Annotated in this window: 98 protein-coding genes, 1 tRNA gene, 1 other RNA gene, 1 pseudogene and 1 riboswitch (2 of these 102 only partly in view); of the genes and pseudogenes, 47 read left to right on the forward strand and 54 right to left on the reverse strand. The window is 71.2% G+C overall.

Annotated elements, in window-relative coordinates; all coding sequences use genetic code 11:
* From ACESMR_RS06800 to ACESMR_RS06820, 5 genes are all read left to right on the forward strand, one after another.
* Positions 1–81, forward strand: the 3' end of a protein-coding gene (locus ACESMR_RS06800; protein WP_373046194.1) for a ribonuclease E/G. Its footprint begins 1,956 nt before the window's first position; only the last 81 of its 2,037 coding nucleotides appear in the window; its start codon lies off the left edge, out of view; its stop codon occupies positions 79–81.
* Complete coding sequence (locus ACESMR_RS06805; RefSeq protein WP_373046195.1) at positions 78–1,361, forward strand: YhjD/YihY/BrkB family envelope integrity protein; 1,284 nt, start codon at positions 78–80, stop codon at positions 1,359–1,361. Before ACESMR_RS06800 ends, ACESMR_RS06805 begins: the two co-directional genes overlap by 4 nt.
* Positions 1,362–1,445: 84 nt before the next feature.
* A complete protein-coding gene (locus ACESMR_RS06810; protein WP_373046197.1) occupies positions 1,446–1,769 on the forward strand; it encodes an HU family DNA-binding protein in 324 nt (107 codons plus the stop codon).
* Positions 1,770–1,974: 205 nt separating this feature from the next.
* Positions 1,975–3,096: a M23 family metallopeptidase gene (locus ACESMR_RS06815; protein WP_373046199.1), complete on the forward strand. Its 1,122-nt coding sequence runs from the start codon at positions 1,975–1,977 to the stop codon at positions 3,094–3,096.
* A gap of 10 nt (positions 3,097–3,106) precedes the next feature.
* Positions 3,107–4,132 (forward strand): hypothetical protein, encoded by a 1,026-nt coding sequence (locus tag ACESMR_RS06820; RefSeq protein WP_373046202.1) that lies wholly within the window; start codon positions 3,107–3,109, stop codon positions 4,130–4,132.
* 163 nt (positions 4,133–4,295) lie between these two features.
* On the opposite strand, the gene ACESMR_RS06825 is transcribed toward ACESMR_RS06820, so the two are convergent.
* Complete coding sequence (locus ACESMR_RS06825) at positions 4,296–5,165, reverse strand: DMT family transporter (RefSeq protein WP_373046203.1); 870 nt, start codon at positions 5,163–5,165, stop codon at positions 4,296–4,298.
* 350 nt (positions 5,166–5,515) lie between these two features.
* On the opposite strand from ACESMR_RS06825, the gene rpsU reads away from it, so the two are divergent.
* The 6 genes from rpsU to ACESMR_RS06855 all read left to right on the forward strand — a co-directional run bounded on the left by rpsU (position 5,516) and on the right by ACESMR_RS06855 (position 11,768).
* On the forward strand, positions 5,516–5,713 hold the full coding sequence (gene rpsU, locus ACESMR_RS06830) for a 30S ribosomal protein S21 (protein WP_373046205.1): 198 nt from the start codon (positions 5,516–5,518) through the stop codon (positions 5,711–5,713).
* A gap of 123 nt (positions 5,714–5,836) precedes the next feature.
* Positions 5,837–6,289 (forward strand): GatB/YqeY domain-containing protein, encoded by a 453-nt coding sequence (locus ACESMR_RS06835; protein WP_373046206.1) that lies wholly within the window; start codon positions 5,837–5,839, stop codon positions 6,287–6,289.
* A 10-nt stretch (positions 6,290–6,299) separates the two neighbouring features.
* Positions 6,300–8,231, forward strand: coding sequence for a DNA primase (gene dnaG / locus ACESMR_RS06840; protein ID WP_373046207.1), 1,932 nt, complete (start codon positions 6,300–6,302; stop codon positions 8,229–8,231).
* A gap of 190 nt (positions 8,232–8,421) precedes the next feature.
* A complete protein-coding gene (rpoD, locus tag ACESMR_RS06845; RefSeq protein WP_373046209.1) occupies positions 8,422–10,854 on the forward strand; it encodes an RNA polymerase sigma factor RpoD in 2,433 nt (810 codons plus the stop codon).
* A 73-nt stretch (positions 10,855–10,927) separates the two neighbouring features.
* Positions 10,928–11,002, forward strand: a tRNA-Ile gene (locus tag ACESMR_RS06850).
* A 40-nt stretch (positions 11,003–11,042) separates the two neighbouring features.
* The gene (locus ACESMR_RS06855; RefSeq protein ID WP_373046210.1) at positions 11,043–11,768 is read left to right on the forward strand and encodes a zinc ribbon domain-containing protein; all 726 of its coding nucleotides are present in this window, start codon (positions 11,043–11,045) and stop codon (positions 11,766–11,768) included.
* Positions 11,769–11,847: 79 nt separating this feature from the next.
* Here ACESMR_RS06855 and ACESMR_RS06860 read toward each other — a convergent pair whose 3' ends face one another.
* Positions 11,848–13,245 (reverse strand): HNH endonuclease signature motif containing protein, encoded by a 1,398-nt coding sequence (locus tag ACESMR_RS06860; protein WP_373046211.1) that lies wholly within the window; start codon positions 13,243–13,245, stop codon positions 11,848–11,850.
* Between the two features lie 112 nt (positions 13,246–13,357).
* On the opposite strand from ACESMR_RS06860, the gene ACESMR_RS06865 reads away from it, so the two are divergent.
* The 3 genes from ACESMR_RS06865 to ACESMR_RS06875 are packed head-to-tail and all read left to right on the forward strand — an operon-like array spanning position 13,358 to position 16,361.
* Positions 13,358–14,002: a ribonuclease HI family protein gene (locus ACESMR_RS06865; protein WP_373046212.1), complete on the forward strand. Its 645-nt coding sequence runs from the start codon at positions 13,358–13,360 to the stop codon at positions 14,000–14,002.
* A gap of 23 nt (positions 14,003–14,025) precedes the next feature.
* Positions 14,026–14,937, forward strand: coding sequence for an ABC transporter ATP-binding protein (locus tag ACESMR_RS06870; RefSeq protein ID WP_373046214.1), 912 nt, complete (start codon positions 14,026–14,028; stop codon positions 14,935–14,937).
* Positions 14,934–16,361, forward strand: coding sequence for a hypothetical protein (locus tag ACESMR_RS06875; RefSeq protein WP_373046215.1), 1,428 nt, complete (start codon positions 14,934–14,936; stop codon positions 16,359–16,361). Before ACESMR_RS06870 ends, ACESMR_RS06875 begins: the two co-directional genes overlap by 4 nt.
* Before the next feature lie 58 nt (positions 16,362–16,419).
* Here ACESMR_RS06875 and ACESMR_RS06880 read toward each other — a convergent pair whose 3' ends face one another.
* Positions 16,420–17,541 carry an NADH:flavin oxidoreductase gene (locus ACESMR_RS06880; protein ID WP_373046217.1) on the reverse strand — a complete coding sequence of 374 codons (1,122 nt, stop codon included), beginning with the start codon at positions 17,539–17,541 and terminating at the stop codon, positions 16,420–16,422.
* Entirely contained in the window at positions 17,538–17,936 is a 399-nt protein-coding gene (locus ACESMR_RS06885) for a RidA family protein (RefSeq protein ID WP_373046218.1), read from the reverse strand. Before ACESMR_RS06885 ends, ACESMR_RS06880 begins: the two co-directional genes overlap by 4 nt.
* 164 nt (positions 17,937–18,100) lie before the next feature.
* Here ACESMR_RS06885 and ACESMR_RS06890 point away from each other — a divergent pair, with 164 nt between their 5' ends.
* A complete protein-coding gene (locus tag ACESMR_RS06890; RefSeq protein WP_373046220.1) occupies positions 18,101–18,988 on the forward strand; it encodes a LysR substrate-binding domain-containing protein in 888 nt (295 codons plus the stop codon).
* Between the two features lie 40 nt (positions 18,989–19,028).
* Here the strand turns inward: ACESMR_RS06890 and rnpB are convergent.
* From rnpB to ACESMR_RS06910, 4 genes are all read right to left on the reverse strand, one after another.
* Positions 19,029–19,423, reverse strand: an RNA gene (gene rnpB, locus ACESMR_RS06895) — RNase P RNA component class A.
* A gap of 154 nt (positions 19,424–19,577) precedes the next feature.
* Positions 19,578–20,066, reverse strand: a complete 489-nt coding sequence (gene lspA, locus ACESMR_RS06900) for a signal peptidase II (RefSeq protein ID WP_373046221.1) — start codon at positions 20,064–20,066, stop codon at positions 19,578–19,580.
* 100 nt (positions 20,067–20,166) lie between these two features.
* The gene (locus tag ACESMR_RS06905) at positions 20,167–21,036 is read right to left on the reverse strand and encodes an alpha/beta fold hydrolase (RefSeq protein WP_373046223.1); all 870 of its coding nucleotides are present in this window, start codon (positions 21,034–21,036) and stop codon (positions 20,167–20,169) included.
* Positions 21,026–21,757: a 1-acyl-sn-glycerol-3-phosphate acyltransferase gene (locus ACESMR_RS06910; RefSeq protein ID WP_373046224.1), complete on the reverse strand. Its 732-nt coding sequence runs from the start codon at positions 21,755–21,757 to the stop codon at positions 21,026–21,028. The genes ACESMR_RS06905 and ACESMR_RS06910 overlap by 11 nt, the downstream gene beginning before the upstream one ends.
* A 66-nt stretch (positions 21,758–21,823) precedes the next feature.
* On the opposite strand from ACESMR_RS06910, the gene ACESMR_RS06915 reads away from it, so the two are divergent.
* A complete protein-coding gene (locus tag ACESMR_RS06915) occupies positions 21,824–22,858 on the forward strand; it encodes an FAD-dependent oxidoreductase (RefSeq protein WP_373046226.1) in 1,035 nt (344 codons plus the stop codon).
* On the opposite strand, the gene ACESMR_RS06920 is transcribed toward ACESMR_RS06915, so the two are convergent.
* The 3 genes from ACESMR_RS06920 to ACESMR_RS06930 form a co-directional block, all read right to left on the reverse strand.
* On the reverse strand, positions 22,855–23,856 hold the full coding sequence (locus ACESMR_RS06920; protein WP_373046227.1) for a ribonucleotide-diphosphate reductase subunit beta: 1,002 nt from the start codon (positions 23,854–23,856) through the stop codon (positions 22,855–22,857). The two genes, ACESMR_RS06915 and ACESMR_RS06920, sit on opposite strands and share 4 nt — an antisense overlap.
* A complete protein-coding gene (locus ACESMR_RS06925) occupies positions 23,853–26,180 on the reverse strand; it encodes a ribonucleoside-diphosphate reductase subunit alpha (protein WP_373046229.1) in 2,328 nt (775 codons plus the stop codon). The genes ACESMR_RS06920 and ACESMR_RS06925 overlap by 4 nt, the downstream gene beginning before the upstream one ends.
* Positions 26,181–26,334: 154 nt before the next feature.
* A riboswitch (cobalamin riboswitch) is annotated at positions 26,335–26,559 on the reverse strand.
* Between the two features lie 55 nt (positions 26,560–26,614).
* The gene (locus ACESMR_RS06930; RefSeq protein WP_373046230.1) at positions 26,615–27,919 is read right to left on the reverse strand and encodes an FG-GAP repeat domain-containing protein; all 1,305 of its coding nucleotides are present in this window, start codon (positions 27,917–27,919) and stop codon (positions 26,615–26,617) included.
* 171 nt (positions 27,920–28,090) lie between these two features.
* Here ACESMR_RS06930 and ftsY point away from each other — a divergent pair, with 171 nt between their 5' ends.
* The 6 genes from ftsY to ACESMR_RS06960 all read left to right on the forward strand — a co-directional run bounded on the left by ftsY (position 28,091) and on the right by ACESMR_RS06960 (position 35,319).
* On the forward strand, positions 28,091–29,806 hold the full coding sequence (gene ftsY / locus ACESMR_RS06935) for a signal recognition particle-docking protein FtsY (protein WP_373046232.1): 1,716 nt from the start codon (positions 28,091–28,093) through the stop codon (positions 29,804–29,806).
* A gap of 33 nt (positions 29,807–29,839) precedes the next feature.
* Positions 29,840–30,523 carry an HAD family hydrolase gene (locus tag ACESMR_RS06940; RefSeq protein ID WP_373046233.1) on the forward strand — a complete coding sequence of 228 codons (684 nt, stop codon included), beginning with the start codon at positions 29,840–29,842 and terminating at the stop codon, positions 30,521–30,523.
* A gap of 246 nt (positions 30,524–30,769) precedes the next feature.
* A complete protein-coding gene (locus tag ACESMR_RS06945; RefSeq protein WP_373046236.1) occupies positions 30,770–31,789 on the forward strand; it encodes a decaprenyl-phosphate phosphoribosyltransferase in 1,020 nt (339 codons plus the stop codon).
* Positions 31,790–31,853: 64 nt separating this feature from the next.
* Complete coding sequence (locus ACESMR_RS06950; protein WP_373046237.1) at positions 31,854–33,167, forward strand: FAD-dependent oxidoreductase; 1,314 nt, start codon at positions 31,854–31,856, stop codon at positions 33,165–33,167.
* A gap of 5 nt (positions 33,168–33,172) precedes the next feature.
* Positions 33,173–33,910, forward strand: coding sequence for an SDR family oxidoreductase (locus ACESMR_RS06955; protein ID WP_373046239.1), 738 nt, complete (start codon positions 33,173–33,175; stop codon positions 33,908–33,910).
* 44 nt (positions 33,911–33,954) lie between these two features.
* Positions 33,955–35,319, forward strand: coding sequence for an HTTM domain-containing protein (locus ACESMR_RS06960; RefSeq protein WP_373046240.1), 1,365 nt, complete (start codon positions 33,955–33,957; stop codon positions 35,317–35,319).
* A 4-nt stretch (positions 35,320–35,323) separates the two neighbouring features.
* Here the strand turns inward: ACESMR_RS06960 and ACESMR_RS06965 are convergent, their stop codons facing one another.
* From ACESMR_RS06965 to ACESMR_RS07005, 9 genes are all read right to left on the reverse strand, one after another.
* Positions 35,324–36,028, reverse strand: a complete 705-nt coding sequence (locus ACESMR_RS06965) for a hypothetical protein (RefSeq protein ID WP_373046241.1) — start codon at positions 36,026–36,028, stop codon at positions 35,324–35,326.
* 153 nt (positions 36,029–36,181) lie between these two features.
* The gene (locus ACESMR_RS06970; protein WP_373046243.1) at positions 36,182–37,147 is read right to left on the reverse strand and encodes a carbohydrate kinase family protein; all 966 of its coding nucleotides are present in this window, start codon (positions 37,145–37,147) and stop codon (positions 36,182–36,184) included.
* Between the two features lie 11 nt (positions 37,148–37,158).
* Positions 37,159–37,923: a DNA repair protein RecO gene (recO, locus tag ACESMR_RS06975; RefSeq protein ID WP_373046245.1), complete on the reverse strand. Its 765-nt coding sequence runs from the start codon at positions 37,921–37,923 to the stop codon at positions 37,159–37,161.
* Between the two features lie 7 nt (positions 37,924–37,930).
* Positions 37,931–38,299 carry a helix-turn-helix domain-containing protein gene (locus ACESMR_RS06980; RefSeq protein ID WP_373046247.1) on the reverse strand — a complete coding sequence of 123 codons (369 nt, stop codon included), beginning with the start codon at positions 38,297–38,299 and terminating at the stop codon, positions 37,931–37,933.
* Entirely contained in the window at positions 38,299–39,054 is a 756-nt protein-coding gene (gene tgl / locus ACESMR_RS06985) for a social motility TPR repeat lipoprotein Tgl (RefSeq protein ID WP_373046249.1), read from the reverse strand. The genes ACESMR_RS06980 and tgl overlap by 1 nt, the downstream gene beginning before the upstream one ends.
* Before the next feature lie 5 nt (positions 39,055–39,059).
* Positions 39,060–39,584 (reverse strand): hypothetical protein, encoded by a 525-nt coding sequence (locus ACESMR_RS06990; protein ID WP_373046251.1) that lies wholly within the window; start codon positions 39,582–39,584, stop codon positions 39,060–39,062.
* An 84-nt stretch (positions 39,585–39,668) separates the two neighbouring features.
* Positions 39,669–40,316, reverse strand: coding sequence for a radical SAM protein (locus ACESMR_RS06995; RefSeq protein ID WP_373046253.1), 648 nt, complete (start codon positions 40,314–40,316; stop codon positions 39,669–39,671).
* 103 nt (positions 40,317–40,419) lie between these two features.
* Positions 40,420–41,085 carry a transglycosylase SLT domain-containing protein gene (locus ACESMR_RS07000; RefSeq protein ID WP_373046255.1) on the reverse strand — a complete coding sequence of 222 codons (666 nt, stop codon included), beginning with the start codon at positions 41,083–41,085 and terminating at the stop codon, positions 40,420–40,422.
* A gap of 129 nt (positions 41,086–41,214) precedes the next feature.
* Positions 41,215–41,631 carry an MbeD/MobD family mobilization/exclusion protein gene (locus ACESMR_RS07005; RefSeq protein WP_373046257.1) on the reverse strand — a complete coding sequence of 139 codons (417 nt, stop codon included), beginning with the start codon at positions 41,629–41,631 and terminating at the stop codon, positions 41,215–41,217.
* Positions 41,632–41,808: 177 nt separating this feature from the next.
* Here ACESMR_RS07005 and ACESMR_RS07010 point away from each other — a divergent pair, with 177 nt between their 5' ends.
* Positions 41,809–42,924, forward strand: coding sequence for a quinone-dependent dihydroorotate dehydrogenase (locus ACESMR_RS07010; protein WP_373046259.1), 1,116 nt, complete (start codon positions 41,809–41,811; stop codon positions 42,922–42,924).
* A 96-nt stretch (positions 42,925–43,020) separates the two neighbouring features.
* The gene (locus ACESMR_RS07015; protein ID WP_373046261.1) at positions 43,021–45,936 is read left to right on the forward strand and encodes a PAS domain S-box protein; all 2,916 of its coding nucleotides are present in this window, start codon (positions 43,021–43,023) and stop codon (positions 45,934–45,936) included.
* Between the two features lie 22 nt (positions 45,937–45,958).
* Here ACESMR_RS07015 and rimI read toward each other — a convergent pair whose 3' ends face one another.
* Together rimI and ACESMR_RS07025 are read right to left on the reverse strand one after the other, a co-directional pair.
* Positions 45,959–46,393: a ribosomal protein S18-alanine N-acetyltransferase gene (rimI, locus tag ACESMR_RS07020; protein WP_373046419.1), complete on the reverse strand. Its 435-nt coding sequence runs from the start codon at positions 46,391–46,393 to the stop codon at positions 45,959–45,961.
* Positions 46,394–46,446: 53 nt separating this feature from the next.
* On the reverse strand, positions 46,447–47,205 hold the full coding sequence (locus tag ACESMR_RS07025; RefSeq protein ID WP_373046263.1) for a hypothetical protein: 759 nt from the start codon (positions 47,203–47,205) through the stop codon (positions 46,447–46,449).
* Between the two features lie 173 nt (positions 47,206–47,378).
* On the opposite strand from ACESMR_RS07025, the gene ACESMR_RS07030 reads away from it, so the two are divergent.
* From ACESMR_RS07030 to ACESMR_RS07045, 4 genes are all read left to right on the forward strand, one after another.
* Positions 47,379–48,353, forward strand: coding sequence for a DnaJ C-terminal domain-containing protein (locus ACESMR_RS07030; RefSeq protein ID WP_373046264.1), 975 nt, complete (start codon positions 47,379–47,381; stop codon positions 48,351–48,353).
* Between the two features lie 95 nt (positions 48,354–48,448).
* A complete protein-coding gene (locus ACESMR_RS07035; protein ID WP_373046266.1) occupies positions 48,449–49,180 on the forward strand; it encodes a HEAT repeat domain-containing protein in 732 nt (243 codons plus the stop codon).
* Between the two features lie 188 nt (positions 49,181–49,368).
* The gene (locus tag ACESMR_RS07040) at positions 49,369–51,060 is read left to right on the forward strand and encodes a response regulator (RefSeq protein WP_373046268.1); all 1,692 of its coding nucleotides are present in this window, start codon (positions 49,369–49,371) and stop codon (positions 51,058–51,060) included.
* Positions 51,061–51,212: 152 nt separating this feature from the next.
* Positions 51,213–53,726 carry a 1-acyl-sn-glycerol-3-phosphate acyltransferase gene (locus ACESMR_RS07045; protein ID WP_373046270.1) on the forward strand — a complete coding sequence of 838 codons (2,514 nt, stop codon included), beginning with the start codon at positions 51,213–51,215 and terminating at the stop codon, positions 53,724–53,726.
* A 15-nt stretch (positions 53,727–53,741) separates the two neighbouring features.
* Here the strand turns inward: ACESMR_RS07045 and ACESMR_RS07050 are convergent, their stop codons facing one another.
* From ACESMR_RS07050 to ACESMR_RS07060, 3 genes are all read right to left on the reverse strand, one after another.
* The gene (locus tag ACESMR_RS07050) at positions 53,742–54,278 is read right to left on the reverse strand and encodes a DUF2062 domain-containing protein (protein WP_373046272.1); all 537 of its coding nucleotides are present in this window, start codon (positions 54,276–54,278) and stop codon (positions 53,742–53,744) included.
* Between the two features lie 142 nt (positions 54,279–54,420).
* On the reverse strand, positions 54,421–54,984 hold the full coding sequence (locus tag ACESMR_RS07055; protein WP_373046274.1) for a DUF2062 domain-containing protein: 564 nt from the start codon (positions 54,982–54,984) through the stop codon (positions 54,421–54,423).
* 231 nt (positions 54,985–55,215) lie between these two features.
* On the reverse strand, positions 55,216–56,181 hold the full coding sequence (locus tag ACESMR_RS07060) for a phosphatase PAP2 family protein (protein WP_373046276.1): 966 nt from the start codon (positions 56,179–56,181) through the stop codon (positions 55,216–55,218).
* Between the two features lie 384 nt (positions 56,182–56,565).
* On the opposite strand from ACESMR_RS07060, the gene ACESMR_RS07065 reads away from it, so the two are divergent.
* From ACESMR_RS07065 to ACESMR_RS07075, 3 genes are all read left to right on the forward strand, one after another.
* Positions 56,566–58,101 carry an aminotransferase class I/II-fold pyridoxal phosphate-dependent enzyme gene (locus ACESMR_RS07065; protein WP_373046278.1) on the forward strand — a complete coding sequence of 512 codons (1,536 nt, stop codon included), beginning with the start codon at positions 56,566–56,568 and terminating at the stop codon, positions 58,099–58,101.
* 117 nt (positions 58,102–58,218) lie between these two features.
* Positions 58,219–59,415 carry an N-acetyltransferase gene (locus ACESMR_RS07070; protein WP_373046279.1) on the forward strand — a complete coding sequence of 399 codons (1,197 nt, stop codon included), beginning with the start codon at positions 58,219–58,221 and terminating at the stop codon, positions 59,413–59,415.
* Complete coding sequence (locus ACESMR_RS07075) at positions 59,415–60,419, forward strand: NAD-dependent epimerase/dehydratase family protein (RefSeq protein ID WP_373046281.1); 1,005 nt, start codon at positions 59,415–59,417, stop codon at positions 60,417–60,419. The genes ACESMR_RS07070 and ACESMR_RS07075 overlap by 1 nt, the downstream gene beginning before the upstream one ends.
* Positions 60,420–60,427: 8 nt before the next feature.
* Here ACESMR_RS07075 and ACESMR_RS07080 read toward each other — a convergent pair whose 3' ends face one another.
* Both ACESMR_RS07080 and ACESMR_RS07085 read right to left on the reverse strand, forming a co-directional pair.
* Positions 60,428–61,285, reverse strand: coding sequence for a neuromedin U (locus ACESMR_RS07080; RefSeq protein WP_373046283.1), 858 nt, complete (start codon positions 61,283–61,285; stop codon positions 60,428–60,430).
* A gap of 159 nt (positions 61,286–61,444) precedes the next feature.
* Positions 61,445–62,371 (reverse strand): class I fructose-bisphosphate aldolase, encoded by a 927-nt coding sequence (locus ACESMR_RS07085; protein ID WP_373046285.1) that lies wholly within the window; start codon positions 62,369–62,371, stop codon positions 61,445–61,447.
* 189 nt (positions 62,372–62,560) lie between these two features.
* Here ACESMR_RS07085 and ACESMR_RS07090 point away from each other — a divergent pair, with 189 nt between their 5' ends.
* From ACESMR_RS07090 to ACESMR_RS07110, 5 genes are all read left to right on the forward strand, one after another.
* Positions 62,561–63,664, forward strand: coding sequence for a hypothetical protein (locus tag ACESMR_RS07090; RefSeq protein ID WP_373046287.1), 1,104 nt, complete (start codon positions 62,561–62,563; stop codon positions 63,662–63,664).
* Positions 63,665–63,777: 113 nt separating this feature from the next.
* Positions 63,778–63,978, forward strand: coding sequence for a sulfur carrier protein ThiS (thiS, locus tag ACESMR_RS07095; RefSeq protein WP_373046289.1), 201 nt, complete (start codon positions 63,778–63,780; stop codon positions 63,976–63,978).
* Between the two features lie 55 nt (positions 63,979–64,033).
* Positions 64,034–64,813 carry a thiazole synthase gene (locus ACESMR_RS07100; protein WP_373046291.1) on the forward strand — a complete coding sequence of 260 codons (780 nt, stop codon included), beginning with the start codon at positions 64,034–64,036 and terminating at the stop codon, positions 64,811–64,813.
* A 20-nt stretch (positions 64,814–64,833) separates the two neighbouring features.
* Positions 64,834–65,499: a thiamine phosphate synthase gene (locus ACESMR_RS07105; protein WP_373046293.1), complete on the forward strand. Its 666-nt coding sequence runs from the start codon at positions 64,834–64,836 to the stop codon at positions 65,497–65,499.
* Between the two features lie 124 nt (positions 65,500–65,623).
* Positions 65,624–68,611: an SNF2-related protein gene (locus tag ACESMR_RS07110; protein ID WP_373046295.1), complete on the forward strand. Its 2,988-nt coding sequence runs from the start codon at positions 65,624–65,626 to the stop codon at positions 68,609–68,611.
* Between the two features lie 82 nt (positions 68,612–68,693).
* On the opposite strand, the gene ACESMR_RS07115 is transcribed toward ACESMR_RS07110, so the two are convergent.
* Positions 68,694–68,954 (reverse strand): hypothetical protein, encoded by a 261-nt coding sequence (locus ACESMR_RS07115; protein WP_373046297.1) that lies wholly within the window; start codon positions 68,952–68,954, stop codon positions 68,694–68,696.
* A gap of 293 nt (positions 68,955–69,247) precedes the next feature.
* On the opposite strand from ACESMR_RS07115, the gene ACESMR_RS07120 reads away from it, so the two are divergent.
* Positions 69,248–70,492: a threonine/serine exporter ThrE family protein gene (locus ACESMR_RS07120; protein WP_373046299.1), complete on the forward strand. Its 1,245-nt coding sequence runs from the start codon at positions 69,248–69,250 to the stop codon at positions 70,490–70,492.
* On the opposite strand, the gene thiD is transcribed toward ACESMR_RS07120, so the two are convergent.
* A complete protein-coding gene (gene thiD / locus ACESMR_RS07125) occupies positions 70,410–71,276 on the reverse strand; it encodes a bifunctional hydroxymethylpyrimidine kinase/phosphomethylpyrimidine kinase (protein WP_373046420.1) in 867 nt (288 codons plus the stop codon). The two genes, ACESMR_RS07120 and thiD, sit on opposite strands and share 83 nt — an antisense overlap.
* 41 nt (positions 71,277–71,317) lie before the next feature.
* A complete protein-coding gene (locus ACESMR_RS07130) occupies positions 71,318–71,929 on the reverse strand; it encodes a hypothetical protein (RefSeq protein ID WP_373046302.1) in 612 nt (203 codons plus the stop codon).
* Between the two features lie 127 nt (positions 71,930–72,056).
* Here ACESMR_RS07130 and ACESMR_RS07135 point away from each other — a divergent pair, with 127 nt between their 5' ends.
* Positions 72,057–73,406, forward strand: coding sequence for a patatin-like phospholipase family protein (locus tag ACESMR_RS07135; RefSeq protein WP_373046304.1), 1,350 nt, complete (start codon positions 72,057–72,059; stop codon positions 73,404–73,406).
* A 123-nt stretch (positions 73,407–73,529) separates the two neighbouring features.
* On the opposite strand, the pseudogene ACESMR_RS07140 reads toward ACESMR_RS07135, so the two are convergent.
* From ACESMR_RS07140 to ACESMR_RS07150, 3 genes and pseudogenes are all read right to left on the reverse strand, one after another.
* Positions 73,530–73,937: pseudogene (locus tag ACESMR_RS07140) on the reverse strand (LamG-like jellyroll fold domain-containing protein); the annotation flags it as partial.
* Between the two features lie 1,277 nt (positions 73,938–75,214).
* A complete protein-coding gene (gene pdxH, locus ACESMR_RS07145; RefSeq protein WP_373046307.1) occupies positions 75,215–75,796 on the reverse strand; it encodes a pyridoxamine 5'-phosphate oxidase in 582 nt (193 codons plus the stop codon).
* A 61-nt stretch (positions 75,797–75,857) separates the two neighbouring features.
* On the reverse strand, positions 75,858–76,784 hold the full coding sequence (locus tag ACESMR_RS07150; RefSeq protein ID WP_373046309.1) for a diacylglycerol/lipid kinase family protein: 927 nt from the start codon (positions 76,782–76,784) through the stop codon (positions 75,858–75,860).
* A gap of 176 nt (positions 76,785–76,960) precedes the next feature.
* Here ACESMR_RS07150 and ACESMR_RS07155 point away from each other — a divergent pair, with 176 nt between their 5' ends.
* Entirely contained in the window at positions 76,961–79,618 is a 2,658-nt protein-coding gene (locus ACESMR_RS07155) for a calcium-translocating P-type ATPase, PMCA-type (protein ID WP_373046312.1), read from the forward strand.
* Here ACESMR_RS07155 and ACESMR_RS07160 read toward each other — a convergent pair.
* From ACESMR_RS07160 to ACESMR_RS07180, 5 genes are all read right to left on the reverse strand, one after another.
* A complete protein-coding gene (locus ACESMR_RS07160; RefSeq protein WP_373046314.1) occupies positions 79,615–80,619 on the reverse strand; it encodes an FAD-binding oxidoreductase in 1,005 nt (334 codons plus the stop codon). The two genes, ACESMR_RS07155 and ACESMR_RS07160, sit on opposite strands and share 4 nt — an antisense overlap.
* Positions 80,616–82,226, reverse strand: a complete 1,611-nt coding sequence (locus tag ACESMR_RS07165; protein ID WP_373046316.1) for an FAD-binding oxidoreductase — start codon at positions 82,224–82,226, stop codon at positions 80,616–80,618. The genes ACESMR_RS07160 and ACESMR_RS07165 overlap by 4 nt, the downstream gene beginning before the upstream one ends.
* A gap of 112 nt (positions 82,227–82,338) precedes the next feature.
* On the reverse strand, positions 82,339–82,818 hold the full coding sequence (locus ACESMR_RS07170) for a (Fe-S)-binding protein (RefSeq protein ID WP_373046318.1): 480 nt from the start codon (positions 82,816–82,818) through the stop codon (positions 82,339–82,341).
* A complete protein-coding gene (locus tag ACESMR_RS07175) occupies positions 82,818–84,209 on the reverse strand; it encodes an FAD-dependent oxidoreductase (RefSeq protein ID WP_373046320.1) in 1,392 nt (463 codons plus the stop codon). Before ACESMR_RS07175 ends, ACESMR_RS07170 begins: the two co-directional genes overlap by 1 nt.
* Positions 84,206–85,921, reverse strand: coding sequence for an FAD-dependent oxidoreductase (locus tag ACESMR_RS07180; RefSeq protein ID WP_373046322.1), 1,716 nt, complete (start codon positions 85,919–85,921; stop codon positions 84,206–84,208). The genes ACESMR_RS07175 and ACESMR_RS07180 overlap by 4 nt, the downstream gene beginning before the upstream one ends.
* 210 nt (positions 85,922–86,131) lie before the next feature.
* Here ACESMR_RS07180 and ACESMR_RS07185 point away from each other — a divergent pair, with 210 nt between their 5' ends.
* Positions 86,132–86,785, forward strand: a complete 654-nt coding sequence (locus ACESMR_RS07185; RefSeq protein ID WP_373046324.1) for a glutathione S-transferase family protein — start codon at positions 86,132–86,134, stop codon at positions 86,783–86,785.
* Between the two features lie 23 nt (positions 86,786–86,808).
* On the forward strand, positions 86,809–87,603 hold the full coding sequence (locus tag ACESMR_RS07190) for an ion transporter (protein WP_373046326.1): 795 nt from the start codon (positions 86,809–86,811) through the stop codon (positions 87,601–87,603).
* A 106-nt stretch (positions 87,604–87,709) separates the two neighbouring features.
* On the opposite strand, the gene aspS is transcribed toward ACESMR_RS07190, so the two are convergent.
* Positions 87,710–89,512 (reverse strand): aspartate--tRNA ligase, encoded by a 1,803-nt coding sequence (gene aspS, locus ACESMR_RS07195; RefSeq protein WP_373046329.1) that lies wholly within the window; start codon positions 89,510–89,512, stop codon positions 87,710–87,712.
* Positions 89,513–89,719: 207 nt separating this feature from the next.
* Between aspS and ACESMR_RS07200 the strand changes: the two genes are divergently transcribed.
* The 6 genes from ACESMR_RS07200 to ACESMR_RS07225 all read left to right on the forward strand — a co-directional run bounded on the left by ACESMR_RS07200 (position 89,720) and on the right by ACESMR_RS07225 (position 95,553).
* The gene (locus tag ACESMR_RS07200; protein ID WP_373046331.1) at positions 89,720–90,898 is read left to right on the forward strand and encodes a hypothetical protein; all 1,179 of its coding nucleotides are present in this window, start codon (positions 89,720–89,722) and stop codon (positions 90,896–90,898) included.
* Complete coding sequence (locus ACESMR_RS07205; protein WP_373046334.1) at positions 90,895–91,503, forward strand: hypothetical protein; 609 nt, start codon at positions 90,895–90,897, stop codon at positions 91,501–91,503. The genes ACESMR_RS07200 and ACESMR_RS07205 overlap by 4 nt, the downstream gene beginning before the upstream one ends.
* A gap of 25 nt (positions 91,504–91,528) precedes the next feature.
* Positions 91,529–92,818 carry a phospholipase D-like domain-containing protein gene (locus ACESMR_RS07210; RefSeq protein WP_373046336.1) on the forward strand — a complete coding sequence of 430 codons (1,290 nt, stop codon included), beginning with the start codon at positions 91,529–91,531 and terminating at the stop codon, positions 92,816–92,818.
* A gap of 143 nt (positions 92,819–92,961) precedes the next feature.
* The gene (locus ACESMR_RS07215; protein ID WP_373046339.1) at positions 92,962–93,393 is read left to right on the forward strand and encodes a cupin domain-containing protein; all 432 of its coding nucleotides are present in this window, start codon (positions 92,962–92,964) and stop codon (positions 93,391–93,393) included.
* Between the two features lie 173 nt (positions 93,394–93,566).
* Complete coding sequence (locus tag ACESMR_RS07220; RefSeq protein ID WP_373046341.1) at positions 93,567–95,054, forward strand: hypothetical protein; 1,488 nt, start codon at positions 93,567–93,569, stop codon at positions 95,052–95,054.
* Positions 95,055–95,349: 295 nt separating this feature from the next.
* Positions 95,350–95,553 (forward strand): YHS domain-containing protein, encoded by a 204-nt coding sequence (locus tag ACESMR_RS07225; RefSeq protein WP_373046342.1) that lies wholly within the window; start codon positions 95,350–95,352, stop codon positions 95,551–95,553.
* A gap of 81 nt (positions 95,554–95,634) precedes the next feature.
* Here the strand turns inward: ACESMR_RS07225 and recJ are convergent, their stop codons facing one another.
* The 15 genes from recJ to ACESMR_RS07300 form a co-directional block, all read right to left on the reverse strand.
* Positions 95,635–97,335, reverse strand: a complete 1,701-nt coding sequence (recJ, locus tag ACESMR_RS07230; protein WP_373046344.1) for a single-stranded-DNA-specific exonuclease RecJ — start codon at positions 97,333–97,335, stop codon at positions 95,635–95,637.
* 127 nt (positions 97,336–97,462) lie between these two features.
* The gene (gene secF, locus ACESMR_RS07235) at positions 97,463–98,713 is read right to left on the reverse strand and encodes a protein translocase subunit SecF (RefSeq protein ID WP_373046346.1); all 1,251 of its coding nucleotides are present in this window, start codon (positions 98,711–98,713) and stop codon (positions 97,463–97,465) included.
* A 54-nt stretch (positions 98,714–98,767) separates the two neighbouring features.
* Positions 98,768–100,525 carry a protein translocase subunit SecD gene (gene secD / locus ACESMR_RS07240; RefSeq protein ID WP_373046347.1) on the reverse strand — a complete coding sequence of 586 codons (1,758 nt, stop codon included), beginning with the start codon at positions 100,523–100,525 and terminating at the stop codon, positions 98,768–98,770.
* A gap of 63 nt (positions 100,526–100,588) precedes the next feature.
* Positions 100,589–100,945 carry a preprotein translocase subunit YajC gene (gene yajC, locus ACESMR_RS07245; RefSeq protein WP_373046349.1) on the reverse strand — a complete coding sequence of 119 codons (357 nt, stop codon included), beginning with the start codon at positions 100,943–100,945 and terminating at the stop codon, positions 100,589–100,591.
* 360 nt (positions 100,946–101,305) lie between these two features.
* Entirely contained in the window at positions 101,306–102,604 is a 1,299-nt protein-coding gene (locus ACESMR_RS07250) for an adenylosuccinate synthase (RefSeq protein WP_373046351.1), read from the reverse strand.
* 43 nt (positions 102,605–102,647) lie between these two features.
* Entirely contained in the window at positions 102,648–103,721 is a 1,074-nt protein-coding gene (gene serC, locus ACESMR_RS07255; RefSeq protein WP_373046353.1) for a 3-phosphoserine/phosphohydroxythreonine transaminase, read from the reverse strand.
* A gap of 52 nt (positions 103,722–103,773) precedes the next feature.
* On the reverse strand, positions 103,774–104,652 hold the full coding sequence (locus ACESMR_RS07260; protein WP_373046354.1) for a 3-keto-5-aminohexanoate cleavage protein: 879 nt from the start codon (positions 104,650–104,652) through the stop codon (positions 103,774–103,776).
* Complete coding sequence (locus ACESMR_RS07265; RefSeq protein WP_373046355.1) at positions 104,652–105,431, reverse strand: enoyl-CoA hydratase-related protein; 780 nt, start codon at positions 105,429–105,431, stop codon at positions 104,652–104,654. Before ACESMR_RS07265 ends, ACESMR_RS07260 begins: the two co-directional genes overlap by 1 nt.
* A 22-nt stretch (positions 105,432–105,453) precedes the next feature.
* A complete protein-coding gene (locus tag ACESMR_RS07270) occupies positions 105,454–106,062 on the reverse strand; it encodes a TetR/AcrR family transcriptional regulator (protein ID WP_373046357.1) in 609 nt (202 codons plus the stop codon).
* Positions 106,063–106,157: 95 nt separating this feature from the next.
* Positions 106,158–106,505, reverse strand: coding sequence for a helix-turn-helix domain-containing protein (locus ACESMR_RS07275; protein WP_373046358.1), 348 nt, complete (start codon positions 106,503–106,505; stop codon positions 106,158–106,160).
* Between the two features lie 173 nt (positions 106,506–106,678).
* Positions 106,679–109,207 (reverse strand): LPS-assembly protein LptD, encoded by a 2,529-nt coding sequence (locus ACESMR_RS07280; RefSeq protein ID WP_373046359.1) that lies wholly within the window; start codon positions 109,205–109,207, stop codon positions 106,679–106,681.
* A 43-nt stretch (positions 109,208–109,250) separates the two neighbouring features.
* Positions 109,251–110,585 (reverse strand): AMIN domain-containing protein, encoded by a 1,335-nt coding sequence (locus ACESMR_RS07285; RefSeq protein WP_373046360.1) that lies wholly within the window; start codon positions 110,583–110,585, stop codon positions 109,251–109,253.
* An 87-nt stretch (positions 110,586–110,672) separates the two neighbouring features.
* Positions 110,673–111,986 (reverse strand): alpha/beta hydrolase, encoded by a 1,314-nt coding sequence (locus ACESMR_RS07290; RefSeq protein ID WP_373046362.1) that lies wholly within the window; start codon positions 111,984–111,986, stop codon positions 110,673–110,675.
* A 122-nt stretch (positions 111,987–112,108) separates the two neighbouring features.
* Entirely contained in the window at positions 112,109–113,392 is a 1,284-nt protein-coding gene (locus tag ACESMR_RS07295) for a bifunctional folylpolyglutamate synthase/dihydrofolate synthase (protein ID WP_373046363.1), read from the reverse strand.
* Positions 113,389–113,652, reverse strand: partial view of a YkgJ family cysteine cluster protein gene (locus tag ACESMR_RS07300; protein ID WP_373046364.1) — the 3' portion only. Its footprint extends 36 nt past the window's final position; the window shows 264 of its 300 coding nt (coding positions 37–300); its start codon lies beyond the right edge, outside the window — the gene reads right to left on this strand; it ends in the stop codon at positions 113,389–113,391. Before ACESMR_RS07300 ends, ACESMR_RS07295 begins: the two co-directional genes overlap by 4 nt.

The raw sequence follows: 113,652 nt of genomic DNA on the forward strand, positions 1-113,652 counted from the left end.
ACCGCCTCCACCGCGGAGCCCGCAGCAGCTGCCGGCGCCGAAGCGAGCAAGGCCGGCGGCGAGCCCCCCGGCCAGGCGTGAGCCGCCCAGCGGCTCGATCCCCGGCGGAGCGGCAGCGCCGTTCCGCCGGCGACGTGGTCGCCGCACTGCCCGAGGTGCTGCGCGGCTTCGGCGCGGAGCGATTGCTGCTCCGCGCCGCAGCGCTCACCTACCTGACCATCGTCTCCATGGTGCCGCTGCTCGCGGTGGCCCTCTACGCGCTGCAGACGCTGCAGCTCGTCGATCTCCAGGAGCCGGTCCGCCAATTCCTCCTCGAAAACCTCGCCGTCGGCGTCCGTGAGGGCGTCGTCCGCGAGCTCTCCCAGGTGATCGAGAACGCCGGAGCCGGCGTAGAAGGAGGCCTCGGCCTCGTCTTCCTCCTCGGCTCCGCCGTCCTCCTCCTCCGCAACATCGAGAAGGCCTTCGACGACCTCTGGAGCATCCACGCGCCCCGGCCCATCGCGCAGGCGCTGCCCCGCTACCTCGGCCTGCTCCTCGCGGGGCCGGTGGTCCTCGGCCTCTCCCTCGCCGCCACCGCGGCGCTGCGCGCCCTCGCCGCGCTCTACCGGCTGCCCTTCGAGCAGCGCCTCGTCGCGCTCGTTCCGCTCGTGCTCTCGGCGGCGGGGCTCACCCTGATCTACGTGATCGCCCCGGCGGCGCGGGTCCGCTGGAAACCGGCGCTCCTCGCCGGCGTCCTCGCCGCGATCGTCTGGGAGCTCGCGAAGCTCGGCTTCGGCCAATACGCCGCCTACGCCGTGCGGACCGACTACCTCTACGGCCCCCTGGTCGCCATCCCGCTCTTCCTCGTCTGGATCTACGTCACCTGGCTCATCGTCCTCGCCGGCGGCAGGCTCGCCTTCGCCGTGCAGCACCCGCGGGCGCTGCGCCTCGCCGGCAACGAGGAGGCGCTCGCCCGGGTGCTCGAGGTTTCCGCCGCGCGCTTCGCCGTGGCGCTCGCCGCGGTGCAGCTGGAGCGGCGGGCAGCGCCCACCGTCCACGGCCTGGCGGTGGAGCTGGGCCTGCCCGAGGGGATGGTCCGCTCCCTCGCCGAAACCCTCGGCGGCGCGGGCCTGGTCGTCACCGGCGGCAAGCGGGTGGCGCTCGCGGTGCCCGCCGATCGGGCCTCGCTGGGCGAGGTCCTGCGGGCGGTCCGAGGGCAGATCTCCGCCCGGGATTTCGCCTCCGATCCAGCGGTGCAGCGCCTCGTTTCGCTGCTCCGGGAGGCCGACGGAGCTGCCGCCGCCTCGCTCGAAGGTCACCCTCTCGCCCATTTCGTCGGGGGTGTAGGCGACGGGAGCAGCGTGCCCCTTGCGAAAGCCTAACGTTTTGATAGGCTTAGGCCTCTTCCTCACCTGGCTGGCCACCAAGCGGCCTCCAGCAGATCCTGCCGTCGCGCGGAGTGGCCGATGCTCAAGTCCGACCTGATCAGCATTCTGGTCCAGAAGAAGGGGATCACCCAGAAGCAGGCGGAAGCGACGGTGGAGACGATCTTCGAGTCGATGAAGGTCGCGCTCTGCAAGGGCGAGAACATCGAGATCCGCGGTCTGGGCGCCTTCCACGTGAAGCATTACGAGGGATACCAGGGGCGCAATCCGAAGACCGGCGAGGTGATCCCGGTGAAGCCCAAGCGCGGGATCCTCTTCCGCACCGGCAAGGAGCTGCGCGACCGGGTCAACCGGGCCGCCGGGCAGCCGATGCCGGTGGACGACGACGACGGGGACGACGACTGATCGTCTCGGGTGAGGCGTGCGCCTCGAGGCCTGCGGTGCTCTTTCGAGAGCCGGCAGGCCTTTCTCGTTCCTGTGCGGCGATGTGGGCCGGGGCGGCACACGGAGAGCGGCAGCGGGCGGGGATCGAGGCCCGGGCCGGAATGCGAGCCGCCCCACGGCGTTTTCGGAGGCACCGTCCCTCCATTCCTCCGAGAGCCGAAGACCGATGAAGCGACTCCTCCTCCTCGCAGCGCTCACCACGCCAGGGTTCGTCCTCGCCGCCGTCACCGCGGACGCGGCGCCGCAGGCTGCCGCGCCTGCACCGGCCTCCGCGCCTGCGCCAGCGCCGGCTGCCGCTGCGGCAGAGGCGGTCCCCGCGGTCGGTGCCCGTTCGCACGAGGCCCATCCCGAGCTCGCCGGTCTGCCGGCGCAGGCCCTCGCGGTGCGGGTGGAGCCCGCGGGCGCCACCTCCCCCCTCGCCGTCGGCGTCTGGCCCGGCGCGCCCTACCAGGGAGCGCTGCTGGTCGTCGACGTGGCGGCACCTGCAGCGATCACCGACGCGACCGGCACCTTCCTCGGCAAGAAGCTGATCTGGCACCGCCTCGACGAGCGCACCTGGCGCGGCATGGGCCCGGTGCCCGACGACGCGAAGGTCGGCGGCGCCTCCCTCGCGGTGGAGGTGAAGGCAGGCGGCGCGAAGCTGAAGCGCACGATCGATCTCGAGGTGCGCCCCCTCGAATTCGACGCCGACGAGCTCCGCGTCGACCCGAAATTCACCAAACTTTCGAAGAAGGCCGCAGCCCAGGTGGCGAAGGATCGCGAGGCGATCGCCGCGATGTGGCGCAAGGGCTCCGCGCCGGCGCCGCATTTCTCGGCCAACTTCGTCGTGCCCCGCGCCGATCGCACCACTGCCCCCTATGGCACCCGGCGGGTCTACAACGGCAAGACCAGGAGCGTGCACCACGGCTGGGACATCGACGGCGACGTGGGCGACGAGATCCGCGCGCCCAACGCCGGCGTGGTGACCCTCGCCTCCGACCTCTACTACTCGGGCGGCACCCTCTTCGTCGATCACGGCGGCGGGCTCTACACCGGCTACTTCCACATGGATTCGTTCGCGGTGAAGCCGGGGCAGCGGGTCGAGGCCGGCGAGCTCCTCGGCACCGTCGGCAAGAGCGGCAGGGTCACCGGGCCGCACCTGCATTGGGCGGCGAAGATCGGCGGCCACTACATCCACCCGGCGAGCGTGCTCCTCTTCGACTTCACCCGGCCGATGGTCGGCGGGGCGGCTGCCGCCGACCCGGCGAGCGAGGGCCCGAAAGTGGTGCCCGCCGGGGCGACCCGGTAGCTTGTGCGCCATGCGGCGTTCTGCGCTCCCCCTACTCGTTCTGCTCCTCGGCGCCGGCTGTTCCCGGGCGGAGGCGCCTGCCCCTGCGGCTGCGCCCGCGCCGGCGGTGGCGGTTCTGGCAGAGCGGCCTGCGCCGGTCGTTCCGGCGGCAGGTGATCTGCCGCTGCCCGAGGCGGACGAGGTGCCGTCGTTTCTCGGCGGCGCCCCTTCTGCCGGCGCGGCGGTGGCTCCGCCCGTTCCCGTCGACGTCGTTCTCGACGAGGGCGCTGCGGCGGCTTGGGCCGAGGCGGAGGCGCCCGCCAGGGAGCCGACGCTGCGGGAGCTGATGCGCGGGGTCGAGCTGCACGAGGGCGGGGGCGACGAGGGCGGCTTCGCTGCGGTGGAGGAGGCGTCCGCGGCGCACGCGCCGTCCGGCGCCGTGGAAGCCGAGGAGGCGCCCCAGCGCGAGCCGACCTTGCGGGAGTTGATGCGCGGCGTGTCGGTCGGCGGTGTGGACGAGGGCGAGTCCTGGGCCTTCATCGGCGGCGGTACGGAGACACAGGCGCCTGCTGCAGAGGCAGCGCCATCCGAGGCCGCGCCTGCAGCGGTGGTGGCCGCGGCGCCCGATACGGAGGCGCCTGCGGCCGAGGCTGCGGCGCCGGCTGCGGCTCCCGAGGAGACCGACGCCTGCGCTCCGCTGCGGCGCCTCCTCGACAAGCGGAAGAACTTCATCCGCCGCACCGCAGCCGAGCGCGACACCTTCGGCTACGTCGAGAGCGAGGAGGACGTGGCCGCGCTGCGCCTGCTCCAGGGGCTGCACCGCTGCGCCCAGCATCCCGACGACGAGGATTGCAGGCAGAGGCCGATCGAGGTCGACATCAACGACCTCGTCGTCCCCTCCCACCAGATCGAGCGCGACCCCTCCGATTTGAACGCCGAAGGCCGCACGCCCGACGAGATCCCCCACGATCCGCAGGTGCTCGAGCTCCTCCACCAGCTGGAGCAATGCGAGCGCCGCGAGGTGGTGCAGCCGCTGCTGCAGCGCAGCAGGCGATGAGCACCGCAGCAGCCTCCTGGCACGCGCTCGACGACGCCCTCGCGCAGGCGCAGCGCCCGATCCGGATCCTGCGCGCGCTCGCCCGGATCCGAAGGTCCACGAGCGCTTCTTCGCCAGGGGATGCAGGGAGCTGGCCCGGATCTCCACCGCCGGGTGGCCGGGCTCAGGACGCCGCGACGCCTGCGGCAGGCGCCTGCCGCGGCGCGCGCTCCTGGCGCAGCCCCACCACCACCGCAGCGGCGAGGAGGACGCCGCCGCCGAGCTGCAGCGGGGTCACCGTGGCGCCGAAGAGGAAGGCGCCCAGGGCGATGCCGATCGCGGGCTCGAGCACGATCACCAGGTTCAGGGTGAAGAGCTTCACGTGGCGGGCGGCGTGGTTCATCAGCCCGTGGCCGAGGATCGTGGGCACGAGCACCAGCGCCGCGACCCAGGCCCACGAGGCAGGCGGGTAGTCGAGGACGCGGTCGCCGGCGAGGAGGACCACCGGCGCCACCAGCACCGCGCCGAAGGTGAAGACGATGCCGAGGAAGGCGGTCAGCGGCATCTCGGCCCGGGACCTGCGGGTCACCGGGATGAAGAGCGTGATCGCGAGGCCGGCGAGGATGCAGAGCAGGTCCCCGAGGAGCGCCGCCGGTCCCAGGCGGAGGTCGCCGCCGGCGATGATCGCTAGCCCCGAGGCAGCGAGCGCGAGGGAGATCCAGACGTCCCTGCCGGGACGCTCCCCGATCCAGAAACCGACGACCGCCGCCATCGCCGGCTGCGCCACGAGGAGGAGCAGGTTCGAGGCGTAGTCGGTGAGATCGAAGGCCTTCACCCAGAGCGCGAAGTGGGCGGCGAGGAGCAGCGCGCCCCAGGCGAGGCGGCGGAGGTGCGGGCGGGCGCTGGCGAGCTCGCCCCGGGCGGCGCTCCAGCCGAGGAGGAGGAGGCCGGCGCAGGCGAGGCGGAAGAGGACGAGGGCGTAGGCGTCGACATGCGCCATCACGAGGAAGGGGCCTGCCGTGGAGACGGCGAGCAGACCGAGGCTGAGGCTCATCCAGGCTGCTGCACGGGGCACGGGCGCTTCCTCGCTCGAAGGAGGCGCAGCTTGCACGGGGGGTGGGGGCGCGAGCAAGGGGAGCAATCGGCGATTCATGCAATGCGATCGCGTGGTGCATCTTGACCCGGGGGGTCGATGGAGGGTAAGGCCTCCCCCCACGCGACGGGGCCCACGCCCCGCCGGGGCCGGAATCCCTCCTTGACAGGAGGCATTTTTTCCCTAGAGTCGCGGGTTTCCGAGCGGCTGGCCGGTGGCGAACCGGTCACCTGCTGGTTAAACACTTTGCTTCGATGCGCGCCCCACAGAGCGGCGCGCTCGTTTAACGGCTGCGAGGGGAGGTGTACTGAATGCCGGGTGTGCGCGTGAAGGAAGGCGAAAGCTTCGAGAACGCGATGAAGCGCTTCAAGAAGCAGTGCGAGAAGGCGGGTATCCTCTCCGAGATCCGCAAGCGTGAGCATTACGAGAAGCCCTCCGTCAAGAAGAAGAAGAAGGCCCTCGCTGCCAAGAAGCGGGCCCTCAAGAAGCTCCGCAAGGCGGGCTTCTAAGGCTTCAGTTGCTCCGCGCCCTCTCTCGGAGGGTGCTCGTTGCGCGCCCGGTGACCGGTAGAACGGTCCTCGGGCGCGTGGCCGTTCAGGCGATCGAATTTCCGAAGACGAGGGCGATACCGCATGGCACTTCGCGAGCAGCTCGACGCGGACATGAAGACGGCGCTCCGGGAGAAGGACAGCTTGAAGCTGTCCACGGTCCGGATGATCAAGTCGGCGATGAAGTACAAGGAGACCGAGCCCGGTGCTGCAGGTCCCCTCGACGACGCCGGGATCCTCCAGGTCATCACCTCCGAGATCAAGAAGCGGCGCGACTCCGTCACCGAGTACGAGAAGGCCGGCAGGTCCGACCTCGCCGACAAGGAGAAGGCGGAGATCGCCGTTCTCCAGCACTACCTCCCCGAGCAGCTCACCGCGGCGGAGCTCGAGAAGGCCGTCGCCGACGCGATCGCGGAGGCAGGGGCAGAGGGCCCCAGGGACATGGGGAAGGTGATGAAGGTGCTCACCCCCCGGATCCAGGGTCGCGCCGACGGCAAGGTGGCGGCCGACCTGGTCAAGCAGAAGCTCGCCACCTGAAGCGACGCATTTGCTCATCGGCAAGGACAAAATCCGCGAAGTCGTAGAGCGCACCGACCTGGTCGCGCTCATCGGGCGCAACGTCCACCTGAAGAGGGCGGGACGCAGCTTCGTCGGGCTCTGTCCTTTCCACGGCGAGCGCTCGCCGTCTTTCTACGTGACCCCCGAGCGCCACAGCTACAAATGCTTCGGCTGTGGCAAGGGAGGAGACGCGATCCGCTTCCTCATGGAGTTCGAGGGCAAGGACTTCGTCTCGGCCGTGCGCGACCTCGCGCAGCAGGCGGGGGTGCAGCTCGTCCTCGATCCGGAAGAGGACAAGCGGCTCAAGGAGCGGCGCGAGCTGCTCTGGGCCTGCGACGTGGCGGCGCGTTTCTTCGAAGAGGTCCTCTGGTCCGAGGCCGGCGGACCCGGGCGCGGCCACCTGCAGCAGCGCGGCGTCTCCGACGAGACCGCCCGCGAAGCGCGGCTCGGCTACGCACCCGCCTCCTGGCAGGCGCTGCGCGACAGGCTCCACCGCGAAGGCGTCTCCCTCGAGGTGGGGCTCGTGGCGGGGCTGCTCGGCAAGAAGGACGATCGCTACTACGACAATTTCCGCGGGCGCCTGATGGTGCCGATCCGCGATCCGGAAGGGCGCGTGATCGCCTTCGGCGGGCGGGTGGTCGAGGGCGACGATCCGCGCAAGTACATCAACTCCCGCGAGACGCCCCTCTACGTGAAGAGCCGGGTGCTCTACGGGATGGACACCGCCCGGGAGTCGATCCGCAAGAGCTCCGCCGTGACCCTGGTCGAAGGCTATTTCGACGCGATCGCGCTGCGCGAGGTGGGGATCGGCAACGTGGTCGCCTTGTGCTCCACCGTGCTCACGCCCGAGCACATGAAGCTGCTCGAGCGGCTCGAGGTGGGCCGGGTCGACGTGGTGCTCGACGGCGACGAGGCGGGACGGCGTGGGGCGGCGAAGCTCGCGGGACCGCTCCTCGCCGGCGGGGTCGCCACCCGGGTGGTGGCGCTTCCCGACGGGCACGATCCGGACACGTTTCTGCGCGCGCACGGCAGGGCGGGCTACGACGCCCTGCTGCGTGAGGCGTTGCCCCTGTCGACCTTCGTGATCGATCGGGCGCTGGGGCCTGCCGGCGAGGCGTACGAGGAGAAGCTGCGGGCGCTCTCCGAGCTCCGGCCGGTGGTGGCGGCGCTGCCCGAGGGGGCGGCGCGGTCGCTCTTCCTCGCCGAGGTGGCGAAGCAGCTCGGGGTGGCGCCTGCCGACGTGGGGGCGTTCTTCCGGGGCGATCTGCGGCGGGAGGAGCCGCAGCAGCAGGGGCAGCGGCCCGGGATGGGTGCAGGGCCCGGTGCGGGGTACGGTCCTGGGCCTGGCTTTGGGCCCGGCAGGCCCTTCGAGCAGGGCAGGATGGCCCCGGGCCCCGGGCAGATGCCCGGGGGGCCGCAGCGCAGGGGGCCTGGCCGCTCCGCCCCCGTTCCGGCGCGGCGGCGGGAGCTCGAGCTGGTGGCGAGCCTTCTGGCCCACCCTTCCCTGCGGCAGGAGTTCGGGCCGGCGGTGGCGGCGCGGATCGGCCACCCGGACCTGCGTGAGCTCACCGGACTGCTGGTCGACGGTGCCCTCCCCGAGGAAGAGCTCCTTCCCAGGCTCGAGCCCAACCTGGCGCAGGCCCTCGCCTCCCGGGTGCGGGTGGCGTGGACCGCGGCGGAGAAGGATTTGCGGCGGGAGATCGAGGATGGCCTCCTCCACGTCGATCTCGAGAGGCTGCAGGGCGAGCGCACCGCCGTCATCGCGGAGCGCGACCGCCTGGAGCTCCAGCTGCTCCGCAGCTCGGAAAGCTCCGAGCAGTTCCGGGAGTTGAGTGCGGCCATACAGGAGTGTCGCGCGCAGGCCGAGTCCCTGCGCGAAGAGATGGAGCGCGTGCGCGCGCAGCTGCGCGGCGCGGCGTAGGAGAGAGGCCCACGGGGGCCTACGCAAGCCTACAAAACGTGGCTTGCGGTGAAATCGGCGGGAAGGGACGGAGCAGGCAAAGCCGTTCCCATCCCGAGAGAACAAGGGGCTCGCCCAGCGAGCCGCCGTCCGGTGGGGGCGGCGAACCCAGGGCGGGCCAGCAAGCAGGTTGGTCCACGAGGAGAGGTCCATGGCGCAGACGACGAGGCCTTCCGCAAAGAAGGATTCCAAGAAGGCCGGCGCGAAGGCCCCGAAGGCCGAGGCAGCCAAGAACGAGGTCCGCAAGGCCAAGGCCGCCGCGGGCAAGGAGTCGAAGGAAGAGAAGAAGGCTCCTGCTGCTGCTGCTGCGAAGAAGGCTGCGGCGGCTGCTGCGGCTGCGGAGAGGGAGAAGCCGAAGGCCAAGGTGGCGCCCCGGGCCGCGAAGGTGGCGGCGAAGGAGGCCAAGGCTGGCGCAGGCTCCGCCGCAAAGGCGAAGGCCGCTCGGGAGGCCAAGGCCCCCACCCTCCGCAAGGCGGGTCGCAAGGGCGAGGAGCGCGCTGCCGCCCCGGCTGCGCCCGACTTCGACGGCGCCGACGGCGAGGAGCCCTCCGCGGAGGAGCTCGCCGCCCTCGACATCCCCGAGGACGACGACGCCACCCCCCGCAAGCGCAAGAAGTTGACCTCTGCCGAGCGCGCGCGCCTCCCCTTCCCCGACGAGGACGTCGACGAGGACGACGACGACCTCGAGCTCTCCCTCGACGACGACGAGGAGGACGAGGGTCCCCGCACCGGCGAGCGCAAGGAAGTGAAGGCGCTCCTCGAGATCGGTCGCGAGAAGGGCTTCCTCACCTACGAGGAGGTCAACGACAACCTCCCCACCGACATGATGTCCGCCGATCAGATCGACGACGTGATGTCGATGTTCGGCGAGCACGACATCCCGGTCGTCGACGCCTCCAAGGTCGGCGGCGAGGGCGAGGCGAAGGTCACCATCGCCCCGACCGAGCCCGAGGCCGAGAAGGAAGAGGAGAAGGACGAGGACGACGACGCCGGCCTGGTCAAGTCCAACGACCCGGTGCGCATGTACCTGCGCAAGATGGGCTCGGTCTCCCTCCTCACCCGCGAGGGCGAGGTCGAGATCGCCAAGCGGATCGAGGACGGGGAGAAGGCCGTCCTCCGCGCCGTGTTGCAGGCGCCCCTCGCCATCGCCGAGATCGTGGAGCTCGGCGAGAAGCTCAAGAAGGGCAAGATCCGCGTCCGCGACGTGGTGAAGGATGCCCCCGAGCCGCAGGGCGAGCAGGAGAACGAGGCGGAGACCGAGGCCGAGACCGAGGGCGACGAGGAGTCCGCCGCCCTGGCCAAGAGCGGCGCCGAGGCTGCGAAGACCGAGCAGACGATCAAGCTGATCGACAAGATCAAGAAGCTCGACGGCCAGGTCGTGAAGATCCAGGAGGCCCTGGAGAAGCCGCGGCTCGCCGAGAGCACCGCCAAGAAGCACCGCAACGAGATCAAGGTGCTCCAGGACGAGATGTTCGAGCTGCTCGAGGAGCTCAAGCTCAACAAGAAGCAGATCGATCGCATCGTCGCCAAGCTCAAGGACATCATCCACCGCGTCGAGGAGGCGGAGGGTGAGGTGAAGAGCGTCGAGGCCCGGGTGGGCATGGACGCCGCCGCCTTGGCCGAGCTCGCCCGCGGTTTGCGCGACGGCAAGGCGAAGCTGCCCCGCAAGCTCGAGCTGGGTGAGGACGAGGTCGAGGAGCTCGACCGCCAGGTCCGTTCCGCGACCCGCCGGATCAACAACGCGCTCTCCGAGGCGAAGCTCGCCGACAAGGCCGAGCGGAAGACCGGCGGCGTGGAGAAGTGCATCGCCGACCTGCGCTCCACCTACGAGGAGCTGGTCGAGGGCGAGCGCCGGGCCGAGCGGGCCAAGAGCGAGCTCATCGAGGCCAACCTGCGCCTCGTGGTCTCGATCGCGAAGAAGTACACCAACCGCGGCCTGCAGTTCCTCGACCTGATCCAGGAGGGCAACATCGGCCTGATGAAGGCCGTGGACAAGTTCGAGTACAAGCGCGGCTACAAGTTCTCGACCTACGCCACCTGGTGGATCCGGCAGGCCATCACCCGCGCGATCGCCGATCAGGCCCGCACCATCCGCATCCCGGTGCACATGATCGAGACGATCAACAAGCTGATCCGCACCAGCCGCTACCTGGTGCAGGAGATCGGCCGGGAGCCGACTCCGGAGGAGATCGCCGAGAAGATGGAGCTTCCGCTCGAGAAGGTGCGGAAGGTCCTCAAGATCGCCAAGGAGCCGATCTCGCTGGAGACGCCGATCGGCGAGGAAGAGGACAGCCACCTCGGTGACTTCATCGAGGACAAGGCGATCGTCAGCCCCTCGGACGCGGTCATCAACATGAACCTCGCCGAGCAGACGAGGAAGGTGCTGGCCACCCTGACGCCGCGCGAGGAGAAGGTTCTCCGCATGCGCTTCGGCATCGGGGAGAAGAGCGACCACACGCTCGAAGAGGTGGGCCAGGACTTCGAGGTGACCCGCGAGCGCATCCGCCAGATCGAGGCGAAGGCGCTCCGGAAGCTCCGGCACCCGAGCCGCAGCAAGCGCCTCAAGAGCTTCGTCGATACCTAAGAAGAAAGGCCCGCGCCGCCCGGTGTTCACACCGAGGCGGCGCGGGCGTATAAGGGCGCCGCGAGCAGGTTTTGGGCCCATAGCTCAGCGGTAGAGCCGTCGACTCATAATCGAACAGACGCAGGTTCGAATCCTGCTGGGCCCACCACTGTTGCTCTTTGCAGAACCGGGTGAAAAAGGAGAGGACGTTGCGAGATCAGCTGAAGGCTCTCGAGGCCCTGCAGACGATCGATGTACAGATCGCGGAACTTCTGCGGAGCGGCGAAGAGCACCCCCGCAAGCTTGCCGAGTTGGAGTCCCAGCTGGGCGCGGCACGGGGAGCGGTCGAGACGGAGCGAAGCCGGCTCACCGAGATTGAGCGGCAGAAGAAGACGCTCGAAGAGCAGCTCGCCGCCGACAAGGACAAGGTGAAGAAGTGGGAGGGCCGCTTGAGCGAGCAGCGCTCCACCCGCGAATACAGTGCTCTCGCTCGCGAGATCGACATCGCGAAGAAGCAGAACGAGACGGCATCGGAAGAGGTCGTCGAGCTGGCGCGCCAGGCGGAGGCTGCCCGCAGCATCGTCTCTGAGCGCGAGACCTCGTTCAAGACCGCCGAATCGGCGATCGTGGCGCAGATGCAGACCATCCGCGCGGCGATGGCCGACATCGACGGACGCCGCAAGAACCTCGACGAGAAGCGCGCGGAGGCGGCGAAGGCCGTGCCTGCCAGCACGCTGCGCAAGTACGAGGTCATCCAGAAAAAGCGCACCACTGCAATCGTGCCGGTCGTCGCCGGCGCCTGCCGCGGCTGCAACATGAACCTGCCGCCGCAGATGAACAACGAGCTGCGCGCGACCGGCCGTATCGACAGCTGCCCGTCGTGCTTCCGCATGATCTACGCAGCAGAGGCCTACGCGGACCAGGCCGAAGCCTGATCGCCCAACGCCGCGTGGCACGCAGAAGGCCGCCGCCCCACCGAGGGAGGCGGCCTTTTTCTTTCCGCGGAAACACCTGTCAGCTCTCGTCTGGCTCCTCCGCCCGTGGAGGACGCTCCAGCGGCTCCTCCGAGAGAAGCGAGCCGTCCGGCATCCGGAACTGGAGCAGGCCCCCCACCACCTCGCAGCGGAAGCCGCCCTCATGCACGAGGGTGTGGTGCCGTTTGCAGAGGAGCAGGAGGTTGTCGAGGTTGGTCGGGCCCCCTTGCGCCCAGTGCACGATGTGATGGGCGTCGATGAACGCCTCGTTCGAGCAGCCGGGGAAGCGGCAGCATCGGTCGCGGATGAGGAGCGCCGTCTCCTGCTTCTCCGTCGGCACCCGGGATCGTCTGCCGATATCGAGCAGGTTCCCATCCGGCCCGGCCCGCACCGGCACGATGGTCGCCGCGCACGTTTGTCGCCGCGCGGTTTCCGCGGAAATGGCGGTGCCATCGGCAAACCAGGCGATCCCACTCGAAGCCAGCGTCTGCCGGTCCGCAAAGAGCGCCACCGAGTTGGGGCGCCGCGCTCCAGGCCCCAGCCCGCCCTGGAGCCACGACTCCGAGAGGGCGACCAACGCCTCGACCCGGCCATGTGCACTCGGCTGTGGTGGCGTCGGTGGTAGCTCCGGCCAGTCGCCGCCCGACGGCTCGGAGGAGCCGGGCCCGGGTTCGGGCGGCGATTCGCTCATCGGCGCGGGCTCCCGCTCTCCCTCCCGCTGCTCCTCCGCCGCCTGTTCCGTCGCCGCAGGCGCGTCCCCGCCAGCGCGCTCGGCTGCATCCGCCGCCTCCCCACCGCCTGGAGCCCGCGCGTTCCGCCGCAGCTTGCGCCCCTCGATCATCTCCAACTGCACCGCGTCGAGCGCCATCACGATCAGCGCGATCTGCTCGTCCCGCGCATAGACCTCGAGCACCGACATCCCGTCGCCCAGCGACCGGCGCTTGGCATACGGCTTGAGCAGCACCGACTCCGGCGACGGCAAGCCCTCCGCCGCCGCCTTCGCCGTTGCGACCGCGTGGACGAAGCGCTCGAGCTTCGCAGCCGGCAGCTTCTTCGCCAACGTGAGCAGCGCCTCCTCCGTCTCGACCTCCGCCGCCCGCGTGATCGCCCGCACCTGCGAGTAGCTGACCTCCCCCGCCCGCAGCGCCGCATCGATCAGCGGCAGCCGGGCGATCGCATGGGCCACGCGCACCTGCTCCTTCGCTGCGCCGACGCCGATCCCGACCTTGCTCGCCAGCCAGTGCGCGCAGCTCTTGAACCCGCCGTCCGTCCAGAAGCCCGCCTCGTCGCAGCGCCGCACCAGGCCGAGCAGCCGGTGGATGGCCGCGTCGACCTGCGCCGCCGCCTCGGCCAACTCACGCTCGAGCGCCTCGCGCCGCCCCCTGCGATCTGCGCCCCACTTCGGCCCGTCTTCCCGAACCAACCAGAGTTCCGCCATGGCCCCTCCCCTTCACCCGGCGGAACGCTACCAGCCCCCTCTGACATTGGACCCGACCGCCACCGCACGAGCGCCCGTGTAATGCCCGCCGCCTCGTGGCAGATTGCGCCCAATGGACAAGCCGTCGCCCGCAGAAGTCCTCCGCTTCATGGCCCGCGAAGAGGCCTTCGAGCACACCCTCCAGGCGCACCCGGCCCTCGCCCGCGCGGACCTCGCCTCGCTCCTCGAGAACGCGGCCCGGATCTACGCCGCCCGGGAAGAGGCAGCGCTCGATAAGGCCCGCGCCGCAGCGCCCGCCCCCGAGCAGCCCGCACCGGCAGCGCGCCCCGTGCGCAAGGTGCCGGTCGGCGCCCACAAGCGGCTGCGCGTCTATTCGGACGGCGCCGCCCGCGGCAATCCCGGCCCTGCCGGCGCCGGCGCGGTGATCGTCGCCCCCGACGGCGAGATCATCGAGCGGCTCGGGCGCTTCCTCGGCAACAACACCAACAACTACGCCGAATACATGGGCCTGCTCATCGGCCTCGAGCGCGCCCACGAGCTCGGCGCCCGCGAGGTCGAGGTCCTCGCCGACAGCCAGCTGATGATCCGCCAGCTCGGCGGCTCGTACAAAGTGAAGGCCGAGAACCTGAGGCCCCTCTACCTGGAGGCGCTCGCGCTTCTGCGCGGCTTCGACGCGGTGAAGCTCGTGCACGTGCCCCGCGAGCAGAACAAGGACGCCGACGAGATGTCGAACCGCGCGATCGACGAACGGATGTAGCCCTTCCGCAAGCGAGGCACGAGATGAACGCCATGGACACGAGCGAGCCCGATCCCGGTCCGGGGCAGGCCCCTGCCGCGGTGCTCGAGGTGGAGCAGCTCCGCTTCACCTATCCCGGCAACCGCCCCGCGGTGCGCGGGATCTCGTTCGCGGTGCGCCGTGGCGAGATCTTCGGGCTCCTCGGCCCTTCCGGCGCGGGCAAGAGCACCACCCAGCGTCTTCTCCTCGGCCTGCTCCAGGGCTACGAGGGCTCGATCCGGCTCTTCGGCGAGGAGCGCTCGCGCCTCGGCCCGGCGCTCTTCGAGCGCGTCGGCGTGGGCTTCGAATTCCCCAAGCTCTACGGCAAGCTCACCGCTCGCGAGAACGTGCAGCTCTTCGCCTCGCTCTACCGGGGCGAGACGGAGAGCCCCGAGGCGCTGCTCCGCGAGGTCGGCCTCGAGGACGCCGCCGATCAGCGCGTCGCGCATTTCTCCAAGGGGATGAAGATGCGCCTCGATCTCTGCAGGGCCCTCGTGCATCGCCCCGAGCTCGTCTTCCTCGACGAGCCCACGTCGGGACAGGATCCCGCCAACACCCGCCGGATCGAGCAGCTCCTCCTCGATCGCAAAGCACGGGGCCGCACCATCTTCCTCACCACCCACGACATGCACGTGGCCCGCTCGCTCTGCGACCGCGTCGCGTTCGTGGTCGACGGGGAGATCCGCGCGCTCGACACGCCGCGGGCACTGACGCTCGCCCACGGCGAGCGCCGGGTGCGAATCGAGCGTCGTGATGCAACCGGCCGCCTCCTTCTCGAGACCTTCGCCCTGGACGGACTCGCCGACGAAGCGGCGTTCCAGGCGGCGCTGCGGACCGGCGGCGTCGAGACGCTCCACACCAGCGAGGCCGGCCTCGACGAGGTCTTCCTGCGGGTCACCGGCAGGGCCCTCTCGTGAGGCTTGCAGCCGCCCTCCGCAACGACGTCCGCCTCCAGGTGCGCCACGGCTTCTACGCAGCCTACGCGGTGGTGATCTGCGCCTATCTCGTCCTGCTCCACGCGTTGCCGCCCCACGCCAGGGAGGTGCTCCTTCCCCTGCTGGTGCTCACCGATCCGGCAGTCTACGGCTTCGTCTTCGTCGGCGGCATCCTGCTCCTCGAGCGGAGCGACGGCACCCTGGAGAGCCTCTTCGTCTCGCCCTTGCGGCCGCTGGAGTACGTCGCCTCGAAGGCCCTCTCCCTGGGCCTTCTCGCCCTGGCGAGCGCATTTGCCCTGGTGCTTCCCGTCACCGGTCTCCCCGCCCACCCCCTCGTCTTCGCTGCAGGCGTCGGGCTCACCGCCACGTTCTTCGTCTGCATCGGGATCGCCGCGGCGACGCGCTTTCGCTCCTTCGTCTCCTTCATGCTCGGCGCGGGGATCGGAATTTCGGTCTTCTTCCTGCCGGTGCTGCGGCCCTTGGGGCTCCTCGACACGCCGTGGCTGCGGCTCCTGCCCACCGACGCCACGCTCCGCCTCGTCGGCCTCGGCCTCGGACGCGGCGATGGCCCCCTCGCCCTCCCCCTCCTCGTCCTCGCAACCAGCAACGCCGCAGCCCTCGTCTGGGCGCTGCGCTGGCTCGACCGCCACGTGATTGCGTCCGGCGCGGTGCCGACAGCGAAGGCCACGCGCCACCGCGCCGTGCCCACGAGACCGGGCCGCCTCGCAGCCCTTCTCGCCGCCGATGGCCGCAACCTCACCCGCGACCCGGTGCTCCTCTTCGTCGCCCTCTTCTTCGTCCCCCTGGGCCTCGCCGTCCGCTTCGGCCTACCCGCGCTGCAGGCATGGCTCGCCCAGGATCTCACGCCCTGGCTACCCCTGCTCGCGGCCTTCCTGATCACCACCACCCCGCTCACCTTCGGCTGGGCTGCAGGCTTTCTCCTCCTCGACGAGCGCGACGAGGGCGTCCTCACCGCCTTCGCGGTGACGCCCTTCTCCGCACGGCGCTTCCTCGCCTGGCGCCTCGCGCTGCCCACCGCGGTGGGCTTCGGCGCCGCGCTCCTCGTGCTGCCGCTCGCCGGTCTCGGCGCAGCGCCCGATGCCCTCCTCGCCGCAGCAGCGGTCGCCGCGCTGGAGGCGCCGATCTACGCGCTCTTTCTCGCATCCTACGCCGCGAACAAGATCGAGGGGATGGCGCTGGGCAAGATGGCGAGCCTGGTCTCCCTAGGGCCGCTGGCGCTCCTTTTGCCTTGGCCCTGGCAGGCAGCGGGCACGATCCTTCCGCCCTATTGGATCGCCCGCACGCTCACCGACGCCTCGCCCTGGCCCGCCTGCGCCGCGGGCCTCCTCCTCCACCTCGGCCTGCTCCTCCTGCTCCGCCGGCGCTTCGTCACCAGCGCGGCTTGACCGCACCTCCGCGGCCTTGGGGGAGCGCTCCCGGCGAGCGGGCTTGCCGCCCGCCGCCTCACGCTGTGCGTGCCGCCGCCCACTCGTGCCGCCAGGCTTCGGCGCGATCCAGATCGGCGATGGGCCGCAGCATCTGCGGGTCGAAGGGCCGCGGGGCGAGCCCCCGGCGCAGCCGGTCGGGCCAGTCGGGAGCGGCCAGCGCGGCGCGGCCCAGCGCCACGAAGTCCGCTCCGCCCTCCTCGAGCAGCGCCGCTGCCCGGCCCTCTTCGTCGAGCGAGCCGTTCGCCACCACCGGGAGCCCGGCGTGCCGCCCGGCCAGGGCGGCGAGGCTGGGGCCGCTGCCGAACGCCGGCTGCCACGCCCGGAACTCGGTGGTGTGCACGTAATCGGCGCCGGCCTCGGCGACCGCACGGAAGACGACGGCGGCGTCGGCCTCCGCGCCGGCCCAGCGATGCTCGAAGTCGTTCACCTTACCTTGGCTCACCCGTACGCCGACGAGGAAATCCTGCCCCACGCGGGCTCGCACCGCGGCGGTGGTCTCGGCGATGAGCCGCACCCGGCTCTCGACCGGACCGCCGTAGCCGTCCTCCCGGCGGTTGGTCGTCTCGGTGAGGAATTGGTCGAGCAGGTAGCCGTTGGCGCCGTGCACCTCGACACCGTCGAAGCCAACCTCCCGCGCCAGCGCGGCGGTGGCAGCGAAGCCCTCGATGATCGACTCGATCTCGGCCAGGGTCGCCGCCCGCGGGAGGGGAAACGGACCGCTGCCCCGGTAGAAGGCAAGCTGCTGCCCCTTCGGCCGCATCGCCGAAGGTCCGATCGATTCGTCGCGGAAGCGATTGCCCTGCGAGAGCGCGCCTGCGTGCATGAGCTGCAGGACGATGCGCCCGCCTGCCCCATGGACGCGCTCGACCACCCGGCGCCATGCAGCCGCCTGCGGAGCATCGGTGAGGCCCGGTTGGTGGAGGTAGCCCTGGGCGTGGGCGCGGTCGGTATAGCAGCCCTCGGTGATCACCAGGCCGAAGCCGCCGGCGGCGAAGCCCGCGTAGTAGGCCGCCATCTGCTCGGTGGCGAGGCCTTCTGCGGTGGCGCTCACCCGGGTCATCGGCGCGACGACGAGGCGGTTGGGAAGGCGCAGCCTCCCCAGCCGGCCCGGCTCGAAGAGCGAGGTGGCTGCCCTCATCGCCCCGCCCCGCCGCGCAGGATGGCGATCGCCTCGATCTCGATCATCGCCTCGGGGGTGTAGAGCCCCTTCACCTCGACGATGCTGTCTGCAGGCCAGGGCTCGGTGAAGTAGCGGCGCCGCAGCTCGACCACCTGCGGGAAGTGCCCCATGTCGGTGACGAAGATGGTGACCTTGACCACGTCCCCGAGCGAGGCTCCCGCGGCGACGAGCGCCCGCCGTAGGTTGGAGAAGGCCTGCTCACCCTGGGCGGCAAAGCCCCCCGGCACGATCCTGCCCTCTTCGTCGTAGCCGGCCTGGCCCGAGACGTAGATTGTCTCGCCGGCGCGGATGGCCTGGGAGAGCAGATAGGGCGCGTAGGGATCGGGCTGGGTAACGATTTTCTCGATCGACACGGGGACCTCCAGGTCTTGCTGCGCCAGAGGGCGCAGCGCGGGTTTGCAAGGCTTGAGGTAGCCGTCGGGCCGGCGGGCGACAAAGGGGAAGATTTCAGGTACAGATGATCCAGACTCATCCGTCTCGATCCGCCGACCTGGCCCCGGAGCCGATGCCCTCTCGCATGCCATCGCCGTCCGCGCTGCGGACCTTCGACGCCGCCGCGAGGCTGGCGAGCTTCAAGGAGGCGGCGCGCGAGCTGCACGTCACGCCCACCGCGGTCTCCCACCAGATCCGCGCGCTCGAGGTGCAGATCGGGGTGGCGCTCTTCGTCCGCCGCACCCGTGCGGTCGAGCTGACGGAGGCGGGCGCGCGGCTGGCATCTGCGACCCGGGGCGCCTTCCAGCAGATCGAGGACGCCCTCGAGACGATCGTCGAGGCCGAGAACGTGCTCACGGTGAGCACCACCCCCGCCTTCGCCGCGCTCTGGCTCGTTCCCCGGCTCGCCGCGTTCGAGCGCCGCTTTCCGCAGCTGCGCGTGCGCATCGACGCGGCCACCACCCCCGTCGACCTGGCGCGCGATCGGCGGATCGATCTCGCCATCCGCTACGGCGTGCCGGGGCAGGTGCGCCTGCCGTCGCGGCTCCTCGTCGAGGAGCGCCTGGGCGCCTACGGCGCGCCGGCCTACCTGGAGCAGTTGGCGGGCTTCGACGCCGCGGCGCTGCTCGAGACCGAATGGCAACGCGAGGGGCTGCCGGGGCGGTCCTGGGCGATGTGGGCCGAGGCTGCAGGCCTGTCCGGCGGCGGCCTCGCCCGCCGGGTCCGCCGCTTCGGGGACGAGCACCACGCCGTCCAGGCCGCGCTGGTGGGGCAGGGCCTTTTCCTCGGAAGCGAGCTCCTCGTCGCCGACGTGGTGGCCCGAGGCTGGCTCGTGCGCTACCGCCCCGAGGTCTCGATCCCCGGCCTTGCCTACACCGCGGTGTGGGGCGCCGCCGGCGTCCCCTCCCGGAAGGTGGAGCGCTTCGTGGACTGGCTCGCGGACGAGCTCGGCGGGCTCCCGCCCCGCGGCTAAAAAACGGCCCGCACCGGTGTCGCCGGTGCGGGCCGAAAAGTGCCGAAGCCGCCCTGTAAGCCGGGTTCTGGATCCCGCTTTCTACAAAGCGGGCGACGGACATTCGTCTAGGCCTGCCGTTGCCGACAGGCTCGAGCGGGCGTACCCGGAGGTCTGGGACGGGCAGCCCCTGCCTTCCCCGAAAGGAAAGCGCCTCCCTATTCGCCCTTGCTTCAGGTGGGGTTTGGCCTGCCACCCCTGTCACCAGGGGTGCGGTGCGCTCTTACCGCACCCTTTCACCCTTACCGGCCCCGAAGAGCCGGCGGTTTGCTTTCTGTGCCACTTTCCGTCGGGTTGCCCCGCCTGGCCGTTAGCCAGCACCCTGCCCTGTGAAGCCCGGACTTTGCCTCCCGTGGGCCCTCTCGGGACACCACCGGCGTCCGCCCGGACGACTTCGGCCCGAGGGAGATAACACGGAAAAGGCCGGGATTGTTCGTCCATCGCCGCAGCGCCCGTTTCCGCGGGAAAGCCCCCGCCAACGAAAAGGGCGGACCCGATGGGGCCCGCCCTGCCTTCCGCAGCGTTTCCGCGGAAAGAAAATCGAGGCGCTCTACGCCGCCGGCGCGGGCGGCTCCACGGGCGCTCCAGCAGGCGCCTTCTCCTTCTTCGTGGCGAAGAAGAGCAGCGCGACGCCGATGGTGATCGCCGTATCGGCGATGTTGAAGACCGGCCACTTCCACACCGAGATCATGTCGGTGACCTTGCCGTCGAGGAGGCGGTCGACGGCGTTGTTCAGCCCGCCCGCCACCACCAGCGAGAGCGCGATCATCCCCACCGGCTTCTCGGCGATGGCCCGCAGGCCCCAGACCACGAAGCCGAGCAGGACCACCGCGCCGACCCCGAGCACCCAATGGGGCAGGTCCTCGAACGCCGAGAAGGCGACGCCGCGGTTGTACGCCAGGCGCAAGCTGGCGAAGCCGGGCATCACGTGGATCGGATCGGCGGCGAGGCTCGCCTCCGCCCAGATCTTCGTCACCCAGTCGAGAACCGTGGTGACCAGGAAAATGGCCGCCCCCAGAACGAGCATCGAACGCTTCACCGCCAAGCCTCCCTCGAGCGGCCCCAACCCGGCGCCTTCCGGCGCTATTCCGCCGGACGCCCGCCCGGCTACTACCACGACGCTTCCCGGGCGACGAGCCTCAAGGCGCATGGACCGACGGCGCCGCCGCAGGCAGCACCTGCTCCAGGAACCCACCGAAGAGGTCGTTGAATTGCACCGGGTGGCTCAAATAGGGCGTGTGCCCCGCCCCCCGGATCTCGAAATAGCGCCCTGCCGGCAGGTGGTCCGCCAGCTTCCGCGCCGACCGCAGCGGGATCACCCGGTCCTTCGTCCCGTGGACGAGGAGCACGGGCACCTGGAGCCGCGGCAGCAGCGCGAAGAGATCGGTGGAGAGCACCGCGCTCACCCGCCGGAACATTTCCGCGGAAGAGATCAGCCGCGACTCGCGGACCAGCTCCCGGCGCGCCGCCTCGTCCAGATCGGGCCCGCCGATCACCCGCGCCGCCGCCGGGGCGGCGAGCCAGGCCAGCGGCCGCGGCGCGAGCATGGCGCCGGAGAAGGCGGCGTAGCGGCGGGGCACCATCATCCCGCTCGCCAGCGCGGAGACGAGGACCAGCCCCGAGATCCGCTGCCCGAGCTGCGCCGCGGCGCTGATCGCCACCAGCGAGCCGAAGGAGGTGCCGAGGAGGACGGGGCGATCGAGCCGGTGGAGGTAGTCGACCAGCACCCGCGCCAGGCTCTCGATCGGATTGCCGGGAAAGGGCATCGCGAGCGGCCCGGTCAGCGGCCGCAGATCGAAGCGCCGCGCGAGGGGCGCCTGCCTGGCAAAGGAGCGCCCCGACGCCGCGAGGCCGGGAACGCAGACCACCGCCCGCGCGGGATCGTGGAGCCCGTCGGGAAAGAGGAAGCGCCGCAGCGGCAGGCCGTCGACCTCCTCGTCGCGGAAGGCGAGGCGGAAGCCCTCGGGGATCTCCCCGCGCGTCGGCAACACCGGGCGTTCAGTGGACATCCTCGAGCTCCTCGAGCTGCGTTTCGATCCAGCCCGCCACCTGCTCCCGCAAGGCGTGGAGCGCCGCCTCGCCCGCCCGCGGCGCAGGGGGCGGAAAGGGCGCACCGATCCGGAAACGAAAGCGCGCCGGCAGCGGCGCGGCACCCAGTCCCACCGCCAGCGGCACGGCATATTTCTCGTGGCCGGCCAGCAGCGCCAGAGGCCGCATCTTCGCCACCACCCGGTAGGTATCGTCGATTCCCGCACCCGCCACCGGAACGATGGGCACCTGCGCCGCCTGCGCCACGCGCACCCACCCCAGCGCGCGCTCCCAGGCGAGGCGGTGCCGCGCCTCCCTCGCCTTGAAGACCTCGCGGGCGCCCCCGGGGTAGCAGACCACCAGCCGCCCCTCGCCGAGCATCCGCAGCGCGTTCTCGCGGGTGCCGAGGACGCCGCCGATCGCCTCGAGGGCCGCCCGCATCGGGGGCAGCGCGCAGAGGTAGCGCTCCGCCAGCCCCACCGGGGCGCGGCCGGTGGCCCTCCACACCAGATAGAAGAAGACCGGGGTGTCGAGGCCGTAGAGCCCGTGGTTGGCCACCACCAGCGCAGGTCCCCCGGGCAGATGCTCGGCGCCCTCGAGCTGCGCCCGGTGGTAGCGCGCCTGCGCCGCGGCGATCCGCGCGGCGATGGCGAAGGGCACGTTCGGGCTGCTGGTGTCGGCGTTGTCCGGAGGCAGAGCCATGCCGAGATCAAGGTGGCCATCGAGCGGCGGGTGCGCCCCCCGCACGAGCAGGAAACGAAGGAAGGCATGAGAGCCCAGCCCACGATCGCCATTGTCGGAGCAGGCTACGGCGGTCTCACTGCTCTGGGCAGGATCCTCCAGCTCCTGCCGCACGCCCGCCTGCTCCTCGTGGAGCCGGGTGAGCTCCACGTCGAACGGGCGCGGCTCCACCGGGCCCTGCGGGGCGAGCCGGTGGCGTGGCGCCTCGAGGAGTGCCTGCCGCCCGGGGTGCGCTGGATCCGGGAGCGGGCGGTGGAGGTCGGCGCCCACTTCGTCCGCACGCAGAACGAGCGCATACCGGCAGACCACGTGATCGTCGCCGCCGGCGCAAGGCCGCGCAAAGCGCCCACACCCGCCATCTCCGCCTGGGATCTCGCGGGCATCCGCCGCATCCGCCGCCAGCTGCGCGACGAGACCCGCGTGGTGGTCCTCGGCGGCGGCCTCACCGGCATCGAGGTCGCCTGCGCCATCGCCACCCGTTTCCGCGGAAAGAACCAGGTCGAGCTCCGCGACCGCGGCTCGCTCCTGCTCCCCAACCTGCCTGCGTCGGTCCGCACCGCGGTCGAGGCGGCGCTCGAGAAGCTCCACGTCGAGGTGCGCCTCGGCCTGGACGAGCCGCCGCCCCCGAACGTCGTCGCGGTGGCAGCGACGGGCGCCGATCCCTGCGCCATCCCCGGCGAGGGGGCGCTGCGGGTCGGCGACGCCGACCCCTTCAACCGCCTCCGCTGCGCGCAGATCGCAAGGCTCCAGGGCCAGCGCGCCGCGGCGGAAGTCGCCCGCCTCCACGGCGTGAACGTGCAGCTACCGCAGGTGGAAATGCTCGGCCAGGTGATCGATCTCGGCGCCGCCGGCGCCACCGGCTGGGTCACAGCCGGCGGCATGCAGCTCCCCCTCCCCGCCCCCGCCGCGGCGCTGGGGCTCGAGGCGGTGGCGGTGCGCCACCGGGCCTTCCTCCGCACCCTGCCCTTCTTCTCGGGCAGGGCGGAGAACGACGCCGGCCCGGGGCTGGCGCGTTCGATCTTCGAGCGGCTGGCGTCCCCCGCCACCGGCCCCGCTCCCTAGAACGCCGCGTCAAAGACCACCTCGCCGCTCACCCCCACCTGGTAGGCGGAGACCCGCCGCTCGAAGAAGTTGGTGAGCTCCTGCACGTCCTGCAGCTCCATGAAGGGGAAGGGATTGCGGCTCCCCCACCGCGGCTGCATCCCGAGCAGGAGCAGCCGCTGATCGGCGACGTATTCGAGGTAGGTGCGCACGTCGCGGACCGAGAGCCCGGCCACGCCGAGACCGAGCAGATCCTCGGCGAAGAGCACCTCCGCCTCGATCGCCTCCTCGAGCATCCGCACCACGTCGGCCTCGAGCCCCGCGTCGAAGAGGGAAGGCTCCTCCCGCCGCACGGTCTCGATCACCGAGAGCGCAAAGGCCATGTGGGCGCTCTCGTCGCGGAAGACCCAGTTGGTACCGGAGGCGAGGCCGTGGAAGAGCCCGCGCGAGCGGAGGAAGTAGACGTAGGCGAACGCGGCGAAGAAGAAGAGCCCCTCGACGCAGCAGGCGAAGGCGATGAGGTTGCGCAGGAACGCCCGCCGCTCGGAAGCGCTCCCGAGTCGCTCCACGCCGTGGATGGAGTCGATCCAGCGCATGCAGAACGAGGCCTTGGCGCGGATCGAGGTGATCTGCTCCACAGCGGCAAAAGCAGCGGCGCGCTCGGCCTGGTCGGGCACGTAGGTGTCGAGGAGCGTGAGGTAGAACTGCACGTGCAGCGCCTCCTCGTAGACCTGGCGCGACAGGTACATCCGCGCCTCGGGCGCGTTGATGTGGCGGTAGAGGTTCAGGACCAGGTTGTTGGCGACGATCGAATCGCCGGTGGCGAAGAAGGCCACCAGCCGGTGGATCAGGTGGCGCTCGCCAGGCGTGACCCTGCTGCGCAGATCGACGAGGTCGGTGGCGAAGTCGACCTCCTCGACGGTCCAGGTATTGGCGATGGCGGCCTTGTACATCTCGTAGAATTGCGGGTAGGCCATCGGCCGCAGGGTGAGCTTCATGCCGGGATCGAGGAGCCTCACTGGCAGGCCTCGCAGCTCTCGGGGTTCTCGAGGGAGCACGCCACCGCAGAAGCCGCAGCAGCTGGCGCCACGGTCGCCTTGGCGATCCGCGTCGCCGGTCGCGAGCGCAGGTAGTAGGTGGTCTTCAAACCCCGCTTCCAGGCGTAGAGGTACATCGAGGAGAGCACGCCGATGCTCGGGCTCTCGACGAAGAGGTTGAGCGACTGGCTCTGGTCGACGAAGGGGCCGCGCTCCGCCGCCATGTCGATGAGGGATCGCATCGGCAGCTCCCAGGCGGTGCGGTAGACAGCGCGCACCGCCGCGGGGATCTCCTCGATCCCCTGCACCGATCCTTCCGCCAGCTTGATCCGGTTGCGGACCGCCTCGGTCCAGAGCCCGCGCCCGCGCAGCTCCTCGACCAGGTAGCGGTTGATCACGAGGAACTCGCCGGAGAGGGTCTCCCGCTTGAAGAGGTTGGAGACCTGCGGCTCGATGCATTCGTAGCAACCGGCGATCGAGGCGATCGTCGCGGTGGGCGCGATCGCCACCAGCAGCGAGTTGCGCAGGCCGTGTTCGTCGATGCGCGCGCGCACCCCCGCCCAGCGCAGATCGCTCGCCTCCGCGCCCCAGAGATCGAATTGCAGCTGCCCCGCCGCAGCCCGGGTCTCGCCGAAGGCCGGATGGGCGCCGCGCTCCGCCGCCAGATCGCAGGAGGCGGAGAGCGCCGCCAGGTAGATCGACTCGGCGATCCGCCGCGACAGCGCCCGGGCCTCGGGCCCGTCGAAGGGCAGGCCGAGCTGGAAGAAGACGTCCTGCAGCCCCATCACCCCCAGCCCCACCGGACGCCAGCGCTGGTTCGATCGCGCCGCCTCGGGGACCGGATAGAGGTTGCGATCGATCACGTTGTCGAGCTGGCGCACCGCCACCTGCACCGTCTCCTCGAGCCGCGCGAAGTCGAAGGCACCCCCCGCCACGAACCGGCCGAGGTTGACGGACCCCAGGTTGCAGACCGCCACCTCCCCGCCGCCGGTGACCTCGACGATCTCGGTGCAGAGGTTGGAGAGGTGCACCGTCCGCCCCTCGCCCACCTGGTTGCAGCGCGCGTTGCACGGATCCTTGAACGTCATCCAGCCGTTCCCGGTCTGCGCCAGCGTCCGCATCATCCTGCCGAAGAGCTCCCGTGCATCGACGGTGCGCACCGCGAGCCCCGCCTCCTCCGCCGCCTCGTAGGCGCGGTCGAAGGCCTCGCCCCAAAGGTCCGGCAGCGTGGGCACGGTGGCGGGATCGAAGAGCGACCACCGCCCACCCGCCTCGACCCGCCGCATGAAGAGATCGGGGATCCAGTTGGCGAGGTTGAGATGATGGGCCCGCCGCCCTCCGTCCCCGGTGTTGTCGCGGAGCTCGAGGAAATCCTCCACGTCTGCATGCCAGGGCTCGAGGTAGACACACGCGGCGCCCTTGCGCTTGCCGCCCTGGTTCACCGCCGCCACCGACGCGTCGAGGGTCTTGAGCCAGGGGACGATGCCGTTGGAGTGGCCGTTGGTGGAGCGGATCAGCGATCCCGCGGAGCGCACGCGGTGCCAGGCGACGCCGATGCCGCCGGAGAACTTCGAGAGCAGAGCGATGTCGCGGTAGCGCGCGTAGATCGCCTCGAGGCTGTCGTCGGGCGAATCGAGGAGAAAGCACGAGGAGAGCTGCTCGTGGCTCGTCCCCGCGTTGAAGAGCGTGGGCGAGCTCGGCAGGTATTCGAGCCGGGAGAAGAGCCCGTAGAGCCGGATCGCCTCCTCGATGCTGTCGCTCACCGCCACCGCCACGCGGAGGAAGAATTGCTGCGGCGTCTCGATCACCGCGCGGCTGTGCGGATGGCGAAGGAGGTAGCGATCGGCGAGGGTGCGCAGGCCGAAATATTCGAAGTGGCGATCCCGCGCCGGATCGATCGCCGCGTCGAGCGCTTCCGCGTGCGCCGCCACCAGGCGGGCGAGGCGCGGCGCCACGAGCCCGAGCTCGTGGCCATGGGCGATCGACGCGGAGAAGCTCTCGATCCCCTGCCCCCGGACCTCCTCCTCGACGAAGACGGAGAGGAGCCGCGCAGCGAGGCGCGCGTACCCAGGCTCCTCGGCGGTGAGCGCCGCCGCGGTCTGGATCGAGAGCTGGTCGAGCTCGCGGGTGGTGGCGCCGTCGTAGAGGCCGCTCACGGTGCGCGTGGCCACCCGCAGCGGATCGACGTGTTCCAGCCCGTCGCTGCAGCGCCGCACCCGCCGCACGATCTTCTCGAGCTCCACCGGCTCGAGGCTTCCGTCCCGCTTGCGCACCCGCATCGTCACCGCGGGGGCTCCATCCGTCATCGCCTGCATGCTGCACCCGAAAGGCGACCCCGTCGGTCGCCGGGAAACGGGCCTTGCAGGAAAAGGGCGCAGCGGGACGGAAACGAGGCGTGGGAGAGCACGCGCTGCCGGCCTGCCGGCCTCCCCACGAGGCCCAGGTCAGCGCACGCGCGTCACGCGCGGGCGCATCGCCGGCAGGTCTTCGGACTCGTGGGCGTGCGGCTCCGAAAAGAGCCACTCCTACTGGTCGCCGCTTCCCAGCCTCGAAAAGAGGCCAGTGCTCGATGGCGACGTTCGTTCCCACTCACCGCTGCGGGGGCAGTCCCGGTTTTCCACCGGGTTCCCTTTCGAAGCCTCCGGCCCTTGCTCGGCCTTCGGCACCGACGACGGGGGCCAAGCTAGGGGGCGAGGCGTCGCCTTGTCAACGGAGCTTCGCTCACCGATCGGCCGGCGCTCTAAGGCCCCTCGTCCCGCGAGACGAGGGCGACCTCGAGCGTGCAGCGCTCGTAGTCGTCGGGGATGGAGGTGGCCCAGGCCACGTCCACGAAGCCGTTGCCGTCGAAATCGCCGACGGCGATGTCGTAGACGTAGCGGAGAAACTCGTCGTCGGTGCCGGTGGCGGCGAAGACCAGCTTCCACCCCGTCCCGTCCCAGCCCAGCGCCTCGACCCGGTTCCTGTGCATGCCGGCGAAGAGATCGGCCCGCCCGTCGCCGTCGAAATCGGCGGCGTGGCCGAAGCCCGCCCGGCGCTCGTGGATCGTCTGCCACCGCTCGAAGCCGCCCCTGCCGTCGCCCCGATGCACCCAGGTCTCGGGGATGCCGTAGCCGTCCTCCTTGATCGGCGCGACCACCGCGTCGAGGTGGCCGTCGCCGTCCACGTCGGCGAGCAGGCTGATGCCATGGAGGAAGCCGGGATCGCCGAGCTGCGAGGTGACCGTCGCCCCGAAGCCGTCCGCCGCCCCCAGGATCGTCACCAGCCCCCCGTGCCCACCGAAGACCACGTCGTGCCTGCCGTCGCCGTCGAGGTCGCCCGACGCGAAGGTGGGACGCTGCCTCGGCCGGAACGCCTGCACGTCGTAGGGCTCCAGCCACGCCTCCGGCTGCGCGAAGCCCCCGCCCTCGAGACCACGGGCCCAGGTGAAGTACCAGCTCCCGTAGAGCCCGAGCAGATCGGCCCGCCCGTCGCCGTCGACGTCGCTCAGCTCCAGCCGCTCGAACGCGGAGAACGGCGCAGGCCCCAGCGCCTCCACCTTCTCGAGGAGCGGCACCGGCGCGGCAAAGCCACCGGCACCGTTGCCGCGCATCAGCCCCGACGAGCCGTAGAGCTCCGCGCCCCACTTCCTCGCGAAGAGATCGAGGTGGCCGTCGCCGTCGACGTCGCCGACCTGCGGCGCAAGCCAGCCGTCGATGCTCCAGCCCTCCCCGCTCTCGAGGGGCAGGCCGGTGAGCATCTCCCGCTCGATCCGGTAGAGCTTCTGCACGTCGCCGGCGACGAGCAGATCGTCGCTCCCGTCCTCGTCGGCGTCACCTGCGGCGAGACGCAGGTGCTGGCCGGCCACGGTGAGCTGGATCCGCCGATCCTGGTAGCCGAGATCCGGCGCAACAATCGGCTCCTCGTCCTCATATAGGCTCGAGCACGAGACCTCCCGCCGCACGCCCTCCTCGTCGGTGCGGAAGCAGCCGCCCTCCATCTCCGGCCCGAAGCCGATCAGATCGCAGCCGCCACCGAGCAGCGGCAACAGAAGAACGAGCCGGCGCATGGCCTCCCCCCGTGCAGACGACCTCCACTTTACGTGCACCGCACCGCCGGGGGAAGCCGCCGCGCGGCAACTGCCGCCCCGAGCCCAAAAACGCTCGACGTTCTGCGGCTTTGACACCCAACGCCCCGCCTCCTATAACGCCCGGTCCGACCTACCTTGAGGACGCTCCCGATGCCCGAGGCCGCTTCCGCACCGCTCGTACAGGTCGACGCTCCGCAGGCGCCGCCGCGCCCCGACGTCCCCGCTCCGGACACGCCGGCAGGTGCGCCGGCTGGCCCGGGCCCAGCGGCGCCGGCGCCCACCACCGCCGAGGAGGGCACGGCCCCGGTGCAGGCCCCCGCCCCCGACTTCGTCGGCTGGGCGATCCTCGGCATCCTCCTCGCGCTCCTCGTGGCGGTGGCCTTCAAGCTGCTGCAAAAGAAACGCAAGGAGCGCGAGGAAGCGGCCCCGACCCTGCCGCCGAAGCGCGAGCGCCTCGAGATCCCCGGCGCCGAAGCGCGCGAGCGCGAGCGGGTCGGGGAGCAGGCCGTCGCCGGCCGCGAGGCGGAGGCCCGCCGCAAGGAGGAGGAGGCCGCCCGCCGCAAGGCGGAATACGACGCCCGCAAGAAGGCCGAGCGCGAGGAGCGCGAGCGCCGCCGCGCCGAGATCGCCGCCCTGCCGCCGGAGGAGCGCGCCGCCCGCGAACGCGCCCTCGAGGAGGAGATCCGCGCCGCCCGGGCAGCGGAGGAGGAGGAGCGCCGCCGCCTCCGCATCGAGGAGGAGGAACGCCGCAAGGCCGAGTACCAGGCCCGCAAGGAGGCGGAGCGCGCCGAGCGGGAGCGCAAGGCCCGCGAGAAGGCGGAGGCCGAAGCGGCGCGGCTCCAGGCGATCGAGGCGGAGCGCGAGCGCAAGGAGCAGGAGCGGCTCGCGGCCCTGGAGGCACAGCGGCAGAAGATCGCGGCGGAGGGGGGCAAGACGCTGCTCGAGGGGCTGACCCGCACCCGCGAGGGCGGCTTCGTCGCCCGCATCGCCGGCCTCTTCGGCGGCAGGGCGGAGGTGGATCAGTCGAGCATCGGCGAGCTCGAGGAGATCCTCTTCACCGCCGACATCGGGGTGAAGACCTCGATGAAGCTGGTGGAGCATGCGCAGGAGCGCCTGCAGCGCAGGGAGCTCTCCAACCCCGACAAGCTCCGCCAGACCATCCGCGGCGACATCGAGGAGATCCTCGCCACCGCGCAAGCTGGCGCGGCGCCGGGTCTGGACGGCCTCGGCCTGCCCATCGGAGCAAAGAAGCCCTGGGTGATCATGGTGGTGGGCGTCAACGGCGCCGGAAAGACCACCACCATCGGCAAGCTCGCCGCCAAGCTCAAGGCCCGCGGCAAGAGCGTGCTGCTGGCCGCCGGCGACACCTACCGCGCCGCCGCCACCGAGCAGCTCGACGTCTGGGCGGAGCGCGCCGAGGTGCCGATCGTCAAGGGGGCGGAGAACGCCGATCCCGCCGGGCTGATCTTCGAGGCGGTGCAGCGCGGCGTGGCAGAGGGCGTCGACGTGGTGATCGCCGACACGGCAGGCCGCCTCCACACCCGCGCGCCGCTGATGGAGGAGCTGAAGAAGGTCAAGCGGGTGGTGACCAAGGCCCGCGAGGGCGCGCCGGACGAGATCCTCCTCGTCCTCGACGCGACCATGGGCCAGAACGCCATCCAGCAGGCCCGGCAATTCCACGACGCCCTGGGCGTCACCGGCATCGTCCTCACCAAGCTCGACGGCACGGCGAAGGGCGGCGTGGTGATCGGCATCAGCGACGAGCTCAAGATCCCGGTGCGCCTCGTGGGCATCGGGGAATCGCTCGCGGATCTCCGCCCGTTCGAACCGAAGGAATTCGTCGACGCCCTCTTCGGCGTGGCCTGACGCGGCCCGCAGAACGAAAACGAAAGAAGCACCATGCGCCCCACCGTCCTCCTCTTCGACATCGACGGCACCCTGATCACCTCCGGCACCTCCGCGCGGCGGGCGATCGAGCGCGCCTTCGAGAAGCACACCGGCAGGCGCGACGCCTTCGGCTTCCCCTTCGACGGCATGACCGACCGGGCGATCGTCCGCATCGCGCTGCGCAACATCGGCATGGACGCGGACGAGGCGGCGATCGACGCCTTCCTGCCGCTCTACCTCGAGGTGCTCGAGGACGAGATGGCGAAGGCGCCGCTCTTCCGCGTGCACCACGGCATGGAGCGCGCGGTGGACACCGCCCGGGGCCGGGACGGCTTCGCGGTCGGCCTGGGCACCGGCAACGTGAAGGCCGGCGCCGCGGTGAAGTTGAAGCGCGCCAGGCTCCACGACCGCTTCCCCTTCGGCGGCTTCGGCTGCGACCACGAGGATCGCCCCACCCTGATCCGGATCGGCGCCGAGCGCGGCGCGGCGCAGCTCGGGGTGCCGCTCGCCGAGTGCCGGGTGGTGATCATCGGCGACACGCCGAAGGACGTGCACGCTGCCCAGGCGATCGGCGCCGAATGCATCGGCGTGGGCACCGGCCATTTCGGGCCGGCGCAGCTCCTCGCCTGCGGCGCCACCAGGGCCTTCCGCCACCTGGGCGAAGAGGGCGCGCTCGAGGCGGTGCTCGGCCACTGACGCCGAGCGGTGCTCCCATACGGCCCGGCCAATCACCTCACCGCAACAAGGGGGCGGACGAGTGGTTGGCCAACGGCGGCGTCGGCTTCATGTTCTGAGCCGGGGGGCAGGAAGGCGCAGGGTCGCCATGGCTTCGTCACTCGATCGAGGCATCCATCCGGACGTAGAGGTAGGATGGTGGGCCGGGGGACGATCGAGGGGCGGCGCCGCGTTGACATCCCCCGAGGAAGCGGAGAGGACGGGCGGATGGCGATTCCCAACCAGGTGCGAGAACAGGCGGCGGAGCAGCCGCCCGAGATCTTGGCAGAGGTGGCGCCGCTTCCGGCGGACGCCGGGGTTGGCCGCGCCCCGACCGGCTACATGCTGCGCACCCTGGTGCAGGGGATGCGCCCCCACCAGTGGGTGAAGAACGGCTTCCTCTTCGCGCCGCTCGTCTTCAGCCGGAACCTCTTCCACCTCGAAGCCTTCCTCACCGCGGTGGCAGCGTTCTTCCTCTTCTCCGCCGCGGCTTCCGCCGTCTACCTCGGCAACGACGTCCTCGACGTGGAGGCCGACCGCAAGCACCCGGTGAAGCGCTTCCGGCCCATCGCCTCCGGCGCCCTGCCGATCCCGCTCGCAGCGGGGATGGCGGCCTTCCTCGCCGGCGGCTCGGTGGCGGTGGCCACCGCCATCGACTTGGCCTTCGCCGCGGTGATCCTCGGCTACCTGGTGATGAACACCGCCTATTCGGTGAGCCTCAAGCGGATCGCCTACGTGGACGTCGGCGTGATCGCCACCGGCTTCGTCCTCCGCGTCCTCGCCGGCGCGCTGGCGATCGCCGTGCCCACCTCCAACTGGCTCTTCGTCTGCACCTTCGCCCTCGCGCTCTTCCTCGGGCTGGGCAAGCGCAAGCACGAGCTCCTGGTGGCGGTGGAGTCGGGACACGACGGCACGAAGGCGCGCAAATCCCTGAAGGGCTACCAGCTCCGCCACGTGAACGTCGCGCTCCTGCTGGCAGGCGTCCTCGCCGCTGCGAGCTACGTGCTCTACACGGTGGCCCCCGAGACCCACGAGAAGTTCGACACCTACCTCCTCGCGCTCACCCTGCCCTTCCCGGCCTTCGGGATCTGGCGTTTCAACCAGCTGGTCAGCCACTCGGCCCGGGCGAGCAGCCCCACCGAGGCGCTGATCACGGACCCGCCCTTCGTGGCGAACATGGTGATCTGGGGCGTCGCGGTGGTGGCGATCCTCTACTCCGCGCTCTCGGGCATGCCCACGCCGGTCTGAACGGCGAATTGCCGGATCCGTCCGCCGGAGGTAGAAAGCACGACGGACGGAGTCACCGAGCGTCTTGCATCCCGATCGCTACGAGTCGTGGGGGCGTTTTCCCAAAGTCTGCAGGCAGGAAGTCCGCTCGCTGCGTTTTCGCAGCGATCCCCTTCCGGAAGCCGAAGGCCCCCTTCTGCCCTACGGCCTCGGACGCTCCTACGGCGACAGCTGCCTGAACGAGGGCGGCACCCTCCTCTCCACCACGAACCTCGACCGGCTGATCCACTTCGATCACGAGCGCGGGATCCTGCGCTGCGAGGCGGGCGTGTCGCTGGCGGAGATCCTGCGGCTCACCGTGCCGCGGGGCTGGTTCCTCCCGGTGACGCCGGGCACGAAATTCGTCACCCTCGGCGGCGCCATCGCCAACGACGTCCACGGCAAGAACCACCACGCCGACGGCACCTTCGGCAGGCACGTGCGCTGCTTCGAGGTGCTGCGTAGCGACGGCACCCGCCACCTCTGCTCGCCGGAGGAGAACGCCGGGCTCTTCCGCGCCACCATCGGCGGCCTCGGCCTCACCGGCGTCGTCACCTGGGCCGAGTTCCAGCTCCGGCCGGTGAGCAACCCGCTGATCGAGGCGGAGTCGGTGCGGATCCGCAGCCTCGACGAGTTCTACGAGGTCAACGCCGCCTCGGAGGCGGACTACCGCTACACCGTCGCCTGGATCGACGTGCTCGCCAGCGGCAGGAACCTCGGCCGCGGCCTCTACAACCGCGGCAACCACGCGGCGCCGGTCACCGCCGATCTGCCGAAGCTGCGCTGGGGTTCCCGCCTCGCCGTGCCGCTGGACGCGCCGGGCTGGGCGATCAACCCGCTCACCGTCCGCGCCTTCAACTTCGCCTACTATCACAAGCAGCTGCGGCGGGTGCAGGCGGGGCTGCTCCCCTACGAGCCCTTCTTCTACCCCCTCGACGCGGTGGCGAAGTGGAACCGCGTCTACGGCAAGCGGGGCTTCTTCCAGTACCAGTGCGTGGTGCCCACCGGCTCGGAGGCGATGCGCGAGATCATCCGCACCATCGCCCGCTCCGCGGAGGCCTCGCCGCTGGTGGTCCTCAAGACCTTCGGCGATCTGCCCTCGCCCGGGATGCTCTCCTTCCCGCGGCAGGGGATCACCCTCGCCCTCGATTTCCCCAACCGCGGGGAGCGCACCTTCCGCCTCTTCGAGGAGCTCGACCGGCTCGTCGCCGACGCGGGCGGCGCCCTCTACCCGGCCAAGGACGCCCGGATGCCGCCGGCGATGTTCCAGCGTTCCTTCCCACGGTGGCGGGAGTTCGCCACCTACGTCGATCCGCGGTTCTCGTCTTCCTTCTGGCGCCGCGTCACCCACGAGTTCTGAACCCTATGAAACGAGTCCTGATCCTCGGCGCCACCTCGGCGATCGCAGAGGAGACCGCGCGCCTCTTCGCCTCGAAGGGCGACCGCATCTGCCTGGTCGGCCGCAGGCCCGAGCGCCTCGCGGAGATCGCCGCCGACCTGCGGGTCCGCGGCGCGCCGCAGGTGGAGACGCTGGTCTCCGACCTGAACGAGACCGAGCGCCACGGTGCGCTGATCGACGGCGCTGCGGAGGCCCTCGGCGGCCTCGACACCGCCCTCCTCGCCCACGGCACCCTGGGCGACCAGGCCGCGAGCCAGGCGGACTGGACGGTCGCCGCCAGTGAGATCCACACCAATTTCCTCAGCGCCGCCTCGCTGCTCACCCTGCTCGCCAACCGCTTCGAGGCGCAGCGGCACGGCGCCGTCGCGGTGATCTCCTCGGTGGCCGGCGATCGCGGCAGGCAGAGCAACTACGTCTACGGCGCAGCGAAGGCGGGGCTCACCACCTTCACCGACGGCGTCCGCAACCGCCTCGCGCCCCTCGGCATCACCGTGGTCACGGTGAAGCCCGGCTTCGTCGACACGCCGATGACCGCCCACCTGCCCAAGGGCCCGCTCTTCGTGAAGCCGGACGTGGTGGCCCGCAGCATCCACCGCGCGCTGGCGAAGGGCGGCAACGTGCTCTACACGCCGTGGTTCTGGCGCTTCATCATGGCGATCATCAAGGCCGTGCCCGAGGCGATCTTCAAGAAGCTCAAGCTCTGATCGGGGAGCCGCAGCGCCCCCGCCCTTCGCGGTAGGATGGCGGCATGCGCGAAAAGAACAGGCTCGCATGGCTCTTCGAGCCGGTGCCGATCGCACCGCTCGTCTACCTGCGCATCGCCTTCGGCTACCTGGTGGGCATCGACGCTGCCCGCTACCTGATCCACGGTTTCGCCACGCGCTACTACGTCGAGCCGGCCTTCCTCTTCAAATACTACGGTTTCGAGTGGGTGCATCCCCTGCCCGGCGTGGGGATCTACCTCCACTTCGCCGCGCTGGTCATCCTCGCGGCCTGCGTCGCAGCGGGGTTCCTCTACCGGATCGCCGCACCGCTGCTCTTCCTCGGCTTCACCTGGGTCTTCCTGCTCGACCAGGCGCTCTACCTCAACCACTTCTACCTGATCGCGCTGATCGCCCTGCTCCTCGCCCTCGTCCCGGCGCATCGGGCCCTCTCCGTCGACGCGCGCCTGCGCCCCGCCCTGCGCTCGACCACGGCGCCCGCCTGGACCATTCGCATCCTCCAGGTGCAGCTCGCCGTGGTCTACGTCTACGGCGCCATCGCCAAGCTCAACGCCGACTGGCTCCTCGAGGCGCAGCCGCTCACGATGTGGCTCGCGTGGAGGGCCGATCTCCCCATCCTCGGCCCGGTCCTCGCGCTGCCGGCGACGGCGTGGTTCTTCAGCTGGGCGGGGCTGCTCTTCGATCTGCTCGTGGTGCCCGCGCTCCTCTGGCGCAGGACCCGGATCGTCGCCTGCGTCGCGACGGCGTCCTTCCACCTGCTCAACGCGGTGATCTTCCAGATCGGCATCTTCCCCTGGATGATGCTCGCCGCCACGGCGCTGCTCTTCCTGCCGGGTTGGCGCCTCGCCCGCCCGGAGCGGTGGACGGCGCCATCCCCGCAGCCCGCCCCCAGGCCGAGCCCCCTCGTCGCCGCCGCCCTCGCTGGCTGGGTGCTCGTGCAGCTCGTCGTGCCGCTGCGCCACTGGCTCTACCCTGGCGACGTGCACTGGACCGAGGAGGGGCACCGCTTCTCGTGGCGGATGAAGCTCCGCCAGAAGTCGGCCGAGGCGACCTACTGGGCAGTGGATCGAAAGACGGGGGAGCGCTGGCGCGTGCCGGTGGAGGAGCTCCTCGGCGAGTTGCAGCTCCAGCGCCATCCGGTGCGGCCCGACATGGTCCTGCAGCTCGCCCACTGGCTCGCTGCGCGGGAGGAGGGGGCGCGGGGCAGTCCGGTGGCGATCCACGCGGAGGTGCGGGCCTCCCTGAACGGCAGGCCGCCGCAGCTCCTCGTCGATCCCACGGTGGATCTCGCGGCGGTGCCGCGCGATCTGCGGCCCGCCGCCTGGATCCTGCCGCTCGGCGCTGACGCGCCGCCGGAGCGCGACAGCCGGCCAGCGATCGCGGGGGAGTGACCGGCTACTTCGCCGATTCGACCCAGCTCGTCTGGATCAGGGTGGAGAAGCGCTCGTCGACGCTACCGTCGGGCAGGAGGTACTGGCCCTCCTCCACCACCACGCCCTCGACGCAGCCGTCGGCGATCACCGCGCCGGTGTTCGCGTGGGGGCTCGCCGCGTCGGTGGGGCCGGACCAGAGCTCGCTGAGCAGCACGTACTCGACGCCGGGCTCGTTCACCGGGATCCGGCTCATCGGCGCGGGGATGGTGTCGTTGCCGCCGATGTCGGCTGCGTTGCGCGAGTTCCAGGCCACCACGTTGGTGTAGCCGGCGTTGCGCCGCTTGGCGGGCTCGAGCGCGAGCAGATCGGCGCAGGTGAGCCTCTCGCCGTTGGGGCGCGTCGGGTGGAACATGGTCACACCCACCGAGGCGATCCGGTAGCCGGTGACCTCCTTCGGATAGCGGCTGAAGATGTAGAAGCTCGCGCGCTGGACCTGATCGTCCGGCCCCCTGGCGCCGACGTCGATGCATTCGTCCTCGACGCAGATCGCGTCGATGTGGTGCTCGAGGCCGTAGGCGCATTTGGGCATCTGGATGCACGCGGGCGGCTGGTCGTTGATTCCGTCGCCCCCGCCCCCGCCGCTGCCGCCAGCGCCGGCAGCATCGTCCTCGCCGCCACCACAGGCAGCAGCCACCATCACGAGACCCAGCAGCGCACGGCGCGACATCGTTCCTCCAGGGCAGCGGCGCGAAGGCGCCGCGGGATCCATCGCCGCGCGGCGGGAATCCCTTCGCTCGAAATTCGATCGGTGCCCGTCCTTACCACAGCGGCAGGCCTTGCTGCACGTCGCAGCGTGCCATCACCCGACGTGTCCGGGCGCTCACGGCAGCGGCGCCCCGGCACGCGGCAGCCCCGCCACCGCGCCCAGATGCTGCACCACCGCCGCCCCGACCCGGGCGGCGAAGCCGAGGTGGGCACGCAGCCGCTCCACCGGGATCCCCTCGGGACGGACCCCGCCCCGCAGCTCCTCTGCGATCCGCACCAGCAGCGCCGCCATGAAGCCGTCGCCTGCGCCGGTGGCGTCGACGAGCGCCACCTGCGGCGCCGCCACCGCCCCCTCGTCGCCGGCACGGGCCCAGACCGCCCCAGCGGCGCCGCGGGTCACCACCGCCAGCCCCACACCCCGGCGCACCAGCTCCCTCGCCGCCTCGCCGGGCGCCTCGGCGCCGGTGACGAAGGCCGCCTCCTCGGCGGCGATCTTCACCACGTCCGCGCCGGCGCAGAGCTCGTCGAGCAGCAGCCGGAGCCGGTCGGGCTCGCGCCAGCGGTGGAGCCGCAGGTTGGGATCGAGGGAGATCACCGCGCCGCTCTCCCGCCCCAGCGCGAGGAAGCGCCGGGTCGCCTCCACGCCGGGCTCGAGCAGGAGCGTGTTGCTGCCGGCGTGGACGATTCGGCTGGCGGCGATCCGCGCGGGATCGACGTCCTGCAGATCGAGGAGCATGTCGGCGGAGGGCGCGCCGTAGAAGTCGAAGCGCCGCTCGCCCCGCTCGTCGAGGGCGATGAAGGAGAGGCCGGTTTTGCCCGCAGCGCTCTTGCGCAGGCCGCCGCAGTCGATCCCCTCGCCTTCGAGCGAATCTTCGAGGAAGTGGCCGAATTCGTCGGCGCCGACCACGCCGCTGAAGGCGACGCTGGCGCCGAGCCGCGCGGCGCCGATGGCGACGTTGGCCGGCGCGCCGCCGCTGGTCACGGCGAAGTGGCGCACGTCCCGCATCCTGCCCCGCTCCTGCGGCAGGAAGTCGACGAGGGCCTCGCCGACGCAGAGCAGATCGAAGCGGCGATCGTCCATCCCGCTGCCCCCTACCCCTCGATCCCCACCTGCGCGAGGAAGTCGAGGGATCGCGGATTGCGTCCCAGCACCTGGTGGGTGAAGCGGCGCACCAGGTTGCGCACCCGGGCCCGCAGCTGCGGCTCGGCGATCGAGGCGGCGAAGGGCGGCGCCTGCTGCAGCGCCTCCATCGCCTCCCGCACCGGCGCCTCCACCCGCACCGCGCCGGCGAAGGCCATCGACGTGCAGCTGCCGCAGACCGCGCCGCCGTGGGGCGGATCGAAGAGGATCGTTCCCTCCACCGGCCCGCCGCAGATCGTGCAATCGGAGAGGCGGGGCGAGAGCCCCACGTGCTCGAGGGCCGCGAGCTCGAAGGCGAGGAGCGCAGCGGGATCCGCCTCGCGGACCGCGAGCTGCCCGAGGTAGGCGCGGAGCGCGTCGTAGAGCTCCTCGTGGGCGACCCGCTCCTTGCAGAGCTCCCTGCACAGCTCCGCCGCGTGTCCCGCGTGGCCGAGGCGGGCGAGGTCGAAGCGCAGGCCGGCGTGGGCCTCCTCCACCATGCAGGAGGAGAAGAAGAGGAGATCGCCCCGCCGCTCCGCCAGCTCGACCCGCAGGACGGTGAAGGGCTCGAGGGCCCCGGCGAAGCGCCGCTTCGATTTGCGTGCGCCGGCGGCGAAGGCGCCGAGCTTGCCCCGCTCCCTGGTGAGGAGGGTGACCACGCGATCGGAGTCGCCGTAGTCGAGGCAGGAGAGAACGATTGCTTCGCCGGAGAAATCCCCGGGCCTCACGCCAGCCACGTGGACCTCAAGCCAGCAACCACCAGGCGAGCGCCGCGAGAAAAGGCGCGGCCAGCCCCGCCATCCAGGGCCACGGCGAGGGCGCCGGCGGAACGACCATCGCCGGCTTGGCTGCGGGCTCGGAGGATTCGGGCAGCCCCATCGCCCGGCGCCATTCGTCGTAGCGGGCGACGAGCTCGTCCGGCCCCAGCCCCACCGCCCGCGCGTAGGCCCGCAGGTAGCCCACCACGAAGACCCGCGCCGGCAATTCGTCGAAGCGCTCGCCCTCGAGGGCCTGGATCGCCGCGGGGGAGAGCTTCGTCTCCCGCGCCACGTCCACGAGCTCGAGCCCGCGAAGCTCTCGCTGCTGCGCCAGGTAGCGGCCGAAGCTCTCCATCAGCCCTCCGGGATCATCGCGGCCTGCCGGGTGCATTCGTCGCCGAGCTCCTCGTCCTTCGCCTTCTCTACGCAGGCGAGGAAGGAACGCCGCGCTGCCTCGTCCTTCCCCTGCTCGAGGAGCACGAGGCCGAGGCGGTAGTCGGCGTCCGGCTCCTTCGGGCAGGTCTTGCCGTAGCGCTCGAGGAGCCGCATCGCATCGTCGAGCTCGCCCTGGCTCTGGGCGATCTCGGCGAGGTTGCGGTAGCCGAGGCAGAAACCCGGGTTGTTGGAGACGGCGGCGCGCAGGTGCATGAGCGCCCCCTCCACGTCACCCTTCTTGTATTTGCACCAGCCGAGGTTGTTCTCGGCGAGGTAGGGCTCCCGGTAGAGGAGATCGCCGCGGGCCTCGTCGAGCAGCGGGATCGCCTCGTCGCAGCGTCCCTGCGCGGTGAGCGCCGCGCCGAGGTTCACCTTCGCCTCGCTGTAGCCGGGCTTCAGCTCGATCGCCTTGCGGTACTGCACCACCGCTGCGTCGAGCCGCTGGAAATAGAGGTGGAGCAGCAGGCCGTAGAGGTTGCGCGCCTCGGGATTCTCCGGGTCCTTCTCGACCGATTTCTCGATCTCCGCCAGCGCCGCGCGGGTGTCACCCGACGCCAGCGATTGCTGCGCGAGGCGCTGGTGCACCTCTCCCAGCTCGCGATCCTTCTGCGAGACGCCGCCACACGCGGCAAGGACGAAGACGAGGACGAGGACGAGGACGAGAAGCTTGCGCATGTTCCCTAGAAGCTTGCGAGCAGGCGACCGAGGCGAGCGAGCTGCCCGGGCGACGGGGTGAAGGTCGGGGTGAGGGAGCCCCCGGCGGGGCCCGGCGTTCCGAAGGCGCCGGGCGCCTCCGCCGGACGAACGGGCTGGGCCTCGTCGGCCTCGGTCTCGCCGCCGCGCTGCAGGCGCGAGAGGATGCGCGCCAGCTCGACGTGGCCCAGATCCGCGGGCACCACGTCCATCATGAAGCCCATCGATTCGCAGAAATGCCACGCCTCCTCCACCGCCTCGTGGAGCACGGAGAGGGGCAGGTTCTGCTTCTCGTAGACCCAGACCGCCGGCTCCCTGGCGAGCACGAGCCAGAGGGAGACGTAGATGGAGACGGTCTCGCTGCTCGTGCGCAGCGCGACCACGAAGGCTTGCGACGACTGTGCCTGCCGCCCCGGCACCGCCACGTGGGGCTGGTTGCTCGACTCGGCGAGGTAGGCGATCGACTCCCGGTTGACCGGAAGCTCCTGGATGGTCGGATCGAAATGGAACACGGCCGCTCCCCGCGTGTGCGGCCCTACAGCAACGGAAAACGGGCGATCCGTCAAGCACTTGGCCCTGTGGGCAGCCAGGGGCGATCAGACGCCCCGCGTCTCCGCGCCCCAGATCAGCTTGTGGAGCTGCAGCTGCAGCCGCGCCTCGATCCCGGTCTCGAGGATCCAGGCCGCCAGATCCTTCGGCTCCACCTTGCCGTGGACCGGCGAGAAGAGCAGCGCCGCGTGCCTGCCCTCGAGCTCGAGGCGCCGCACCAACTCCACCGACCAGCGGAAGTCGGCCTCGGAGCCGATCACGAATTTGAGCTCGTCCCGCGGCCCCAGGGTGCGCAGCCAGCCGAGGTGCTCCTCGGTGGCGCCCTCGCCGGAGTCGGGGGTCTTCACGTCGACGATCTTGATCACCTGCGGAGGCAACCGATCCCACCGGGCCTGGCCGTGGGTCTCGATCGCGACCTCGTAGCCCCGATCGACGAGCTCCTGCGCCAGCTGCGGCAGCTCCTTCTGCAGGAGCGGCTCGCCGCCGGTGAGGGTCACGTAGCGGGTGGGATGGCCGGCCACCTCGGCGAGGATCTCCTCGCGGCTCCGCTTGGTGCCGTTGTGGAAGGCGTAGGCGGTGTCGCAATAGCCGCAGCGGAGATCGCAGCCGGTGAAGCGCACGAAGACGCACGGGCGCCCGGCACGGGTGGATTCTCCCTGGATGGAGAAGAAGATCTCGGTGACTGCCATCGCCATGGTGTGCTTCCGGTAACGAGCGGGGGAGCGGTGCTAATCCGGCGCGGCCCCGGCGTCAACCAGCCACCGACGCGGCCACGGCGTCGACGGACACGGCGCGGGGCTACTCCGCCCGAATCGCAGCCCGCGGGGCCTGCGCCATCGTGGTCGGTGCCTCGGTGCCGAGCCGGGTGCGGAGCCGGCGGTGCTCCCGGTTCACCTTGCGGGCGAAGGCGAGCCAGCGCTCCGGCACCTCGCCCGTCTCGGAGAGGGCCTTCTCCACCGCGCCAGGCCCTGCATTCCACGCGGCGAGCGCGCGCTCCCTGGTGCGAAAGCGCCGCTCCATCATCGCGAGGTAACGAATGCCGAAGCGCAGGTTCGCCACCGACTCCGGCTCGAAGGCCGCCTTCTCCGGCAGCTCCTCGTGGCGGGCGATCTCCTTGAGCGTCACCGCCCGGAGCTGGAGCAGCCCGCGGGCGTTGGCGTTGGAGACGGCGTCGGGAAGGAAGTCGCTCTCGACCTCCATCACCGCGAGGATGAAGAGCGAATCGAAGCCGGCGCGGCGCGCCTCCTCGACCACGGCGGTGGCGACCTGCCGGCGGAGCAGCGGATCGATGCTCACCGGCGCCCGCCACTCCAGGTACCGCGCCACCCGTTCGATCTCGGGGTCGACCGCCACGTGCGGGACCACCGGCTTCGGGCTCGGCGTGATGCTCCAGGGCATCGCCGCGGCGGTCCCGAATGCCAGCAGGCCGATCGCCCGGAGCGGCCAGCGCGCGCGTACCTTCATCCACCCTCCTGCCGCCGTCGCGGCGTCCACGACCTGCCCGAGCGAACCAGCCGGGCAGGCGAGCGGCGATAGATAGCGGCGGCCCCGCACGGCGGCAAGGGGCGAAAAGTAGGCGGTTATCCCACCCGATCAGGCGGTGGGCTTCTCTGCGCCGCCCTTTTCGGGGCGCGCCTGCTGTGCGGCGCTCCAGCGGCGCGCCTGCTTCGAGAGCTTTTCCAGCCTGCGGGAGAGGCGGTTCACCTGCTGCCCGAGCTCCGCGATCTGCGGCCTGGTGGCGACGCCCATCCGCTCGAAGGCCTTCTCCGGCAGCCCCTCGAGGCGCTTGAGCACCTCGGTGCCGGTCTGCTCGGCGCGGCTGCGCAGCTCCGCCGCGTGGGAGAGGAGCTCACCGCTCTTCACCTTCGCCACCAGCTCCTCGAGCTCCTTGCGCGAGGCCGAGCCCCGATCCGCCAGCTCGCGGATGCGCTTCTGTGCCTCGTTCTCGTACTGCTGCAGCCGCTGCTCCACCGCTGCCAGCTGCTCCCGCCAATTCTTCCGGGTCTCCATCGGCCTGTCCCCCTGCTGCATGACGCAGCGCGTTGCGAATTCCACCCACGGTCTATAACGCGTCGCGTCGCCCTGTCAATCCGCCAGCCCATCAGGGGATCTCCGGAGCGCGGCGATCTGTTCAGCGACCGATGGATGAAGTAGATCGCGCCCGCCCGCAAAACCCCGGAGCCCACCGTGTACGGCCTGCTGCGCGCCTTCCTCTTCCTCTTCGAGCCCGAGCGGATCCACCGCTTCGTCTCGCGCCTGATCCGCTTCCTGGGAAAGCACGCCGGCCTCGCCGCGCTTCTGCGGCGCCGCCTCGCGGTGGAGGACGAGCGCCTCGCGGTCCGGGCCTTCGGCCTGCGCTTTCCCTCGCCGCTCGGTCTCGCAGCGGGCTTCGACAAGGGCGAGGGCCTGGCAGCCGGCCTCTTTGCCCTGGGCTTCGGCTCGGTGGAGGTGGGAACGATCACCCCGCGACCGCAGCCCGGCAACCCGCAGCCGCGCATGTTCCGCCTCCCGGCGCAGCAGGCGCTGATCAATCGGATGGGGTTCAACAACGCAGGTGCGGCGGAAGCCTCGACCCGCTACCGCCTCCTCGCCTTCCGGCCGGGCCCGCTCGGGATCAACCTCGGCAAGAACAAGGAGACGCCGGCGGAGCGCGCGGCGGAGGACTACCTCGCCGCCTTCGACGCCCTCGCGGACGTCGGCGACTATTTCGTGGTCAACGTCTCCTCACCCAATACCCCGGGCCTTCGCGACCTCCAGGCGCCGGAGGCGCTCCGCTCCATCCTCGTGCCCCTGGTGGCGGCGGCGCAGGCGCGGGGCGGCAAGCCCGTGCTCCTCAAGCTCGCCCCCGACCTCGCCGACGAGGACGTCGACGCCCTCTCCGATCTCGCGCGGGAGGTGGGCCTCGCCGGCCTCATCCTCGCCAATACCACCATCGGCAGGCCCACGGCGGAGGGGGAGCCGGTGGCGAAGGAAGCGGGCGGAATGAGCGGCGCGCCGCTGCTCGGCCGGGCGCTGGCGCTGGTGTCGCGGGTCTACCTTCGCCACGGCAGCCGCCTGCCGATCATCGGTGTCGGCGGCATCTTCGACGCCGACGACGCCTGGCGGATGATCCGGGCGGGCGCCACCCTGGTGCAGGGCTACACCGGCTTCATCTATGGCGGCCCGGGCTACGCCCACCGGATCGAGCGCGGCCTCCTGCGCCACCTCGAGCAGGCGGGCCTGCCCGGCATCGAGGCGGCGGTGGGCCTCGACGCCCGGGAAGGCGCCGCTACCCCGTCGGCGCCGGCGCGGCTCGGCGTGTGAACCGGGGCGGCGGGGACGCGCCCCGTGCCTCGCGATGATCCTTGCCCGCTGGCCATTTGCTCGCGGTGTGGCCACCTCAGCGTTGGATTCCATTCGATGGCCCGTCCGACGACCGAACCGAGCGCCGACTTTCTCCCCCTCGCCGCTGGTGGCGAGATGGCCGCGCGGATCCGCGAGCGGGATTGGGCCGACACGCCCCTCGGGCCAATCGAGCGCTGGCCCCGCGCCCTGAAGAACGCGCTCGGGCTCCTCCTCCCCTCGACCTTCCCGATGTTCGTCTGGTGGGGAGAGGAGCGGATCATCCTCTACAACGACGCGTACGCCCTGCTCATCGGCGACAAGCACCCCGGCCATCTGGGAGCCAGGGCGCACGAGGAGTGGGCCGGGATCTGGGACGTGATCGGGCCGCTCGCCGATGCGGTCCTCGTCGAGGGCCGGGCGATCGGCAGCGACAACCTGCCGCTGCTCCTCTTCCGGCGCGGCTACCTCGAGGAGACCTGGTTCGGCTACGCCTACAGCCCGGTGCTGGAGGAGGACGGCACCATCGCCGGCCTCTTCTGCGCCTGCCACGAGACCACCGCCGAGGTCCTCCGCGCCCGGCGCCTCGAGCTCCTTCGCGGACTCGCTGCAGCGTCCGGCGGCGCCACGGAGGAGGAGGCCGCCGCCAACGCGATCGGCGCCCTCGAGCGGGGCAGCGGCGACCTTCCCTTCGCCCTCCTCTATCTGCGCGACGGCGACGAGGCGAAGCTCGCCGCTGCAGCAGGCCGCGTCGCCAGGGCGCTGCGGCCCGAGCGACTCGCCCTCCGGGCGGATGGCGGGCCCTGGCGCCTCGCCGGATTGGCTGCAGGAAGGCTCGAGCGGGTCGAGGGCCTGCGCTCCATCGTGCCACCGTCTGCGCAGACGCCGACGCCTTCGCCGGATGCCGCCTGCATCCTGCCCATCGGCCCCGCTCCCGATGCGGCGCCCACGGCCTTCCTCGTCCTCGGGATCAGCCCCCTCCGATCCTTCGACCAGGAGTACGAGAGCTTCTTCCATCTCGTCTGCAGCCAGGTCGCCACCCACCTCGCGGCGGCGCGAACGCGGGCCACCGAGCGCGAGCGGCTCGAGGCCCTGCGGGCCTGGGCCGAGCGATCCGATCGGGACCGGGCGCAGCTCGAGGCGCTCCTCCTCTCGGTGAGCGAGGGGGTTCTGGTCGTGGACATGGAGGGGCGCCCGGTCCTCGTCAACGAGGCACAGGCGCTGCTGGCGGGCTACGACTCCGCCGCCGAGTTGGAGCGGAACGCCGCCCGCTTCGAGGAGCTCCTCGAGATCCGCGACCTCGACGGCCGCGTCCTCGCCCCGGCGGAGTGGCCGCTCGCCCGCATCCTCCGCGGGGAGACGATCGCGGGGATCGAGCTCTACGCGCGGCGGCGGGACCTCGAGCACGAGGGGATCTACGCGTTCAGCGGCGCGCCGGTCCGCGACGCGGCGGGCGTGCAGACCCTCGCCGTGCTGATCACCCGGGACGTCAGCGCGATCAAACGGGCGGAGCAGGCGATCCGCGAGCGCGAGGCCCACTTCCGCACCCTGGTCGACACGGCGCCGGCGATGCTCTGGATCACCGACGAGGCAGGCGACTGCACCTACCTGAGCAAGCAGTGGTACGAGTACACCGGCAGCGGCCCCGACGAAGACCTGGGCCTCGGCTGGCTCGAGAAGGTCCACCCCGAGGACCGCGAGGCGAGCCGGCGGATCTTCCGCGACGCGCACGAGCGGCAGGTCCCCTTCAGCCTCGACTACCGCATCCGCCGCCGGGACGGTCTCTACCGCTGGGCCATCGATTCGGGCAACCCGCGCTTCGATCCGGCAGGTCGCTTCCGCGGCTTCGTCGGCACGGTCCTCGACGTGAGCGAGCGCAAGCGCGTCGAAGCAGCGCTGCAGGAGAGCGAGGCGCTCTTCCGCCAGATGGCCAACTCGCTGCCGCTGCTCACCTGGATCGCGGACGCGAGCGGCGCGATCTCCTGGTTCAACCAACGCACCTACGAGTTCACCGGGGCGACGTACGAGCTGCTCGCGCACGGGGGCTGGCCCCGCTTCGTCCATCCCGATCACGTCGAACGCGTGAAGGCGAAACTTCGCCAGACCATCGAGTCGGGCGAGCCCTACGAGGACACCTTCGCGATTCGCGGCAGCGCGGGAAGCTGGCGCTGGTTCCTCGGCCGCGCGGTGCCGCTGCGCAACGCGGAGGGGCGAATCGTGCGCTGGTTCGGATCGAATACCGACGTGACCGACGAGATGCGCGCCAGGGAGGAGCTCGCCCTCGCCCTGCAGACCCGGGACGAGTTCCTCTCCATCGCCAGCCACGAGCTCAAGACGCCGATCTCGAGCCTCAAGCTCCGGGCGCAGCTGGTGAAGCGGATGATCGAGCGGGAGGGGGAGCGCGCCCTCGACCCGGCCTGGGTGACGAGGCTCGCGGAGGAGACCGACCGGCAGGCCGATCGCCTCACCCGACTCATCGACGACATGCTCGACATCGCGCGGGTCCGCACCGGCAGGCTCAGCATGGAGCGGGCGCCGCTCGCCCTCGACCGGCTGGTGCGCGAGGTGGTGGAGCGGATGCAGCCCGGGCTCGAATCGGCCGGCACGCCGGTTGAGATCACCGCGCTCGAGCCGATCGAGGGCTGCTGGGATCGCCTTCGGGTGGAGCAGGTGCTCAACAACCTCCTCACCAACGCGCAGCGCTATGGGGAGCGCCGCCCGGTCGACCTCCGGCTCGAACGCCGCGGGGAGCTGGCCCACCTCGTCGTCCGCGACCGCGGCGTCGGTGTCTCCGCGGAGAACCGCCAGCTGATCTTCGAGCGATTCGAGCGTGGGGACACGAGCGCACCTGCAGGTGGCCTGGGGATCGGCCTCTTCATCGCCCGCGAGATCGTCGAGGCCCACGGCGGCAGGATCTGGGTGGAGAGCGAGGGCGTGGGCAGGGGCGCTGCCTTCCACGTCGAGCTGCCGCTCGGAGACGGCGGGCAAGCGTAGGGCGCGTGCCGGGCACCGCTCGTCAGAGGTCGAGCACCATCACGATGGCATCCTCCCCCTCGTCGACGTAGTAGCCCTTGCGCACGCCGACCGCCCGGAAGCCCAGCCCCTCGTAGAGGGCGATGGCGCCGGTGTTGCTTTTGCGGACCTCGAGGGTGGCCAGGGCGAGCTTCTGCCGCCTGCCCCGCTGCAGCAGCTCCTCGAGGAGCGCCCGGGCCACGCCGCGCCGCCGGGCCGGCGGATCCACCGCGACGTTGAGGATGTGGATCTCGTCGTGGACCACCCAGAAGATCACGAAGCCGAGCACCCGCTCCGTTCCGGGCTCGAGCGCGAGCAGGATCGTCGACCAGTCGTGGGTGAGCTCCCGGCGGAAGAGGTCCTCCGACCACGGGTTCTTGAACGCCCGTCGCTCGACCTCCATCACGGGCTCGACGTCGGCAGCCACCATCCGGCGCATCCGCAGCGCGCCGCGCTCGGTCGGGTGCTCGTCGAAGAGGTGGACCTGTCGTCTCAATCCGCCGTCTCCTGCGGAGCGTCTGCAGGCAGATACCAGGGCCGCTTGCCCGACTCCGGCGCCGCGCGGCGATCGCCGCCGAGGTGCACGAGGACCCGCACCTCCGCGCGGCTGCGCAGGTCGGCGACGAGCGCCGCCACCAGCATCTCCCGCTTCTCCCGCTCCAGCTGCGCCCGCAAGCGAGGACGCACCCACTCGTAGGAACTGCCGTCGAATTCGGCACGCCGTGCCTCGAAGGCCCGGCGCACTTCCGCCTCCGAGATGCTCATTCCGAGCCGGAGGCGGGAGCCTACGTAGCCGTCGACCACCACGCGCCTGCGGAAGATGCGGGCGAGGTCCGCCTCGGTCACCTCGTGGCGGAGGAGAAAATCCTCGAGCGCCCCACCTTCGAGTCTCGCCGCGAGGGCCGCGAGCTCCCTCGCCACCGCCTCGGGATCGACCGCCGCCACCTCGAGCTGCTCCGCCTCCGCGAGGAGGAGGTGCTCGGAGACGAGCCAGTCGAGCACCGCGGCCAGCGTGTCCTCGGGCAACGCCTCGCGCACCGCCGCTGCAGCGCCCCGGGAGACGAGGAGCACCCGCGCCTCGAGCTCGAGATCGGAGCGGGTGACGAGGGTGCGCATCCCCCTGCCCCCGCCCGGCGTGATCACCGCCACCACCTGGTCGAGGAGCTCTCCCTGCCCGCCTGGCGCTGCTTCGGACGCACGGACGGCTGCGGGGGCGGCGAGGAGAAGGAGGGCGGCGAGCAGAGGACGCACGGTGCGGATGGTAGGCCGGTAGCAGGAAGCACGGCAACGAACGGGCAGGCGGCCACCCTGTGGCCGGGGGCCACGAAACGCAACGGCTTTCGTTGACCGGATCCACCCTATGGTTACGTTGCGCCCGGTTTGCGCACACCGGGTGGTCGGATGCGCGGCGCGATAGGACGACCATGGCCAACGAACCGGACCTCTACCAGCTCCTCGGCGTCGCCCGCGATGCGTCGGCGGACGAGATCAAGAAGGCCTACCGGCGGCTCGCGCGGAAGTACCACCCCGACGTCAACCCCGGCGACAAGGCCGCCGAGGAGAAGTTCAAGGAGATCAACCAGGCGTTCGAGATCCTCTCGGACGAGAAGAAGCGCCCCCTCTACGACGAGCTGGGCATGGACGCCGCCAAGATCGGCTGGGACCCTGCCAAGGCGGCGGCCTTCCGGCAGTGGCGGAGCGGCGGCGCCGGCGGTGGCGGCGTCCGCTTCGAGGGCTTCGGCGGCGCGGGCCCCGAGGCGGGCTACGACTTCGGCGACATCTTCGGGGACATCTTCGGCGACATCTTCGGAGGCGGCAGGGGGGCCGGCGGCCGCAGGGCCCGCGGTACCTACCCCGAGGTCGGCGACGACGTCGGCGCCCGCATCGACGTCGACCTGGCGGACGTGGTCCGTGGGGCGGAGCGGGAGATCGCGGTGCAGCGGCCGTCGGGTCCGAGCAGGCTCAAGGTGAAGATCCCGGCGGGCCTCGCCGACGGCGGAAAGATCCGGCTCGCAGGCCAGGGCGGCCCCGGCCAGTACGGCGGCCCCCCAGGCGACCTCTACCTCGAGGTGCACGTGCGGCCCCACCCGCTGGTACGCAGGGAGGGCGACGATCTCCACCTCCCGCTCCCGCTCACGGTGGGCGAGGCGGTCGGCGGCGCCACGGTTTCGCTGCCCACCTTCGACGGGAACGTGCAGCTCAAGATCCCGGCGGGAACGCAGAGCGGCAGGAAGCTGCGGCTGCGGGGCAAAGGCGTGCCCCACCTCCGCGGCGGCGGGAGGGGGGATCTCTACGTGGAGGCGCGGGTCGTGGTCCCCGCAGGCCGGGAAGCCGAGGAGGAGGCGCGCCAGCTCGATCGCCTCTACGGCAGGGACGTGCGGGCGGACCTCACCCTGTAGTGCCCGGCGTAGCAACTTGAAGCTGGCGGGGCAGGCGCAATAGCGATAAAGCGCGAAGCCCGTCCCTGCGGCACTGTGGTCGGAAGGAGTGAGCTTTGGGCCTGTTGGACAGCCTCTTCGGCGGATCCCGGGAAGAGCGGGAAGCGAAGCGGATCAGGGAACTCTCGAAGAAGACGCAGGAGAAGTACGGCGACGCCGGTGCCAGGACCCGCGCGCTCGAGCAGCTGCGCGACATCGGCAGCCCGCAGGCGATCGCCGCGCTCCTCCAGCGCTTCACGGTGACCACCGAGCCCGGGATCACCGACGCCGAGGAGAAGGAGTTCACCCTCTCGATCATCACCTCCTTCGGCGACGCCGCCGTGGGCCCGGTGGAGGATTTCATCCGGGGGCAGGACAGCGTCGGCTGGGCGGTCCGCTGCCTCGAGGAGCTGGTGGACGAGGATCGGGTGATCGGCACCCTCACCTCCGTGCTCGACCAGCTCTCTCGGGAGTACGTCCGTGAGCCGGACAAGAAGGTCCTGCTCATCAACCACCTCGCCGACTACAAGGATCCGCGGATCGATCCGGCGGTCTCCGCCTTCCTCGACGATCCCTCCGACGAGGTGCGCGTCGCCGCCCTGCAGACCCTGGTGAAGCAGGGTGATACCGGCGCCCGCGAGGCGATCGTGGCCTGCCTGACCAACGCCGAGGCGCCGCGGGTCCGCACCGCGGCGGCCGGGGCCCTCGCCGACCTCGGCCTGCCGCTCGATGGCGCCAGGGAACAGGTCGCCGCCAGGCTCCCCGCAGGCTACTCCCTCGACGACGCCGGTGTGGTTCGCAGGGCCTGATCGGCGGCGTTGGACACTGAACGGTTGCGCCCCGCCTCGACGGGGCGCACCTGTTTGTTTTTGCACAACTTTTCGCCAGCTCTGTTCGCCACCGAGCGGCGCGCGGGTTTGGCCCATTCCGGCGGTTGACCGTCGGGTTCTCCTCCCGTACAGCCGTCCAAACCGGTTGGGGGGCAGCAGGAGGGCGCGTGGCCACCAAGGATACCCAGACGCCTCGGAGACGGGGCAAGACGACCGAGCAGCCCGCAGCCCGCACGGCACGTCCGCGCCGGAATCCGGGCACTTCGACCAAGCAGGCCGCGGCCGATCCCGGCGCGCTCTTCGCCGAGATCCAGGCGATCCTCGCCGACGCACGGCCCCCGGAGGCGCTGAAGCGCGGTCTCCAGGCGCTGGAGCGCTCCTTCCGGCCCCGTTCCGCCTGGGCGGTGGTCCACGACTCCGCCTTCGACCGGCTCAGCGTCGCCGCCGCCCGCGGACGCGCCGACAGCAGGGTCCAGGCGACAGCGCCCGGCGAGGGGCCGGTGGGCACCGCCTTCTCCGAGGGAAGGGCCGTGATCGATGGCGCCATCGTCGCGGTGCCGATGCGGGCCTTCGGCCGCACCCTGGGCGCGCTGGTGATGCTCGGCGGCAGCTACGGCGGCGAGGACGGCCCCACTGCCGACGAGCTGGCGCGGATGGAGGCGGTGGCCAACGCCTGCGGCGCAGCGAGCGAGGTCGCCCGCACCCGCAACGACGCCGAGCGCCGGGCCCGGGAGCTGGAAGCTGCGGCAGAGCGGCTCCGCGAAGGGGATCGTACCCGCGACGCCCTGCTCTCCCATCTCTCCCACGAGCTCCGCACCCCGCTCACCACGCTCAAGGGCTACCTGGCGATGGCGCTCAAGGGGAAGCTCGGCGAGATGACGCCGAAGCAGGTGAACGCGCTGGCGGTCTGCGACCGCAACACCGATCGGCTCCTCCGGCTGATCAACGACCTGCTCCTCACCGCCCGGCTCCAGGCCGGCAAGATGACCCTCGACCCGAAGCCGCTGGGCCTGCGCTCTGTGCTGGCGGAGGCGGTCGACTACCTGCGCTCCGACGCGGAGGCCTCCCAGGTCCTCATCGACACCAGGGTGCAGACGGGCGAGGTCTTCGTCCGCGGCAACCGCGACCGGCTGATCGAAGCCTTCATGCACCTGCTCGAGCGCGGCCTGCGCGGCAAGCGCGACGGCCACCGGATCGAAGTGCGCGTGGCGCCCCGGGGCCGCGTCGGCGCGGTGGACGTGGTCCTCGGCGGCGTGCAGGTGCCGCCCGACCAGCTCGAGAACCTCTTCGAGGTCTTCCGGGTCGAGGGCGGCTCGCCCAACATCGGCCTCTCGATCGCCCGGCAGGTCTTCGAGCTCCACGGCGGCCACCTCGACGCGGAGCAGACCGACGAGGGGCTCGTCTTCCACGTGGCGCTCCCGCTCTTCGCCGGCGTGGTCACCGCTCCCTCCGAGCGGCCGGCGCCGCGGCAGGGCGAGGTGGTCATCGTCGAGGACGACGCCGATTGCCGGAACGGCCTCATCGAATATCTCACCGCAGAGGACTACGCGGTGCGCGCCTACGCCGACGGCCGCGAGGCCCTCGAGCGGATCCAGGAGGTCCCGCCGGCGCTGGTCCTCCTCGACCTGCGCATCCCCGGCGTCGACGGCGCTGCCCTGGTCAAGAAGGTGCGCGAGGGGAGTCGCGGCCAGCACACGCCGATCTTCGTGATCTCGGGCGCGATCGATGCCGGCGCCGGCACCGATCAGGCCTGGGGCGAGCGGGTGGACGGCGTCTTCGAGAAGCCGATCAACTTCCCCTACCTCGTCGAGCGCGTGCGGGAATTCGTCGCGCCGGGGGAAGGCGAAGAGCGCGTCTGAACCAACGGAGCAGGCGGCGGGGTTCCGGGTCTGCCGGAACCTCGCGTCTCCGCTGAAGAAACGCGCTTGCCGGCGGAGCCCGCGGGCAGCCATCCTATCGCCACGTGATGACGCCGGATGCCGCAGAGAAGTCCCGCCCCGCCGCAGCGGGGATGCATACCCGCTACGGCCCGCTGCTACGCTGGCTCTTCCGCCGCTTCTTCGAACCGGTCCACTTTCCGGAGGAGGCGCAGGTCGAGCTCGAGGAGCTCGCCCGCAAGGGGACGCTCGTCTACGTGATGCGCTCGGCGGGCATCCTCAACTTCCTCTATTTCAACTGGGCCTACGCCCGCCGCGGCCTGCCCCTCGCCAGCTCCGTTCTCGGACTCTCCACGTGGCTGGTCCGGCCCTTCGCCGCCCTCTTCCGCCGCCGCCCCACCCCGCCCTGCGAGGACGTGGTCGAAGCGGTGGCCCACGGTGAGGCGGCGATGGTCTTCCTCCGCAGGCCCGCGGTGCTGCAGGCCCACGGCGCCGCCACCGACGATCCCTTCGCCGGCCTGGTCGCGCTGCAGCGCAAACAACAGCGGCCGATCTACGTCGTGCCGCAGCTCCTCATCTTCAAGCGCGCGCCGGTGCGGCTCCGGCCCGGCGTCGCCGACACCGTCCTCGGCTCCGCCGAGGTGCCGGGACGCATCCACGCCTTCGTCTCCTTCCTCTTCAACCACCGCCGCTCCTTCGTGAAGATCGGCAAGCCGATCGATCTCCGGGCGGTGCTCGAGCTCGATGCTGCGGCCACCGACGAGCGCATCGCCCGCAAGGTTCGCGGCGCGCTGGCGGTCGGCCTCGCCAGGGAGCTCCGGGCGGTGGTCGGCCCGCCGCTCAAGGACGCGAGTCGCCTCGTCGAGGAGACGCTGCGAGACCGCATCCTCCGCGCCGAGCTCTCCGAGGTGGCGGCGGAGCGGAGGATCTCCGAGGTTCAGGTGATCGAGGAGGCACGGCGCGCGTTGCACGAGATATCCGCCCGCTATTCGCCCGCGTGGATCGACGGCGCCAACGCGGTGGCGCGCTGGGTCTTCCACCGGATCTACGACGGCATCAACGTCGACGAGGAGGGGCTGCGCCGGGCGGCGGAGGCGAGCAAGAAGGCGCCGCTGGTGATCTGCCCCACCCACCGCAGCCACGTGGACTACCTGCTGGTGAGCCACGTGCTCCTCGAGCGCGGGATCATGCCGCCTTTGGTGGCTGCAGGCGCCAACCTCTCCTTCTTTCCGATCGGCCCGATCTTCCGCAGGGGCGGCGCCTTCTTCATCCGGCGCAGCTTCAAGGGCGACAAGGTCTACGGCGCCTCGCTCTCCGCCTACGTCCGCAAGATCGCCCGGGACGGCTACACCCAGGAGTTCTACCCGGAGGGCGGGCGCACCCGGACCGGCCGGATCCTCCAGCCGAAATACGGGCTGATCGGCATGGAGATCGACGCCTGGATCGCCGGCGCCCGCGACGACCTCCACTTCGTGCCGGTGGCGATCGACTACGCCAAGCTGATCGAGGCGCGCTCCTACGCCAGGGAGATGGCCGGCGGCGAGAAGAAGAAGGAGGACATCAAGGGGCTGCTCAAGGCGCCCGCGGTCCTCCGCTCCCGGTGGGGACAGGTCCACCTCCAGGTCGACACGCCCATCTCGCTCGCGGCCTTCGCCGCCTCCCGCGGCTTCGACCCGCACCGCCACAGCGAGGAGGAGAAACGCGATCTCGTCCGCGCCCTCGCCCACCGGATCGCCTACGGCATGGGCCGGGTGCAGACCATCACCTCCACCGCCCTCGCCGCTGCAGCGCTCCTCGGCCACCACCGCAGGAGCTGCTCGAGCAGGGAGCTCGCGGCGCGGATCGAGTTGATGCGCCGCCTCGCCAGGGCCCGGGGCGCCCGCTTCTCCCGCCTGGTTAACGAGTCGCCCAGCGATCCGCAGGCGCCCGGCGCCATGCACGAGGCGATCGCGGGCTTCGCCGGCGACAAGCAGGTGTCCGTCCGCCAGGTGGACGGAGAGACCTTCTACCAGGTGCAGGAGGACGCCCGGAGCTTCCTCGCCTTCTACAAGAACAACATCCTCCACCACTTCGAGGAGGAGGCGATCCTCGCCGCGGCGCTCCTCTCCTTCCCCGGGAACGCGGCGCCGATGGCCGAGCTGCTGCCGCGGGTGGAGTTCCTCTCCCGGCTCCTCAAGCGCGAGCTCTCCTACCGGGCGCTGCCCCTCGAGCAGATCGTCCACCGCACGGTGGAGCTCCTCGACGGCATGGGCCTCGTCGAAGGGCGCGAGCACGAGGAGGTGCGGGCGCTGCCGGAGGCCCTGGAGGACCTGGGCTTTCTGCGGAACCTGCTCGGCGACGTGATCGAGAGCTACCAGGTGGCGGTGGGATCCCTCGACGTGCTCGAGGCGGGGCCGCTCGAGCGCAAGGAGCTCGTCCGCAAGAGCCTGGAGCACGGCAGGCGGGTCTACCTCGCCGGCAGGGTGCAGTGCGCCGAGGCGATCTCGCGCCCCACCTTCGAGAAGGCGATCAGCTGGATGCAGGACGAGGGCTACTTGAACGGCGCCGACGAGAAGCGGCTCGAGCTCGGGGAGCGCTTCGCGAGCCAGGAGGAGCGCGCCAGCTTCGGCAGGGAGATCGGCCGGTTCCTGGCGCCGCCGCCAACCTGAGCCAGGGAGGCGCGCTCAGGCAGCGGCTGCAGGGCGCAGCCGCAGCCGCCGGCTCGCCCGACGCGCCTGGTAGCGCTCCACCGCGCGCAGGGTGAGGTGGTAGCCGAAGACGGCGATGGGGATGCCGACGAGCACGCCGCCCACCCCGAGGCAGAGCGCGATCTGCAGGGCGAAGGGGCCCGCGGCACCGAGCTCCGCCAGCGAGAGCCCGGGCATCGGCATGTCGAGCGCCACGCTGGGGAGGAGCAGGCGGACCACCGGCTTGCCCACGAACCAGGCGATCCCGTAGAGCCCCGCAGCCGTCACCGGGTTGGTGAGCCACACGCCGGAGAGCGCAGCCACCCGGGAGAGCCGCACGCCGCAGGCCCGCCGGAGCACCTCGACGAGGAGGAGCGCCACCGGCATCTGCAGCACCGGCATCATCGAGACGAAGAGGCCGAGGGCCATGCCTCCCGCCACCTGGCGCGGGGCCCCGGGGCTGCGGAGCAGCCGCACGTAGCCCTGGCGGAGTTTCTTGCGGAGGGTGGTGGCGAGCGCGCGAATGGACCCCATCGAACCCCGGCTGGTTGGGGGGACCTGCTCCGTGCAGGCCCCGTGTGCACCTCCTCCGAACCACGAGAGGCGGTGCGCCGTTCCCGGCAGCCGACGGCAGGTTGTGCAGCAAGGAGGGGAGCGGCCAGCCGCCGCTTGGGGTTCAGGCGGCGCGGAGATCGCTGCCCTGGCCGCGGGCGGCGGCGAGGCGCATGCGCCGCTCCCCCTTGCGGGCCTGGTAGCGGTGCACCGCCTGGAGGGTGAGCTTGTAACCAGCCACCGCCACCGGGATCCCAAAGAGGATGCCGCCGATGGTGAGGCCGCAGAGGAGCTCGAGGGCAAAGGGGCCGGCGGCAGCGAGATCGCTCACCGAGAGGGTGACGCCCTCGCTGGCGATCTGGTGGGAGGGGAGCAGGAGCCGCGCGACCGGCCTGCCGGCGAGCCAGCAGAGGCCGTAGATGGGAGCGGCAGTCACCGGGTTGGTGAGCCAGACGCCAGCGGCGGCGGCGAGCCGCGAGAGGCGGATCCGGAAGACGCGGCGCAGGAGCTCGGCGAGGAGGATGGCCAGGGGCATCTGCACGCCCATCACCGGCAGCATCGCCACGAAGAGGCCCAGGGCCACGCCACCGGCGATCTCCCGCGGAGCACCGGGGCTCTTGAGGAGGCGGACGTAGCCCTGCCGGGCTTTTTTGCGGAGACGTGCGAAGGTGCGGCCCATCATCGACATGCAAAGAACCTCGGCTGCCAGCCCGGGCGGCGCGAGAGTAGCGGCCTTCGGCCCGCCAATCCAGCCCCGGGTTTCGAGGCTCCAACCACCGAGCGGGTCCGCCGCCTTCCGCGGAAAGCCCGTTCGCCCTGTGTGAGGGGCGGGAGAGGGGCCGAATCCGTTTCCGCGGAAAGCGGCCCAGCCCCGGCTGGGGCCCGAATTCGTTTCCGCGGAAAGCAGATCCGCCGGCGGTCAGCCCTCGCCGCGAACCAGGGCGCGGGCGCGCCGCCAGGTCGAGGCCCGGGCGACCACCACCCCCTCCGGGAGGCGCCGCTTCAGCGCTGCAGCCACCGCCAGGGAGGTCACGGTGAGGGGCAAGGCGGCGATGAGGTCGATGCCGTAATGGAAGCGGCCCGCCAGGGTACCGATAATCAGGCAGACGATCACGGGCAGCACCGCCCAGAAGAACTTCCGCTCCTCCTTCCACGCATAGCCGAGCACGAGCAGGGAGATGCCCGTGTGGCCCGAGGGGAAGCAGTCGCGGGCGAGCGGCGAGTCCCGGAACATGAGGTCGAGCTGGTTGGCGAACCACATCCCCGGCACCGGCCCGTCGAAGTAGGCGGCCTGGAAGTAGCGGGGGCCCATCGCCGGGACGAGGGCGTAGAACGCGTAGTTCACCGCGTAGAAGAACATCAGTGCGGTCACCCACTCGTCGAACTGGACTTCCTTGCGCTTGAACCAGAGCACGAGCCCCAGCAACGCCGGCCAGACGAAGTAGGTGGTGTAGGCCCCGAGGAAGAGGTCGAAGGCCCACAGGGGCAGGTTCCGGTCGAGCCAGATCGACGGCTGCAAGCCGAAGACCTGCTGGTCCAGGCGCACGAGCCAATCGTCGGCGATCGGCAGGTTCACCGCGTCGAGGACCGGGTTCAGATGGAGGTAGAGGCCGACGATGTAGACGATCGGCCCGAAATCCGCGACGAAGCGCAGGAGCCGGTTCTCCGGGAGCTGCGCCTGGAGCGCCCGGAGGAGGAGCGGCGCCACGGCCACCGCCCCGAAGACCAGGGCGGCAGGCCACCAGCCGTCCACCCGCTCGTGGTTCCAGAGCAGAATGGTGAAGCCCAGCGCGCCCGCAATCACGGCGATCAGCTCGCCCGACCGGATCGCCAGACCCTCGGCCTGCGCCAGGCTCGTACTGGGAACTGTGACCTCTCGCTCCATCGATCCCTCGAACCGCCTTCCCCCGTCGTTCCCACGGGAGGATGCAAACGCGAAGCCACCCGGGTCCATTACAGGGCGCTGAGCTTCTAGTCCGCAGGTACCGAGCCGTCAAGATAGCCCGGCACCCTTCCGCCGCCGGCCCTCCAAGGGTGGAGGTGGGGCAGCGGTGTCGCAAACTGCGCATCTGCGTAAGCTCTTCCCTTCCCGTGCGTAGAGACCTTCGCAGCGCACGTCGGTGCGCAATGCCGCAGTGCGCCACCGACCAGCCGGGCGGTAGGCCATCGAGTTGACATTTCGGGAGGCCGCCGGTATCTCCGCCCCCATTCCGAGGGTCAGGACGGGGGGTCTCTCGGTCGAGCTGCCGTCGGGTAGCGGAGGGCCAGCATGGCCGGCGACGTTTTCAAGAAAGCGTACGATTGGCGGGAGTTGCGGGTGGCCAAGGCCACCGGCCTCTACCCCTACTTCAAGCCCATCGACCAGACCGATGGCACCGAGGTCAACGTCGGTGGCCGCCATGTGATCATGGTCGGCTCCAACAACTACCTCGGCCTGAGCATGGACCCGCGGGTCAAGGAAGCAGCGGCCAAGGCCGTCGAGAAGTACGGCACCTCCTGCTCCGGCTCCCGCCTGCTCAACGGCACCCTCGATCTCCACGAGGAGCTCGAGGCGAAGCTGGCTGCCTTCCTGGGCAAGGAGATGGCGCTCTGCTTCTCCACCGGCTTCACCACCAACCTCGGCGCCCTCTCCGCCCTGCTGGAGCGGAAGGACTACGTCTTCTCGGACAGGCTCAACCACGCCTCGATCCTCGAAGGCATCCGCTCGTCGTTCGGTGAGCACAAGCGCTACCGCCACAACGACATGGCGGACCTCGAGCGCCTGATGTCCAACGCGCCCCCCGAGGCCGGCAAGCTCATCGTCACCGACGGCGTCTTCTCGATGGAAGGCGACCTCGCCGACCTGCGCTCGATCATCGAGCTCAAGAAGAAGTACGGCGCCCGCGTCATGGTCGACGAGGCCCACGGCCTCGGCGTCATGGGCGCCAACGGCCGCGGCCTCAGCGAGCACCTCGGCGTCGAAGACGACGTCGATCTCGTGATGGGCACCTTCTCCAAGTCCTTCGGTTCGCTCGGCGGCGTGCTCGCCGGCCCGAAGGAGGTCATCGAGTGGGTCAAGCACAAGGCCCGCGCCATGGTCTTCCAGGCCTCGATGACGCCCGCCTCGGTGGCGGCCGCCCTCGCCTCGCTCGAGATCATCAAGAGCGAGCCCGAGCGCCGGCAGCGGCTGATGCGCGTGGCCAACAAGATGCGGAACGGCTTCCGCATGCTCGGCTACGAAGTCACCATGAGCGAGAGCCCGGTGGTGCCGGTCTTCATCGGCGACCAGATCAAGTGCTTCCGCCTCTGGACCGCGCTCTACGAGAACGGCGTCTTCGCCAACCCCGTGATTCCGCCTGCGGTGGAGCCGGGCCACGCGCTGATGCGCACCTCGTACATCGCCACCCACACCGACGAGCAGCTCAACCGCGTGCTCGAGCAGTTCGAGGTGCTGGGCAAGAAGTACAAGGTGATCCCGCAGGACGCGCCCAGCGTCGCCGACGTGATCGCCAAGGTCGGTTCGGTGGACGATCTCACCATCGACACCAACCGCTACGTCCCCACCGACGCGGGCAACGCCGCCTGGGCGAACAAGAAGGGCAACGGCGCCCGCACCCCCGCCGACCTCGCCAAGAAGGTCTTCGATCTGGTGGAGACCGCCACCTGGCGCGCCGCCAATCTCCAGGTCCCGACCCGCGAGCAGGTCAACAAGGTGGTCCAGGAACGGATCGGCGACATCACCGGCGCCGCGATCGAGCGGGGCTACAAGCTGATGGAGCTCGCGAACAAGGCCCGCGGCACCAAGCGGATGACCTGGGACGATTGATCCGGGCCCGGTTCCGATCGATCGATTGCGATTGCGATTGCGATTGCACACGGGCGCCCTTCGTCGGCGCCCGTGGCGTTTGAGGCTCGCCGCGACCCGGCGAGCGAAGGGGCAGCGATGGCAGAGCCCGCAGAGAAGCTGGAAACCGTAGAGCCCGCAGCGCGCGCCACCGGTCCGAAGGCCGGCAACGTGCAGATCGAGCGGGTCACCACCGCCAGGCAGCGCGACGAGTTTCTCGAGCTGCCCTACCGCATCTACGCCGGCGATCCGAATTGGGTGCCGCCGCTCCTCATGGAGCGCCGCGACTTCCTCGATCCGGCGAAGAACCCCTTCTTCAAGCACGCGACCACCGAGCTCTTCCTCGCGCGCAAGGACGGCAAGCTCGTGGGCCGGATCGCGACCTGCGAGGACCGGAACTACAACGCCTTCCACGACGCCAGCATCGGGTTCTTCGGCTTCTACGAGGCGTTGGACGACGACGAGGTGGCCCACGCGCTCTTCGCGGCTGCCCGCTCCTGGATCCGCGGCCGCGGCCTCGCGAAGATGGAAGGGCCGGCGAACTTCACCTCGAACCACGACCTCGGCCTGCTCGTCGACGGCTTCGACAGCCCGCCGGTCGTGATGATGACCTACAACCCGCGCTACTACATCCGCCACTTCGAGGAGGTCCTCGGCCTCCCGAAGTCGAAGGATCTCTACGCGTGGTGGCTCTCCGCCCACGTCGATCCGCCGGACCGCGTGGTCCGCATCGCGGAGAAGGTGCGGGCGAAGGAGGGCGTCGTCGTCCGCCCGGTGAACCTCAAGGACTTCGCCAACGAGGCGCGCCGGATCAAGGAGATCTACAACGCCGCCTGGGAGAAGAACTGGGGCTTCGTCCCCTTCACCGAGGAGGAGTTCGACCACGCCGCCAAGGACATGAAGCAGATCGCCGTCGCCGATCTGGTGCTCATGGCCGAGGTGCAGGGCGAGCCGGTGGCCTTCTCGATGACCCTCCCGGACATGAACCAGGCGCTGCTCCACGTGGGCGGCAGGCTCACCACCTTCGGCGTGCCGGTGGGCCTCGCCAAGCTGCTCTGGCACTCCCGCAAGATCGATCAGCTCCGGCTGATCACCCTGGGGATCAAGGAGAAGTACCGGAAGCGCGGCCTCGACGCGATCCTCTACCTCGACACCCTGCGCGCCGCGCGCAAGCTCGGCTACAAGGGCGGCGAGATCAGCTGGACCCTCGAGGACAACGTGCTCGTGAACCGCGCCATCGAGATGATGGGCGGCAAGCGCTACAAGACCTACCGGATGTACGAGGCGGAAGTCTGATGAAGGTCCTGCTCACCGGCGGCACCGGCTTCGTCGGCCCCGTCGTCGCGAAATCCCTCGCCGCCCGCGGCCACGAGATCCGCGCGCTCGTGCGGCGCACGTCGAACAAGGCAGGCCTCGAGGCGGTGGGCGGCGTGGAGTTCGCCTACGGCGACGTCTGCGACGCCGACTCGCTCCCCGCAGCCCTCGAGGGCGTCGACGCGGTGATGCACGTGGCGGCGGTGACCAAGGGGCTCACCCGCGACGACTACTTCCGCGTGAACCACTTCGGCACGAGGCAGCTCGCCGAGGCCGCGGTGGCCGCAGGGGTCCCGCGCTTCGTGCATTGCTCCACCCTCGCGGTCGCGGGGCCGATGCCCCACGGGCGCCCGTCCCTCGAAGAGGACGAGTGCAAGCCGGTCTCGCTCTACGGCACCTCGAAGCTCGCGGGCGAGGAGGCGGTGCGGCGCCACGCCGACAAGCTCCACCTCACCATCGTGCGCCCGCCGATCGTCTACGGCCCCAGGGACCGGGACTTCTTCGAGGTCTTCAAGATGGGCGCCCTCGGCGTCGGCCTGAAGATCGGCCTCGTGGGCAGCAAGCGCTATTCGATCATCCACGTCGACGATCTCGGCGAGGTGCTCGCCGTGGCGCTGGAGAAGGGCAGGCGCGTCGCCGGCCTGCAGGGCGGCGAGGGCGTCTACCACGTCTCGGATGGCGGCCTCTACACCTGGGAGGAGCTGATCCGCCAGGCAGGCGCCGCCCTCGGCCGCAAGAACACCGTGGTGCTGCCGGTGCCGGAGTCGCTCTCCTGGCCCGCCGGCCTGTGGGGCTCGCTCGCCGGCCGCCTGAGCGGCAAGCCGCAGATCGTGAACCTCGACAAGGTTCGCGAGAGCGCCGGTCCCGGCTGGGCCTGCTCCATCGACCGGGCCCGCAGCGAGCTCGGCTGGGAGCCCGGCGTCCCGCTGGAGAAGGGGCTGGCGGAGACCGCCGCCTGGTACCGCGAGAACCGCTGGATCAAGTAGGCCGGGCCTCAGTGGCCGTGTTGCACCGGCAGGAGGACCACGAAGTTGAGGCGCAGCCTCCACTCCGGTCCTCCCGCCGGCGTCGCCGCGTACCAGCCGGCGCCGCCCTGGATCGAGAAGGGGAACGGACCGAGCTTCGCCAGCTTGCTCACCAGGGCGCTGACGGGGACGGTCCAGCCCTGCCCTTCTTCGGCCTCCCAGTCGAAAGTCGATTCGCTCTGCACCGTGAAGGTCACCGCGCCGCCGGTGGTGCAGGCCACGAAGGGCTGCAGGAAGGTCTGGTTCACGTCGCGCCGGTGGACCTCGCCGGTATCGGCGAAGGACCAGAGGTGGTTGGCCAGCGCGCCGGCGGTCCAGGGACCTGCCTGGACGAGGAACACGCCGGTCGGCCCGGCGGACCACGTACCGGAGTTGAGGAGCGGATCGTTGCCGGTGGGAAGCCCCAGCACCGGCCCGACCCCCCAGATCACCTTCCCCTTCGCCGGAGAGAAGAAGGCCGAGGCGACGATGTCGCCGGTGCCGAAGGTCGCCGGCGATCCCTCGGCGATCCCCGGGGGCTGCGCCACGAAGGGCAGGATCCAGCGGAGGATGAGGTTCCAGTCCTCGCCGAGGGAGAGCGGGATCACCGGCTGCACGTTGAGCACGAAGCGCAGATCCTCGTTCTCCCCCACCCCGTTCTCCCAGTTGAACTGGAAGGGGATGCTGACCAGATCGGCGACGGGGTTGGTCAGCTGCTGCGCGAGCGCCTGCGCCTCCTCCGGCTGATCCGCCGGATGCGCTCCGCCCTCCGCCTGCTGGGCCGGGGCCGGAGCAGGAAGAGCGCAGAGCAGCGCGCCCACGGGCGGACCGGCCCACCAAGCTCGCATTCGATGCCCCCTCGGCAGGGAGAATGCCCGCCGGCGGCATAGCTTTGCAGCGGTCCGGTGATCCGCCAGCACCTGCCCGGTGCGCCCACCCGGGGAAAAGAAACGAGCCCGGCCCCCTGTGCGGGAACCGGGCTCGAATCCGCCTCGACGACGCCGCGGCTACTTCTTGCCGGCGAAGATGTCCATCACGTCCTGGAGGAGCTTCACGGCCTCGTCGTGCGGACGCTGGAAGGCGTTACGGCCCATGATCGAGCCGAAGCCGCCGCCGTCGCGGATCTGGCGGACCTCGTCGAGGAGCGCCGCGGTCTCCTTGGCCTCGCCGCCGGAGAAGATCACCATGCGCTTGCCGTTGAAGCAGCTCTGCACCACGTGGCGGATGCGGTCGGCCATGGTGGCGGTGGGGATGTTGAACTTCTCGAAGACCTTCTTGGCCTCCGGCTGCTCGATGAAGTCACCGGGCGGCTTCACCTTCACGATGTGGGCGCCGAGCTGGCAGGCGACGTGGGCCGCGTAGGCGACGATGTCGGCAGCGGTCTCGCCCTGCTTCGACATGCCGGCGCCACGGGGGTAGGCCCAGAGCACGGTGGGAAGGCCGACGCTCTTCGCCTCGAGGATCAGCTCGCGGATCTCCTCGTACATCGTCTTCCGGTCCTGCGAGCCCGGGTAGATCGTGAAGCCGATCGCCGAGCAGCCGAGACGGAGCGCGTCCTCCACCGAGCCGGTGAGCGCGGAGATGGGGTTCTCCATCTTCGCCATGGTGTCGGAGTTGTTGAGCTTGAGGATGAGCGGGACCTCGCCGAGGTACTTGCCGGCGGCGAGCTCCAGGGCGCCGAGCGGCGCGGCGTAGGCGTTGCAGCCCGCGTCGAGGGCGAGCTGGTAGTGGTACTCGGGATCGTAGCCCGCCGGGTTCTGCGCGAAGGAGCGCGCGGGGCCGTGCTCGAAGCCCTGGTCCACCGGGAGGATGACCATCTTGCCGGTGCCGGCGATGCGGCCGGTCATCATCATCCGCGACATGTTGGAGAGAACGCCCGGGTTCTCCGAGGGGTACCACGAGAGGATCTGCTTCACCTGATCCGTCAGACGCATCGCTTTCTCCGTAACGGTGGCCGGCGCGCGCCCGCTGGGGCGCCTCGCACGTATCCGAATTCCATCCGGCCGACCGGCAAAATGGTGGCCGTCACATAGACCGTCCCACCTACGGGGGCAAGGCAGAGCTGCACCTCTTCGTCGCCTGGGCGACGGCTCCCGACCGGGGCACAATCGGCCGGTCGGGGGATGGAAAGCGCCCGCCGACCGGCAGCGGCGCCGCTACCCCACCGCCTGCTCCTTGCCGCCCTGCTCCTCGTCGGCGCCGCCGCCTGTGGCGCCGACGCCAGCGACGACGTGCTCGCAGCCGACCCCTTCACCGCAGCGATCCCCGGCGAGCAGATGCTCGCCCTCGCAGCGGCGGAGGACGGCAGCGTCACCCAGGGCCTCGGCGCCGACGCCAACGACGTCGCGTCCCTCGGCCGCGCGACGATGCGGCGCCTCGACGATCTACGTGGCGACACCCACGCCGCGATCCGCCGCCTCGTCGCCGGCGCGACCCCCACCGAGATCACCCGGGGCAACCTCACCTGCAGGGTGTGGGAAGCCGACGCCACGCAGCTCCACTGGCAGCTCGTCTCCTGCCGGGTCGACGCCCGCCGCGACCGCTACGGCTTCGTGCTGCGCGGCAGGCCGCTCGCATCCACCGCCGAGGCAGACGACCTGCCCGTCTTCGCCGGCGAAGGCGCCCGCCTCCCGGACTTCGACGGCGCCCGCCGCGGCGCCGGCCGGGTGGGCTACAACTTCGACCACCTCGCCACCCTCACCGGCGTCGACGCCGGTGGCCAGCTCGGCCTCGGCTACCGCGTGGCGGGCCGCGCCCGGCAGCTCCTCCTCGGCCTGCGCGATGTCCACGGCCCGGACGCCACCGAGGCCACCACCGCCCTCTTCCGCTTCGGCCAGGTGCTGGGCGTGGGCGGCCGCTTCGTCTTCCTCGCCGGCGACGATTTCCTCACCCGTGACGCAGGCGACGAGCTGGTGCAGGGGCAGGACGGCATCGACGAGCTCGCCCGGGTGGCGATGGCCTGGAACGCCGCAGGCGCCGCCCGCACCCTGGCGACCGCCTGCGGCGGCACCGTCGGCGAGGGGAGCTGCGTCCACGTGGCGCAATGCTGGACCGCAGGCGGCGACGCCACCCACGCCGAGGTGAGCGTCGACGCGCCTGTGTGGAACGAGACCGCCTGCCCCGCCCTCACCGTGGAGGAGGTGCCCGGCGACGAGGCCCCCGGCAGCGAGAACGACGAGAGCGGCGCCCCGGTGATTGAGGAGCCGGCCCCCTCCGACGAGGAGTAATCGGGCGATCCGGACATCTTCGCGAAGGGGCTGCACGGGCGAGCGTGCGGCCCCTTGGCTTTTGCGCCGGGATGCTGCTACCTACGGGCCCTCGCTAGCAAAGGAGCGGCGCGGTGAAGCTCGTCATCAACGGGGAAGAGCAGGAAGTTCCGGAGGCGATCCACGTGGCGGGATTGCTCGACTTCCTCGGCGTCCCCCGCGAACGCGTCGCCGTCGAGGTCAACCTCGCGGTGGTCAAGCGGGCGGACCACGACAAGCACCTCCTTGCACCAGGCGATCAGGTCGAAGTGGTCGCTTTCGTCGGCGGCGGCTGAAAGCGCGCGCAGCCCGACGACCCCACCCTCTGCTCTTCACCTCGACGAGGTTCCCATGTCCGAAGCACTCCGGATCGGCGACCACACCTTCACCTCGCGCCTCTTCACCGGCACCGGGAAATACAAGGACTTCCCCACCATGAAGGCGGCGCTCGAGGCCTCCGGCAGCGAGATCGTCACCGTGGCGGTCCGCCGCCTCGACCTCTCCGCGAAGGGCGAGGAGAGCCTCCTCCACTGGATCCCCGAGGGGATGAAGCTGCTGCCCAACACCGCCGGCTGCTTCAACGCCGAGGACGCGATCCGCACCAGCCGCCTCGCCCGCGAGCTCTGGGGCACCGACCTCATCAAGCTCGAGGTCCTCTCCGATCCCAAGACGCTCCTCCCCGACGCCGAGGAGACGATCAAGGCGGCGAAGGTGCTGGCGGCGGAGGGCTTCACCGTCCTGCCCTACACCAACGACGATCCGGTCGCCGCCCGCAAACTCGAGGACGCAGGCTGCGCCGCGGTGATGCCGCTCGGTGCGCCGATCGGATCGGGCCTCGGGGTCCGCAACCCCTACAACATCGTGATCCTCCGCGAGCAGGTGAAGGTGCCCGTGCTGGTCGACGCCGGCGTGGGCACCGCCAGCGACGTCGCGATCGCGATGGAGCTGGGCTGCGACGCCGTGCTCCTCAACACCGCCATCGCCGGCGCGAAGGATCCGGTGCGCATGGCGCGGGCGATGAAGGCAGCCTGCGAGGCGGGCCGCGATGCGTTCCTCGCCGGCCGCATCCCGAAGAAGCTCTACGGCAACGCCTCCTCGCCGATCGAAGGAACGATCGCGAGCGCCCGCTGATCGGCCATCGCTTCGCAGCCATGGACTTCCGGCTCTACCTGATCACCGATCGGCGCCTCGTCGCCGATCTGCCGGGGGCGATCGATCGTGCCCTCGCCGGCATTCCCCGCGGCACCGCCGCGGTGCTGCTCCGCGAGAAGGATCTCGGCGCACGGGCGCTGCACGAGCTGGCGCTCGCCTGCCGCGCGGTCTGTGACCGCCGGGGCGCGAAGCTCTTCCTCTCCGATCGCGCGGACGTCGCCATCGCCGCCGGCGCTGCCGGCGTGCACCTCACCGGCGGATCCATCGATCCTGCCGACGTGCGCGCGCTCGCGCCCGGGCTGCTCGTCGGCGCGAGCTGCCACACGGAGGCGGAGATCGCGGCACGGTCGGATGCGGATTTCGCGCTCTACAGCCCGATCTTCCCCTCGCCCGGCAAAGGGCCGGCGATCGGGCTCGATGCGCTCCGCAGCGCCGCAGCCTGCGGCCTGCCGCTCTTCGCCCTTGGGGGCGTCGACGCCGCGAATGCGGCCGCCTGCATCGAGGCGGGGGCCCATGGCATCGCTGGGATCCGCGGCTGGCTGGCGGCGCCAGATCCCGCCGCGGCGACGGAGCAACTGCTCCAAACGGTGCTTTCCGCCACGTCCGCTGCCTTCCCACAGGGTGGATCGCCACCCCCGATGACCCGGCCCCGAACGCTCTGTTAGCGTCGGTGCCCTCGCAGCGGAAACGAAGTCGGCGCGACGCATCCTGCGCGCGCAAGAGATTCGCTTTTCGTGGGCCAGGCAGCCTTCGAGGCGCCGGCCACCATGAAACAAGAGGTGTCGCAACATGCAGGATCCGAGCACGGTGATCATGCCCCGGCGATCGGACACACCCGCGCCCGCCCGTGGCGCGAAGAAGCCGAGCCGTTTCCACCAGCGCATCCTCGCCGAGGAGCTTACCCGCAGGCACACCGCCGGCGGCCTCGAGCGGGTGGCGCCGGCGCTGGCGGAGGCTTGCGTCGACCTGAACCCCCACCAGCTCCAGGCGGTGACCTTCGCGCTGGAGAGCCTCTCCACCGGCGGCTGCATCCTCGGCGACGAGGTGGGTCTCGGAAAAACGGTCGAGGCGGGCCTCACCCTGGCGCAGCTCATCGCCGAGGGGCGCTCGCGGATCCTCATCCTCGCGCCGGCGCCGCTGCGCGCGCAGTGGCGCGACGAGATGTGGGACAAATTCGGCCTCACCGCCGAGTGCATCGACGGGCCGTCGGCGAAGGCCACCGGGCGCCTCAACCCCTTCGACTCGCCGGTGCCGATCATCTGCTCGGTGCCCTTCATGTGCAACCGCGCCAGCGAGGTCCGGCAGATCCCCTGGGACCTCGTGATCATCGACGAGGCGCACCGCCTCCGCAACGCCTACAAGCGCGATCACAAGACCGGCCGCGCGCTGCGCGAGGCGCTCACCGGCATCCCCAAGCTGCTGCTCACGGCGACGCCGCTGCAGAACAGCATCATGGAGATCTACGGGCTCGCCTGCCTCATCGACGAGACGCTCTTCGGTCCCGAGGATGCGTTCCGCCAGCTCTACGGGCCGCTGCTCCAGCCGCCCCCGCCGCCCGGCGCACCCGATGAGAAACAGATCCTGGCGGAGCGCCAGGATCTGATGAACGACATGAAGGAGCGCATCGCTCCGATCATGAACCGGACCCTCCGTCGCCAGGTGCGCGAATACGTCAAGTACACGAACCGCCGCTCCATCGTGGAGGACTTCCGGCCGAGCGACGACGAGCAGCTCCTCTACGACAAGGTGAGCGAATACCTCGCCCGCGAGGAACTCGCCGCGATCGCCCCCGAGCGCCGCACGCTGCTCACCTTGTGCTACCGCAAGATCCTCGGCTCCTCCTCCTTCGCGATCGCGTCGACGCTGGAGAAGCTCGCCGACTCCCTCGAGTCGAAGATCGGCGCCGCCGAGAAGGTGATGCAGGCCCAGGGCACGCACATCGATCAGCTCCTCCTCGACCGCGAGAACGAGGACGATCAGGACGGTCTCGAAGAGGAGATCCGCCGGATCTACGAGGAGGAGGCCGAAGAGCTCATCGACGACGGCGAGATCGACAAGAAGAAGCCGATGACCCTCTCCGACTGCAAGGAGGAGCTCAAGCAGCTCCGGGAGATGGTCGCCCTCGCCCGCTCGATCAAGGTGAACGCCAAAGGTGATGCGCTGGTCCGCGCGATCCACCGCTCCTTCACCGTTGCCGCTGCGCACAGCTGGCCCGAGAAGGCGGTGATCTTCACCGAGAGCCGCAGGACGCAGGACTACCTGAAGAAGCTGCTCGAGGAGAACGGCTTCACCGGCCTGGTCTCGATCCTCTGCGGCGACGGCTCCGGCCCCGAGGAGCGCAAGGCGCTGGTGGACGAGTTCCGCCACAAGACCAAGATCCTCATCTCCACCGAGGCGGGCGCCGAGGGCCTCAACCTCCAGTTCTGCAACCTGCTGATCAACTACGACCTGCCCTGGAATCCGCAGCGCGTGGAGCAGCGCATCGGCCGCTGCCACCGCTATGGCCAGAAGCGCGACGTGCTCGTGATCAACATGGTCAACCGCTCCAACGCGGCGGAGGCCCGGCTCTACGATCTGCTCGAGCAGAAGCTGCAGCTCTTCGACGGCGTCTTCGGCGCCTCCGACGAGGTCCTGGGCGCGTTGGACAGCGGCGTCGACTTCGAGCGGCGCGTCCTCGACATCTTCCAGTCGTGCCGCGGCCCGGAGGAGATCGACACGGCCTTCAACGCGCTCCGCTCCGAGATGGAGGGGAAGATCAACGCCCGCATGGCGGAGACGCGGGCGCTGGTCACCGAGCGCTTCGACGATCAGGTGAAGTCGCGGCTCAAGGGCGCCGCCACCGAGGCCCGGCAGGTCCTCAAGAAGAGCGAGGAGCAGGCCAAGGCGATCACCCTATCGGTCCTCGGCGCCGAGGACGCCAGCGAGAAGGGCGGCGTCCTCGAGATCACCCACCTCCCCGACGCGCTGGTCGAGGCGGCGGGCGGTGCGGAGATCGCGCTGGGCTCCTACTCCTTCGGCCCCGCCACCGACGCCAGGGAGAAGGGGCTCAAGAAGCTCGGGCCCGGCTCGCCGCTGGTCAAGGCGGCGGCGAAGATGATCAAGAGCCAGCCCCTCGACGAGGTCTGCTACCTCAAGCTCGACGCGGGCAAGGCGCCGCCGCAGCTCTCCGGCCTCTTCGGCAAGGAGGGCTACTGGTACCTCTACAAATTCCTCGCCGGCGAGGTCGATCCCGACGAGAAGATCGTCCACGTGGTGCTGGTGCGGGAGGGCAACGTCTTCCGTTCGCTCGATCCGGAGACCAGCGCGCTCTTCGTGGGGATCCCGGCGCGCGAGACCGTGAAGCGCCCGGCGAACGAGACCACCGGCCCCACCCTCACCTCCGCCAAGGAGTCGGCGCTGCTCAAGGCGCAGATGGCGGTGAAGGCCGAGGCGGACGCCCGCCGCGGCGTCGCCGCCGACCGCGCCAGGGAGCGCTGGGATCGCTTCACCGAGGAATGCCTCGACAAACCCCGCCGCCGCCTCGCCGACGTGAAGGCGAAGTGGGAGGCTGCCCGCAAGCTCCTGCTCAATTGCCAGGACGACAAGGAGCGCCTCAAGCTCCGCCGCGATCGCGACGCAGCGGAGCGCGAGTACAAGCGGCAGATCGATCAGCTCCGGCTCGAGGAGCAGCGCCGCATCGGCGACAAGGAGCGCGCCCTCATCGACGTGCAGAAGAAGGCGACGGTGGGCGAGGTGAAGCGGCAGCTGATCGCGACGAGCTACTGGTTTTTCGAATAGCAGCGCCGCTGCGGCCGGATGCAGTGCCCGGGAGCCCTGCGGGGCTCACCGGGCAGTTCTGCGTCTGGCCCGCGCGCTTCGGTCAGTCGCAGACGAGGGCGGTGTAGACGCCGTTCTCCACCACCTCGCGGCAGGGCGCGTTGAGCACGTCGGAGCAGGTGCCGGTCACGGTGTCCCCGAGCTCGGAGCCGAAGGGCGGCTCGCACCAGCCCTCGCACTGGTCGATGTCGGTGCAGGGCGTACCGCCGTCGCTGCTCGGCTCGCCGTCCTCGCCGTTCGTCTCGCCGCAGCCGACCAGCAGCACGAAGGCCGCAGGCACCAGGATCTTTCCCACCCACTTCATGGCCACTCCTCGAGATCTCTTCGGCTGCGCCCCGGGGGCTCGCAAGCCGGGGAAGCCGCTGCCCCTGGCCGGAAGCCGATCCATGCCATTTCCGGCCCCGGGAGGCCAAAGCCAAATGGCCCCCGGCGGCGCAGCACGCCCGTCCCCGGGCGCTTCGGGGCGCATGCTACTTCGCCGGCGCGCCCGCGCCCACCGAAGAACCCGCGGCCCCCGCCTGCCCGCCCTTTGACACCGCGCGCCAACCTCCGGTATTGCGCCGCCGCTTCGATGCGATCGGAGGAGGGACGGATCCCGTGAACAGCTTGCCGATGTCGATGCCGATGAACGAGCAGGCGCCGAGCGACCCGGGGCTCGCCTTCACGCTGCGCCTCGGCCACGCGCTCCACCGCTACGGCGTTCCCGCCCACCGCCTCGAGCAGGCGATGAGCGTGGTCTCGGCCCGCTTCGGCCTCACCGGCCGCTTCTACTCCACACCCACGGCGATCATCGCCTCCTTCGGCCCGCCCGAGGATCTGCGCAGCTGCATGATCCGCGTGGAGCCCGGCGACGTGGATCTCGCCCGCCTCGCCGCCCTCGACGAACTCACCACCGAGGTGATGCACGGCACCTGCGAGCCTGCCCTCGCCTCCCGGCGCCTCGACGAGATCCTCACCAGCCCGCCGCCCTACGGCCCCCGCATCACCGTGGCCGCCTTCTCCATCGCTTCCGGCGGCGCCGCCTACCTCCTCGGCGGCGGCGCCCGCGAGGTGCTGGTGGCGCTGCTCATCAGCGCGGTGACCGGCCTGCTCGCCGTGAGCACGGGGCGCTTCCCCGGGCTGGCCCGAATGCTCGAGGTCCTCGGCGCCTTCCTCGCCGCAGCGCTGGCCATCGCCGGCACCCGCGTCCTCGGCCCCTACTCCGTGCAGCTCGCGATCATCGCCGGCCTCATCGTCCTGTTGCCGGGCCTCACGCTCACGGTGGCGCTCACCGAGTTGGCCACCCGCAACCTCGTCTCCGGCACGTCCCGGGCGATGAGCGCGCTCATCACCTTCCTGCAGATGGGCTTCGGCGTCGCCCTGGCGAGCCAGCTCGACAAAGTGCTGCCGCCGGTCCCCGACCTGCCCGCCCCACCGCCGCTGCCGGGCTGGGTGATGCTCCCCGCGCTGGTCTTCGGCGTGGGCTCCTTCGCCGTCCTCTTCCGCAGCCGCTACCGCGACGCGGTCTGGATCATCATCGGCGGCTCGGTCTCCTATTTCGCCGCAGGCGTGGGCTCGACCTATCTGGGCCCGCAGCTCGGCGCCTTCGTCGGCTCGCTGCTGCTCTGCATGGGCTCGAACGCCCTGGCCCGCTGGAAGGACAAACCCAGCGTGATCACGATCCTCCCCGGCATGCTGCTCCTCGTGCCGGGAAGCGTGGGCTTCCGCTCCCTCGACGCGCTGCTCGCCCACAACGTGCTCGGCGGCGTGGAGACCGCGTTCACCATGGTGATGGTGGCGGTGGGCATCGTCGCCGGCCTGCTCCTCGCCAACGCCGTTGTGCCGCCGCGCAAGGTGCTCTGAACGGCGGGGTCACGCCGTGGTCGACGGGGCCCACGCCCCTGCCCAGCCCCGGGGCCGAGGCGATGGCGCGGTGGATCCAGACCTTCGCCCTGCCCACCGCATCGCCCAGCGCGAGGCCCTGGGCCAGGTGCGCGGTGATCGCCGCGGAGAAGGTGCAGCCGGTGCCGTGGGTGCTGCGGGTCTCGACCCGCGGCGTGGCGAAGCGATGGAGATCGACGCCGTCCCAGAGCACGTCGAAGGCCTCCCCGCCGCCGAGGCTGCCGCCCTTGATCAGCACGGCCTTCGGTCCCAGCGCCGCCAGCGCCCGGGCCGCTTCGCGCATGTCGTCCTCGTCGCGCAACGCGGTCCCCAGCAGCGCGCCCGCCTCGTGGAGGTTGGGGGTGAGGAGCGAGGCGTGGGGAAAGAGCCGCGTCCGCAGCGCCTCCACTGCCTCGGGGCCGAGGAGCCCGTCGCCGTGCTTGGAGATCATCACCGGATCGACGACCAGCGGCGCGAGCCCGTGCCGCGTCACCGCGTCCGCCACCGCCTCGATGATCGACACCGAGCCCAGCGCGCCGGTCTTCACCGCGTCGGGGCGCAGGTCGCCCACCACCGAGTCGATCTGGGCGGCGATCACCTCCACCGGCAGCAGGTGGACGTCCTGCACGCCCACCGTGTTCTGCGCGGTGACGAGGGTGAGGGCGCTGGTGCCGAAGACGCCGAAGCGCTGGAAGGTCTTGAGGTCCGCCTGGATGCCGGCGCCGCCGCCCGAGTCCGAGCCGGCGATGGTGAGGGCCTTGCGCATGGTGCAGCTCCCGTAGCGACTGCCGTTGCTACGGGGCTGCCTTACCGCCGGGACGCCCTCAGCCGCAAGGGGAGGAGCCCCGCCAGCGCGAGCAGCCAGGGGGCGCCCGCCCTGCCCGCGGCGCTGCAGCCGCCGCGCGCGTCGGCGGGATGCGGGCTTCCCTCGTCCGCGACCAGCACTTCCACCGGCGCGCTCTCGTTGCCGAGTCGATCGAGGGTCGAGACCTCGAGCAGGAGCTCCAGCGGCTCGGTGCCGGCACCGAAGAAGACGAGGTCCTCCCCGTAGAGCGGCGACGCGACGTCGCGCTCGATGTCCAGCCCCTCGGGCACCGTGCCGGAGACCACGCGGATCCGGTAGCCGATCGCCTCGGGATCGATCCCTTCCGGCGGCGTCACCGAGACGACCACCGCGTCGTAATCCCCGCCGCCGCATTTCGCGGCAGGCTCGCAGCCGCTCGGCTCCTCGGCCTGGTGGTGGACCACCGCCGCCCGCACCTCGACCGGCGGCGAGAGCACCACCGCCTCGCGCTCCAGGCCCTGCCCCGCCACCTCGAAGCGCTCCGCCGGGGGAGGCGCGCCGATGCAGGCGTGGGCGAGACGCGGCACCACCGCCAGCGCCGCAAACGACGGAACGATCCAGAGCAAACGCACCATAGCAGGGCCCCCCGGGTACCGACGATTCGCGAGCATGCGCCGGTGCGACCCCCGCAGGCAAGGGCCACAACCTGCCGCTGCCGCAGGGCACGGGGCTGCGGTATCGTGGCGCCGAACCGGAGGATCCTTGCCCGCTCGCCCACGCAGAAGACTTCGCACCGCACTCGTCCTCGGCGGCGGCGCCGCCCGTGGGGCCTACGAAGCCGGGGTGCTCTCCTACCTCCGCGGCGAGCTCAAGCGCGAGCTCGGCGGCCACGTCGACATCGACATCATCTCCGGCACCTCGGTGGGCGCGATCAACGCCTGCTTCGCAGCGGGCACCGCCGCCATCCCCGCGCAGCAGGGCATGGCCCTCGTCGATCAGTGGCGCAGCCTCCGCATCGAGGACGTGCTCCGGGTCGGCGCCGGCGATCTCTTCCGCGTGGCCCGGGACCTCTTCCGCCGCTCGCCGGTGGAGGGCGACCGCCGCGCAGGCGGTCTCGTCGACCCCCTCGGCCTCGAGGAGATCGTGCGCAAGCAGATCCCCTGGCGCGAGATCAGCCGCAACATCCGCACCGGCAGGCTCCACGCCCTCTCGGTCTCCGCCACCCGCGTCGCCACCGGCCACACCACCGTCTTCATCCAGCGCGCGGGCCGCGACGCCCCGCCCTGGAGCAGCGATCCCCACTACCGCGCCCTCGCCGCGCGGATCGGCCCCTTCCACGCCCTCGCCTCCGCCGCGATCCCGCTCCTCTTCCCGGCGGTGCCGGTGAGCGGCGAGCTCTACGTCGACGGTGGCCTGCGCCAGAACGTCCCGATCTCCCCGGCGCTGCGCCTGGGCGCCGAGCGCGTCATCGTCCTCTCGCTGCGGCAGCGGCCGGTGGCGAGCACACTCCTGCCGCCGGGGCAGGACCTCCAGCCGCCGATGCCGGAGGCAGCAGCGAAGCCGCAGCGCAGGCTCCCGTTGCGCCGCGAGCGCAAGCCACCTGCGAACAACTACCCCTCGGGCCCCTTCCTCCTCGGCAAGACCCTTGACGCGCTCCTGCTCGACCGCGTCGACGAGGACCTGAACCGGCTGCGGCGCTTCAACGCGATCCTCGAGGCGGGCACCACCGCCTACGGCCCCAGCTTCGAGGGCGTGCTCAACTCCGCGCTGGTGCCGATGCGCAACTCGCCGATGCGTTACGTGCGCAACCTGCTCGTCCACCCCTCCGAGGATCTCGGCAAGCTCGCCGCCGACTATTGCCGCTCCGCCGAGTTCAAGAACCGGGCGAGCGGCCTCGTCGGCGGCTTCATCCGTCGCATGGTCGAGTCCGAGGCCCGCGACAAGGCCGACCTCGCCTCCTACCTGCTCTTCGACGGGGGCTTCGCCGACGTGCTCGTCGATCTCGGCAGGCGCGACGCCCGCGACCGGAAGGAGCAGTGGATCCGCTTCTTCTCCGACGAGCCGGAGTGCGCTGCGGAAGCGGCGCAGCTCGAGGCGCCGCAGCCCCGCTGAAAACGGCAGCGGCGCCGCCCCCCGGAGGGAGACGACGCCGCTGGCGTGCACGACGAGCAGCCCCACCTCGCCAGCGGAGAGCGCCCGGCCGTAGACCCGGACGTCGTCGAGCATCGCGTCCACCCGCGCGAACTCGTCCACCTGCGTGTCGGTGCACGAGCTGGCGCCGGGCATGTGGCCCATGTAGAAGCGGCAGGTGCCGGGGTTGGTGAACGTCTGGGCGAAGCTCTGCGAAGCGACCTCGACGCCGTCCTTGTAGAGCCGCAGCGTCGAGTTGCCGACCCCCGCCTCGACCACACCGACGTAGAGGGTCCAGGTGTAGTCCGGGTGGGTGCCCGCGTCGATCACCCGCACGCCGTTCGAGTTCGGCTGCCAGCCATCGAGCATGCCGAAGGCGACCTTGTTCGACGACGAGAAGTAGAGGTTGAAGTGGTCGCCCTGGCCCACCAGCCGATCGTTGTTGCCCTGCGAGTCGGCGTGGACCCAGGCGGCGATGGTGAAGCTGGTGCCGAAGGGGACGTGCGGCGCCACCGCGACCGAGGTTGCTGGTGGAGTTGTAGTCGAAGTCGGCGGCGCTGCCCGCGAAGCCGAAGCGGTCGGCGCCGTAGTACGCGCTGGTGAAGGTGGCGTCGTAGGTGTTGGTGGTGTCGCCGGCGCTCCCGTTGAACGGCCAGTACGCGAGGAGGCCCGCCGTCGGCACGGTGAGGGTCACGCCGGTGGTGCGGCTGGGACTGTCGAGGCCACGCAGGTCCTGCACCCAGGCGGTGATCGTGAAGCTGCCCAGCGCGTCGTAGTCGTGGAGGAGCTGCCGGTTCGTCTCGCCTGCGCGGATCGCCACCTCTTCCACCGCGGTGCCGTCGCCCCAGTCGACGAAGAGGGCGCCGACCCGGTCGTTGGAGTCGGGATCGGAGAAGGCGACGTCGAGGGTGGCGGTGATCCCCGCAGCCGACGCCGACATGCCCTGTACCACCGGCGGGCGGCTCGCGATGTCGGTGGGATTGGTCCGCGGATTGGCGAGGTACTCGTCGTAATCGCTCACGCCGTCGAGTTCCGTGTCGGGGTGCAGCGGGTTGGGGAAGACGCGAACGCCGCTCTCGTCGGGCACCATCCAGCCGCCGACCTCGAGGTAGTCCGACGCGCCGTCGTCGTCGGTGTCGCTGTCGTTGGGGTCGGTGCCGTAGACCAGCTCGGCGCGATCGCCGAGGCCGTCGCGATCGGTGTCCTGCACGTAGACGAAGTGGAGGGTGCTGCCCTTCTGCAGGACGATGTCCTCGACGTCGTAGTCCTCGAGGACGAGGTTGTAGAAGACCGTCTCGTCGTCGGCGCCGTTGTTGATCTTCCGGGTGTGCGCCACGATCCAGTAGCTCGAGGTGGCGTCGTCCATCTCGACGCCGCGGATCGACGTCACGCCGGTGGAGGTGGCGCGGGGCGCGGCCTCGCCGAAGTAGAGCCACTCGCCGGTGCCGACCTCGTAGGGCACCCGCAGCACGTTCTGCAGCACCTCGCCCACGGTCACGCCCGTCGCGCCGGTGCCGCCGGTGCCGCCCGTTCCGCCGGCGCCACCTGAGCCGCCGCTGCCGGCGATGCCGCCCACGCCGCCGCTCCCGCCGGGGCCACCCTTCGAATCATCGGTCCCGCAGCCCCACAGCCCAGCCGCCAGCACGGCGGCGAGCAGAGGCAGACGACGCACGTGCATCGAGCCCATGGAATTCCCCGGTCGTTGGTCAGGGCGCGGAGGGCGCCCCCCCGGGCCACCGGAGGACAACCCCATGCGTCACCCCCCAACCGGGGGAATCAGGCCCCCATACTCAGGGATAGAGCCGCCGCAGCGTCCAGCCGTCTTCACGCATCGTGAAAACCAGTCGATCGTGGAGCCGGTCCGGCTTGCCGTACCAGAACTCCACCGTCTCCGGCCGGAGCAGGAAGCCCGACCAGAACGGCGGCCGCGGCACGTCCTTCCCCTCGTACTGCGCTTCGAGGGCCCGCACCTTCTCGCGAAGCGCAGCGGCGTCGTCCAGGGTCTCGCTCTGCCGTGACGCCCACGCGCCGATCTGGCTGCCGCGGGGCCGCGAGGCGAAATAGGCGTCCGCCTCCTCGTCGCTCACCTGCTCCACGCGGCCCTCGACCCGGATCTGCTCCTCGAGGGTGGTCCAGTGGAAGCAGAGGCTGGCGAAGGGACGGTCGCGGAGCTCCCGCGCCTTGCGGCTGCCGAGGTTGGTGTAGAAGACGAATCCCCGCTCGTCGGCGCCCTTGAGCAGCACCATCCGCACCGAAGGCCTGCCGTTGGCGTCCGCGGTGGCGAGGGCGGTGGCGTTGGCCAGCGGCACCCCCGCCTCCTCCGCGCGCTGCAGCGCTGCGGTGAAGCGCTCGATCGGGTTCATCTCGTCCATGCGGTCCTCCGGAAGAGCCAGTCCGGGGACTGATAGAACCTCGGGCCGGGCAGCGCCAGCGTCACGCGAGCAGCGTGAGCGCTCCGGGGACGATTTCGAAGGTGGCGGGCAGCCTGCCGGGCGCCTCGCCGTCAACGTCGAGGAGGCATTCGGCGTCGCACCGGGCCTCGACCTTGCGAGCCCGCAGGGTGCGCGTCCCCGGCATCTTCACGTGGCTGCCGTCGTAGATCTTGCGGCTCTTGGTGACGAAGTCGAGGAGCGTGTAGCCGCTCCAGATGGTCACGTCGAAGAGGCCGTCGTCGACCTGCGCATCGGGCGCCACCCACATCCCGCCGCCGAAGAACTGCCCGTTCGCCACGGAGACGCAGGTGATCGACATCTCCTCCCACGGCCCGTCGTCGAAGCGGAGCTGCACCCGCTGGTCCTTCCAGGCCAGCAGCCCCCGCACCGCGCCGATGGCGAAGGAGGCCTTGCCACCCAGCGCTTTGGTGGACGCGTTCACGTAGCGGTCGATGAGGCCCGAGGAGCCGAAGGAGGCGATGTTGACGAAATGCCGCAGCTGCTCCGCGCCTCCGTGATCGACGTAGCGGAGCCGCCCGACGTCGAGCTTGCGGACCTTGCCGGCGGCGAGGCGGAGCGCCAGCGCGTCCACGGTGTTGGTGGTGTGGAAGCTCTTGAGGAAGTCGCTGCCGGTGCCGCGGGGCAGCACCGCCAGCGTCGCGCCCCGCCGCACGGGCTTGCCGTCCGGGCCGAAGAAGCCGTTCACCACCTCGTTGGTCGTGCCGTCGCCGCCCACCGCGACCACCACGTCGGCCCCGCCCTCGAGGGCGCGGTTCGCGAGCTGCGTCGCCTCGAGCGGCCTCGTCGTGTAGAGCTCGCCGAAATCGCCGATCCGCTCGTGGATGCGGCTGGCAATCGCGCGCCACTCCCTGCCGGTCGATCCGTTGCCGCTGCTCGGGTTGATGACGAAGACGACGCGCCGGCCCATGGGCCCCCTCTACCGCAAAAGACCGAAAAGGGGCGCATCATGGCCTTCCGGCACCGCCGGAGCAAGGCGCGCGGCGTCGCGGATCCCCCGAAATCCGCTGCGGAACCGGTGGCCGCCCGCGCCCCTTCGTGCACACCATTCCGGATCTGCAGCAGCGAGCCAATGCCGGAGGAGCGGTGAACACGGACGAAGCGAAGGCGCCCACCTGGTGCCGCGAGGCGGATGAGGTCCTCGCCTCCCTGGCGTCGAGCCGCGCGGGCCTCGGCGGCGACGAGGCGGCGTCGCGCCTCGCCAGCCACGGCCCCAATCGCCTCCCCAGGCAGAAGGGCCGCTCGGCCCTCTCCCTGCTCCTCGCCCAATTCAAGAGCCTGCTCGTCCTCATCCTCGTCGGCGCGGCCCTCCTCGCCCTCGCCGTCGGCGACCTCAAGGACGCGATCGTCATCGGCTTCGTGGTGGTCCTCAACACCTCCCTCGGCTTCTTCCAGGAGTACCGCGCCGAGAAGGCGGTGGCGGCGCTGGAGGGGATGCTCGCGCAGCAGGCGCGCGTGCGGCGCGAAGGGCGCGTGGTCGCCCTCGCCGCCGAGCAGGTCGTCCCCGGCGACATCGTCCTCGTCGAGGCGGGCGACAGGCTCCCGGCGGACGGCCGCCTCGTCGAGGTGCAGGGGCTCGAGGTGGACGAATCCGCCCTCACCGGTGAGTCGGTCCCGGTGCCGAAGCAGCGCGATCGGCTGGACGATCCCGAGCTCGGCATCGGCGATCGCTCCAACCTCGGCTGGATGAATACCGTCGCCACCCGCGGCAAGGGCGAGCTCGTGGTCACCGCCACCGGCGCTGCTACCGAAATGGGCCGGATCGCCTCGCTCCTCGAGCGGGCGGAGGAGTCGCCGACGCCGCTGCAGAAGCAGGTCGACATCCTCGGCAAGCGGCTCGCGCTGATCGCCGGCGTGGTGGTGGTGATCATCGCCGTGGCCGAGTGGCTGCGCGGCACGCCGCCGGTGGAGATCCTGATGAGCGCCGTCGCCCTCGCGGTTGCGGCGATCCCCGAGGGCCTCCCTGCGGTGGTGACGGTGACGCTGGCGCTCGGCATGCGGCGGATGGCGCAGCGCCGCGCCATCGTGAAGCGAATGTCGGCGGTGGAGACCCTCGGCTCCACCTCGGACATCTGCACCGACAAGACCGGCACCCTCACGGTGAACCAGATGACCGTGCGCCGGATCTGCAGCGGCGTCGGCCATTGCGACGTCACCGGCGAGGGCTACACCCGCGACGGCGAGATCACCGGCGAGCGCGGGGTGCTCGAGGCGCTCATCCCCGCGGTGGTGCTCTGCAACGACAGCGACGTGCGCGACGGCAAGATCGCCGGCGATCCGATGGAGGCGGCGCTCCTCATCCTCGCCGAGAAGGCCGGGGCCGATCCGCAGCAGCTCCGCAAGGAGAGGCCGCGCGTCGCCGAGATCCCCTTCGACTCGCTCCACAAATTCATGGCGACCTTCCACGAGGAGGAGGGCCGCGTGCGCCTCTTCGTCAAGGGCGCGCCGGACGTGCTCTTCGAGAGATCGGCCCACGCGTGGACCGGCGCCGAGCCGGCGCCGATCGAGCGGGAGTCGTTCACGAGGCAGAACGAGGAGCTCGCCTCGGAAGGCTTGCGGGTGATCGCGGTGGCGACGCGGCTGGTCGAGCGCGAGGCGGTGCAGGCGGGGGACGAAGGTGCGCTCCACGATCTCGTGCAGGACCTCACCTGGCTCGGCCTCGTCGGCCTGGTCGATCCGCCGCGTCCGGAGGCGAAGGAGGCGATCGCGCGCTGCAAGGAGGCCGGCATCCGGGTGCGGATGATCACCGGCGACCACGTCCTCACCGGCAGCGCCATCGCCCGCGAGCTCGGCATCGAGGGCGAGGGCGTGCGCGGAGCCGAGCTCGAGCGGATGGACGACGCCGCGCTGCGGGAGCGCGTCCCGAACGTCGGTGTCTTCGCCCGCGTCTCCCCCGATCACAAGCTGCGGATCGTCCGGGCGCTGCAGGCTCGGGACGGCGTGGTGGCGATGATCGGCGACGGCGTCAACGACGCGCCGGCGCTGCGCACGGCGGACATCGGCGTGGCGATGGGGATCACCGGCACCGACGTCACCCGCGAGGCGGCGCGCATGGTGCTCGCGGACGACAATTTCGCCACCATCGTCGGCGCGGTACGGCAGGGCCGCGCCATCTACGACAACATCGTCAAATTCCTCCGCTTCCAGCTCTCCACCAACATCGGCGCGATCCTCGTCCTCCTCTTCGCACCGATCCTCGGCCTGCCCATCCCCTTCACCCCGGTGCAGATCCTCTGGGTGAACCTGATCATGGACGGCCCGCCGGCGATGGCCCTCGGCGTCGATCCGCCGGCGCCGGGGATCATGCAGGAGAAGCCCCGCTCGCCCACCGCGCGGATCCTCACCCTGGGGCGCTTCGTCCACCTCGCCTTCTTCGGCGCGATCATGGCGACGGGAACGCTCTTTCTCTTCGTGCAGGGCGCCGAGAGCTCGGTCGACCGCGGCCGCACCATGGCCTTCACCACCTTCGTTCTCTTCCAGTTCTTCAACGTCTTCAACGCCAGGGCGCTGCGGCGCACCGCCTTCACCCGGCACGCGCTGCGCAACCGTGCGCTCTGGATCGCGCTCGCCCTCGTGCTCCTGCTCCAGGTGGCGGCGGTGGAGCTGCACTTCCTCAACCGGCTGCTCTCCACGACGCCGCTCACCTCGAGCGAGTGGCTGCGCTGCATCGCGGTGGCGTCGTCGGTGCTGCTGGCGGAGGAGCTGCGCAAGCTGCTCTGGCCGCGGCGCAGGGCAGCGGCCTAACGGCCGCCGCCGGCGCGCAGGGCGGCGGCGATCCTGCCGAGGAGATCGCCGCCCTGCCGCAGGCCGCCGGGGAGCTGCCGCGGCCCCACCGCCACCACGCTCTCCCGGGAGAGGCGCACGAAACGGAAGGTCTCGCCCTCCCGGACGGCGGCGAAGATCCGCTGCAGCTCGGCGGTCGGAAGCTCCGTCTCCACCCCGGCGCTCGGCTCCTGCAGCTGGCGGCGGAGCACCTGCAGCCCTGCCTCCTGCCCATGGCGGCGCAGCGACTGCAGCGCCACCCGCTGGTCCTCCCGCTCGATCGGCCAGACCACCTCGAGGAGCGAAGGCCCGACGAGCGAAACCTCCCAGGGCAGGAGCTGCGTGCGCAGCGTGCGGGCGAGGAGCGCCGCCAGCTTCGCCCCCTCGCCCTCGATCGCCACTACCTCCCGCTTGCGCAGCACCGGCTGCGCCTTGAGCGTGGCGCCGAGGAGATGGCCGCAGGCGCCGCCGCCACCGAGGATCAGGTGCGCCACCGCAGGGCCTGCTGCAGAGCGCGGCGCCGCCCTGGTGGCGAGCGCCGTGCCGTCCGGCAGCGCCGCCTCGATCGCCGCCACGCCGGGCTCGAGCCTGCCGTCCATCGCTCGCCGCCCCGCATACGGCCCCTCGAGCCAATCGGCCACCGTCCCCTCGAAGATCGAAGGCGGCTGGGAGCCCAGGGTGAGGCCCGCCCGCGTGAGCGACCGCTCCACCGCGCGCAGCGGCGCGCCGGCGCCGCAGTGGATCCACATCGCCCGGGGATCGACCAGGCCCACGTGGCAGAGGCCGCTGCGATCGAGCACGAGCCCGCCCTCCTCGAAGCGCAGGCCGCGCTCCGCAGCAGCGGCGATGGCGCGCCGCGCCCCCTCGACGCTGCGCGGGCGCACCCGCACGATCGCCGCGTCGATCTCCACCTCGCCCGCGGCGACGCTGGCCAGGTGCTCGATCGCTTCGCTCTCCGGCAAGGTCGTGGAGCTCGCTCTCATGGCACCAGCTTCCCCGGGTTGAGGATCCCGTCGGGATCGCAGACACGCTTGGTGGCCTGCAGCAGCGCGAGGCCGCCAGCGCCCAGCTCCGCCTCGAGCCACGGCCCCTTGAGCACGCCGACGCCGTGGTGGTGGGTGATGGTGGCGCCCTCCGCCGCCGCCGCGTCGAGGGCCGCGCGCCACGCCGCGTCGTAGGAGCGCAGGCCGCGCTCCACCGACGGCGCCGGCCCGCTGAAGGTGAAGTAGATCGAGCAGCCGTCGGGCCAGGCGTGGCTGAAGTGCGCCATCACGAAGGCGTGGGGCGCTACCGCATGGCGGATCGCGCGGTAGAGCGGCTCGACCCTTCCCCACGAGGTCGCCACCTCGCAGGTGTCGACCCACGTGCCCGCGTCGAACATCTTCGGCAGCTGGTAGGAGACCGCCCACCGTTTGCGCAGCCAGCGCCGCCCGGGCCCCTCGCCGAGATCGGTGCCGCCGTGGCCCGCGCAGATCGCCCGGGTCCGCGCCGCCTCGGCGCGGGTCTCGCCGGCGGGTCCTTCGTGCACCAGCACGAGGAGACAGGAACGGAGCGTCCCGGCGGCGAGGTTCAGCGGCCGGGCGAGGGAGAGGGCACCCTGGAGCGCCTGCTTCTTCGCGCTGCCGGCGAGCGTCGCGCCCTTTCGGCCCAGCGATCCCCGCTCCGGCGAAGTCCGGAGGTCGGCGCGAACCGGCGGCTGCAGCTGCGGCCCTGCGTCGCCGTCTGCGGCTGCGTGGGCGCCGAGGGCGATCCAGGTGTCGAAGGGATCGTAGAGCCGCGCCACGCTGGGGCGCAGCCCCGCATGGAAGATCTCCTCCATCGCCTGCAGCGCCCGGTGGAGCGAGGCGAAGCGGTAACCGCGGGGGAGTTGCACCTCCGGCGCGGGAAAGAGCCGCAGCCGCGCCGCGGTGATCGCGCCGAGGATCCCCTCGCTGCCGAGGAAGAGCTCGAGCAGATCGCTTCCCGCCGCCGGCCGGTCGAGCCGCACCACCTCGCCGGTGCCGAGCACCACCTCGAGGCCGAGGAGCAGGTCTTCGATCTTTCCGTAGCGTGAAGAGGATTGCCCGGCGCCACGGGCGGCGACCCAGCCGCCCACCGTGGAGAGGGCGATCGAGGAGGGGAAGTGGCCGAGGGTGAGGCCCTGCGCCGCGAGGCGCTGCTCCAGCGGCCAGCCCATCGCCCCGGCCTCCACCTCGATCTCCAGTCGCTCGGGGTCGACGGAGCGCACCCGGTCGAGGCCGCGGAGGTCGAGGGCCACGCCGCCGTGGAGGTGGAGCGTGCCGCCGCAGACGCCGCTCCGGGCGCCGTGGGGCACCACCGCCACCCCTCGCTCGCGGGCGAAGCGGATCAGCTCCGCCACCTCCTCCACCGAGCGGGGCCTGCAGATCAGGTCGGGAGGCGGCGGCGTGTCGTCCGCCCGGAGCCAGAGCAGGCTCCTGGGCCAGAGATCGCGGCTCGCCTCGTCGCGAGCTTCCGGCGTGGTGGCGATCCGATCCCTGCCGAGCCGCTCGGCGAGGGCGGCGGCCAACGCAGCGTCGCCCGGCGGCGCTGCCTTCCGGGAAACGAGAGGGACCTCGGGCACGCCGGCCATGTCGCCTCCTCAGCAGCGAAGGGATCGTCTACGCAGGATGGATCGACGCTAAGCCCGACGCGGCCCGGCGCCAACGGCCCATCGGGTTCGGTGGGGCGAGGTGGGTGCCGGATCAACACCCGGTGGAGGGAGGCAGCCGCCTTCCCTCGTCGGCTGCGAACGAGAGCACCCGGGCCAGACGCTCCTGCAGCCAGGCGGCGATGGCCACGAGCGGCACGCGGGTGGGGCAGACCGCCTCCCCGGCGCGGTAGGCCGCCGGATCGATCGCCTCGATCGCCGCCTTCGCCCGGTGGAGCTCCACCGAGGAGCGGGCGTATTGGCGCGGCAGGAGGGAGGCGCCCTGGTACTCGCCCCGGGCCACGGCGCCGAGCTGCCCGTCGAGCTGGTCGCAGAGCCCGCAGGAGATGCAGCGCCCCGCTGCAGCGAGCATCGCCTTGTCCCGGGGCGTGGTGGGCACCAGCCCCTCGGGGCCGTAGTTGGCGAGGAAGCGTTCCTTGCCCTGCGGCTCCTTGTCGAGGAGCCGGCGCAGCGGGTGGACCACCGCGGCGCGCCAGGCGAGATAGAGATCGGCGCCGAGCTTCGAAGAACCCATCAGCCCCCCTCCCCACACGCCGCTTCACCTGCGAGCCAGCCGGTGCACCAGGAGAGGCCGAGGCCGGCGCCGTCCCGCGCCGGGTCGTTGCCGGCGAGGACCGAGCCGCACGCGAAGAGCCTCGTGTCCCGCGGCGTCCCGTCGCGGTCGAGGGGACGCAGCTGGCGGTCCACGGCGACGCCTGCACGGAACGCAGGCTGCTCGCCGCCCTTCTCCACGCTGGTGAGGGAGCCGGGCCAGCTGCCCGGATCGATCCCGCCGTCGATCGCCACCGGCAGATCGAAGACGCTCTCGCGGAGCCTGCCGTTGCGGCGGATCCCGCCGCCGACGTAGCGGCCGGTGGCGAGGACGACGGCGACGGCTTCCACCCGATGCGACGGCGGCGGCGGCGGCTCCGCCGTGGCCCGGCCCTCGTCGAAATGGCTGGGATCGAGGATCGGCGCGAGGGGCGCGGTGACGCGCAGACCGGCGACGTCGCCGTCCGAAGTGGCCTCGCCGTGGAGGAGCTGCACCCCTGCCGCCTCGAGGCGTGCTTCGAGGAGGCGCTGCAGCCGCAGGCCCGGGAGCGGCGCGGTGCTCGCCGCAGGCAGCTCGGCGCAGGGCAGGCCGAGCGCCGCTTCGAGGTGGGCGAGCACCGGCGCCGGATCGTCGGTGCCGAGCAGCGGCGGCAGCAGCAATCGGTCGACGCCGGGCGGCAACGCGCGGCGGATCGATTGCACCAGGCGGTCGGGATCCTTTTCGATGCGCGCGGCGAGCTGCAGCGGGCGCAGGGCGTAGTCGTCGATCCGGTCGAGGTAATCGGTGGGCACCGCGGCGGCGCCGCAGCGCAGGCCCGCCACCGTAGCGAGTTCGGCGAGCGACGCTGCGAGGAGCTCGGCGTCCCAGGCGGGATGGCGAGCGAAGCCGACCACGCCGATGCGGCCGCCGTGGTGCAGATCGCCCCGCAGCACCGCGTCCTGCCCGCCGGCACTGGTCTTGAGTGTGCCGAGGGGCGTGAGCACGCAGCGATTCTCCGCTTCGAGCGGCGTGAAGCGCAGCCTGCCGCCGCTCTCCTCCGCCGCGCGTCCGAGCAGCGCCGGCAGCCGCTCGAGCCGCTCCGCGAGGAGCGACCAGGGATGCCGCGGGCTGCGCAGCGCCAGCGCCCGGATGCAGCCGCGCACGTCGCGGCGTTCGCCGAGTGGCTGCGCCGGCGACGCGAAGGGATCGGGGGCGAGGTCGAGCAATCCCGCGGAGAGGGCGGTGGCGCCCCAGGCGCGGCGCACGAGCGCCACCTGCCGGCCCTTCCGTCGCGCGGCCAGCGCCGCAGCGGCGCCGGCGATGCCGCCGCCGATCACCACCACGTCGGCGCGAATGCTTCCCTCCACGGCCCTGCCCCGCAGCCCCACGCTCATGCTGCATCCTCGTCGGCCTTGGTGGGCTGCCCCGTGGCACCTGCCTTCGGCGCCCGCTCCGCCAGCGGCGCTTCGCCGAGCGCACCGGCGCCGAGGTGGATCGAGCGGGAGAGCTCCTCCTGCGCCAGCCCCTCGCCGTCGAGCACGGCGCGCTTTCCCTTCCAGCGCATCTGGAGCAGGTCGGCGAGCTCCCGCCGCTGCTGCGCCGGAGCGAGCTCCGCTTCGCGGGCAAGGACCGCAGCTGCTGCGGCGGCGCAATCCGTTCCCTGGCAGGGCCCCATGGCGAGGCGGTTGCGCCGGCGCAGATCGAGGAGCCTTCGTCCCTCCTCGTGGCGGATCGACCAGGCGAGCTCCGCCGCGATCACCTGCTCGCAGCGGCAGATCGGCGTGCGCAGGTGCGGCTCACGATCCGCCAGCTCGCAGATCGAGGCGGCGAGGGCGCCGTGGCGGTAGGCGATCCGCTCCACCGTGACCTGCGGCAGCCGGTAGCGCCCGGCGAGCTCCGGCACGTCGGGGAAGGCGTCGCCGCCGGGCAGCGGCTCGAGGTGCGTCCTGCAGGGCCGGTGCTGCTCGCCGAGCACGCGCTCCACCGCGTCCACCACCTCCTCGCTCATGATCCGGTAGGAGGCGAGCTTGCCGCCGACGAGGCTGATCAGACCGCTTGCGCCGTCGGCGTCGTGGTGGGCGATGGCGTGCTCGCGGGAGAGGGCGTCCTCGAGCTTGCCGTATTCGTACATCGTCGGCCGCACGCCGGCCCAGGCCCGGAGGATCCGCGCGTGCCGCACCGAGGGCACGCTCCTGGTCGCCGCCTCCCAGAGGTAGGCGACCTCGTCTTCGGTGACCTGGAGGTGATCCGGATCGCCGTAGAAATCGTCGTCGGTGGTGCCGACGATCGAGGTCTGCTCATGCGGCATCACGAAGATGTCGCGGCCGTCGACGGTCTTGCAGATCACGCCATAGTTGGAGACGCGGCGATCGAGGGTGAGGTGCACGCCCTTGCCCGGTCGGATCTTCACCTCGACCCCTGCGAGCTTCGCCACCTTCGGCGACCACGGCCCGCAGGCGAGGACCACCGCCCGGGCGCGGTGCGCCTCCTCGGCGCCGGTGGCCTCGTCGCGGAGCGTCACCCCCTCGACCCTGCCCGCTTCACCGCGGAGGAAGCCGGTCACCTGCGCGTAGGTCCGTAAGGTCGCCCCGTGCGCCTTCGCCGAGACGGCGTTCGCCGCACAGAGGCGGAAGGGATCGATCCCCCACTCGTCGAAGGAGATGGCGCCGATCAGATCCCGCGCGAGGGCGGGCTCGAGGTCGTAGGCCTCCTCGGCGGACAGCACCGCGCTCTGCTTGCCCCGCTTGTGCGGCTGGTAGACGTCGTAGAGCCCGAGGTAGACCTCGACGCCGTAGCGGAGGAAGCGCTCCTGCAGCGAGGGATCGGCGGGGTCCTCCGCCCGGAGCGGAAAGAGGAAGGGGATCCGGAAGAGCAGGTGCGGGGCGATCCGCTGGATGTAGCCCGAGTCGATGCAGGCCATCTCGGTGACGCTGCGGTCGTAGCGGAGGTAGCGCACGCCGCCGTGGATCATCCCGGAGTTGGCGCCGGAGGAGCCGGCGGCGAAGTCGCGCTTCTCCACGAGGAGGGTGCGGTAGCCGCGCATCGCCGCGTCCCGGGCGATGCCGGTGCCGTTCACGCCGCCGCCGATGACGATGAGGTCGTACACGAAGGCTCCTCCGCAGGCCGGAGAAAGCCCTACCCTGCTCACCCCCCGGAGGCGCCGCAATGCCGCGGCGCAGCAAGCCCGCCCCGGAGAGGGCGAAATCGGCCACCTGGCCGATGGCGCCGATGGCGCGGCTGGCGGTGGTGCAATTTCCCGCGCTCCCGCGCGTCAGCGACAAGCGCGACACTGCCCGCCCATCGCCAGGAGGTCCCCATGCAGCTCCACTACCACCCGGTTTCCCCCTACTCCCAGAAGACGCTCCTCGCCTTCCACGAGAAGGGCGTCTCCTTCACCCCCAGGCTGGTCGACGTGACCAGCCCGGAGGCGAAGGCTGCCTACCAGCGCGAGGTCTACGGGCTCGGCAAGATTCCGCTCCTCGTCGTGCCCGAGGAGAGCCTCCGCCTCCCCGAGTCGAGCCTCATCGCCGAGTGGCTCGACGAGCGCTTCCCGGAGCGCGGCCCCAGGCTCATCCCCGCGGACCGGACGAAGTCCCGCGAGGTGCGGATGCTCGACCGGCTTGCCGACGGCTGCCTCAGCGAGCCGATGGCGAAGGTGGTCTTCGACGGGATGCGGGCCCCAGAAGACCGCGATCCCCGCGGCACCCGCGTCGCCCGCTCTCTCCTCGACCGCGCCTACGGCGTCCTCGAGGAGCGCCTCGCCGAGCAGGGCTCCACGTGGCTCGCCGGCGCGGATTACAGCCTCGCCGACTGCGCCGCCACCCCGCCGCTCTTCTTCCTGCAGCGGATCCACCCCTACACCGATCACCGGCACCTGACCGCCTATGCGGCGCGCCTGTCCGAGCGGCCGTCCTGGCAGAAGGTCCTGGCCGAGGCAGCCCCCTGGCTCGAAGCCTTCAGCAAGAGCTGAAACGAGCCTGTTAGAATGGCCCGGTGACCCCACGCGAACGTCTCCGCCGCACCATCTTCGAAGCCGACACCCCCGCCGGCAGGGCGTTCGACGTGGCGCTGATCGTGGCGATCCTCGCCAGCGTCACCGCGGCGATCCTGGAGAGCGTCTCGTCGATCCGTGCGGCGTACGGCGAGACGCTCTATGCGATCGAGTGGTTCTTCACCGTGCTCTTCACGGTGGAGTACGCGCTCCGGCTCTGGGCGGTGCAGCGGCCGCTGCACTACGCCCGCAGCTTCTTCGGGATCATCGACCTGCTGGCGATCCTGCCGACCTACGTCAGCGTACTCATCCCCGGCGCGCAGCAGCTCCTCACCATCCGCGTGCTGCGCCTGCTGCGGATCTTCCGCGTCTTCAAGCTCGCCAACTACCTGAGCGAAGCGCGGATCATCCTCACCGCGCTCCAGGCGAGCGTGCGGAAGATCTCCGTCTTCATCCTCGCCGTGATCACCCTGGTCACCTTCTTCGGCTCGGTGATGTACGTGGTCGAGGGGCCCGAGCACGGCTACACCAGCGTGCCCACCGGCGTCTACTGGGCGGTCGTCACCCTCACCACCGTGGGCTACGGCGACATCTCGCCGCAGACGCCCCTCGGCCAGGGGCTCTCGGTGATCGTGATGCTGATGGGCTACGCGATCATCGCCGTGCCCACCGGCATCGTCACCGTCGAGCTCTCCCGCGCCGGCCGCCCCACCACCGACATCGCCTGCCCCGGCTGCGGCCGCCAGGGCCACGACCCCGACGCGGAGTTCTGCAAGTACTGCGCGACGGAGCTGTGAGCCCTGCAGCTCGCCACCGACGAGCCGCCCGCCCCCGCGCGAGAAGCCAAAACGCCCGCCACGGCACACGGCCGGGCGGGCGTTCTCGATCAGCAGGCGCCGACGATTACTCCGGCTGCACCGTCGCCTTCACGTGCAACTCGCGCAGCTGCTTGTCGCTCACGTCGCCGGGCGCGCCCGTCATCAGATCCGTCCCCATCTTCGTCTTCGGGAAGGGGATCACGTCGCGGATCGACTCTTTGCCGGTGAGCAGCATGATCAGCCGGTCCATGCCCACCGCGAGGCCGCCGTGCGGCGGGGCGCCGTAGGCGAGCGCGTCGAGGAGGAAGCCGAATTTGTTCCGGCGCTCCTCCGGGCTGATCCCCAGCGCCTCGAAGACCTTCGCCTGCGTCTCCGAGTCGTGGATGCGGATCGAGCCGCCGCCCACCTCGTTGCCGTCGAGGACGAGGTCGTAGGCCCGGGCCTTCACCCGGCCCGGATCGCTGGTCATGTGCTCCACGTGCTCCGGCAGCGGCGCGGTGAAGGGGTGGTGCGAGGCGACCCAGGTGTTCTGCTCGTCGGAGAACTCGAAGAGCGGGAAGTCGACCACCCAGAGCAGATCGTGGCGCCCCTCGGGGATGAGGCCGAGCTTCTTGCCGAGCTGTACGCGCATCTGCCCGAGCACGCCGTTGACCTGCTTCGGCTTGCCGAACTGGAAGAGGAGGACGTCGCCCTCCTTCGCCCCGGCGGCCTCGTTGATCTTCGCCCGCAGCCCCGCGTCGATGGTCTTGGTGAGCGGCGACTGGGTCCACTCGCCACCGGCGGCGACCTTGGCGCGGGCGAGGCCCTTCGCGCCGAAGCTCTTCGCCACGTCCTCGAGCTTGTCGATCTCGGCGCGGCTCATCCCGCCGCCGCCGGGGATCGAGAGCAGCTTGACGATCCCGCCCTCGCCCACCGCCTGGGCGAAGAAGGGCACGCCGCCGCCGTTCGCCCCGCGCACGATCTCGGTCACGTCGACCAGCTCGAGGCCGAAGCGGGTGTCGGGCTTGTCCACGCCGTAGCGGGACATCGCCTCGTCGTAGCTCATCCGCGGGATCGGCAGCTTGAGCTCCTGCCCCAGCGCCTCGCGCCAGATCGACGCGAAGAGCCCCTCGACCACCTCCTGCACGTCCTTCTCCTGGGCGAAGGACATCTCGAGATCGATCTGGGTGAATTCCGGCTGCCGATCGCCGCGCAGATCCTCGTCGCGGAAGCACTTCACGATCTGGAAGTACCGATCGAAGCCCGCGACCATGTAGAGCTGCTTGAAGATCTGCGGGCTCTCGGCGAGGCCGTAGAAGCGCCCCGGGTTGAGGCGCGAGGGCACGAGGAAGTTGCGGGCGCCGCCCGGCGTGAAGCGCACCATGAACGGCGTCTCGATCTCGAGGAAGCCCCGGCTCGAGAGGAAGTTGCGCACCGCCTGGTTGACCTTGTGGCGGAAGATGAAGGTCTCCTGCATCTCCGGCCGGCGCAGATCGAGGAAGCGGTACTTGAGCCGCAGCTCCTCGTTGGTGTCGATGCCGTCTTCGATGAGGAAGGGCGGCGGCGTCGCCGGATTGAAGATCTGCAGCCGCGACGCCTTCACCTCGATGGCGCCGGTCTTCATCTTCGGGTTCACGTTGCTGCCGCGGGAGACGACCTTGCCGACCACACCCAGCACGTACTCGAGGCGGAGCTGGTGGGCGAGCTGGTGGGCCTCGCCGGCATCCGGCTCGAAGACCACCTGGGTGATGCCGTCCCGGTCGCGCAGATCGATGAAGACCGCGCCGCCGTGGTCGCGGCGGTTGTGGACCCAGCCGTAGAGCACGACTTCGTTGCCGACGTCGGAATCGCGGAGCTGGCCGCAGAGGTGGGTGCGCTGGTGCTGGGACAGGAACGCGGAGGTCGACACGAAGTCCCCCGAAAGGAAGAGAGTTGCCTGAGAGTGAAACCGGCCGCAGGGCAGCCGGTCCCGACACGAAAGGCACCGCCCGGTCGTTTTGCAGGGGTCGGGAGGCTGCCGAAGTGCCGACCGACCGTGCTACGGTGCTTTTCCGTGCGACGCAAGGCCTTAGCACTTCTTCCGTTGGCTCTCGCCACCTGCGCCCCCGAGGCGGGGGTGATCGACATGGCCGTGCTGCAGTGGAACCCCGACAGCGGGGTCTACGAGCTGCGCGAGGCCACGATCACCACCCTCACCGACGTGGAGGCGATGCGGGGTGAGGCCGCCACGCCCATCGGCAACGCCGAGATCATCGTCGACGGCGGAAGGCTCGCCCACGTCGAGACCGAGAAGCAGTTCCGGGACGCGGTCCTCGAGGACGCCGGCAGCCCGGTCGAGGTCCAATTCCTGGAGCAGGACGGCGTCCTCTACCCGGCGGACTTCCACTCGCTCAACCTCGCCACCGCCTACTACAACTTCGAGCAGGCGCGGCTCTACGCGCTGGCCCGCGGCCTCGCGCCCGAGAAGCTCCGGGGCGCGCCCTTCTACTACTTCCCCGACGTGCACCTGCAGGGCGCCGATCCGGGCCGCCAGGTGGACAACGCCGGCTGGTTCCCGCTGCTGCGCTCCTTCCTCCTCTACCCCTTCGACCGGCTCCAGGAAGTTCCGCTGGCGATGAACCAGGGGGTGGTGGCCCACGAATACGGCCACGGGATCTTCCACGCCGAGGTCTTCGACGGCAGCTGGTTCCCCGCCTACAGCGTGGATTGGTGCCCGACCGGCCGGTGCGCCCAGCAGGCCGGCTACCGGATGGTGGGGATCATCGAGGAGGGCTTCGCCGACGCCTGGGCGGTGGGCGTCACCGGCGATCCGCGCTTCACCCACCACTCGCTCTCGATGCTGGGCGACTCCCGCGATCCCGACCGCTTCGTGCGCAAGCGCCACTGCTACTCGCAGTCGGCCTACGAGACGGAGCTCGCCCGCACCGCTCCCCTCTCCGAAGCCGACCAGGACAGATACTGGAGCAGGCGGCAGTACGAGGTGGGCACGGTGCTCGCCGGCGCCCTCTACCGGGCCGCACGGGACGAGGGGACGAGCTACGACCAGGTGATGGACACGCTCCTCCGCTCCTACCGGGCCAGCGGATCGAGGAGCCTCGGCGCCGTGCTCGAGAGCGACCGGGACGGCAGCATCTTCGGCAGCTTCCGGATCGTCGCCCGGGCCGTCATCGACGCGGCAGGCGACGAGCCCACCCGCCGCGCCCTCTGCGCCGCGTGGATGGACCGCCTCGCCCTCACGGCCGCGGAGCTCGAGGGGCTGTGCGACGACGTCGCCGCCAACGGGGAGTGCGGATGATCGTCCGGCTTCTCCTCCTCGCCGCGCTCCTCCTGCCTGCTGCCGCCGGCGCCCAGCGCCTCTGGTCGATCGAAGGCGCCGGCGCCGTCGTCCTCCGCGACGACCCGCAGGGCAGCCTCTTCGACGAGGAGCTCGCCTGGGGCGCCAGGGCGGGCCTCGCGCTCCATCCCCTCCTGGGCCTGCCGGAAGGGCTGCAGCTGGGCATCGGGCTGCTCTGGTACGGCGGCGGCCACACCGCCGGGACGTCGGCGGTGCAGGTGCAGCGCTCGCTCCACAGCTTCGCCCTCCCGGTCCAGCTCGGCTGGGAGCTGGGGTGGCGCCCCTTCGAGGTGATGCGCCTCGCCCCCTACCTCACCGGCGGTCCCGCGGCGACGCTGGCGGGGACGAGCTACCTGGTGGCGGATCCGGTGGCGCTGGAGCAGGGGATCCCCCCGCAGGAGAAGGGCGTCTCCGGCCTCCAGGCCGGCGGCGTCTACGGCCTCGGCCTCGCCATCGGCCACGGCGACACGGGGCTCGGCTTCACCGCCCGCCTCGAGGCGCTGCGCCTCCACCGCGGCCCGAACGCGGACCTCGCCCTGGGCCTCGGACTCGGGGCGGCCTTCTGACGGGCAGCGTGCTTAGGTTGCCCGCGTGGCACCGCCGCTCTCCCCACAGACAGGCCGACCAGCAAGGGCGCCCGACCGGAGCGCCCTCGCCTATTGCCCGCCCGTCAACACCCCCGCCCACGGCAACGCGGTGGAGGTGCTGCGCGACGGGCGCGAGGCCTTTCCCGCCATGCTCGAGGCGATCGCCGCAGCGCGGCGCTCGGTCCACCTCGAGATGTACATCTTCAACGACGACGGGACCGGCCGGCAGTTCGCCGAGGCCCTCGCCGGGGCTGCGGCCCGGGGCGTCGAGGTCGCGCTCCTCTACGACAGCCTCGGCTCCTGGCGGACCCACCCCTGGATCTTCGACTGGATGGCTGCCAACGGCGTCCGGGTCATCGGGTACCGGCCGCTCTTTCCCTGGCGCCAGGGCTGGGGCTGGCCGCGGCGCGATCACCGCAAGCTGCTGGTGATCGACGAGGCGGTGGGCTTCACCGGCGGCATCAACATCGGCGACGACTGGGCGGAGGTGGACCGGGGCGGCCGCGGCTGGCGCGACACCATGGTCCGGATCGGCGGTCCCGCCGCCCGCGCCCTCGACCTGCTCTTCCGGGAGGTCTGGGACCGAGAGGTACGACGGCAGCGCAGCGACCTCGCCCTGGCGCCGATGGGCGGGCCCCTGCCCCCTACAGGGGCGGCGAGCCTTTCCGCGGAAACGGCCTTTGCCCCAACCGGGGCGGCGAGCCTTTCCGCGGAAACGGAATTCGGCACGGAGGCGGACGGCGACGGCGTGCCGGTGGCCATCGTCGGCAACCGCGAGTTCGGCAGGCGCCGGGCGATCCGCAAGACCTACCGCTACGCCATCGACAAGGCGCGCCGCTACATCTTCATCGCCAACCCCTACTTCGTCCCCGACCACGCGATCCTGCGCAGCCTCAAATGGGCGCGGCGCCGGGGCGTGCGGGTGGCGCTGCTCCTGCCCGGCCAGTCGGACATCGCCTCGGTGCAGTGGGCCTCCCGCGCCACCTACGAGAAGCTCCTCACCTGGGGGGTCGAGATCCACCACTGGTGCCAGCCGATGTTCCACGCCAAGACCGCGGTGATCGACGGCAATTGGTGCACGGTGGGAACGTACAACCTCGATACCCAATCGCTCCGCTACAACCTCGAGGTCACCGCGGTGATCCCCGATCGCCGGGTGGCCGGTGAGATCGAGCGCATGTTCCTCGAGGACCTCGGCCGCTGCGACCGGATCGATCTCGAGAGCTGGCGCCGCCGCCCGCGCTGGTGGCGGCTGCCGGAGCGCTTCTTCTACTTCTTCCGCGCGTGGCTATAGCTCCGAACAGGTAGCCCGAGCGGGTGGGAGGCCGGTAGGCGAGCGTGGTGCGCTTGCCTACCTTCTGCACATGACATGGGCCCCGTGTGCTTGGGCCGTGGCCGGGCGGGTAGGAACGCGCCGGAAGGAAGGGGAGAGGCTCCGTGATCCACATCGACGTGCACCAGGAGAAGGGCGAGCGCTTCAAGGTCCTGAAGACCACCGACCGCACCCAGCTCGCGATGATGACGCTGCCCCCGGGTGGCACCACCAGCAACGAGGAAGGCCACACCGACTCCGACCAGGTGATCTACATGGTCGAGGGGCGGATCGAGCTCACCGTCGGCGACGAGAAGCGCGAGCTGCGCGCCGGTGAAGTGGCGGTGATCCCCGCGGCGACGACCCACAAGCTCCGCGTGATGGGGCGCCGCTCGGCCACCATGCTCAACGTCTATGGCCCGCCGGCCTATCCCGCGGAGAACCGCGAGGAGGCCCGCGCCGCTACCGAGACCCACGCGGGCGGAACGCCCGGGGGCTGGGGCGGCGGAATCGGCGGTGGCGGCGGTGGCGGCGGCTACGGCGGCAGCAACTACTGATCGCTTCCGGTCCCCGGATAGCCACGGTCCGCGCGGCGGGCGAGTCCCCGCCCGCGGCTGCGGCCCGGGGGGCCCCCGCCGCCTTGTTGCCCGAAGCGAGCGACCGCTAGATTCCCCCGCTTTTTGCTGCATCCGCGCGCTCGACGAAGCGCCCGATGCGCACGGGAGGAAGCATGGCGATCGCGAGGGTGACGCTGGCGGCGCTGCTGCTGGGCGCCGCCGCCTGCGCCGGCGAGGATGGGCCCGACGTCCGGATCGATTCCTTCGAGCTCGAGCGGGCGGAGCCGCCCGCCGACGACCGGGGCGGGCTCGTCCAGGTGGGCCCGAAGTCCGCGCTCCACTTCCGCTGGAAGGCGAGCGGCGACGTCCGGCGGATCGAGCTCACCGCCAACGAGAAGACCATCGCGTCCTTCTCCGGCGAGAACCCCGGGGCAGCGAGCGAGCGTTGCGCTTCGACCGAATGCTCCACCTGGAAGATCGGCGAGGTCGATTACCGCCTCGTCGCCTGGGATGGCGCCGGCCGCACCGACTCGAGGAGCTTGCGCCTCCGCGTCGCCGAGCAGGGGCTGCAGATCCTCCGCTTCACCAGCGATCCGGAGAGCATCGATCCGGGCGCCACCGTCACCCTGGCCTGGACCACCGCAGGCGCGGAGCAGGCGCGGGTGAGCGCGACGCCGATCGGCGGTGGGGAGACGCGGCAGCTGGGCACGTTCGCCGATGCAGCCGCGCGTTCCGGCTCCGTGGTCGACAGCGGTCTGTCCGTCTCCACCCTCTACCGCCTCGAGGTGGAGGATGCCGAAGGCAAGACGGCTGCAGCCGAGATCTCCGTGCCGCTGCGGGGCGAGGCGTTCCTCACCTCGATCGCCGCGGATCCGCCGCAGGCTGCGGTGGGTGAACCGGTCACCCTCTCCTGGACGAGCGTGGGGCTGGAGCGCCTCACCATCCTCCGCGACGACGCCGGCGAGACCATCGACGACATCGGCGAGGCGGAGCTCGCTGCAGGGAGCCGCACGGTGCAGATCACCCGCGACACGAGCTTCGCCTTCGTCGGCATCTCGCGGGACGGCGAGGTGATCACCGAACGCTGCGACGACACCGGCTGCGCCGACGCCCGCATCGTCGTGGCGGTCCACCCCGGGCCGGCGGTCCTCTCCTTCACGGCGGACGAGCGCGAGATCGCCAGCGGCGGCAGCACCACGATCCGCTGGGAGGTCACCCAGGCCGACGAGGTGGTGATCACCTGGGCCGGCACCAGCGGCAGCGGCGAGCTGCCCGTGGCCCCGGCGGACGTGTCGGCGCTCGTGCAACCGGCGGACTCCACCCGCTACACCCTGGTCGCCAGCGGGGGCGGCAGGAACGCGAGCAGGCAGCTCCTCCTCGGCGTGCGGCCGGACGTGGCCATCGAAGGGCCCGCTGCGGTGCGGCCCGGCGAATCCTTCGCGATCGGCTGGACCACGAAGGGCGCCACCCAGCTCGAGCTGCGGGTGGACGGAAGCCTCGTGCCCCTGGGCGATGCGCCGATCGCCGCAGGCACGGTGACCCTCGAGGTCGATCCTGCCGCTGCCCCCGGCAGCAGCCTCGACGTGGAGCTCACCGCGCGGGACGACGAAACCCCGCGGCGCGCAGGCGTCGCCAGCCTGCGGGTGGAGGTCCGGCAGTGAATCGGTAGTTCCGAAAGCCCCCGGCTGCGGCGAGACGGTAATCGAGACAGGAAGCCTTTTTCCCAACCGCGGCAGGAGGGCCGGAAAGGCAGGCGAGAGGCAGGAGGGGCGCTGGCCCCGCGGTTGCAATCAGAGAAAGGCGGAAGGTGGGACCCCGGAAGTTGCGGGGTCGTGGCGGCGGCGGCGAGGTCCACGGAAGTGGGGCCCCCGAAGGCCCGGAGCGGCTGGTTGGTGTCGGAGTGGGTTGGTGACGCTTCGGGCCTTCGCGGGGTTGGCTACAGGGAGATGGGCGGCGATGCTCTACGATCCGATCTGCGGCAAGAAGCTCGACCCGAACGACGGCAGCCCGCACACCGAATACAAGCGGCGCAAGTACTACTTCTGCTCGGCGCGCTGCAAAGCGGCGTTCGGCAGGGAGGCGGAGCGCATCCGCCTCCACGAGCTGGCGCGCGTGGGCGCGCTGCTCACCTCCGGCCGCGTGCGTTGGGGCATGGCCTGACGCACGGCCGAAGGCGGAGCGGGATCGCAGCGTGAGCATGGGAGACGGCCCCGCCACCGCGGGGCCGTTCTCTTTTGGCGTTCAACCTGCGGCGCGCAGGTGGCGCAGCTTGAGCTGGAGCCGCCGCTCGCCGCGGTATTCGTCGAAGGCCATGGTGAAGGCGAGATCGACGCTGCCCGCGAGCTCGGGCAGCCGCTCGCCCAGGCCGAAGCCGATGGTGTCGACGAAGGGCGCATCGGGCAGGGTGAGCTTGAGGTGCTTCTCGCCCACCACCCTGCCCCTCGCGTTCACGTGGCGGAGCGAGAAGACCGGCTCGGGGTTGCCGGCGCCGAAGGGCGCGAGCATTTCCAGCGACTCGCAGAAGGCCGGTGCGATCTCCGCGGTGTCGAGCTCCCCGTCGATCCTGCAGCGCGGGACGAGATCCTCGGGTGCGAGGCGCGCGGCGGCGAAGCGCTCGAAGGCTTCGGCGAAGGCGGGGAGCGCGTCGCGCTCGATGGTGACGCCGGCTGCGTGCTTGTGGCCGCCGAAGCGCACCAGGTGCTGCGAGCAGGTCGCGAGCGCGTCGTAGAGATGGAAGGCCTCGATCGAGCGGCCGCTGCCCTTGCCGATCCCCGTCGCGGGATCGACGCCGATCACCACCACCGGCCGGTGGGTCTTCTCGACGATGCGGGAGGCGACGATCCCCACCACGCCCGGGTGCCAGCCCTCGCCCCAGAGGACGAGCCCCTTCGCGTCGGGCCGCGCCCTCGCCATCGCGAGCGCCTCGTCGGAGATGGCCCGCTCGAGCCCCTGCCGCTCGGCGTTGGCTGCGTCGAGCTCGCGGGCCAGCGCGTCGGCCCGGACCGGATCCTCGCAGAGCAGCAGCTCCACCGCCCGGCCCGCGTCGTCGAGGCGGCCGGCGGCGTTGATCCGGGGCCCGAGGCGAAAACCGATCTGCCCGGCGGTGATCGGCCCCTCCACCGGCAGGCCGGCGACGCGCTTGAGGGCGCGCAGGCCGTGGCGCGGCGTGCGGGCCAGCACCTCGAGACCGCTCCGGACGAGGAGGCGGTTGGCGGCGGTGAGGGGCACCACGTCGGCGACGGTGCCCACCGCCACGAGATCGAGGAAGGACTTGAGGTTGGGCTCGCGGCGCCCGCCTGCGAAGAAGCCCCGATCCCGCAGGGCGCGACGGAGCGCCGCGCAGAGCAGGAAGGTGACGCCCACCGCGCAGAGGTGCCGCGTGGGATAGGTGCAGCCGGGCTGCCAGGGGTTGAGGATCGCCGTGGCCCGGGGCAGCTCCGCCGGCGTGGTGTGGTGATCGACCACGACCACCTCGACGCCGAGACGGATCGCCTCGTCGATCTCCGCCACCGCGGTGACCCCGCAATCGAGGGTGACGAGCAGGCGCGTGCCGCGCGCCGCCAGCCTTGCCACCGCGTCGAGGTTGAGGCCGTAGCCTTCGGCGAGGCGGTGGGGCACGTAGTAATCGACGTCGGCGCCGCAGGCCCGGAGGAAGGCGACGAGCAGCGTGGTCGAGGTGACGCCGTCCACGTCGTAGTCGCCGTAGGCGGTGATCCGCTCCCCCGTCTCGAGCGCCCGGACGATCCGCTCCACCGCGGGCTCGATCCCCTTGAGCAGCGCGGGATCGGGCAGGTCCGCCAGCGTCGGCTTCAGGAAGCGGTCCGCGTCCTCGGCGCTCTGCACGCCGCGGCGCCAGAGCACCTGCGCGACGAGCGGATGACACCCGAGCGCCGCCGCAAGCGACGCCGCCCCTTCTGCTTCCGGCTGCAGCTCCCAACGCATCGGCCCATTGTAGACGACCTCCCCCCGTCCCGGGGCACGAAGGTCCGGCCGCAGACGCAACGCCCCCCAGGAACGGCACGAGGCCGGCGGGTCACCCCAGCCGGCCTCGTGCCTCATGCCCTGCCGATCACTCGGCGTGGGCGCGGTTCCGCTTGCCGCCCCGCGGCTTGGGCGGGGTCGGCGGGCTCTCCTGGTCGACCGCGGCGAGGCGCGCCTCCCGGGCCTTCTGCTCCGCCTCGCGGGCCTGGAACCACTTGTCCAGCCAGAGCGCGAAGGGACCCGCGATCCAGATGGTCGAGTAGGTACCGGCGACGAGGCCGACGAGCATCGCTGCGGCGAAGTCCCAGAGGCTGGTGCCGCCGGCGAAGACCAGCAGGCCGAGGAGCGAGAGCGCCGTCACCAGCGAGGTGACGATGGTGCGCGCGAGCACCTCGTTGTTGGCCTGGTTGAGCACGTCGTAGAGCGGCTTGCCGGTCTTGTGGCTCTCGATCTCGCGGACGCGGTCGAAGATCACGATGGTGTCGTTGATCGAGTAGCCGACGATGGTGAGGAGCACGGCGATCGAGGTGAGGTTGAACTCGGCGCCGGTCACCACGTAGTAGCCCATCACGATCGAGAGGTCGTGGAAGAGGGCGATGATGCCGCCGGGCGCGAACTTCGGCTGGAAGCGGAAGGCGATGTAGAGAAGGATCGCGCCCATCGAGAGCAGCACCGCCATGATGCCGCGGTTGCGCAGCTGCTCGCCGACCTGCGGGCCCACGTACTCGACGCGGCGGATCTCGACCTTGTCCTCGCCGAAGGCCTGCTCCAGTGTTCCGCTCACCTTGTCGGCGAGGCCCTGGGTCAGGACCTGGTAGGAGGGCTGGTTGCCGCGGGTGAGGTCGCGGACCGCCTCCTCGCCCTCGCGCAGGGAGACGCCCTCGACGGCTGTCACCGCGGTGCGCAGCGCCGCGAGGGGCACCGGCTTCTCGGTGCGCACGTCGATCCGGTCGCCGACGTTCTCGTCGAAGATGATCGCCTGCACGCCGTAGGGCTGCAGCGCCTGCTCGAGGCCGGAGCGGACCGCCGTGGCCTGCTCGGGCGTGAGGATCGAGATGCGCTCCACGCGGACGAGGAAGCTGTTCTCCTCCTCGGAGCCGAAGCGCTGCACGCTCGCGTCGACGAAGCCCGCCTCCTCGATGCGCTTGCGCACGTCGGTGGCGGAGACCGACTCGTCGAACTTCACCTCGATCTCGGTGCCGCCGGCGAAGTCCACGCCGAGGTTGAGACGGAAGGGGACGAGGATCCAGATGAGCGCGACCAGCACCGTCGAGACGGTGAGTGCCAGCTTGCGCTTGGCCAGGAAGTCGATGTTGGTTCCCGGCTTGACGAATTCCATTCGAGACTCCGAAGCGCGGGCCCTGCCGAAGCGACCCGCGCGTTCAAACCAGGATCAGACCGAGAGCGCCTCGCCCGCGCGGCCACGCACCCGGGCGTCGACGAGGACGCGGGTGACGACGATGGCCGTGAACATCGAGCAGAGCAGGCCGATGATGAGCGTCACCGCGAAGCCGCGGATCGGGCCGGTGCCGTACTGCAGGAGCACGACCGCAGCGATGAGCGTGGTGACGTTGGCGTCGAAGATGGTCCAGAAGGCCTTGCCGTAGCCGTTCTCGACGGCGGCCTTGGCGGTGCGGCCCGCGCGGACCTCCTCGCGGATGCGCTCGTTGATGAGCACGTTGGCGTCCACCGCCATGCCGAGGGTGAGGATGAAGCCGGCGATGCCGGGGAGCGTGAGCGTGGCGCCGAAGACCGCGAGGATCGCGAGGACCAGCACGCCGTTGAGCACCAGCGCCACGTCGGCGATGAGCCCGGCGAGGCGGTAGTAGATCGCCATGAAGAGCACGACGAGGGCGAGGCCGATCACCGCGGCGATGGAGCCCTTGCGGATCAGCTCGGGCCCGAGGGACGCACCCACCGAGCGCTCCTCGAGGATCGAGACGGGCGCGGGGAGCGCGCCGGAGCGGAGCACCAGCGAGAGCTCGTTCGCGTCGGCGAGGAGCTCGTTGTAGCTCTTGTTGCCGCCGAGGGTGATCTGCGCGTTGCCGCCGGCGATGCGCGACTGGATCACCGGGGCCGAGTCGACGGTGTCGTCGAGGACGATGGCGAGGCGCTTGCCGATGTTGTCGCCGGTGATGCGCTCGAAGGCCTGCGCGCCCTCGGTGTCGAAGGTGAGGCCGACGTAGGGCTTGCCGCCGCCGAGGCCCGACTGATCGAGGAGCGGCCGGGCGTCGGTGAGCTTGTCGCCGGTGAGCTCCACCTTCGAGTTGAGCACGTAGGTGCGGTAGACCACCGGCGCGCCGGGGGCGTTGGTGCGGGTCTCGGCCCTGCCGATGGCGAACTCGAGCCCCTCCGGCGCCTTGCCGGCGACGAAGTTGGAGAGGGCCACGCGGTCGGTGGACTGCAGGTAGGTCTGGTAGCCGTCGCTGCCGAGGGTGACGCCCTCCGGCGGCGGCCCGAGGGTCTCGACCAGGTTCGCGCCCTGGTCGTCGGCGACGATCTTGAACTGGAGCTGGGCGGTGCGACCGAGCAGGTCCTTGGCAGCCTCGGGATCCTTGAAGCCCGGCAGCTGCACGAGGATGCCGTCCTCGCCGCGCTTGGCGATGGTGGGCTCGGAGACGCCCCACTTGTCGACGCGGTTGCGGATGGTGCGCAGCGCCTGATCGACCGCGCTCTCCTTGTAGGCAGCGATCGACTGGTCGGTGAACGCCCAGGTGCTCTCGGTGCCGCCCGAGCGCTGGCTCATGTCGTTGAAATACTCGGAAGCAGCTGCCTCGAAGGCATCCGCGCTCGCCTCGTCGGCGAAGGTGATCCGGACCAACTCGTCCTGCGGCTCCGCCTTGATCGACTGGAAGGAGAGCTTCTGCTCCGTCGCCCAGCTGCGCAGCTCGTCCGCCCGGCGGACCACCTTGTCCTGCACGGCCTTCTGCAGGTCGACGCCCATCACGAGGTGGACGCCGCCCTGGAGATCGAGGCCGAGGTTGATGCGCTTCTTCGGCGCCCAGGACGGGAGGGCTGCCTCGAAGGTCGCCGCGTCGTTGCGGGTCTCCTGCGGCAGCGAGAAATAGACGAAGGTCGGAATGAGGAGGTAGACGGCGCCAAGCACCACCGCCAGCACCAACCCCAGCCGCACGTACCAGCTGCGTTCCATGCGTACCTCGCGCGGCCCCCCCGGGCCCCTCGGCTCCGGGCGGAGGTTGCGCATTCGAGTCGATTACTTCTTCGCGGAAACCGCGGTCGAGGCCTCGGCCGCCGTGCCGGGCTGCGGGCCGGCGATCTGGCTCTTGAGCACCCGGATCTTCACGTCGCGTGCGATCTCGAGGGTCACGGCCGGGTCGGCGATGGCGACGATCCGGCCGAAGATGCCGGACTGGGTCACCACCTCGTCCCCCGCCTTCAGCGAGTCGATGTAGGTGCGGTGCTGCTTCGCCTGCTTCTGCTGGGGGCGGATCATCAGGAAGTAGATCACGCCGAACATCAGCAGGATCGGCAGCATGGAGATGAGGCCACCGGCGGCGCCGCCTTCGGGTGCCGCCTGTGCGATGAGGCCACCCAGAATCTGCTCGATCACGTCTGCTCCGTTCCCGTCAAGGGTTGGATCACCCACGAAGGCCCGGCGTTATACGCGAGTCAACTGGACCCCACAAGGCATGTGGAGCCCGATATCACTGCGTGTTTTCGCGGGGTGTGGGGGCTTTCGACGCGCTGAACAGCCGATTCTTCCGCCCCATGCCGCCAGCGCAAAAAAAGGGCCGAGACGCACGGAGCGCTCGGCCCTTCCCCTCTCCCGGCGGCAGACGTTTCGGTCCGCCACCAGCCGCGGATGGAGCAAGCGGCGGGCCATGGGCCCTGCTCCGCCAAGTCCGCGAAATCAGGTGCCGTGGCCCTGTCGCCTCCCTCGGAAAGGAGGCGGGACCCCGACATTTCTGTCCTACCGGCGCTCGAAGAACGGATTCTGCCGGAGGATCGTCTCCTGGCGGTCTGCGCCCACGCTCACCGCGGTGACGGGCACCTGCGAGAGCTGCTCGATCCGCTCCACGTAGGCCCGCGCCGTGGGCGGCAGCTCCTCGTAGCGGCGGCAATTGGCCAGCGAGTCGTCCCAGCCCGGAAGCGTCTCGTAGATCGGCTTGGCCCGGTTGAGCATCTCGGCGTCGCAGGGGAACTCCTCCACCCGCTCGCCGTCGATCTCGTAGGCCACCGCGATTTTCAGCTCCTCGAAGCCGGTGAGCACGTCCATCTTGGTGAGCGCCAGGCCCCAGAGCCCGTTCACCCGGGCGGCGTAGCGGAGCACCACCATGTCGAGCCAGCCGCAGCGGCGGGGACGGCCGGTGGTGGCCCCGAACTCGGAGCCAGCAGCGCGGAGGCGCTCGCCCATCTCGTCGGTGAGCTCGGTCGGGAAGGGACCGGAGCCCACCCGCGTGGTGTAGGCCTTGGTGATGCCCACCACCGCGTCGATGAGGGAGGGACCGACGCCGCTGCCCACCGCGGCGTTGCCGGCGACGGTGTTGGACGAGGTCACGAAGGGATAGGTGCCGTGATCCACGTCGAGGAGCGTGCCCTGCGCGCCCTCGAAGAGGATGTGGGCGCCCTCGCGGGCCCGCTGCGACAGGTAGAGCGAGGCGTCCTTCACGTAGCGCTTCAGCCGCTCGCCCGCCTTGCCGTAGGCCGAGACGATCTCGTCCACGGTGAAGGCCTCGCCGCCCAGCCGCTCGATCTCCGCGTTGGCAGCGGGAAGCGCCCGCTCCACCGCCTTGCGCAGCTTCTCGATTCGGACGAGGTCGTAGACGCGCACGCCGCGGCGCGCGACCTTGTCCTCGTAGGTGGGGCCGATGCCACGGCCGGTGGTGCCGATCTTGGCGGCGCCCATGGCGCCCTCGCGGAGCAGATCGATCCGCTTGTGCCACGGCATGATCACGTGGGCTGCCTCGGCGATCACCAGCTGCGTGTCGTCCTGGAGGAAGCCGCTCGTCTTCAGGCCGTCGATCTCGTGGCAGAGGACCTCGGGGTCGACGACCACGCCGTTGCCGATCACGCAGACCTTGCCCGCGTGGAGCATGCCCGACGGGATCAGGTGCAGCACCGTCTTCTTGCCGCCCACCACGAGCGTGTGGCCGGCGTTGTTGCCGCCCTGGTAGCGAACCACCACCGATGCATGCTCGGTGAAGAGGTCGACGACCTTTCCCTTACCCTCGTCGCCCCACTGGGCGCCGACCACTACGACGTTCGGCATGAATCGGCTCCGTCAAAAAGGCGGCGGACCATAACACGATTGGTCATGGCTGCCAGCGATCCATGAGGTCGGCGAGGACTTCCACCGACTCCCGCGGCATCGCGTTGTAGATCGAGGCCCGCAGCCCACCGACGAGGCGGTGGCCCTTGAGGCCGATGCAGCCCGCGCGCTCCGCATCCTGCAGGAAGCGCTTCTCCAGCTCGGGAGTGGGCAGGGTGAAGGTGACGTTCATCAGGGAGCGGCTCTGCTTCTCCGCGTGGCCCCGGAAGAGATCGGAGCGCCGGTCGATGACGTCGTAGAGGAGCCTGGCCTTCTCCGCGTTCCTGCGGCCCATCGCCTCGAGGCCGCCCAGGCCCTCGATCCAGTCGAAGACCAGCGCGCAGACCCAGATCCCGAAGGTGGAGGGCGTGTTGTAGAGCGAGTCCGCCTCGGCATGGACCTGGTAGCGCAGCATCGTCGGCGTGGTCGCCGGGCCGCGGAAGGTGCGAAGCACGTCCCGCCTGCCCACCACGATGGTGACGCCCGAGGGGCCCGCGTTCTTCTGGGCGCCGGCGTAGACCAGCGAGAAGCGCGTGGGGTCGTGGGGCGAAGCGAGGAAGTCGCTCGACATGTCGCAGACGAGCGGCGCGTCGGTCTCCGGCACGTGTTTGAAGTGGGTGCCGAAGATGGTGTTGTTGCTCGTGTAGTGGAGGTAGGGGGCGCCCGCGGGCACCTCGAGCCTCTCACCCGGCGCAGGTACCCGGCGAAATCCGCCGGCCTCGTCGCTCCAGATCACCTGCGGCGCGCAGCCGGTGATCTGCGCCTCCTTGATCGCCTTCTGGCTCCAGACGCCGGTGTTCACGTAGGCGCCGCCGGCGCCGAGGTTCAGGGGCACCATCGCGAATTGGAGCGAGGCCCCGCCCTGGAGGAATAGGATCTCGTAGGCGTCCGGCAGGGAGAGAAGGCGGCGCAGCGTTCCCTTCGCCCGATCCACGATCGCCTCGAAGGGAGGCGAGCGGTGGCTCATCTCCAGCACCGAGAGGCCGAGGCCCTGGTGGTCGACGAGGTTCGCCTTCACCTCCTCGAGCACGGGCAGGGGCAGGATCGACGGACCGGCGTTGAAGTTGTGCAGCCGCACGGATGGGCCTCCTGGCGAAAGAGGCATCAGCTAGTCCCGACGGCCCCGCGCGTCAAGGATCGCGGGGCCCGAGGCCCCATGGGTCCCGCAGGCCGAGGATCGCCCGGGCCTCGTCCGGCGTGCAGGGCTCGCGCCCCACGTCCCGGGCCATGCGCACCGCCTTCTCCACCAGCTCGCCGTTGGAGCGGGCCATCTGCTTGCCCGCAGCGTCGAGGTAGAAGTTGTCCTCGAGCCCCACCCGGATGTTGCCGCCCAGGGTGAGCGCCGCGGCGATCATCCGCCACTGGCCCTTCGAGATCCCGATCACCTCCCAATGCGAGCCGCTCGGGATCGAGTCGCGCATCCGCATCAGGTTCTCGGGGGAGGCGTCGATGCCGCCGAGCACGCCGACGATGAAGCTGAACTGCAGCGGCGGCACGAGCAGCCCCATGTCGAGCAGGGGCGCTGCCGAAGTGACGTGGCCGAGATCGAAGCATTCCATCTCGGGCTTCACGTTCGCCTCCTTCATGGCGGCGAGGTAGGCCGTGATGTCGGAGAAGGGGTTGGCGAAGATCAGCTCGAAGACGAAGTCCTTCCGCTTCGGCGAGTACTTCGCGTAGTTCATCGAGCCCATGTTGAGGGCGCCCATCTCCGGCTTCACCTGCCGGATGTGGTCGACCCGCTCGGTCATCGGGCCCATGCCGCCGGTGGAGAAATTCACCACCACCGGGCAGCGGCGGTTCACCTCCTCCTTGATCCGGCGGAAGACGTCCACCGACCAGGAGGGCGAGCCGTCGTCCTCGCGGGCGTGGATGTGGACCACCGCGGCGCCGGCCTCGTACGCCCGGCGCGCCTCCTCGGCGATCTCCTCCGGCGTATAGGGAACCGCCGGGCACTGGTCGCGGTTGGCGAGCGCGCCGGTCAGCGCGCAGGTCACGATCACCTTCTCCATCAGCGGCCCCTCCATTCCGGCTTGCGCTTCTCGAAGAAGGCGGCGACGCCCTCCATCGCATCGTCGAGCTGCAGGTGGAGCGAGAGCTGCCCGGCGAGATGCTCGATCGCCTGCTGCAGCCCCGCGTCCTCGGTGGCGTAGAAGGCGCGCTTGCCCAGGGCGAGGACCGCCGGGCTCTTCGCTGCGAGCTCCTCCGCCAGCGCCTGCGCCGCGCCTTCCAGCTCGCTGCGGGGGACGATGCGGTTCACGAGCCCGAGCCGGAGCGCCTCGGCGGCGACGATGCGCCTGCCGGTGAGCGCGAGCTCCAGCGCCTGCTTGCGGCCGAGGTGGCGCACCAGCAGCGCCAGCACCTGGTAGGGAAAGAGGCCGAGGTTCACCTCGGTGAGGCCGAGCTCGGCCTCCTCCGCTGCGACGGCGAGGTCCGCGGCGAGGACGAGGCCCATGCCGCCGGCGAGGGCGTGGCCGTTCACCGCGGCGACGACGGGCAGGGGCGAGGCGGCGAAGCGCTGCAGGAGGAGGCCGTAGGCGCGGCGCTGGTCGTGGACCGCGAGGAAGCCCGCATCCCCATCGGGCGGCGCCAGGGCGCCACCTGCGGAGAAGGCCCGCTCCCCTGCCCCGGTGAGAACCACCGCGCGGATCGCCCCGTCGCGCTCCGCCCGGAGGAGCGCGTCACCGATCCCCGCGAGGACCTCCGGCGTGAGGGCGTTGCGGGTGGCAGCCCGGTTGATGGTGATCCAGAGCGCTGCGCCCCGCCGCGCTGTGACGACTGCCTCGTCCATCGTTTCCCCCCGGCGCGCTGCTTCAGCTCCCCACCCCGCCGACGAAGATCTCGACGGCGGTGCTTCTCGCCCGCGCCACGTCGGCATCGCTCTCGGGATCGAGCTGGCCGAGCACGAAGGCGGTGAGGAGGATCTCCACCGCACCGAAGAGGATGCAGGCGGCGAGGTAGGAATCGATCCCGGCGCGGACCTCGCCCCGGGCCCTGGCGCGCTCGATCAAATCCCCGGTGAGGCCGATGGCGTCCTCGAAGGCGGTGCGCTTGGCGCTGTCCCGGAAGGCCGGGGTTCGGGCTACCTCGAGGATGAGCACGCGCATCGACCGCGGGTCGTGGCGGTAGGCCTCGAAGGCGAAGTCGACGATGGCGCCGACCTTCTCGCGGAGCGGCACCTCGGCAGCGGTGAGCTCGGCGAGGCGGGAGGAGAAGCGCTTCCAGCCCTCGGCGAAGACCGAGTGGAGCAGCTCCTCCTTGTTGCGGAAGTAGTGGTAGACGAGGCCGTAGGCGACCCCGGCCTCCTGGGCCACGTCGGCGATGCGGCAGCCGTGGTAGCCCTTCTCGGCGAAGACGACCACCGCCGCGCGAAGGATCGCGCGGCGGCGGTCTGCTGCTGCTGTGTCGATCGCCTCGCCCACGCGCCCCCCGCTTCGTCCATCGGCCGGTTGACCGATTGGCGAATCAACGAGTCCTACGAGGCTACGGCGGTGCCCGGAGTGGGTCAAGCCAGGGGTCAGTCCTTGTCGTCCCCCACGGCGCGGGCGCTGGGCAGCGGGCCCCCCTCGAGGTTGTCCCCCCGGCGGTAGATGCCGTCGGCCGCCCGGCTCCTGTCGGTCTTGTCGATGGCCACACCCTGCGGACCTGCCACGGTATCGGGGCGAAACAGCGCTTCGACGGGTACTTCGAGGCCGAGTGCCAGCCTTTCGAGGGTCTCCAGATGGGGCGAGCGCTCTCCGCGCTCGATCATCGAGAGAAAGGAAACCGAGATTTCGGCACGCTCGGCGAGTCGTTCCTGGGTCATGCCGGCCTGCGTTCGCAGCTGGCGGACCCTTTTTCCGACCGAGCTCACGATGTTGCTCACGGTGGGCTTCCGTTTCCCCCCGGGGCCGGGTTTCCCGGAGACAGCAGTGGATTGGTCGGCCCCGTCTACAGGCACCGACATTCGTAACCAAGCGACCCAGAGTGAAAACACTCCAAGGAGCGAGGGCAATCCATGTGACCTGGTGTAGGCGGACTGTGAGTGTCAGCCGCTTGTTAGAGCTCCAAAAGCGCACCGAGGTTCAGGGAGAAGCCGACGTCGGGCCAGACCTCGCCCCGGCGCAGGGCGAAGCGGAGCTCGCCTCCCCAGCAATCACACGGCGAGACATAGGCGATGGCCGCCCGCTGCTCGAGGATGGGATCGGAGGGGAGCGTGGTGAGGAGCAGCACGTCGTAGCGGAGGGCGAGGCCGGGGGTGGGCACCACCGTGGCGCCGGCGCCGATCTGCTCGAGGAGCTGGACGAACCCGGGATCGACGAGGCGGGTGGAGAGCAGCTCGCCATCCACGAAGCCGGGGCTGAAGAGCTCGTCGGGCCCTGCGAGCAGCCGGGCGGACCCCCCGGCTGCGAGCTTGCGGTAGCCGGCGCGGAGCTGGTGCCCCTGCCTGGCGGTGACCGAGGCGCTGGCGGCAACCTCGGAGAGCGTCTCCTGCTCCCGGTCCCAGCGCAGGTGGCCGTCGAGCCGGACGGGGGTGATGCCGACCTCCGCCCGCACGAAGGTGGCGGCGGCCTTCGCCTCCGGCCCCACGAGGAAATCCTCGCCGACCTCCGCCTCGAGCGTGTTGACGGCGCCCCCTGCCGCTGCCCGATCGATGCGGGTGCCCAGCGCGAGGCGGGCCTGGCCGAAGGACCGCAGGGGCCGGACGTCCAGCTCGTCGTAGGGGCGCGGCGGCGCCACCTCGTCGGCGCCGGGGAAGAGCCCGCGCAGCTGCAGCCGGGGGATCCAGGCGTGACGCAGGGTCCCGCCGGCGAAGCTCCTCGCCAGCTGGGTGTGGGCGTCGAGGCCGAGGACGCCGTAGCCCACGTTGCCATCCTCCCCCGCGTCGTAGAGGTAGATCTGCTCGCGCCAGCCGGCGAAAGGGGTCATGGAGAGGAAGCGCCCGGCCACGATCGGCAGCGTGAGCGTGGGTCGGAGGGCGAAGCGGGTGGCGGCGGGCCGCTCCCCGGCGTCGAGGATGCCGTCGTTCTCGCCGGCGTCGGGGCCCGGATAATCCGAATCGCCGGGGCCGAGACCGTCGAGGCCCTCGTCGCCGAAGCCGGTGCTGGTCAGGGGCGCGAAGCGCGCGGCGCCGGCGTGGAGCGAGAAGCCCGCGCCGCCGGGAAGCTCGAGCCGGGCCACGTCGGCGGCGAAGGCGGGAAGGCGCGCGAAGGTGTTGCGCCTGCCGCTGCCCCAGAGGTCGCTCGACTCGAGGAAGCCCGCAGGGATCAGCCCCGCGTCCACGCGCTCCCGCTCGAAGGGAAGCCGGAGATCCTGCAGGTAGGTGCCGTCCGCCTCGAGGAGAAGCGGGCCCTGCCGCCAGGCGAACCACGCCGAGGAGGTGAGGACGCCGTTGTTGCGCAGCACCACCTCGTCGGTGAAGTCGCGGATCCAGAAGCGATCGGAGGCGAGCGCGAGATCGATCCGATCGGCGAAGCCGCCCGGCCATACGTCGGCGTGCTCGAGTTGTGTGAACCAGCGGTGGGGGCCGTCGACCGGGAAGCTCAGATCCGGATCGTCGGGCCTGGTGCCGGGCACGAGGCTGCCGCGGGTCGGCAGCCGGTAGGAGAGATCGTAGGCCCACGCGCCGAAGAGGCGACCGTAGGTGCCGGGGCGCGGGGCGTAGCGGAATTCGGCGCCGAGGCGCGGCCCCCGGAAGGCGCGGTCGATCGGATAGCCGTCCGTGTCCGGCGGCGGCCGCAGCGCCTCGACCGATGGGCCGAGGTTGTCGGCGCCGCGATCGTCGGTGCTGCCGAAGAAATAGCCGGGGACGAGGGTGGCGTCGTAGGAGCGACCGAGGACGAGGAAGAGCGGCTGCTCGTAGGAGAAGCCGCGCCTGCTGAAGACCGAGACCTCCGGTGCGAGCAGGCCGGTCTTCCGATCCTCCCGCGTCGTCGGCAGCGAGAAGAAGGGCAAGGCGGCGATGGGGATGCCGCCCCTGGCGTAGAGCACCGGCCAGGTGAGGCGCAGACGATCGTCGTCGCCGATCGAGGCGCTCGAGGCGCCGATGGTCCAGCTGGGCGGATCGTCGCCGCAATCGCAGGTGGTGACCGTGGGCCGGGTCGCCACCCAGGTGCCGTCCGGCTGTCGGCTCACCTCCTCGGCGGCGATGGAGAGCTGGTTCCTGCCGAGGAGCCCGAGCTCCGCTGCGGAGGCGGCGAAGGCGGTCTCGGGATCGAGCGGCTGCCTCTTGTCCCAGAGGCCGACCTCTTCGAGGAGGCCTGCGCCGGTGGCGAGATCGACGAAGCCCCGCTCCGCGCGGGCGACGTAGGCGCCGTCGACGAGGGTGAGGCCGCCGTCGAGACGGGCGGTGCCGGCCTCGCTGTCGTAGACGATCCGCTCGGCGGCGATCCGGATGGTGCCGGCGGTGAGGCGCACCCGCCCCTCGGCCCGGACGATGCCGCCCTCCTCCCAGGTGAGGCGCTCGGCGTCGATGGTGACCTGCTCCTGCGGATCGAGCCCCTGCAGCGCGGGCTGGGCTGCGGACGGGGCCGCCGCGAGGAGGGCGACCAGGAGGAGGAGCAGGCGGACGGCAGGCACGGCGCGCATGGAACCAGAGCCGCGCCGCTGCCGCCAGCGTTTGTGTGCGGCGCTACCGCTGGAACTCGATCACGAGCTCCTCGCCTGCGGTGCGGAGGGCGTACGCCGGCGCGCTGGAGCGCAGCGCGATCTCCACCCGCACCTGGTCGCTGGCGGTGTCCTCGACCGGCCGGATCAGGCCGACGGGCGTGCCGAAAAAGGAGGCGTCGATGGCGCGGCGGTTGTTGGCGACGGGGATGCGGGCGCGGTCCAGCACGATCACCAGCTGGCGTTCCGTCTCCTCGACGCGGAAGGCGGGAGCGGCGGCGGTGCGCAGCACCACGCGGGCGCCGGCGGCGGTGGGCTTGAAGCCGAGGTAGGTGAGTTCCTGCCGCCGGGTCGCGGCAGCTGCGGCGACGGGGGCGGGGCGGGCCGCCGCGGCGCGGGCTGCGGCGAGGCGCGCCGCTTCGGCTGCACGTTCGCGGGCCGCTGCTGCTTCGGCGCGGGTACGGGCTTCGGCCTCGATGCGGGCGAGGCGCTCGGTCTCCGCGCGGGCGCGTTCGTCGGCGGCGAGCCTTGCGAGGCGTTCGGCTTCGGCCTTCTTCTCCGCCTCGATGCGGGCGAGCTCGGCCTCCGCCTTCCGCTCCGCCTCGATGCGCGCGAGTCGCTCGGCTTCCGCCTTCCGCTCCGCCTCGATGCGAGCGAGTCGCTCGGCTTCCGCCTGCGCCCTCCGCTCCGCCTCGATCCGAGCGAGCCGATCGGCCTCCACCTTCTTCTCGGCCTCGATGCGCGCCAGTCGCTCGGCTTCCGCCTCTGCCTTCCGCTCCGCCTTCTTCTCGGCCTCGATGCGCGCCAGCCGCTCGGCTTCCGCCTTTGCCTTCCGCTCCGCCTCGATCCGTGCGAGCCGATCGGCCTCGGCCTCCGCCTTCTGCGCCACCGCAGCGGCGAGCACCTCGGCAGCGCCGTCGCCCTGCCTTGCCGGCGCCCCCGCGTCGAGATCCGCGAGGATCCCCGCCAGCGCCGGATCCCCCGCGGCCAGCCCCCGCTCCACCTCGACCCGCAGCACGTTGCCGCTGGCAGCGAGCTGCGCCTCGGCCCCCGGCGCCAGCTCCAGCGTCACCCGCGCCGCGCCCGCGCTCCCCTCGCCGTGCACCCGGAGCACCGGCCCCGCCGCGCCGGCGGGCACCTGCCCCACCCACGTCGCGCCGGCGAAATCGATCACCAGCCGCCCGTGCTTCGACGACGTGGTGAAGCTGGGCGGCCGCGATCCGACCACCTCCACCACCGTGCTCTCGCCGCCGTCCGCGGGCAGCACCCGCACCTCGACGAGGCGGTTCGCCGCCGGGGCGGCGGCGGCAACGGAAGGAAGAGTCGCAGCGATCAGCGCGGAAACAATCAGGCGTTTCACGCTGCGACCGTACCACGCACCTCGCCGCGCCACAGGAGTCGCCGGCCTGCACGGCGCCCGCCTGCTCCCCCGCCCTGTGGACTGCCGTCAGCGCCGCGCCGGCCCGTCGCCCTCGATCCGCGGCAGCGACGGCCGCCGCCTGCGGTGCATCGCCGCGTAGTCGATCAGGTTCTTGATGTCGTAGCAGATCTGCCTGGCGTCGTGCCCCATGGTGAGCTCGACGTGGCTGTTGCCCTTCACCGGCCGCCAGAGCAGGTACTCCGACTGCGCCGCGTGGTAGATGCCCGCCGTGCTCCGCACCGAGGCGAGCCGGTCCATGTCGCCGAAGATGATCGCCATCGGCACCTGGATGCGGCCGAAGTTGCGTCGGAAGTCGTAGCCGCTCCGGTAGCAGACCAGCTCGCTCCGCCGGATCCACTTCGCGAATTGCTCGAGCACCCCGCGCGGCTCCCGCTCGCCGCCCTCGCGCAGGAGCCAGCGCACGTCCTCGTGGGTCACCCGCGACGGATTGGTCAGCAGGTTGAGCACGTAGGGCGCGATCCGCTCGTAGCGCGCGAGGTTCTCCGGGGTGAGCCAGCCGCCGATGAAGCGGAGGAATTCGTCCATCGGGACGAAGCGGTAGCTGATCGATCCGGGCGGAATTGCCGCAGGCGCCACCCGCTCCGCCCAGCGCCCCAGCCGCAACGCCCGGAGCGAGGCCCCCGCTCCCTTGCCGAGGAGGTGCCGGGTCCGCCGCTCGAGGTTGAAGGCGGTGAGCGCCGCGTCGAGCAATTGCCCCAGCGCAGGCTCCGCCATCGCCAACAGGCGCAGGGCGAAGAAGCCACGCCCCAGCTCCGACGGCGCGCCGATGGTGATCAGCCCCTCGAAATCGTCGCAGAGCCCGGCATAGCCGTAGCCGAGCATGCCGCCCATCGAATGGCCGCAATAGAAGATGCGTTCGCGGCCGCTCGCCTCCTTCACCCCCTCCACCACCGCCGGCAGGTCGTAGAGGAAGTAGGAGTCGATGTCCCAGGCGTATTCGAGATCGTCGGGCAGGCGGCTGCCCGTTTCCGCCGCATGCCGCCGCTGCGCCTCCACCGAGCTGAGGCCGTGGCCGCGCAGCTCCGCGATGTGGATGTCGGCGCCGAAGAAGAGCAGGTTCTTGACGAACTGGCCGCTGGTCCAGGCGTGGCGGTTCTGAGAGAAGCCGTGCACCAGCAGGAGCGGCTCCCCGAAGATCGGCTGGTGGAACGATTGGGGCACCGGGCGGTAGCGGGTGATCACCAGCCGCCATCCGTCGGCGGTGGTCACCTCGTACAACTCCTTCCGGTAGAGCGACTTGAAGTCGACCTCGTCGACCGTCGGCTCTTCTTCGCGCAGCAGCCTCTCCATCGGTTCCAGCACGGTCAGTCCCTGCGCCAATCTGGCCATCTTCGCCGCGGGTGGCCTGCGTGCGGACGGAGGAAGACCCCGCCCGGCGTACCCGGGTAGAATGGGGCCGATGCCGCAGTGCGTCGAGGGGCGACCGCCCAACCGGGGGGTGGCTAGCTCGCTGGCTCGTCGCCGCAGAGGAGCCGCCGGACCTCGCCCGCCAGGTAGAGCGAGCCGCAGACCAGGACCACGCCCTTCGGCCCTGCAGCGTGGCGCGCCGCCTCCAACGCCGCTGCCACGGAGCCGTGGGCCTGCACGCTGCGCGCGTGACCGGCAGCCTCGGGGAGGAGCTGCGCCGCGGGCACCGAGCGGCTCGATGCAGGGGTGCAGAGGTGGACCGCCTCTGCCAGCGGCAGCAGCGGCTCCATCATCGCCGCCCGCTCCTTGTCGGCGAGCACGCCGAAGACGAGCTGCGGACGGATGCCGGGCCAGAGATGGACGAAGCCGTCCGCCAGCGCCGCCGCCGCGTCGGGGTTGTGGGCGCCGTCGATCACCACCACGGGCGCCTGCGCCACCACCTCGATCCGGCCCGGCCAGCGTGCCTCGCGCAGGCCCGTCCGCGCCGCGTCCGCGTCGACGGGGAGCCCGCAGGCCTCCAACGTGGCCAGCGCCACCGCGGCATTCTCCGCCTGGTGCCCGCCGCGCAGGCCCAGGGAGATTCCCTCGATCCGCCAGCTTCGCCCCTCGTATTCGAGACCATCCGCACCGGGCACGAGGGTGACGTCGCTGCCGACCGCGACCAGCGGCGCGCCCCGCTCCCCCGCCTCGCGGCGCAGCACCGCCGCCGCGGCGGGCGCCTGCGGCGCGCTGATCAAGGGCACGTCGGGCCGGGCGATCCCCGCCTTCTCCGCGGCGATCGCCTCGAGGGTGGGGCCGAGCCACTCGACGTGGTCGAGGCCGAGCCTGGTCACCACCGTCGCCCGCAGATCGGTGCCGGGCACGTTGGTGGCGTCGAGCCGCCCGCCCAGGCCCACCTCGAGCACCGCCACGTCGATCCCCGCCCGCGCGAAGTGGTCGAAGGCGAGGACGGTCATCGCCTCGAAGTAGCTGAGCGCATCGGGATGGCCCGCCTCGCGTGCAGGCACATAGGCGGCGCGGAGCCGCTCCACCGCCGCGTCGAGATCGGCCGCGGCGATCGGCGCCCCGTCCACGCGGATCCGCTCCCTGCAGGAGACGAGATGCGGGCTGGTGTAGAGCCCGACGCGAAGGCCCGCAGCCTGGAGCGCCCGCGCGAGAAAGGCGCAGGTCGAACCCTTGCCGTTGGTGCCGGCGACGAGGATCGCGGGGTAGCGGCCCTGCGGCATGCCGAGCGCGGTGCAGGCGGCGGCGACGCGCTCGAGGCCGAGGCGGATCGAGCTCTGCGGCAGCGCCGCGAGAAAGGCCTCCGCCGCGCTCACGCCACCACCTTGAGCCGCGCGCTGCGCATCGAGGTGACGCCGGCGGCGCGGTTGCGCGCTGCCTCCTCCTCGAAGCCGAAGGCCGCCAGGTAGCGGGCGACCCGCTCGTCGAGGGTCGGCGCCGCGATCTCCTCGCAGAGGCGATCGGCGGCGTAGTCCCTGCAGATCTGCGGGCGGTTCTCGTAGATGCCGCAGAGGTTCCCCTCGGTCAGGTGCGGGCAGCGCACGCCGAGGGGCTTGTCGAGAGCGGCGATGTCGGG

The organism is Vulgatibacter sp., from assembly GCF_041687135.1.
Taxonomy (GTDB): domain Bacteria; phylum Myxococcota; class Myxococcia; order Myxococcales; family Vulgatibacteraceae; genus JAWLCN01.

Bases quoted from the DNA above. Each gene is read 5' to 3' on its own strand.
- ACESMR_RS06810 (WP_373046197.1), top strand. From the start codon at position 1,446: ATGCTCAAGTCCGACCTGATCAGCATTCTGGTCCAGAAGAAGGGGATC.
- ACESMR_RS06815 (WP_373046199.1), top strand. From the start codon at position 1,975: ATGAAGCGACTCCTCCTCCTCGCAGCGCTCACCACGCCAGGGTTCGTC.
- ACESMR_RS06820 (WP_373046202.1), top strand. From the start codon at position 3,107: ATGCGGCGTTCTGCGCTCCCCCTACTCGTTCTGCTCCTCGGCGCCGGC.
- ACESMR_RS06825 (WP_373046203.1), bottom strand. From the start codon at position 5,165: ATGAGCCTCAGCCTCGGTCTGCTCGCCGTCTCCACGGCAGGCCCCTTC.
- rpsU (WP_373046205.1), top strand. From the start codon at position 5,516: ATGCCGGGTGTGCGCGTGAAGGAAGGCGAAAGCTTCGAGAACGCGATG.
- ACESMR_RS06835 (WP_373046206.1), top strand. From the start codon at position 5,837: ATGGCACTTCGCGAGCAGCTCGACGCGGACATGAAGACGGCGCTCCGG.
- rpoD (WP_373046209.1), top strand. From the start codon at position 8,422: ATGGCGCAGACGACGAGGCCTTCCGCAAAGAAGGATTCCAAGAAGGCC.
- ACESMR_RS06860 (WP_373046211.1), bottom strand. From the start codon at position 13,245: ATGGCGGAACTCTGGTTGGTTCGGGAAGACGGGCCGAAGTGGGGCGCA.
- ACESMR_RS06865 (WP_373046212.1), top strand. From the start codon at position 13,358: ATGGACAAGCCGTCGCCCGCAGAAGTCCTCCGCTTCATGGCCCGCGAA.
- ACESMR_RS06870 (WP_373046214.1), top strand. From the start codon at position 14,026: ATGAACGCCATGGACACGAGCGAGCCCGATCCCGGTCCGGGGCAGGCC.
- ACESMR_RS06880 (WP_373046217.1), bottom strand. From the start codon at position 17,541: ATGAGGGCAGCCACCTCGCTCTTCGAGCCGGGCCGGCTGGGGAGGCTG.
- ACESMR_RS06890 (WP_373046220.1), top strand. From the start codon at position 18,101: ATGCCATCGCCGTCCGCGCTGCGGACCTTCGACGCCGCCGCGAGGCTG.
- ACESMR_RS06905 (WP_373046223.1), bottom strand. From the start codon at position 21,036: ATGTCCACTGAACGCCCGGTGTTGCCGACGCGCGGGGAGATCCCCGAG.
- ACESMR_RS06910 (WP_373046224.1), bottom strand. From the start codon at position 21,757: ATGGCTCTGCCTCCGGACAACGCCGACACCAGCAGCCCGAACGTGCCC.
- ACESMR_RS06915 (WP_373046226.1), top strand. From the start codon at position 21,824: ATGAGAGCCCAGCCCACGATCGCCATTGTCGGAGCAGGCTACGGCGGT.
- ACESMR_RS06925 (WP_373046229.1), bottom strand. From the start codon at position 26,180: ATGACGGATGGAGCCCCCGCGGTGACGATGCGGGTGCGCAAGCGGGAC.
- ACESMR_RS06930 (WP_373046230.1), bottom strand. From the start codon at position 27,919: ATGCGCCGGCTCGTTCTTCTGTTGCCGCTGCTCGGTGGCGGCTGCGAT.
- ftsY (WP_373046232.1), top strand. From the start codon at position 28,091: ATGCCCGAGGCCGCTTCCGCACCGCTCGTACAGGTCGACGCTCCGCAG.
- ACESMR_RS06940 (WP_373046233.1), top strand. From the start codon at position 29,840: ATGCGCCCCACCGTCCTCCTCTTCGACATCGACGGCACCCTGATCACC.
- ACESMR_RS06945 (WP_373046236.1), top strand. From the start codon at position 30,770: ATGGCGATTCCCAACCAGGTGCGAGAACAGGCGGCGGAGCAGCCGCCC.
- ACESMR_RS06955 (WP_373046239.1), top strand. From the start codon at position 33,173: ATGAAACGAGTCCTGATCCTCGGCGCCACCTCGGCGATCGCAGAGGAG.
- ACESMR_RS06960 (WP_373046240.1), top strand. From the start codon at position 33,955: ATGCGCGAAAAGAACAGGCTCGCATGGCTCTTCGAGCCGGTGCCGATC.
- ACESMR_RS06965 (WP_373046241.1), bottom strand. From the start codon at position 36,028: ATGTCGCGCCGTGCGCTGCTGGGTCTCGTGATGGTGGCTGCTGCCTGT.
- ACESMR_RS06970 (WP_373046243.1), bottom strand. From the start codon at position 37,147: ATGGACGATCGCCGCTTCGATCTGCTCTGCGTCGGCGAGGCCCTCGTC.
- ACESMR_RS06980 (WP_373046247.1), bottom strand. From the start codon at position 38,299: ATGGAGAGCTTCGGCCGCTACCTGGCGCAGCAGCGAGAGCTTCGCGGG.
- tgl (WP_373046249.1), bottom strand. From the start codon at position 39,054: ATGCGCAAGCTTCTCGTCCTCGTCCTCGTCCTCGTCTTCGTCCTTGCC.
- ACESMR_RS06995 (WP_373046253.1), bottom strand. From the start codon at position 40,316: ATGGCGATGGCAGTCACCGAGATCTTCTTCTCCATCCAGGGAGAATCC.
- ACESMR_RS07000 (WP_373046255.1), bottom strand. From the start codon at position 41,085: ATGAAGGTACGCGCGCGCTGGCCGCTCCGGGCGATCGGCCTGCTGGCA.
- ACESMR_RS07005 (WP_373046257.1), bottom strand. From the start codon at position 41,631: ATGGAGACCCGGAAGAATTGGCGGGAGCAGCTGGCAGCGGTGGAGCAG.
- ACESMR_RS07015 (WP_373046261.1), top strand. From the start codon at position 43,021: ATGGCCCGTCCGACGACCGAACCGAGCGCCGACTTTCTCCCCCTCGCC.
- rimI (WP_373046419.1), bottom strand. From the start codon at position 46,393: ATGCGCCGGATGGTGGCTGCCGACGTCGAGCCCGTGATGGAGGTCGAG.
- ACESMR_RS07030 (WP_373046264.1), top strand. From the start codon at position 47,379: ATGGCCAACGAACCGGACCTCTACCAGCTCCTCGGCGTCGCCCGCGAT.
- ACESMR_RS07045 (WP_373046270.1), top strand. From the start codon at position 51,213: ATGCATACCCGCTACGGCCCGCTGCTACGCTGGCTCTTCCGCCGCTTC.
- ACESMR_RS07050 (WP_373046272.1), bottom strand. From the start codon at position 54,278: ATGGGGTCCATTCGCGCGCTCGCCACCACCCTCCGCAAGAAACTCCGC.
- ACESMR_RS07055 (WP_373046274.1), bottom strand. From the start codon at position 54,984: ATGTCGATGATGGGCCGCACCTTCGCACGTCTCCGCAAAAAAGCCCGG.
- ACESMR_RS07060 (WP_373046276.1), bottom strand. From the start codon at position 56,181: ATGGAGCGAGAGGTCACAGTTCCCAGTACGAGCCTGGCGCAGGCCGAG.
- ACESMR_RS07065 (WP_373046278.1), top strand. From the start codon at position 56,566: ATGGCCGGCGACGTTTTCAAGAAAGCGTACGATTGGCGGGAGTTGCGG.
- ACESMR_RS07070 (WP_373046279.1), top strand. From the start codon at position 58,219: ATGGCAGAGCCCGCAGAGAAGCTGGAAACCGTAGAGCCCGCAGCGCGC.
- ACESMR_RS07075 (WP_373046281.1), top strand. From the start codon at position 59,415: ATGAAGGTCCTGCTCACCGGCGGCACCGGCTTCGTCGGCCCCGTCGTC.
- ACESMR_RS07080 (WP_373046283.1), bottom strand. From the start codon at position 61,285: ATGCGAGCTTGGTGGGCCGGTCCGCCCGTGGGCGCGCTGCTCTGCGCT.
- ACESMR_RS07085 (WP_373046285.1), bottom strand. From the start codon at position 62,371: ATGCGTCTGACGGATCAGGTGAAGCAGATCCTCTCGTGGTACCCCTCG.
- ACESMR_RS07090 (WP_373046287.1), top strand. From the start codon at position 62,561: ATGGAAAGCGCCCGCCGACCGGCAGCGGCGCCGCTACCCCACCGCCTG.
- ACESMR_RS07100 (WP_373046291.1), top strand. From the start codon at position 64,034: ATGTCCGAAGCACTCCGGATCGGCGACCACACCTTCACCTCGCGCCTC.
- ACESMR_RS07105 (WP_373046293.1), top strand. From the start codon at position 64,834: ATGGACTTCCGGCTCTACCTGATCACCGATCGGCGCCTCGTCGCCGAT.
- ACESMR_RS07110 (WP_373046295.1), top strand. From the start codon at position 65,624: ATGCAGGATCCGAGCACGGTGATCATGCCCCGGCGATCGGACACACCC.
- ACESMR_RS07115 (WP_373046297.1), bottom strand. From the start codon at position 68,954: ATGAAGTGGGTGGGAAAGATCCTGGTGCCTGCGGCCTTCGTGCTGCTG.
- thiD (WP_373046420.1), bottom strand. From the start codon at position 71,276: ATGCGCAAGGCCCTCACCATCGCCGGCTCGGACTCGGGCGGCGGCGCC.
- ACESMR_RS07130 (WP_373046302.1), bottom strand. From the start codon at position 71,929: ATGGTGCGTTTGCTCTGGATCGTTCCGTCGTTTGCGGCGCTGGCGGTG.
- pdxH (WP_373046307.1), bottom strand. From the start codon at position 75,796: ATGGACGAGATGAACCCGATCGAGCGCTTCACCGCAGCGCTGCAGCGC.
- ACESMR_RS07150 (WP_373046309.1), bottom strand. From the start codon at position 76,784: ATGGGCCGGCGCGTCGTCTTCGTCATCAACCCGAGCAGCGGCAACGGA.
- ACESMR_RS07160 (WP_373046314.1), bottom strand. From the start codon at position 80,619: ATGAGAGCGAGCTCCACGACCTTGCCGGAGAGCGAAGCGATCGAGCAC.
- ACESMR_RS07165 (WP_373046316.1), bottom strand. From the start codon at position 82,226: ATGGCCGGCGTGCCCGAGGTCCCTCTCGTTTCCCGGAAGGCAGCGCCG.
- ACESMR_RS07170 (WP_373046318.1), bottom strand. From the start codon at position 82,818: ATGGGTTCTTCGAAGCTCGGCGCCGATCTCTATCTCGCCTGGCGCGCC.
- ACESMR_RS07175 (WP_373046320.1), bottom strand. From the start codon at position 84,209: ATGAGCGTGGGGCTGCGGGGCAGGGCCGTGGAGGGAAGCATTCGCGCC.
- ACESMR_RS07185 (WP_373046324.1), top strand. From the start codon at position 86,132: ATGCAGCTCCACTACCACCCGGTTTCCCCCTACTCCCAGAAGACGCTC.
- ACESMR_RS07205 (WP_373046334.1), top strand. From the start codon at position 90,895: ATGATCGTCCGGCTTCTCCTCCTCGCCGCGCTCCTCCTGCCTGCTGCC.
- ACESMR_RS07220 (WP_373046341.1), top strand. From the start codon at position 93,567: ATGGCGATCGCGAGGGTGACGCTGGCGGCGCTGCTGCTGGGCGCCGCC.
- ACESMR_RS07225 (WP_373046342.1), top strand. From the start codon at position 95,350: ATGCTCTACGATCCGATCTGCGGCAAGAAGCTCGACCCGAACGACGGC.
- recJ (WP_373046344.1), bottom strand. From the start codon at position 97,335: ATGCGTTGGGAGCTGCAGCCGGAAGCAGAAGGGGCGGCGTCGCTTGCG.
- secF (WP_373046346.1), bottom strand. From the start codon at position 98,713: ATGGAATTCGTCAAGCCGGGAACCAACATCGACTTCCTGGCCAAGCGC.
- secD (WP_373046347.1), bottom strand. From the start codon at position 100,525: ATGGAACGCAGCTGGTACGTGCGGCTGGGGTTGGTGCTGGCGGTGGTG.
- ACESMR_RS07250 (WP_373046351.1), bottom strand. From the start codon at position 102,604: ATGCCGAACGTCGTAGTGGTCGGCGCCCAGTGGGGCGACGAGGGTAAG.
- ACESMR_RS07260 (WP_373046354.1), bottom strand. From the start codon at position 104,652: ATGGAGAAGGTGATCGTGACCTGCGCGCTGACCGGCGCGCTCGCCAAC.
- ACESMR_RS07265 (WP_373046355.1), bottom strand. From the start codon at position 105,431: ATGGACGAGGCAGTCGTCACAGCGCGGCGGGGCGCAGCGCTCTGGATC.
- ACESMR_RS07280 (WP_373046359.1), bottom strand. From the start codon at position 109,207: ATGCGCGCCGTGCCTGCCGTCCGCCTGCTCCTCCTCCTGGTCGCCCTC.